The organism is Gryllotalpicola ginsengisoli DSM 22003 (genome assembly GCF_000419445.1).
Classification (GTDB): Bacteria; Actinomycetota; Actinomycetes; order Actinomycetales; family Microbacteriaceae; genus Gryllotalpicola; species Gryllotalpicola ginsengisoli.
On record NZ_AULK01000002.1, the window covers coordinates 115,344 to 229,764 of the forward strand.

The 114,421-nt window shown below is 71.8% G+C and carries 99 protein-coding genes (2 of these 99 only partly in view); 49 read left to right on the forward strand and 50 right to left on the reverse strand.

The annotated features are described in order from the left end of the window. The 4 genes from H563_RS0105070 to H563_RS0105085 form a co-directional block, all read right to left on the reverse strand. A protein-coding gene (locus H563_RS0105070; protein ID WP_027479115.1) for a succinate dehydrogenase hydrophobic membrane anchor subunit crosses the window boundary here: on the reverse strand, window positions 1–112 show its start. Its footprint begins 320 nt before the window's first position; 112 of the gene's 432 nt are visible here — the first part of the coding sequence; its start codon is at window positions 110–112; its stop codon lies off the left edge, out of view. A gap of 2 nt (window positions 113–114) precedes the next feature. Then, a complete protein-coding gene (gene sdhC / locus H563_RS0105075) occupies window positions 115–531 on the reverse strand; it encodes a succinate dehydrogenase, cytochrome b556 subunit (RefSeq protein ID WP_081416171.1) in 417 nt (138 codons plus the stop codon). Between the two features lie 135 nt (window positions 532–666). Continuing rightward, window positions 667–1,773 carry a magnesium and cobalt transport protein CorA gene (locus tag H563_RS0105080; protein ID WP_022881522.1) on the reverse strand — a complete coding sequence of 369 codons (1,107 nt, stop codon included), beginning with the start codon at window positions 1,771–1,773 and terminating at the stop codon, window positions 667–669. Between the two features lie 128 nt (window positions 1,774–1,901). Further along, window positions 1,902–3,035, reverse strand: a complete 1,134-nt coding sequence (locus H563_RS0105085) for a glycosyltransferase family 4 protein (RefSeq protein WP_027479118.1) — start codon at window positions 3,033–3,035, stop codon at window positions 1,902–1,904. Window positions 3,036–3,132: 97 nt separating this feature from the next. Between H563_RS0105085 and H563_RS0105090 the strand changes: the two genes are divergently transcribed. The 7 genes from H563_RS0105090 (at window position 3,133) to H563_RS0105120 (ending at window position 11,647) form a co-directional block, all read left to right on the forward strand. Beyond that, the gene (locus H563_RS0105090; RefSeq protein WP_022881524.1) at window positions 3,133–4,257 is read left to right on the forward strand and encodes a mannose-1-phosphate guanylyltransferase; all 1,125 of its coding nucleotides are present in this window, start codon (window positions 3,133–3,135) and stop codon (window positions 4,255–4,257) included. Between the two features lie 174 nt (window positions 4,258–4,431). Beyond that, window positions 4,432–5,532, forward strand: coding sequence for a BMP family lipoprotein (locus H563_RS0105095; protein WP_022881525.1), 1,101 nt, complete (start codon window positions 4,432–4,434; stop codon window positions 5,530–5,532). 207 nt (window positions 5,533–5,739) lie between these two features. Next, window positions 5,740–7,260, forward strand: coding sequence for an ABC transporter ATP-binding protein (locus tag H563_RS0105100; RefSeq protein WP_022881526.1), 1,521 nt, complete (start codon window positions 5,740–5,742; stop codon window positions 7,258–7,260). After that, on the forward strand, window positions 7,257–8,537 hold the full coding sequence (locus H563_RS0105105; RefSeq protein WP_022881527.1) for an ABC transporter permease: 1,281 nt from the start codon (window positions 7,257–7,259) through the stop codon (window positions 8,535–8,537). Before H563_RS0105100 ends, H563_RS0105105 begins: the two co-directional genes overlap by 4 nt. After that, a complete protein-coding gene (locus H563_RS0105110; RefSeq protein ID WP_022881528.1) occupies window positions 8,534–9,829 on the forward strand; it encodes an ABC transporter permease in 1,296 nt (431 codons plus the stop codon). The genes H563_RS0105105 and H563_RS0105110 overlap by 4 nt, the downstream gene beginning before the upstream one ends. A gap of 5 nt (window positions 9,830–9,834) precedes the next feature. Beyond that, on the forward strand, window positions 9,835–10,248 hold the full coding sequence (locus H563_RS0105115) for a cytidine deaminase (protein WP_022881529.1): 414 nt from the start codon (window positions 9,835–9,837) through the stop codon (window positions 10,246–10,248). Between the two features lie 100 nt (window positions 10,249–10,348). Beyond that, complete coding sequence (locus tag H563_RS0105120) at window positions 10,349–11,647, forward strand: thymidine phosphorylase (RefSeq protein ID WP_022881530.1); 1,299 nt, start codon at window positions 10,349–10,351, stop codon at window positions 11,645–11,647. Window positions 11,648–11,703: 56 nt separating this feature from the next. Here H563_RS0105120 and H563_RS17260 read toward each other — a convergent pair whose 3' ends face one another. Then, a complete protein-coding gene (locus H563_RS17260; RefSeq protein WP_155865022.1) occupies window positions 11,704–12,747 on the reverse strand; it encodes a hypothetical protein in 1,044 nt (347 codons plus the stop codon). Between the two features lie 361 nt (window positions 12,748–13,108). On the opposite strand from H563_RS17260, the gene H563_RS0105130 reads away from it, so the two are divergent. The 3 genes from H563_RS0105130 to H563_RS0105140 are packed head-to-tail and all read left to right on the forward strand — an operon-like array spanning window position 13,109 to window position 14,983. Then, entirely contained in the window at window positions 13,109–14,227 is a 1,119-nt protein-coding gene (locus H563_RS0105130) for an adenosine deaminase (RefSeq protein WP_022881532.1), read from the forward strand. Between the two features lie 32 nt (window positions 14,228–14,259). Continuing rightward, the gene (locus H563_RS0105135) at window positions 14,260–14,706 is read left to right on the forward strand and encodes a PTS sugar transporter subunit IIA (protein WP_022881533.1); all 447 of its coding nucleotides are present in this window, start codon (window positions 14,260–14,262) and stop codon (window positions 14,704–14,706) included. Between the two features lies 1 nt (window position 14,707). Next, window positions 14,708–14,983 carry a PTS sugar transporter subunit IIB gene (locus tag H563_RS0105140; protein WP_022881534.1) on the forward strand — a complete coding sequence of 92 codons (276 nt, stop codon included), beginning with the start codon at window positions 14,708–14,710 and terminating at the stop codon, window positions 14,981–14,983. A gap of 64 nt (window positions 14,984–15,047) precedes the next feature. On the opposite strand, the gene H563_RS15130 is transcribed toward H563_RS0105140, so the two are convergent. Continuing rightward, entirely contained in the window at window positions 15,048–16,760 is a 1,713-nt protein-coding gene (locus tag H563_RS15130) for a phosphohexomutase domain-containing protein (RefSeq protein ID WP_022881535.1), read from the reverse strand. Next, the gene (locus tag H563_RS0105150) at window positions 16,757–17,584 is read right to left on the reverse strand and encodes a purine-nucleoside phosphorylase (protein ID WP_022881536.1); all 828 of its coding nucleotides are present in this window, start codon (window positions 17,582–17,584) and stop codon (window positions 16,757–16,759) included. Before H563_RS0105150 ends, H563_RS15130 begins: the two co-directional genes overlap by 4 nt. Window positions 17,585–17,713: 129 nt before the next feature. Here H563_RS0105150 and H563_RS0105155 point away from each other — a divergent pair, with 129 nt between their 5' ends. After that, complete coding sequence (locus tag H563_RS0105155; RefSeq protein WP_022881537.1) at window positions 17,714–18,634, forward strand: NADP-dependent oxidoreductase; 921 nt, start codon at window positions 17,714–17,716, stop codon at window positions 18,632–18,634. 68 nt (window positions 18,635–18,702) lie between these two features. After that, window positions 18,703–20,139: an NAD(P)H-quinone dehydrogenase gene (locus tag H563_RS0105160; protein ID WP_022881538.1), complete on the forward strand. Its 1,437-nt coding sequence runs from the start codon at window positions 18,703–18,705 to the stop codon at window positions 20,137–20,139. A gap of 112 nt (window positions 20,140–20,251) precedes the next feature. Here H563_RS0105160 and H563_RS0105165 read toward each other — a convergent pair whose 3' ends face one another. Next, on the reverse strand, window positions 20,252–22,354 hold the full coding sequence (locus tag H563_RS0105165; protein WP_022881539.1) for a YhgE/Pip domain-containing protein: 2,103 nt from the start codon (window positions 22,352–22,354) through the stop codon (window positions 20,252–20,254). An 83-nt stretch (window positions 22,355–22,437) separates the two neighbouring features. Between H563_RS0105165 and H563_RS17265 the strand changes: the two genes are divergently transcribed. Beyond that, window positions 22,438–23,091, forward strand: a complete 654-nt coding sequence (locus H563_RS17265; RefSeq protein ID WP_022881540.1) for a TetR/AcrR family transcriptional regulator — start codon at window positions 22,438–22,440, stop codon at window positions 23,089–23,091. Here H563_RS17265 and H563_RS17270 read toward each other — a convergent pair. From H563_RS17270 to H563_RS15145, 9 genes are all read right to left on the reverse strand, one after another. Continuing rightward, a complete protein-coding gene (locus H563_RS17270) occupies window positions 23,057–24,448 on the reverse strand; it encodes a GH25 family lysozyme (protein WP_022881541.1) in 1,392 nt (463 codons plus the stop codon). The genes H563_RS17265 and H563_RS17270 overlap by 35 nt on opposite strands. 48 nt (window positions 24,449–24,496) lie before the next feature. Further along, the gene (locus H563_RS0105180) at window positions 24,497–26,266 is read right to left on the reverse strand and encodes an acetyl/propionyl/methylcrotonyl-CoA carboxylase subunit alpha (protein WP_022881542.1); all 1,770 of its coding nucleotides are present in this window, start codon (window positions 26,264–26,266) and stop codon (window positions 24,497–24,499) included. Between the two features lie 97 nt (window positions 26,267–26,363). Further along, on the reverse strand, window positions 26,364–27,014 hold the full coding sequence (locus H563_RS0105185) for a Maf family protein (protein ID WP_022881543.1): 651 nt from the start codon (window positions 27,012–27,014) through the stop codon (window positions 26,364–26,366). A 291-nt stretch (window positions 27,015–27,305) separates the two neighbouring features. Further along, window positions 27,306–28,286, reverse strand: a complete 981-nt coding sequence (locus H563_RS0105190) for a hypothetical protein (RefSeq protein WP_022881544.1) — start codon at window positions 28,284–28,286, stop codon at window positions 27,306–27,308. Then, window positions 28,283–29,545, reverse strand: coding sequence for a sensor histidine kinase (locus H563_RS0105195; protein ID WP_027479121.1), 1,263 nt, complete (start codon window positions 29,543–29,545; stop codon window positions 28,283–28,285). Before H563_RS0105195 ends, H563_RS0105190 begins: the two co-directional genes overlap by 4 nt. Further along, complete coding sequence (locus H563_RS0105200; protein ID WP_022881546.1) at window positions 29,532–30,200, reverse strand: response regulator transcription factor; 669 nt, start codon at window positions 30,198–30,200, stop codon at window positions 29,532–29,534. Before H563_RS0105200 ends, H563_RS0105195 begins: the two co-directional genes overlap by 14 nt. Window positions 30,201–30,235: 35 nt before the next feature. Then, the gene (locus H563_RS0105205) at window positions 30,236–31,522 is read right to left on the reverse strand and encodes a class I SAM-dependent RNA methyltransferase (RefSeq protein WP_022881547.1); all 1,287 of its coding nucleotides are present in this window, start codon (window positions 31,520–31,522) and stop codon (window positions 30,236–30,238) included. 33 nt (window positions 31,523–31,555) lie between these two features. Beyond that, window positions 31,556–31,783: an acyl-CoA carboxylase epsilon subunit gene (locus H563_RS0105210; protein ID WP_027479123.1), complete on the reverse strand. Its 228-nt coding sequence runs from the start codon at window positions 31,781–31,783 to the stop codon at window positions 31,556–31,558. After that, on the reverse strand, window positions 31,780–33,330 hold the full coding sequence (locus tag H563_RS15145; RefSeq protein ID WP_051142658.1) for an acyl-CoA carboxylase subunit beta: 1,551 nt from the start codon (window positions 33,328–33,330) through the stop codon (window positions 31,780–31,782). The genes H563_RS0105210 and H563_RS15145 overlap by 4 nt, the downstream gene beginning before the upstream one ends. A 428-nt stretch (window positions 33,331–33,758) precedes the next feature. Here H563_RS15145 and H563_RS0105220 point away from each other — a divergent pair, with 428 nt between their 5' ends. The 3 genes from H563_RS0105220 (at window position 33,759) to H563_RS0105230 (ending at window position 36,485) form a co-directional block, all read left to right on the forward strand. Continuing rightward, a complete protein-coding gene (locus tag H563_RS0105220; protein ID WP_027479124.1) occupies window positions 33,759–34,634 on the forward strand; it encodes a biotin--[acetyl-CoA-carboxylase] ligase in 876 nt (291 codons plus the stop codon). A gap of 114 nt (window positions 34,635–34,748) precedes the next feature. Continuing rightward, entirely contained in the window at window positions 34,749–35,225 is a 477-nt protein-coding gene (locus tag H563_RS0105225; protein WP_027479125.1) for a PH domain-containing protein, read from the forward strand. A gap of 87 nt (window positions 35,226–35,312) precedes the next feature. Then, entirely contained in the window at window positions 35,313–36,485 is a 1,173-nt protein-coding gene (locus tag H563_RS0105230; protein ID WP_022881551.1) for a 5-(carboxyamino)imidazole ribonucleotide synthase, read from the forward strand. Between the two features lie 11 nt (window positions 36,486–36,496). On the opposite strand, the gene H563_RS15150 is transcribed toward H563_RS0105230, so the two are convergent. The 3 genes from H563_RS15150 to H563_RS15155 form a co-directional block, all read right to left on the reverse strand. Next, complete coding sequence (locus tag H563_RS15150; protein ID WP_051142646.1) at window positions 36,497–37,603, reverse strand: glycosyltransferase family A protein; 1,107 nt, start codon at window positions 37,601–37,603, stop codon at window positions 36,497–36,499. A gap of 43 nt (window positions 37,604–37,646) precedes the next feature. Next, on the reverse strand, window positions 37,647–39,773 hold the full coding sequence (locus H563_RS0105240; protein WP_022881552.1) for an acyltransferase family protein: 2,127 nt from the start codon (window positions 39,771–39,773) through the stop codon (window positions 37,647–37,649). A 65-nt stretch (window positions 39,774–39,838) separates the two neighbouring features. Next, window positions 39,839–41,101, reverse strand: coding sequence for an acyltransferase family protein (locus H563_RS15155; RefSeq protein ID WP_051142647.1), 1,263 nt, complete (start codon window positions 41,099–41,101; stop codon window positions 39,839–39,841). A gap of 85 nt (window positions 41,102–41,186) precedes the next feature. Between H563_RS15155 and purE the strand changes: the two genes are divergently transcribed. Next, window positions 41,187–41,705, forward strand: coding sequence for a 5-(carboxyamino)imidazole ribonucleotide mutase (purE, locus tag H563_RS0105250; protein ID WP_407635314.1), 519 nt, complete (start codon window positions 41,187–41,189; stop codon window positions 41,703–41,705). Further along, window positions 41,702–43,084 (forward strand): LCP family protein, encoded by a 1,383-nt coding sequence (locus H563_RS15160; protein WP_022881555.1) that lies wholly within the window; start codon window positions 41,702–41,704, stop codon window positions 43,082–43,084. The genes purE and H563_RS15160 overlap by 4 nt, the downstream gene beginning before the upstream one ends. Before the next feature lie 36 nt (window positions 43,085–43,120). Here H563_RS15160 and H563_RS0105260 read toward each other — a convergent pair whose 3' ends face one another. From H563_RS0105260 to H563_RS0105285, 6 genes are all read right to left on the reverse strand, one after another. Further along, the gene (locus tag H563_RS0105260; protein WP_022881556.1) at window positions 43,121–44,278 is read right to left on the reverse strand and encodes a glycosyltransferase family 4 protein; all 1,158 of its coding nucleotides are present in this window, start codon (window positions 44,276–44,278) and stop codon (window positions 43,121–43,123) included. 13 nt (window positions 44,279–44,291) lie between these two features. Then, window positions 44,292–45,179, reverse strand: coding sequence for a glycosyltransferase family 2 protein (locus tag H563_RS0105265; RefSeq protein ID WP_245556819.1), 888 nt, complete (start codon window positions 45,177–45,179; stop codon window positions 44,292–44,294). A 5-nt stretch (window positions 45,180–45,184) separates the two neighbouring features. Further along, on the reverse strand, window positions 45,185–46,204 hold the full coding sequence (locus H563_RS15165; protein WP_022881558.1) for a glycosyltransferase family 2 protein: 1,020 nt from the start codon (window positions 46,202–46,204) through the stop codon (window positions 45,185–45,187). 63 nt (window positions 46,205–46,267) lie between these two features. Beyond that, window positions 46,268–47,452 carry a glycosyltransferase gene (locus H563_RS15170; RefSeq protein ID WP_022881559.1) on the reverse strand — a complete coding sequence of 395 codons (1,185 nt, stop codon included), beginning with the start codon at window positions 47,450–47,452 and terminating at the stop codon, window positions 46,268–46,270. Further along, a complete protein-coding gene (locus H563_RS0105280; RefSeq protein WP_022881560.1) occupies window positions 47,449–48,549 on the reverse strand; it encodes a lysylphosphatidylglycerol synthase domain-containing protein in 1,101 nt (366 codons plus the stop codon). The genes H563_RS15170 and H563_RS0105280 overlap by 4 nt, the downstream gene beginning before the upstream one ends. Then, entirely contained in the window at window positions 48,542–49,777 is a 1,236-nt protein-coding gene (locus H563_RS0105285) for a polysaccharide pyruvyl transferase family protein (protein ID WP_022881561.1), read from the reverse strand. The genes H563_RS0105280 and H563_RS0105285 overlap by 8 nt, the downstream gene beginning before the upstream one ends. Before the next feature lie 203 nt (window positions 49,778–49,980). Here H563_RS0105285 and H563_RS0105290 point away from each other — a divergent pair, with 203 nt between their 5' ends. From H563_RS0105290 to H563_RS0105330, 9 genes are all read left to right on the forward strand, one after another. Further along, on the forward strand, window positions 49,981–52,887 hold the full coding sequence (locus H563_RS0105290) for a YfhO family protein (RefSeq protein WP_022881562.1): 2,907 nt from the start codon (window positions 49,981–49,983) through the stop codon (window positions 52,885–52,887). Further along, window positions 52,884–53,720, forward strand: a complete 837-nt coding sequence (locus H563_RS0105295) for an ABC transporter permease (RefSeq protein ID WP_022881563.1) — start codon at window positions 52,884–52,886, stop codon at window positions 53,718–53,720. The genes H563_RS0105290 and H563_RS0105295 overlap by 4 nt, the downstream gene beginning before the upstream one ends. Beyond that, window positions 53,717–54,496 (forward strand): ABC transporter ATP-binding protein, encoded by a 780-nt coding sequence (locus H563_RS15175; RefSeq protein ID WP_022881564.1) that lies wholly within the window; start codon window positions 53,717–53,719, stop codon window positions 54,494–54,496. Before H563_RS0105295 ends, H563_RS15175 begins: the two co-directional genes overlap by 4 nt. After that, window positions 54,493–57,027, forward strand: coding sequence for a glycosyltransferase (locus H563_RS0105305; protein WP_022881565.1), 2,535 nt, complete (start codon window positions 54,493–54,495; stop codon window positions 57,025–57,027). Before H563_RS15175 ends, H563_RS0105305 begins: the two co-directional genes overlap by 4 nt. Window positions 57,028–57,050: 23 nt before the next feature. Further along, a complete protein-coding gene (locus H563_RS0105310) occupies window positions 57,051–57,482 on the forward strand; it encodes a hypothetical protein (protein WP_022881566.1) in 432 nt (143 codons plus the stop codon). Beyond that, complete coding sequence (locus H563_RS15180; RefSeq protein ID WP_022881567.1) at window positions 57,479–59,086, forward strand: glycosyltransferase family 2 protein; 1,608 nt, start codon at window positions 57,479–57,481, stop codon at window positions 59,084–59,086. Before H563_RS0105310 ends, H563_RS15180 begins: the two co-directional genes overlap by 4 nt. Before the next feature lie 24 nt (window positions 59,087–59,110). Next, complete coding sequence (locus tag H563_RS17275; RefSeq protein WP_022881568.1) at window positions 59,111–60,919, forward strand: hypothetical protein; 1,809 nt, start codon at window positions 59,111–59,113, stop codon at window positions 60,917–60,919. Window positions 60,920–61,007: 88 nt separating this feature from the next. After that, on the forward strand, window positions 61,008–63,155 hold the full coding sequence (locus H563_RS17280) for a hypothetical protein (protein WP_022881569.1): 2,148 nt from the start codon (window positions 61,008–61,010) through the stop codon (window positions 63,153–63,155). Further along, a complete protein-coding gene (locus H563_RS0105330; protein WP_022881570.1) occupies window positions 63,152–64,123 on the forward strand; it encodes a glycosyltransferase family 2 protein in 972 nt (323 codons plus the stop codon). The genes H563_RS17280 and H563_RS0105330 overlap by 4 nt, the downstream gene beginning before the upstream one ends. 10 nt (window positions 64,124–64,133) lie before the next feature. Here H563_RS0105330 and H563_RS0105335 read toward each other — a convergent pair whose 3' ends face one another. The 3 genes from H563_RS0105335 to H563_RS0105345 are packed head-to-tail and all read right to left on the reverse strand — an operon-like array spanning window position 64,134 to window position 67,996. Beyond that, window positions 64,134–65,441: an O-antigen ligase family protein gene (locus H563_RS0105335; RefSeq protein ID WP_022881571.1), complete on the reverse strand. Its 1,308-nt coding sequence runs from the start codon at window positions 65,439–65,441 to the stop codon at window positions 64,134–64,136. Continuing rightward, on the reverse strand, window positions 65,438–66,763 hold the full coding sequence (locus tag H563_RS0105340; protein ID WP_022881572.1) for an O-antigen ligase family protein: 1,326 nt from the start codon (window positions 66,761–66,763) through the stop codon (window positions 65,438–65,440). The genes H563_RS0105335 and H563_RS0105340 overlap by 4 nt, the downstream gene beginning before the upstream one ends. A 36-nt stretch (window positions 66,764–66,799) precedes the next feature. Further along, the gene (locus tag H563_RS0105345) at window positions 66,800–67,996 is read right to left on the reverse strand and encodes an acyl-CoA dehydrogenase family protein (RefSeq protein WP_022881573.1); all 1,197 of its coding nucleotides are present in this window, start codon (window positions 67,994–67,996) and stop codon (window positions 66,800–66,802) included. 112 nt (window positions 67,997–68,108) lie between these two features. Between H563_RS0105345 and manA the strand changes: the two genes are divergently transcribed. From manA to H563_RS15200, 4 genes are all read left to right on the forward strand, one after another. Then, window positions 68,109–69,413 carry a mannose-6-phosphate isomerase, class I gene (gene manA, locus H563_RS0105350; RefSeq protein WP_022881574.1) on the forward strand — a complete coding sequence of 435 codons (1,305 nt, stop codon included), beginning with the start codon at window positions 68,109–68,111 and terminating at the stop codon, window positions 69,411–69,413. A gap of 177 nt (window positions 69,414–69,590) precedes the next feature. Further along, entirely contained in the window at window positions 69,591–69,914 is a 324-nt protein-coding gene (locus H563_RS0105355) for a WhiB family transcriptional regulator (RefSeq protein ID WP_022881575.1), read from the forward strand. A 69-nt stretch (window positions 69,915–69,983) separates the two neighbouring features. Beyond that, complete coding sequence (locus tag H563_RS15195) at window positions 69,984–72,944, forward strand: glycosyltransferase family 2 protein (RefSeq protein ID WP_022881576.1); 2,961 nt, start codon at window positions 69,984–69,986, stop codon at window positions 72,942–72,944. Further along, a complete protein-coding gene (locus tag H563_RS15200) occupies window positions 72,941–74,356 on the forward strand; it encodes a DUF5719 family protein (RefSeq protein WP_022881577.1) in 1,416 nt (471 codons plus the stop codon). Before H563_RS15195 ends, H563_RS15200 begins: the two co-directional genes overlap by 4 nt. 24 nt (window positions 74,357–74,380) lie before the next feature. On the opposite strand, the gene H563_RS0105370 is transcribed toward H563_RS15200, so the two are convergent. After that, complete coding sequence (locus H563_RS0105370; protein ID WP_027479130.1) at window positions 74,381–74,824, reverse strand: metallopeptidase family protein; 444 nt, start codon at window positions 74,822–74,824, stop codon at window positions 74,381–74,383. A gap of 54 nt (window positions 74,825–74,878) precedes the next feature. Between H563_RS0105370 and H563_RS0105375 the strand changes: the two genes are divergently transcribed. Together H563_RS0105375 and ahcY are read left to right on the forward strand one after the other, a co-directional pair. After that, entirely contained in the window at window positions 74,879–75,088 is a 210-nt protein-coding gene (locus H563_RS0105375; protein WP_022881579.1) for a DUF3499 family protein, read from the forward strand. 87 nt (window positions 75,089–75,175) lie between these two features. After that, entirely contained in the window at window positions 75,176–76,657 is a 1,482-nt protein-coding gene (ahcY, locus tag H563_RS0105380) for an adenosylhomocysteinase (protein ID WP_022881580.1), read from the forward strand. A 298-nt stretch (window positions 76,658–76,955) separates the two neighbouring features. Here ahcY and H563_RS0105385 read toward each other — a convergent pair whose 3' ends face one another. Further along, window positions 76,956–77,786 carry an RDD family protein gene (locus H563_RS0105385; RefSeq protein WP_027479131.1) on the reverse strand — a complete coding sequence of 277 codons (831 nt, stop codon included), beginning with the start codon at window positions 77,784–77,786 and terminating at the stop codon, window positions 76,956–76,958. A gap of 18 nt (window positions 77,787–77,804) precedes the next feature. Between H563_RS0105385 and H563_RS0105390 the strand changes: the two genes are divergently transcribed. Then, entirely contained in the window at window positions 77,805–78,800 is a 996-nt protein-coding gene (locus tag H563_RS0105390; protein ID WP_022881582.1) for a stage II sporulation protein M, read from the forward strand. 100 nt (window positions 78,801–78,900) lie between these two features. Continuing rightward, on the forward strand, window positions 78,901–80,259 hold the full coding sequence (locus H563_RS0105395; RefSeq protein ID WP_022881583.1) for an MFS transporter: 1,359 nt from the start codon (window positions 78,901–78,903) through the stop codon (window positions 80,257–80,259). 112 nt (window positions 80,260–80,371) lie between these two features. Here H563_RS0105395 and katG read toward each other — a convergent pair whose 3' ends face one another. Then, window positions 80,372–82,612: a catalase/peroxidase HPI gene (gene katG, locus H563_RS0105400; protein WP_022881584.1), complete on the reverse strand. Its 2,241-nt coding sequence runs from the start codon at window positions 82,610–82,612 to the stop codon at window positions 80,372–80,374. Next, window positions 82,605–83,066, reverse strand: coding sequence for a Fur family transcriptional regulator (locus H563_RS15205; protein ID WP_022881585.1), 462 nt, complete (start codon window positions 83,064–83,066; stop codon window positions 82,605–82,607). The genes katG and H563_RS15205 overlap by 8 nt, the downstream gene beginning before the upstream one ends. Before the next feature lie 152 nt (window positions 83,067–83,218). Between H563_RS15205 and H563_RS18365 the strand changes: the two genes are divergently transcribed. Further along, entirely contained in the window at window positions 83,219–83,341 is a 123-nt protein-coding gene (locus tag H563_RS18365; RefSeq protein WP_022881586.1) for a hypothetical protein, read from the forward strand. 96 nt (window positions 83,342–83,437) lie between these two features. On the opposite strand, the gene H563_RS0105415 is transcribed toward H563_RS18365, so the two are convergent. The 5 genes from H563_RS0105415 to H563_RS15215 are packed head-to-tail and all read right to left on the reverse strand — an operon-like array spanning window position 83,438 to window position 88,597. Continuing rightward, window positions 83,438–84,790, reverse strand: a complete 1,353-nt coding sequence (locus tag H563_RS0105415) for a DUF58 domain-containing protein (RefSeq protein ID WP_022881587.1) — start codon at window positions 84,788–84,790, stop codon at window positions 83,438–83,440. A 13-nt stretch (window positions 84,791–84,803) separates the two neighbouring features. Then, window positions 84,804–85,775 carry an AAA family ATPase gene (locus H563_RS0105420; RefSeq protein WP_027479133.1) on the reverse strand — a complete coding sequence of 324 codons (972 nt, stop codon included), beginning with the start codon at window positions 85,773–85,775 and terminating at the stop codon, window positions 84,804–84,806. A 22-nt stretch (window positions 85,776–85,797) separates the two neighbouring features. Next, complete coding sequence (locus H563_RS15210; protein WP_022881589.1) at window positions 85,798–86,832, reverse strand: DUF4350 domain-containing protein; 1,035 nt, start codon at window positions 86,830–86,832, stop codon at window positions 85,798–85,800. Then, window positions 86,829–87,479: a DUF4129 domain-containing protein gene (locus H563_RS18370; RefSeq protein WP_022881590.1), complete on the reverse strand. Its 651-nt coding sequence runs from the start codon at window positions 87,477–87,479 to the stop codon at window positions 86,829–86,831. Before H563_RS18370 ends, H563_RS15210 begins: the two co-directional genes overlap by 4 nt. After that, complete coding sequence (locus H563_RS15215) at window positions 87,476–88,597, reverse strand: hypothetical protein (RefSeq protein ID WP_155865024.1); 1,122 nt, start codon at window positions 88,595–88,597, stop codon at window positions 87,476–87,478. Before H563_RS15215 ends, H563_RS18370 begins: the two co-directional genes overlap by 4 nt. 62 nt (window positions 88,598–88,659) lie before the next feature. Here H563_RS15215 and mtrA point away from each other — a divergent pair, with 62 nt between their 5' ends. From mtrA to secA, 6 genes are all read left to right on the forward strand, one after another. Then, on the forward strand, window positions 88,660–89,343 hold the full coding sequence (gene mtrA, locus H563_RS0105440; RefSeq protein ID WP_022881592.1) for an MtrAB system response regulator MtrA: 684 nt from the start codon (window positions 88,660–88,662) through the stop codon (window positions 89,341–89,343). Between the two features lie 9 nt (window positions 89,344–89,352). Continuing rightward, window positions 89,353–90,966: an MtrAB system histidine kinase MtrB gene (mtrB, locus tag H563_RS15220; protein WP_022881593.1), complete on the forward strand. Its 1,614-nt coding sequence runs from the start codon at window positions 89,353–89,355 to the stop codon at window positions 90,964–90,966. Further along, on the forward strand, window positions 90,966–92,690 hold the full coding sequence (locus tag H563_RS0105450) for an LpqB family beta-propeller domain-containing protein (RefSeq protein ID WP_081416156.1): 1,725 nt from the start codon (window positions 90,966–90,968) through the stop codon (window positions 92,688–92,690). Before mtrB ends, H563_RS0105450 begins: the two co-directional genes overlap by 1 nt. A 61-nt stretch (window positions 92,691–92,751) precedes the next feature. Beyond that, a complete protein-coding gene (locus H563_RS15225; protein ID WP_022881595.1) occupies window positions 92,752–93,501 on the forward strand; it encodes a ComF family protein in 750 nt (249 codons plus the stop codon). Between the two features lie 75 nt (window positions 93,502–93,576). Further along, on the forward strand, window positions 93,577–94,287 hold the full coding sequence (gene hpf, locus H563_RS0105460) for a ribosome hibernation-promoting factor, HPF/YfiA family (RefSeq protein WP_022881596.1): 711 nt from the start codon (window positions 93,577–93,579) through the stop codon (window positions 94,285–94,287). A gap of 114 nt (window positions 94,288–94,401) precedes the next feature. Further along, a complete protein-coding gene (gene secA, locus H563_RS0105465; RefSeq protein ID WP_022881597.1) occupies window positions 94,402–97,212 on the forward strand; it encodes a preprotein translocase subunit SecA in 2,811 nt (936 codons plus the stop codon). Between the two features lie 21 nt (window positions 97,213–97,233). On the opposite strand, the gene H563_RS0105470 is transcribed toward secA, so the two are convergent. Then, entirely contained in the window at window positions 97,234–97,650 is a 417-nt protein-coding gene (locus H563_RS0105470; RefSeq protein ID WP_022881598.1) for an Rv3235 family protein, read from the reverse strand. A 151-nt stretch (window positions 97,651–97,801) separates the two neighbouring features. On the opposite strand from H563_RS0105470, the gene H563_RS0105475 reads away from it, so the two are divergent. Next, a complete protein-coding gene (locus H563_RS0105475; protein WP_022881599.1) occupies window positions 97,802–98,386 on the forward strand; it encodes a hypothetical protein in 585 nt (194 codons plus the stop codon). 3 nt (window positions 98,387–98,389) lie between these two features. Here the strand turns inward: H563_RS0105475 and H563_RS0105480 are convergent, their stop codons facing one another. Further along, complete coding sequence (locus tag H563_RS0105480; RefSeq protein ID WP_022881600.1) at window positions 98,390–98,665, reverse strand: helix-turn-helix domain-containing protein; 276 nt, start codon at window positions 98,663–98,665, stop codon at window positions 98,390–98,392. 90 nt (window positions 98,666–98,755) lie between these two features. On the opposite strand from H563_RS0105480, the gene H563_RS0105485 reads away from it, so the two are divergent. The 3 genes from H563_RS0105485 to H563_RS0105495 are packed head-to-tail and all read left to right on the forward strand — an operon-like array spanning window position 98,756 to window position 102,147. After that, window positions 98,756–99,376, forward strand: a complete 621-nt coding sequence (locus H563_RS0105485; RefSeq protein ID WP_027479135.1) for an SAF domain-containing protein — start codon at window positions 98,756–98,758, stop codon at window positions 99,374–99,376. Window position 99,377: 1 nt separating this feature from the next. After that, on the forward strand, window positions 99,378–100,667 hold the full coding sequence (locus H563_RS15230) for an AAA family ATPase (protein ID WP_022881601.1): 1,290 nt from the start codon (window positions 99,378–99,380) through the stop codon (window positions 100,665–100,667). Then, a complete protein-coding gene (locus H563_RS0105495; protein WP_022881602.1) occupies window positions 100,651–102,147 on the forward strand; it encodes a sensor histidine kinase in 1,497 nt (498 codons plus the stop codon). Before H563_RS15230 ends, H563_RS0105495 begins: the two co-directional genes overlap by 17 nt. 124 nt (window positions 102,148–102,271) lie before the next feature. Here the strand turns inward: H563_RS0105495 and H563_RS0105500 are convergent, their stop codons facing one another. Next, entirely contained in the window at window positions 102,272–102,520 is a 249-nt protein-coding gene (locus H563_RS0105500) for a WhiB family transcriptional regulator (protein ID WP_022881603.1), read from the reverse strand. A gap of 251 nt (window positions 102,521–102,771) precedes the next feature. On the opposite strand from H563_RS0105500, the gene H563_RS0105505 reads away from it, so the two are divergent. Further along, complete coding sequence (locus H563_RS0105505) at window positions 102,772–103,161, forward strand: hypothetical protein (protein ID WP_022881604.1); 390 nt, start codon at window positions 102,772–102,774, stop codon at window positions 103,159–103,161. Here the strand turns inward: H563_RS0105505 and bcp are convergent. The 7 genes from bcp to aroA all read right to left on the reverse strand — a co-directional run bounded on the left by bcp (window position 103,158) and on the right by aroA (window position 110,591). Further along, window positions 103,158–103,658 (reverse strand): thioredoxin-dependent thiol peroxidase, encoded by a 501-nt coding sequence (gene bcp / locus H563_RS0105510; RefSeq protein WP_022881605.1) that lies wholly within the window; start codon window positions 103,656–103,658, stop codon window positions 103,158–103,160. The genes H563_RS0105505 and bcp overlap by 4 nt on opposite strands. Before the next feature lie 11 nt (window positions 103,659–103,669). Beyond that, window positions 103,670–104,512 (reverse strand): carbohydrate ABC transporter permease, encoded by an 843-nt coding sequence (locus H563_RS0105515; RefSeq protein ID WP_022881606.1) that lies wholly within the window; start codon window positions 104,510–104,512, stop codon window positions 103,670–103,672. Next, window positions 104,505–105,461 carry a carbohydrate ABC transporter permease gene (locus H563_RS0105520; protein WP_022881607.1) on the reverse strand — a complete coding sequence of 319 codons (957 nt, stop codon included), beginning with the start codon at window positions 105,459–105,461 and terminating at the stop codon, window positions 104,505–104,507. Before H563_RS0105520 ends, H563_RS0105515 begins: the two co-directional genes overlap by 8 nt. Before the next feature lie 133 nt (window positions 105,462–105,594). Beyond that, window positions 105,595–106,914, reverse strand: coding sequence for an ABC transporter substrate-binding protein (locus tag H563_RS0105525; RefSeq protein ID WP_027479137.1), 1,320 nt, complete (start codon window positions 106,912–106,914; stop codon window positions 105,595–105,597). 119 nt (window positions 106,915–107,033) lie between these two features. Beyond that, window positions 107,034–108,071: a LacI family DNA-binding transcriptional regulator gene (locus H563_RS0105530; protein ID WP_027479138.1), complete on the reverse strand. Its 1,038-nt coding sequence runs from the start codon at window positions 108,069–108,071 to the stop codon at window positions 107,034–107,036. A 106-nt stretch (window positions 108,072–108,177) separates the two neighbouring features. Beyond that, complete coding sequence (gene rsgA / locus H563_RS0105535; RefSeq protein ID WP_022881610.1) at window positions 108,178–109,230, reverse strand: ribosome small subunit-dependent GTPase A; 1,053 nt, start codon at window positions 109,228–109,230, stop codon at window positions 108,178–108,180. Then, window positions 109,227–110,591: a 3-phosphoshikimate 1-carboxyvinyltransferase gene (gene aroA / locus H563_RS0105540; protein WP_022881611.1), complete on the reverse strand. Its 1,365-nt coding sequence runs from the start codon at window positions 110,589–110,591 to the stop codon at window positions 109,227–109,229. The genes rsgA and aroA overlap by 4 nt, the downstream gene beginning before the upstream one ends. A 109-nt stretch (window positions 110,592–110,700) precedes the next feature. Here aroA and H563_RS0105545 point away from each other — a divergent pair, with 109 nt between their 5' ends. Both H563_RS0105545 and H563_RS0105550 read left to right on the forward strand, forming a co-directional pair. Beyond that, window positions 110,701–111,303 (forward strand): sigma-70 family RNA polymerase sigma factor, encoded by a 603-nt coding sequence (locus H563_RS0105545; RefSeq protein WP_245556820.1) that lies wholly within the window; start codon window positions 110,701–110,703, stop codon window positions 111,301–111,303. After that, a complete protein-coding gene (locus H563_RS0105550; protein ID WP_022881613.1) occupies window positions 111,300–111,542 on the forward strand; it encodes a zf-HC2 domain-containing protein in 243 nt (80 codons plus the stop codon). The genes H563_RS0105545 and H563_RS0105550 overlap by 4 nt, the downstream gene beginning before the upstream one ends. Window positions 111,543–111,643: 101 nt before the next feature. Here the strand turns inward: H563_RS0105550 and H563_RS0105555 are convergent, their stop codons facing one another. Then, on the reverse strand, window positions 111,644–112,423 hold the full coding sequence (locus H563_RS0105555) for a VOC family protein (protein ID WP_027479140.1): 780 nt from the start codon (window positions 112,421–112,423) through the stop codon (window positions 111,644–111,646). A 2-nt stretch (window positions 112,424–112,425) separates the two neighbouring features. After that, a protein-coding gene (locus H563_RS0105560; protein ID WP_027479141.1) for a multifunctional oxoglutarate decarboxylase/oxoglutarate dehydrogenase thiamine pyrophosphate-binding subunit/dihydrolipoyllysine-residue succinyltransferase subunit crosses the window boundary here: on the reverse strand, window positions 112,426–114,421 show its 3' portion. It continues 1,751 nt past the right edge of the window; 1,996 of the gene's 3,747 nt are visible here — the last part of the coding sequence; its start codon lies beyond the right edge, outside the window — the gene reads right to left on this strand; it ends in the stop codon at window positions 112,426–112,428.

A 114,421-nucleotide genomic window follows, 5' to 3' on the forward strand; every position in this document is an offset into this window, starting at 1 on the left:
CCAGCAGCACGCCGGAGACGCGCATGTAGATCCAGCCCCACTTCTCCCAGTTGCCGCGGCCGCGGCGGCGGGCCGGGCTCGGAACGGTGCGCGGTGCGTCGATGGTCGCCATGGTCACTGCCCCTCCGTGAACGCGTTGTGCAGGTGCACCGGCAGGAAGCCGGCCATCAGCACCGCCCACAGGATCACGACGATCCAGAACATGGCGCGCTGGTAGCGGGTGCCCTTGCTCCACAGGTCGATCAGGATGATCCGGATGCCGTTCAGGGCGTGGAAGACGATCGCGGCCACCAGCGCCGCCTCGCCGAGGCCCAGCACCGGGTTCTTGTAGGTGCCGATCACGCGGTCGTACGCATCGGGGCCGAAGTTCAGCACCACCGAGTCGAGGATGTGCACCAGCAGGAAGAAGAAGATCGCGACGCCGGTGATGCGATGCAGCACCCACGACCACATTCCCTCGCGGCCTCGATAGAGCGTTCCGCCCAGCCGAGAAGGCCTCGGCGTGGGGGCTTCGATCGTCTGGCTTGACACGAACAACCCTCCCTGGCTGTGTGCGACGGATGCTGCGACGCATCCGTCATCTGCCCGCCCAGTCTATGGCGGCCGGGGCCGCCGACGTCAGTAAGGCGGGCCTAAGTTGTCTCGATGTCGAGATAAATCAGGCGGTCACAACCAGTTCTGCTTGCGGAAGATGAACCACAGCAGCACGGCGAGGACGACCATGAGGAACACCGCGAACGGGTAGCCCCACACCCAGTGCAGCTCCGGCATGTGGGAGAAGTTCATGCCGTAGATGCTCGCGATCAGCGAGGGGGTGAAGAGGATCGCCGCCCAGGCGGAGATCTTCTTGGTGTCCTCGCCCTGCTTGTGCCCGAGCTCCGACAGCTGCGCCATCCGCGCGTTCTGCCGCTCGGTGACCAGGGTGGCGTTCACGGTGAGGATGTCGCGCAGCATGGACCGGAACCCGTCCACCCGCTCGTTGACGACCGTGAGGTGGTCGGCGACGTCGCGCAGCTTGCGCTGCAGCTCCTCCTCGACCTCGTACTTCTCACTGCCCTGCTGCAGCGCTTCGACGACCGTCGCAAGCGGATGCGTCGCGCGCTGGAAGTCGATCACCTCGCTCGAGAGCTCGTAGATGCGGCGGGAGACGTTGGAGTCGAGCCGGTCGAAGACCTGCGTCTCGATCTCGTCGATGTCGTTGGCGAGGCCCGCGACGACCGGCGCGTACTCGTCGACGACCGTGTCGATGATGGCGTAGAGCACCGACTCGGGCCCCATTGCGAGCAGCTCCGGATCGGCCTCCATGCGGCGGCGCACGTGCGAGAGGTCGGGCGATTCGCTGTGCCGCACCGTGATCACGAAGTTGCGGCCGATGAAGACGTGCAGCTCTCCGAAGGCGACCTCCTCGGGCACGTCGAGGTAGTCGGCGGCGCGCAGGACGACGAAGAGCACGTCGTCGTAGCGCTCGAGCTTGGGCCGCTGGTGCGCCGAGATGGCGTCTTCGACGGCGAGCTCGTGCAGGTCGAACTCGTCGGCCAGCGAATGCAGTTCCGCCTCGCTCGGTCGGTACAGGCCGATCCACGCCATGCCGCCGTTGCTCGAGTGCAGCGCGCGGAAGGTCTCGGCGAGGCTTCCCGGCGAGGCGACGCGGATGCCGTTCTCGTAGATGGCCGAGTCGACGATGGTGCGCCGGCCGGGCCGGGCGGGCTGCTGCACCGGCGTCGGGGCGGTACTCGGTACGGGGGTCCGACGGTTCACGAACGGCATCGGCATCACGCGGAGCCTGCGCTGGGCCATGAGCTACCACCCCCTAGGGCATCAGAACGGTGAGGAATCCAACCCCTGAGGATAAACCCTGCGCCGATCAGGTAAACCGTGGGCCGATCAGGCCCTCCGCCGGGTCAGCCGACGGCGCTCTCGGGCACCGTGGCCGTCGTGATCGCGGTCTCGTAGTACCCGAAGAGCTGCTCGCACAGCGCCGGCCAGGAGCGGCCGAGCACCGCGCGGCGGCCGGCTTCGCCCATCCGCAACCGCGACGCCCCGTCGGCCACGAGCGCCTTCACCTGCATCCGCATCTCGTGGTCGTCGCGGAACAGGTAGCCGTCCAGGCCGTGCTCGACGAGGTCGAGCGGCCCGCCGACGCCGGGGGCGACGACGGGCAGGCCGCTCGCGTGCGCCTCCTGGATGGTCTGGCCGAAGGTCTCCTCCTCGCCGGTGTGCACGAACACGTCGAGCGCCGCGTAGGCGGCGGCGAGGTCGGCGCCGGAGAGCCGGCCGAGGTAGGTCACAGGCAGCGGGCGCAGGGCGCGGTGCACGGATGCCGCGGCCGGGCCGTCCCCGACGATCGCCAGCCGCATCCCGGGGATGCCGCGCAGGGCCCTCAGCCGCTCGACCTGCTTCTCGGGGGCGAGGCGCCCCACGTAGCCGACGACCACTTCGCCGTCGGGGGAGAGGAAGTCGCGCAGCCGCCGGGTCTCGGAGGAGAGCCGGTTGTGCGGGTGGTAGCGCTCGATGTCGACGCCGCGGCCCCACAGCGCCAGCCGGGGCACGCCCGCCGCCTCGAGGTCGGCGAGCGAGGTGGTGGACGGGGCGAGGGTCAGCGTCGCGCCCTCGTGCACCCAGCGCAGCAGCCGCCAGGCGGCGTGGGCGGCGATGCCGAGCCGGTTGCGACGGGCGTAGCCGGCGACGTCCGTCTGGTAGATCGCCACGGAGCCGATGCCGAGGCGGTTCGCGGCGGCGATCGCCTGCGCGCCCAGCAGGAAGGGGCTCGCCGCGTGCAGCACGTCGGGGCGGAAGTCGGCCAGCAGCCGGGCGACCTGGGGGCTCGGCAGCCCGACGGGGAACTGGCGGTAGGCCATGGCCGGCACCGCGTGCACGGGGAAGCCGGCGTACTCGCTCGGCACCCGGGCGGTGGCCGGGCAGATCACGATCGCCTCGTGGCCTGCGAGGGACAGCTGTTCGAGGACCCGGCACACGCTGGTGGTGACGCCGTTGACCGTGGGGAGGAAGCTTTCGCTGACCACAGCTACCCGCATGATTCGAAAAGTACGAGCGCGTCGTGGCCCGACGGTGAACCGGCTGTGAACCGGGAAAACACACGGGTGTAACTTTGCCGCCGGTTACGCTGTGCCCATGACCAGCAGCGCGGACGCCATGGACCGCTTCCATGCCATCATCCCGGCGGGCGGCGTCGGCTCGCGCCTCTGGCCCCTGTCTCGGCAGGACGCCCCCAAGTTCCTCCACGACCTCACGGGCAGCGGCAAGAGCCTGCTGCGCGACACCTGGGATCGCCTGCTGCCGCTGACCGGCCCCGGCCGCATCATGGTCGTCACGGGCCGCGCCCACCGCGCCGCCGTCGAGGAGCACCTGCCGGCGCTGGAAGACCACAACATCGTGCTCGAGGCCGACCCCCGTGACTCGACGGTCGCGATCTGCCTGGCCGCAGCGATCCTCGAGCGGCGCGAGCCGGGAGTCATCGTCGGCTCCTTCGCCGCCGACCACCTGATCGGGCGGCTCGACCTGTTCGAGAAAGCGATCCGCGAGGCGGTCCAGGTCGCCGACGCCGGATTCATCGCCACGGTCGGCATCAAGCCGACCGAACCGGCCGTCGGCTTCGGCTACATCCGCGAGGGCGCCCGACTGCACATCGAGGGCGCGCCCAGCGCCAGGGCCGTCGACTCCTTCGTCGAAAAGCCCGACCTCGACACGGCCAAGGAGTACGTGCGCAGCGGCCGGTTCCTCTGGAACGCGAGCATGTTCATCTCCCGCGCCGACCTGCTGCTGGCCGAGCTCGAGCGCAATCGTCCGCAGTTGCTCGAGCAGATCCAGGAGCTCGCCGCCGCGTGGGACGACCCCGCCCGGCGCGGCCCGGCGGTCGACCGCATCTGGCCGAAGCTCGAGAAGGTCGCCATCGACTACGCGATCGCCGAGCCGGCTGCCGGCGACGGGCGCATGGCCGTGGTTCCCGGGCTGTTCGACTGGGACGACGTCGGCGACTTCGCCTCGCTCGCGAAGGTCAACTCCGGCGGCCGCAAGACCGACCTCGCCATCCTCGGCGAGCACGCCCGCGTGCTCTCGGATGCCGCCAGCGGCATCGTCGTCAGCCAGTCGAACCGTGTGATCAGCCTGATCGGCGTCAAGGACATCGTCGTGGTCGACACCCCCGACGCCCTGCTCGTGACCACGACCGAGCACGCGCAGCGGGTGAAGGCGGTCGTCGACGCGCTCAAGCTGACCGGGTCGTCGAACGTGCTGTAGGGGCGCCGACGGCGTGCGAGGGATGCCTCGGCCGAGGCATCCCCCGCCCCCGTTCGGCCCGCGCGGTGTAACGGCACGATTAAGAACTCCGCGCGGATTTCCGGCGCCTCCGCGCCGTCGGATACCGTCATTCGGTGCCCGCGCACGCACGCGCGACGAGCACGCTTGCATCACATGGAGGACACGGTGAAGAACACAGCACGCAAGGCCGCTCTGGCGGCGGTCGCGGCGGCGGGCAGCATCGCGCTGCTGGCCGGCTGCGGTCAGGCCCCGTCGACGTCGGGCGAGTCCGGGAGCGCGGGGGCGAAGAGCGACTTCGTGCCCTGCATGATCTCGGACGCCGGCGGCTTCGACGACCACTCGTTCAACGAGCTGGGCTACGACGGCCTCGTCAAGGCGTCGAAGGAGCTCGGGGTCGACTACAAGAAGGCGGAGTCGAAGACCGACGCCGACTACCAGCCCAACATCTCGAACATGGTGGCGCAGAACTGCAATCTGATCATCACCGTGGGCTACAACCTCGCCGACGCCACCAAGGCGGCCGCGAAGCAGAACCCCGACACCGACTTCGCCACGATCGACGACAACTCGATCACCGCCGACAACGTGCAGCCGATCATCTTCGACACCGCGCAGGCGGCGTTCCTCGGCGGCTACGCCGCGGCGAGCTACTCGAAGACCGGCGTCGTCGGCACCTTCGGCGGCCAGCAGATCCCGACCGTCACCATCTTCATGGACGGATTCGCCGACGGCGTCGCCTACTACAACAAGCAGAAGGGCAAGGACGTCAAGGTCGTCGGCTGGAACGAGGAGAGCCAGAAGGGCTCCTTCACGGGAGGCTTCGACGCCAACGACACCGCGCAGAACACCGCGCAGGGCATCATCGACCAGGACGCCGACGTGATCATGCCGGTCGGCGGCCCGATCTACCAGTCCGCCGCGACGGCGATCAAGAACTCGGGCAAGGACATCGCGCTGATCGGCGTCGACGCGGACGTGTACAACACGGATCCGTCGGTGCGCAGCATCCTGCTCACCTCGGTCGAGAAGGGCATCGAGCCGTCGGTCGAGGCGGTCGTGAAGGCCGCAGCCGAAGACAAGTTCTCGAACACGCCGTACGTCGGCACCCTGAAGAACGACGGCGTGGGCCTGGCCCCGTTCCACGACTTCGAGTCGAAGGTGGACCCGGGCCTGTCGGGCGAGCTCGACAAGATCAAGCAGGGCATCATCGACGGGTCGATCAAGGTCGACTCGCCCGCCAGCCCGAAGTCCTGACCCCCAAACGACGGCCGGCCGGGCGGGTTTCGCCGCCCGGCCGGTCGTTGTCGTCAAGGCTCGACCGTACTGTGTCTGTCTGGTGCGGCGGTCCCCGGCCGCCGCACCGCAGTCGAGTCGAGCGAGAGACGCGTTCGGCGGCGAGCAAGTCGCCGCCTCGTAGAGCGTCTCTCGCTCGACCGTTGTGTGAAAGGTAGTTTGACCCGTATGAGACTCGAGCTGCGCGGGATCACCAAGCGCTTCGGCAGCCTCACCGCGAACGACCACATCTCGCTCACCGTCGAGCCGGGGGAGATCCACTGCCTGCTGGGTGAGAACGGCGCGGGCAAGTCGACGCTGATGAATGTGCTCTACGGCCTGTACCAGGCCGATGAGGGCGAGATCCTGCTCGACGGCGAGGCGCAGCACTTCGCGGGCCCGGGCGACGCCATGCGGGCCGGGATCGGCATGGTGCACCAGCACTTCATGCTCATCCCCGTCTTCACGGTCGCCGAGAACGTCATGCTCGGCCACGAGCAGACCCGGGGACTCGGCCGGCTCGACCTCGCCGCGGCGCGCGCGAAGGTGCGCGAGATCTCGGCGCGGTTCGGCTTCGACGTCGACCCCGACGCGGTCGTCGAGCACCTGCCCGTCGGCGTGCAGCAGCGCGTCGAGATCATCAAGGCGCTCAGCCGCGACGCGAAGGTGCTCGTGTTCGACGAGCCCACCGCGGCGCTCACCCCGCAGGAGACCGACGAGCTGATGGCGATCATGAAGCAGCTCAAGGAGCAGGGCACCGCCATCGTCTTCATCACCCACAAGCTGCGCGAGGTGCGCGAGGTCGCCGACCGTATCACGGTCATCCGTCTCGGCAAGGTGGTCGGCCAGGCCGAGCCCACGGCGAGCAACGCCGAGCTCGCCTCGCTCATGGTCGGCCGCTCGGTCGAGCTGACCGTGCACAAGGAGCCGGCCCGGCCACGGGGCGACGCCCTGGTCGTCGACCGGCTGTCCGTGATCGACGAGTTCGGGCAGAAGGTCGTCAACGACGTCGGATTCACCGTGCAGGCGGGGGAGATCCTCGCCGTCGCCGGCGTGCAGGGCAACGGGCAGACCGAGCTCACCGAGGCGCTGCTCGGGCTGCAGCCGCGCGTCGAGGGGTCCATCCGTCTCGACGGCCGGGAACTGGTCGGCCGCACCGTGCGCGAGGTGCTCGACGCCGGTGTCGGGTTCGTGCCGGAGGACCGCAACGAGGACGGGCTGGTGGGCGCCTTCAGCGTCGCGGAGAACCTCATGCTCGACCGCTCCTCGGGTGCGCCGTTCGTGAAGGGCGCCAACGTGCAGAGCAAGGCGCTGAACGCCTTCGCCCAGCAGAAGCTCGAGGAGTTCGACGTGCGCGCCCCCTCGATCCACACGCCCGTCGGGCGGCTGTCGGGCGGTAACCAGCAGAAGGTCGTGCTCGCCCGCGAGCTCTCCCGCGAGCTGCGGCTGCTCGTCGCCGCACAGCCCACGCGCGGCCTCGACGTCGGCTCGATCGAGTTCGTGCACAAGCGCATCGTGGCCGCCCGCGACGAGGGCATCCCCGTCATCGTCGTCTCTACCGAGCTCGACGAGGTCGTCGCGCTCGCCGACCGGATCGCGGTCATGTATCGCGGCGGCATCGTCGGCATCGTGCCCGGCGACACCCCGCGTGACGTGCTGGGTCTGATGATGGCGGGCGAGGCGCCCGAGACGGCGGGAGAGGCGGCATGAGCGAGGCGACCGAAGCGCGCACGCCCGAGGAGCGCACGCCCGAGGCATCCGTGCCCGCCCCTGCCGAACCGGGCCGCGGCCAGAACCTGCTGCGCGAGATCATGGGCGGAAGCCTCGTCATCTCGGTGCTCGCGGTGCTGATCGCGCTCGTCGTCGGCGCGGTGCTGATCGCGGTGACCGACCCGGCCGTGCAGCAGGCGTCCGGCTACTTCTTCGCCCGGCCCTCCGACACCTTCCAGGCGATCTGGAACGCCGTCGGCGGCGCCTACACCTCGCTCTTCCAGGGCGCGATCTACAACACCGGGAAGACCGACTTCGCCAGCGGCATCCAGCCGCTGATGAACACCCTGTCGGCGGCGACCCCGCTGATCTTCGGCGGCCTCGGCATCGCCCTCGCGTTCCGCATCGGCCTGTTCAACATCGGCGGGCAGGGGCAGATCCTCATCGCCGGCGCGTTCGCCGGCTGGGTCGCCTGGTCCTTCCCGATGCCGTTCCCGCTCGGACTGATCGTGGCGGTGCTCGCCGGCATCGTCGGCGGCGCGGTGTGGGCCGGCATCGTCGGCTGGCTCAAGGCCCGCACCGGCGCGCACGAGGTGATCGTGACGATCATGCTCAACTACGTCGCGTTCGAGCTGATCTCCTTCCTGCTGCGCACGCCGGGGGCGCTGCAGGCACCGGGCACCAACAACCCCAAGTCGCCGGCGATCCCCGCCGCGGCGCAGCTGCCGGGACTGTTCGGCGTCCGCTACACGGTCACCTGGGCGTTCGTGCTGGCCGTGGCGGCGGCGTTCGCCTACTGGTGGCTGATGAGCCGATCGAGCCTCGGCTTCCGCTTCCGCGCGGTCGGCGAGAACCCGAGCGCCGCCCGCACCGCCGGCATCGGCGTGGAGCGCATGTACGTGTACGGCATGGCGATCGCCGGGGGATTCGTCGGGCTCGCCGGCGTGAACCAGGTGCTGGCCGCCGCGCCCGGCGGCTTCTCGTCGGGCTTCGACGCCGGCCTCGGCTTCGACGCCATCACGGTCGCCCTGCTCGGCCGCTCCCGCCCGGCCGGCGTGTTCGCGGCCGGGCTGCTGTTCGGCGCGCTCAAGTCGGGCGGATACCTGATGCAGGCCGCGAACGACGTGCCCGTCGACATCGTGCTGATCGTGCAGTCGATCATCGTGCTGTTCATCGCGGCACCGCCGCTGGTGCGCGCGATCTTCCGGCTGCCGACCCCGGGCACGGCGCCGAAGGCGCGCCGCCGCCCCGCTGTGAAGGAGGCTCACGGCCAGTGACCGCCGCGACCGAGACCCCGCACCTGCCCGACCCCTCGCCCATCGTCCTCGAGAAGGTCGAGGTGCGCAGCTGGAAGGTGCCCATCGCGCTGTCCGTCTTCGCCCTCGGCGCCGTCGTGCTGTTCATCGCGTTCGCCCGATCCGGCCACACGACGTTCCGCTTCACCCAGAGCGTCGACGCGATCAAGCTGCCCGACCTGACCGTGCCGTCCGCCCCGGTGAGCATCGCGCTGGCGATCGTCGCGGTGCTGATGGCCGCCGCATCCTGGTGGTACGTCGCCGCCCGCGGCCGGGTGCCCGGATGGTTCGCCGCCGTGTTCGCCGTCGTGTTCCTGGTCGGGTTCCTCGACTGGGCGGCCGAGGGCGACCGCCCGCTGCCGTTCACCTCGCTGCTGCTGGGCGCGGTCACCCTGTCGGTGCCGCTGGTGTTCGGCGCCCTCGGCGGCGTGATCGGCGAGCGCGCCGGCGTCGTGAACGTGGCCATCGAGGGCCAGCTGCTGGCCGGCGCGTTCTGCTCGGCGCTGGTCGCCTCCTCGACCGGCAGCATGACCGCCGGCCTGGTGGCCGCCGCGGCCGCCGGAGTGCTGGTCGCGTTCATCCTCGCCGCGTTCGCCATCAAGTACCTCGTCGATCAGGTGATCGTCGGCGTCGTCATCAACGTGCTCGTCACCGGCCTCACCAACTTCGGCTACTCCAAGGTGCTCGCCGCCGACCCCGAGCACCTGAACCGCCGCATGACGCTGCCCGACCTGCCCATTCCGGGCCTCGCCCAGATCCCGGTCATCGGGCCGGTGCTGTTCGACCACAGCATCATCGTGTACATCGCCTACGTGGCGGTCGCCGCGGTCTGGTACGGCCTGTTCCACACCCGGTGGGGGCTGCGGGTGCGCGCCGTGGGCGAGCACCCCCAGGCGGCCGACACGGTGGGCATCAACGTGAACGGGACCCGGTTCTGGAACGTCTCGCTGGCCGGCGCGGTCGCCGGCCTCGGCGGCGCGTTCTTCACGCTCGGCTCCGTCGGCATCTTCACCAAGGAGATGACCGCCGGGCAGGGCTACATCGCGCTCGCCGCCGTCATCTTCGGCCGCTGGGATCCGATCCGCGCCACCCTCGCGGCCCTGCTGTTCGGCTTCGCGTCGAACCTGCAGAACACGCTCGGCATCATCGGCTCGCCCGTGCCGAGCGAGTTCCTGCTGATGCTGCCGTACCTGGTCACGATCTTCGCCGTGGCCGGCCTGGTCGGGAAATCCCGGGCACCCGCCGCCGACGGCGTGCCGTACGTGAAAGGCTGAGCACGATGCCGGAAGAGCCCGAGATCGACTGGGACGCGCTGCGCGCGGCCGCAACGGATGCGATGCGCCGTTCCTACTCGCCGTACTCGAACTTCCCTGTGGGTGCGGCCGCGATCGCCGACGACGGCCGCGTCGTGAAGGGCGCGAACATCGAGAACGCGTCCTACGGGGTCACGCTGTGCGCCGAGTGCTCGCTGATCTCCGACTTGATCATGTCGGGCGGCGGCCGGCTCGTCGCCTTCACCTGCGTCGACGGCGACGGCGGCGTGCTGATGCCGTGCGGCCGCTGCCGGCAGCTGCTCTACGAGCACTCCGCCGCGGGCATGCTGCTCGAGACCGTCTCGGGGGTCAAGACCATCGACGAGGTGCTGCCCGACGCGTTCGGCCCGAGGCAGCTGGAGGAGTACGCGGGGCGCTGACGCGGCCGCGGCATCCGCTTCATTCGATCGCCGCGCACGGCGCATCCGCTCGCTTCGTCCCCGTCTACTTGTCCCCGTCAACTTGAACGAAAGGCCCGCCGTGAGCATCGAGCCGTTCGACGCCGTCGACCTGATCCGTGCCAAGCGCGACGGGGGCGCGCTGTCGACGCCGCAGATCCGGTGGCTCGTCGACGCGTACACGCGAGGTTACGTCGCCGACGCGCAGATGTCGGCGCTGGCGATGGCCATCCTGCTGAACGGGATGACGCGTGAGGAGATCCGCGACCTGACGCTCGCGATGGTCGCCTCCGGCGAGCGGCTCGACTTCTCGGCGCTCGGCAAGCCGACGGTCGACAAGCACTCGACCGGGGGCGTGGGCGACAAGATCACGCTGCCGCTGATGCCGCTGGTCGCCTCGTTCGGCGTGGCGGTGCCGCAGCTGTCGGGGCGGGGGCTCGGGCACACCGGCGGCACGCTCGACAAGCTCGAGTCGATTCCGGGGTGGCGGGCGACCCTGTCGAACGAGGAGATCTTCGCCCAGCTGGCCGGAGACGTGGGCGGGGTGATCTGCGCCGCCGGCCCCGGGCTCGCACCTGCGGACAAGAAGCTCTACGCGCTGCGCGACACGACCGGCACGGTCGAGGCGATCCCGCTGATCGCCTCGTCGATCATGAGCAAGAAGATCGCCGAGGGCACCGGCGCGCTCGTGCTCGACGTGAAGTTCGGCTCCGGCGCGTTCATGCACGATCTCGACCGGGCGCGCGAGCTCGCGCAGACCATGGTCGAGCTCGGAACCGACGCCGGGGTGGCGACCTCGGCGCTGCTCACCGACATGAACACGCCGCTGGGGCGGGCGATCGGCAACGCCAACGAGGTGCGCGAGGCGCTCGAGGTGCTCTCAGGCGGCGGGCCGTCGGATGTCGTCGCGCTCACGATCGATCTCGCGCGGGAGATGCTGCGCCTCGCCGGACGCCCCGACGCCGACGTCGAGGCGGCGCTTGCCGACGGGCGGGCGATGGACCGGTGGCGCGCATTCGTCGTCGCGCAGGGCGGGGACCCCGACGCCCCGCTGCCCGAGCCGCGGGAGACGCACACCGTGCAGGCGCCCGCCTCCGGAGTCGTGCTGCGCGAGGACGCCCTCGCCTTCGGCATCGCCGCCTGGCGTCTCGGCGCGGGGCGCGCGCGGCAGGAGGACCCGGTGGTGCACGCCGCCGGAATCGAACTGCACGTCAAACCCGGCGACGCCGTGACCGTCGGGCAGCCGCTGTTCACCCTCGCGGCCGACGACCCGGCCCGGTTCGACCGCGCCCTGGAGGCGCTCGACGGTGCGTGGGAGATCGGCGAAGCGTCGGCCGCGCCGTCCGCCGCCCCGCTGGTGGTGGAGCGCATCACGGCGTAGTGGCCCTCTCTGGGATCGGTCGGGGTGCGCCCCGCCCGACTGTCTGCTGTCATTCGTCACTTTTCGCGCTTACGAGCGGGCGGGCGCGCCAGATCCGACGAATCGGCTGAGGGCATCGTGCCGATTCGTCGAAATCGGCTGGGCGCGGGCGCCCGGCGCGCTGAAAGTGACGAATCGATCAAGGCAACGGATGGCGCATCCGGTCGCCACCCGTGCCTCCGCAGCTCCGCCTCGAGATCGTCCAGGATCTCGGCGCGAGTGGACCTCGCGGCGATCCGGATGTCCGCCCAGCCCGCCCGGCGGATCGCGTTGTAGCGCCGAATGTCGTGAGCGAACTGTTCCGCATTCGCGGCGTGGTGCTGGCCTTCGTAGTCGATCCCGGTCACCCACAGCGGGTAAGCGAGGTCGAAGACCGCGATCAGCTTCCCATCGGAGTCGTAGAGCGGGTAGTTGATCTCCGGCTCGGGGAACCCGGCCCGCATGATGGCGAGCCTCCATTCGGTCTCTTTCGCGGACTCCGCGTTTTCACGGATGAGCGCGAACGCGGCGCGAAGCTTCACGGCACCGCGTCGCCCTCCGAACCGCCGGATGGCCGCGCCCAGGCGCGCCCTTGTGGTCAGCTTCCGTTGCCGCCAGAAGAGCGCGTCGCCGGCGGCCACCAACTCGTCCACCGTGAGATGAGGTGCGAGGCCGCACCACGCGTCGGCGGGTGATTGCAGCACCCAGTCGCCTCGGCGGAGCGTGCGAGGTTGCTGATAGGCATGGCCGATCGTGCCGCCCACTCGCGGTGCACGCGCCGGCCAGGTGGTCGCCACATGCGGAGGCTCCGCGTACAGGTGCCACGGCAGGGGCAGCCCCCAGAGCACGGCGGCGGACACGTCGCTGAAGAACTGGCCCTCGCGCAGTAGCGGCCGATATTCGCGAAGACGCCTGAGCGCCGCCGCGCGCGAGGGCTCGGACTCGGCTGGGGGCAGCGGAACAGTGCTGCGGGCGCCGTGGAAGGTGCGACGCAGGTCGGCGCCGCGCAGGCGGCCGCGGCTGATTCCCGCGTCGAGCGCTGCGGAGACTGAGAAGTCGTGCTGCCGGAAGCCATCAGGCAAGGGGGATCTGCTCATGGGCAGGGATCTTGGCGGCTGGGCTGCCGGGGTCCCTGGCTCGATTCGTCCAAATGTGGACGGATCGCCTCAGAACCTTGCTGTGCGGGGGAAGAGGCGGCGGTCGTGGGCCGGCATGGCACGCAGGCATCCGTTCGTCACAAAGTGCGCGCACGCGCCGAACGACGGGGTCATTTCGACGAATCACCGGCGGGCGTTTCGCCGACTCGTCACGAATCGTCTCGGCAACAGCACGGATGGACAAGAAGTGACGAATGACGGAACCGGGCGCCGGAGCCCCGGGCGCCACCAACACAAAGCGACGAACCACCGCCCGCCCCCCCCGGCGCCCGCTAGCCTGAGGCGCATGAGCGCACCTGATCGGGAGTACCTGCTGTCCGGCGTCAGCATCAACGCCCTGCCGAAGATCAGCCTGCACGACCATCTCGACGGCGGCCTGCGCCCGCAGACCATCGTCGAGCTCGCCGACGAGGCGGGCGTCGAGCTGCCCGAGACGGATGCGGCGCGCCTCGGCTCCTGGTTCGCGCGGCAGTCCAACGCCGGCAGCCTCGTCGAGTACCTGAAGACCTTCGACGTCACCGTCGCCGTGATGCAGACCGCCGACCAGCTCACCCGCGTCGCCCGCGAGTTCGTGGAGGATCTGCACGCCGACGGCGTCATCTACGGGGAGATCCGCTGGGCGCCCGAGCAGCACCTCACCCGCGGGCTCACCCTCGACCAGGCCGTCGAGGCGGTGCAGGCGGGCATCGACCAGGCCGTCGCCGCGGTCGAGGCTGCCGGCGGGTTCATCCGTGTCGGCCAGCTGATCACGAGCCTGCGGCACAACCCGGCCCAGACCATGGAGATCGCGCAGCTGGCTGTGCGCCACCGGGACGCGGGCGTGGTCGGATTCGACGTCGCCGGCCCCGAGGCGGGCTTCCCCGCCTCGACGATGCGGGCCGCGTTCGACTACCTCGCCGGCGAGTACCTGCCGGTGACCGTGCACGCGGGCGAGGCCGACGGCCTCGACTCCATCCGCTCCGCCCTGTTCGACGGCCGCGCTCTGCGCCTCGGCCACGGGGTGCGCCTCGCCGAGGACTTCGTCGTCGAGCGGCAGGACGACGACAACACCTACGTCTCCCTCGGCCTGCTCAGCCAGTGGGTGAAGGACCGCGAGATCGCCCTCGAGACGAGCCCCAGCTCGAACCTGCAGACGGGCGCGATCGCCCGCTGGGGCGAGACCATCGCGGAGCATCCGTTCGACCTGCTCTACCAGCTCGGCTTCCGCGTCACCGTCAACGTCGACAACCGGCTGATGAGCGGCACCTCGCTCAGCCGCGAGCTCTCGCTGCTGACCGACACCTTCGGCTACGACCTGCAGGATCTCGAGACGTTCCAGCTGAACGCCGCCGCGGCCGCGTTCCTGCCGCTGGAGGACCGGGAGGAGCTCGTCGACCGCATCGCCCTCGGCTTCGACGCGGTGTAGAACTCGTCGGCCGCGCCGGTAAACTGAGGAGCATGCCCCTGCCCGAGCCCCCCGACGCCGCCGTCGAGCTCGGGGCGCACGCCGCCGACTGGCGGGCTGCGGTGCGGCTCGCCGGCGAGGCGCTCGTCCGCTCCGGGGCCGTGAGCCCCATGTACACCGAGCGGATGATCAACGTCGTCGACGAGTTCGGCGCCTACATCGTGATCGCCCCCGGTCTCGCCCTCGCCCACGCGCGCCCCGGGCGCGACGTGAAGGCCGACGGCCTGGCGGTGGTGACGCTCGCCGAGCCGGTGCGGTTCGGGCATCCGCACAACGACCCGGTCTCGGTGGTCGTGGGTCTCGCCGTGCGCGGCGCGGACGCGCACGTCTCCCACGTGGCCGAGCTCGCCAACATCTTCAACGACCCCGCGGCCATCCCGGCGCTCGCCTCCGCGACGAGCGCCGACGAGGTGCGCCGCATCTTCCGGAAAGGCGCCTGACGTGAAGCGCATCGTCGCCATCTGCGGTCAGGGCGTGGGAACGTCCGCCATCCTCAAGGTCAACGCCGAACGCGCCCTCGACCGGCTCGGCATCCGGGCCTCGGTGTCCGCCTCCGACGTCGCCTCGGTCGGCACGGCGGCCGCCAACGCGCAGGTCATCCTCACCTCGCCCGAGCTCGTCGAGAGCATCGGCAAGACCAACGCCGACGTCGTCGTGATCGACAACTACTTCGACGTGGGCGAGATCGAGCGCAAGCTCGAAGACGCGCTCGGCTGAGCGGGCGCGGCGCGGCCGCGACGGTGAGACGGATGCCTCGCACCGCCGCCCTCCCGCAGCGCCGCTACGCCCCGAGCATCGCCCGCAGCGCCCCATCGAGCGCGGAGACCTTCGCCTCCGCATCCGCTCGCGACGTGCCGCGCGCGTCGAGGTAGACCTTCAGTTTCGGCTCGGTGCCGCTCGGGCGCAGCATCACCCGCGAGCCGTCGGCGAGGGTGAGCCGCAGCACGTTGTCGGGTGGCAGCGCGCCCGCGCCGCGCAGCAGATCGTCGAACCCGGTCACCGCCACTCCGCCGAGCTCGCGCGGGGGTTCGGCGCGCAGCCGGTCGAGGATGCGCCCGCGCTCGGCCAGGTCGGTGACGCGCAGGGAGATCTGCCCGCTGGCGTACCAGCCGATCTCGCCCGCGATCTGCTCGAGCTGCTCGGCGAGGGTGCGTCCGGACGCCTTCCAGCGCAGCGCGAGCGCGAGCAGGCGGGCGGCGGCCGAGATGCCGTCCTTGTCGCGCACCGTCTCGGGGTTCACGAGGTAGCCGAGCGCCTCCTCGTAGCCGAACACGAGCCCGGGCACGCGCGAGATCCACTTGAACCCGGTCAGCGTCTCGGCGAAACCGAGCCCGAAGTGCTCGGCGATCGCGCGCAGCCCGGGGGAGGAGACGATCGACGCGCCGAGCACCGCCGTGCCGCGGTCAGCACCGCCGGGCCGGCCGGCTTCCTCTTCGGCGGCGGCCCAGCCGAGCAGCAGGCCGACCTCGTTGCCGCTGAGGCGACGCCAGCCGCCGTCCGCATCGGGGTCGGGCACGGCGATCGCGAGCCGGTCGGCGTCGGGGTCGTTCGCGACGATCAGCTCGGCGCCGGATTCGCGGGCCGTCGCCACGGCGAGGTCGAGCGCGCCCGGCTCCTCCGGGTTCGGGAACGCCACGGTCGGGAACGCGGGGTCGGGCTCCTGCTGCGCGGCGACGCTGAGCGGCGCCGGCAGGCCCGCCGCCTGGAACACCCGCGAGGCGGTGTCCCACCCCACGCCGTGCATCGCGGTGTAGACCACGTCGAGCTCGACGCCGTCGGGAAGCTCGCCCGCGACCGCCGCCGTGCGGGCGACGTAGGCGTACACGAGCGACTCGTCAGCGGTCTCATAGGCAGCCGACCGCGGCAGCGCGGTGATCGGCCCGGCCGCCGCGACGGCGTCGATGTGCGCCGCGATCTCCGCGTCCACGGGCGGCACGATCTGGGACCCCTCGTCGCCTCCGCCGAGGTAGACCTTGTACCCGTTGTCGCGGGCGGGGTTGTGCGAGGCGGTCACCATGACGCCGGCCGAGGTGCCGAGGTGCCGCACCGCGAAGGCGAGCACCGGCGTCGGCAGCAGGCGCGGCAGCAGCACGGTGCGCACGCCGGCGCCGGCGAACAGCTCGGCCGAGTCCTCGGCGAACACGCGCGAGTTCTTGCGCCCGTCGTAGCCGATGACGACGGATGCCTCGTCGCCGAACCTCCGCCGGAGATAGGCGGCCAGCCCCGCCGCCGCCTGGGCGACGAGCACCCGGTTCATCCGATTGGAACCCGCAGCCAGCTCGCCGCGCAGCCCCGCCGTGCCGAACGCGAGCCGGGCGTCGAAGCGGGCGTGCAGCTCGGCGAGGGCGCCGGCGTCGCCCGCCTCCGCGGCGGCGATCAGCCCGTCGAGCTCGGCCTTCGTCTCGGGGTCCGGGTCCTGGGCCGACCAGGCGCGGGCAGCCTCGACCGCGTCGAAATCCGCCGGATTGAGCCCGTCGAAATCCGCCGCCGTCACAGGCGCTCCACGATCTTCGCCAGCAGCTCGGAGATCACCGGCTCGGCCGCCCGCCCCGCCTCGAGCACCTCGGTGTGCGACAGCGGCGTCGGCGAGATGCCGGCGGCGAGGTTCGTGATCAGCGACAGGCCGAGGATCTCCATGCCGGCCTGGCGGGCGGCGATCGCCTCGAGCGTGGTCGACATGCCGACGATGTGGCCGCCGATGATCTTCGCCATCTGCACCTCGGCCGGCGTTTCGTAGTGCGGGCCGCGGAACTGCACGTACACGCCCTCGTCGAGGCTCGGGTCGACCTCGCGGGCGAGGGCCCGCAGCCGGGCCGAGTACAGGTCGGTCAGGTCGATGAAGGTGCCGCCCTCGAGCGGCGAGTTCGCGGTCAGGTTGATGTGGTCGCTGATCAGCACCGGCTGCCCGGGCTTCCAGTGCGGCTTGATGCCGCCGGCGCCGTTGGTGAGCACCATGATCTTCGCGCCGGTGGCCGCCGCCGTGCGCACCGAGTGGGCGACCGCGCGCACCCCGTGCCCCTCGTAGTAGTGCGTGCGGGCGCCGATCACGAGGGCGCGCTTGCCGCTGGGCAGCAGGATCGAGCGGAGGGTGCCCAGGTGCCCGGTGAGGCTCGGGGCGCGGAAGCCGACGATGTCGGTCGCGGTGATGGTGTGCGTGGTCTCGCCGATCAGCTCGGCGGCCCTGCCCCAGCCGCTGCCCAGGGTGAGGGCGATGTCGTGATGGTCGACACCGGTCCGCTCGGCGATCTGCGCCGCCGCCTCGCGGGCGATGTCGAAGGGGTCGGTTTCGGGATCGTCGAGGGCGGAGCTGAAGGCCATGCGGCGAGTCTATTCGGGCACCGGGCGAGGGGACCGGTGCCGCCACGGGCGCGGCCAGGGCGCCGACGGGAATGCATCGACCGGCCCGGAAGCTGGTACCGGGTGAGGCGAGCGGCGACAGGAGGCCAGATGACCAAGGCAGTGCGATTCCACGAGTTCGGCGGCGTCGAGGTGCTGCGCATCGACGACATCGAGATCCCGGCGCCCGGCGCCGGCGAGGTGGTCGTCGAGGTGCGGGCGGCGGCGATCAACCCCGGCGAGGCGAGCATCCGCGAAGGGCGGTTGGAGCAGCGGTTCAAGACCGAGCTGCCCTGCGGCGAAGGCACGGACTTCGCGGGCGTCGTGCATGCGGTCGGCCCCGACGTGACGCGCTGGACGCCCGGCGACGAGGTCATCGGCTGGTCGTGGGCGCGCTCCAGCCATGCCGAGCAGGTGCTCGTGCCCGCGGACCAGCTGGTTCCGAAGCCCGGGCAGGTGCCGTGGGAGGCGGCGGCCACGCTCTCGGTCGCGGGCGTGACGGCGGTCGCCGCCGTCGACGCCATCCGCGTGCAGCCGGGGGAGACGGTGCTCGTCGCCGGCGCCACCGGCGGGGTCGGCGTCTTCGCCGTGCAGCTGCTCGCCCGGGCCGGCGCCCGGGTCCTGGCGGTCGCCTCGGAGCGGCACGCGCAGTGGCTCGCCGGCCACGGGGCGACGCTCGTGCCCTACGGCGACGACCTCGCGTCCCGGGTGCGCCGGGCCGCACCCGACGGCGTCGACGCGGTGCTCGACCTGCACGGCCCCGAGTACGTGCGCCTCGCGATCGACCTCGGCGTCGCCCCCGAGCGCATCGACTCGATCACCTCCTTCCAAGCGGCCGGCGAGGTGGGCGCGAAGACCGTCGGAAGCATGGAGGGCACGACGACCGAGAACCTCGCCGAGCTGGCCCGGCTCGTGGCCGAGGGCGAGCTCGAGGTGCCCATCGCCGCCACCTACCCGCTGGAGCGGGTGCGTGACGCGTTCACGCAGCTGGAGCAGGGGCACGTGCTCGGCAAGATCGTCCTGATCGCGTAGGGGAGGCGCCGGCGCGAGGCATCCGCTCACCTCGCGACCCGCCGCCCGGGTGCGGCAAGATGGCAAGCATGGCCTTCGAATTCGAGCGGAAGCAGCGCATCGCGGTCATCGGCGGCGGCCCCGGGGGTTACGAGGCGGCGCTGGCGGGCGCGCAGCTCGGCGCCGACGTCACGATCGTCGAGCGCACCGGCATCGGCGGCTCGGCGGTCATCACCGACGTGGTGCCCTCGAAGACGCTGATCGCGACGGCCGAGGCGGCGCGCAACATCCCCGACGCGGTCGGGCTGGGCGTGCAGTTCTATACGAGAACGGATGCCGGCAAGCCGACCCGCCCCGAGGTGGCGGTCAACCTCGCCGCGGTCAACAAGCGGGTGCTCGGCCTGGCCAGGCAGCAGAGCGAGGACATGCGCGCCGAACTGGTGCGCGCCGGGGTGAAGATCATCGACGGGGTGGGCCGCCTCGACGGCGAGAACGCGGTCGTCGTCTCGACCGCCGGAGGCGGCCACGGCACCGATTTCGACCGCATCGAGGCCGACACGATCGTGATCTCGACCGGCGCGAGCCCCCGCGAGCTGCCGTCGGCGAAGCCCGACGGGGAGCGCATCCTCACCTGGACCCAGCTGTACACCCTGCAGGACCTGCCCGAGCACCTCATCGTCGTCGGCTCGGGCGTCACCGGCGCCGAGTTCGCCTCCGCCTACATGAACCTGGGCGCCAAGGTCACCCTCGTCTCGAGCCGCGACCAGGTGCTGCCCGGCGAGGACTCCGACGCGGCGGCGATCCTCGAGAAGGTGTTCACCCGTGGCGGCATGACGCTCTTGTCGAAGTCGCGCGCCGCCTCGGTGGAGCGCACCGACGACGGCGTGCGGGTGCGCCTCTCCGACGGCCGCGAGATCGAGGGCTCGCACTGCCTCATGGCGGTCGGCTCCGTCCCGAACACGCAGGGCATCGGCCTGGAGGAGGCCGGCGTGCAGCTGACCGAGTCCGGGCACATCCGCGTCAACCGGGTCGCCCGCACCTCGGTGCCGAACATCTACGCCGCCGGCGACTGCTCCGACGTGCTGCCGCTCGCCTCGGTCGCGTTCATGCAGGGGCGCACCGCGGTGTTCCACGCGATGGGCGACGCGGTCAACCCGATCGAGCTGCGCAACGTCACCTCCAACATCTTCACCCAGCCCGAGATCGCCACGGTGGGCTGGAACCAGAAGCAGATCGAGGACGGCCTCGCCCAGGGCGAGATCTACAAGCTGCCCCTTTCGGTCAACGCCCGGGCCAAGATGCAGAACATCAAGGACGGCTTCGTGAAGATCTTCGCCCGCACCGGTTCGGGCACGGTGATCGGCGGCGTGATCGTCGCCCCGCGCGCGAGCGAGTTGATCTTCCCGCTCGCGCTCGCCGTCGAGCACCGGCTCACGGTCGACCAGGTCGCCCGCGCCTACGCGGTCTTCCCCTCCCTCTCCGGCAGCATCACGGATGCAGCCCGCGCGATGCACATCGTGGGCTGAGCAGCACCCCCGCCTCGTCGAATTGCGCTGCTCCCACAGACACGCGCCACTCACACGACAGGCGCGCGAGTCTGCGCGAGTAGCGCAAGCGGACGCAGGGACCTGGAGATGGCTACACGGCGAAGTCGGGCAAGAGGATCTCCTGCTTCCGCGCGCGGCGCCAGGCGGTGACGCCGACCGAGACGGCCAGCGCGCCGAACAGCCAGCACACGAGCACCGCGACGCCTTGCGGCACGCCGGCGGTGCCGCCGGCGATGAGCGAGCGGATCGCGTTCACCGCGTAGGTGAGCGGCAGCGCCCCGTGGATCACCTGGAAGAACCGCGGCGTGGTCTGGATCGGGTAGGTGGCCCCGGCGGCCGACAGCTGCAGCACGACGAGCAGCAGCCCGAGGAACCGGCCGCGGCTGCCGAACAGCACCATCAGCGCGTGGTTGACCGCCGTGAACGCGAGCCCGGCGAGGCCGAGGAACAGCGCGAGGCCGGCCGGGTGATCCGGGTGCACGCCGATCGCGAGCGTGACGATGAGGTACATGCCCGCCGCTTGCGCGATCGAGACGCCGGCCCCGCGCAGGTAGCCGAGTACGGCGGAGAACCAGCCGGGTCGGCCCCGCTCGAGCGCGCGGTGCGGGATCGCCCGCAGCAGCATGTAGATCGACAGCCCGCCGACCCACATGCCGAGCGCCATGAAGTAGGGGGCGAGGCCGTAGCCGTAGCTCGGCACCGCGTTCAGGTGCGTCTGCTTGAACGCGACCGGTTGCGCGGCGACCTTCGCGAGATGCGCCCGCTCGGCCGTCGTGTACGTGGGCACCTGTGCCGCGCCATCCGTGAGCTTGCTCGTCAGCGTCTTCGCGCCCGAGGCGAGCGTTCCCGCCCCCGAGTCGAGCTTGGAGGCGCCGCTCGCGAGCTGCGCGGTCCCGCTGGCGAGATCGGATGCCCCGGCCGAGGCCTGCGCCGCCGCGGAGTCGAGCTGGGCGGCACCCTGCGCCGACTGCTCCGCCCCGGAGGCGAGCGTCTTCGCGCCCGACGCCGCGTCCTGCAGCTTGCCGTCGAGGGTCTGCGCGCCCGAGGCGGCCTGCGCGATGCCGGAGCTCAGGGTCGGCGCCTGGTCGGCGAGCGTCTGGGTGCCGTCGGCGACGGCGGCGGCGCCGGCGCGCACGGCGGCGCTGTTGGCGTACTGCCCGTCGGCGTTCTTGGCACCGGCCACCTGGTCGATGCCGGCGCACAGCTGCTGTCCCACCGGGTCGAGCTTCAGCACCGGGTCGGCCTGGATCTGCGCGCACGCGTCGGCCAGCTGATCGACCCCCGTGGTGTACCCGGACTTCGCGTCGGAGAGCCCGTCCGCGAGCTGCTGCGCGCCCTGGTTCAGGGTGGCGGTGTCGTCGGGCAGGGAGGAGGTCTTCTGCTGCAGCTGCGTGAGCCCGCTGCTCAGAGTGTCCGCGCCGGAGGCGAGCTGCGAGGCCCCCTGCGACAGCGTGTCCGCGCCGCTCGCGACCTGCTGCGTGCCGTCGGCGAGGCTGCTCGCGCCCTGCGCCAGCGTGCTGAGCCCGGAGGCGAGCTGCTTCGCGCCCGACGCGCTCTGGGCGCTGCCCGAGGCGAGGGAGTCGGCGCCGTCTTCGACATCGGATGCGCCGTCCGAGACCTTCTCGGCCCCGTCGGCCGCCTCGTCGAGCTGGTCGTGCAGGTCGGTGATGCCGAGATAGACCTGCTCGAGGTAGTCGCGGGAGACCTCGGCCGAGGCGGACTCGGTGATCGCGGTGCCGACCGACTTGGAGATGGTGCCGACGATGTAGTTGTCGGCGTCGTTGGTGGTGATGGTGACCGCGGAGGCCTTCGCCGCCATCGGCTCGTCGCCGCCGGTGGAGACCGCGTCGGCGGACATGGTGCGGGGCAGGGTGAGCACGGCGAGGTAGGTGCCGTCCTTCAGGCCGGAGCGTGCGGTGGAGGCATCCGTCTCGACCCAGTCGAAGTTCTGGCTCGAGTCGTCGGCAAGCAGGTTCTTCGTCACCTCGCGCCCGACGGCCACGGTCTTCCCGTCGCTGGTCACGGGCTTGTCGAGGTCGACGACCGCGGCGGGGACCTGGTCGAGCCGATGGGTCGGGTCCTGGTTCGCCCAGATCAGGGCGCCGCCGTAGATGAGGGGGATGCAGGCGATCGCCGCGATGGCGATGCGTACCGCCCGGTTGCGCTTGCGGGTCTCGTTCGAGGGTGTGCTCACTGTCGGGTCCTCTCCTGCCGGTGCTGCCGACCGCGACTATCTTACACCTGTAAAGCACGCCGGGAACGTGGCATCATTCCTCTGTGACCGGTCAACCCGCCGACCCCCGTGCCGTGCGCTCGCGCGCCGCGCTCGTCGCCGCGATGACCGCACTGCTCGACGAGGTCGACCTGGAGCAGATCTCGATCACCCAGGTCGTGCGCGCGGCCGGCGTGACCCGCCCGACCTTCTACCAGCACTTCACCGACCTGGCGCAGCTCGCCAGCGACGCGGCGATCGCCCGGCTGGACGCCGAGTTCTCTCGCCACGACGACGTGCGCGTGGCCGACCGCGTGCCCCAGAGCTCGTCGCTGGAGGCGTGGCTCTCGGCGCTCGAGCCGATCGTGCACGAGCTGCTCGAGCACCTGGCCGAGCACGGCGACTTCTACCGCCGCGTGTTCAACGGACCGAGCACGCGGCAGCTGATCGACGCGGGCGTCGGCCTGCTAGCGCGGCGCATCCTGCAGCACTCGCCGCTCGGTGCCGCCGTGGCCGAGCCGCAGGCGGAGGAGACGCGCGACAAGATCGCGATCATCTCCGGCGGCATCGTCTGGCTGATCTGCACGTGGCTGGCCACCGACCTCACCGGGCGCGACTCGATCGCCGCGATGACGAAGCGGATCAGCCTGCAGCTCGTGACGCTGTCGCTCGCGGGGCGGGCGGCTACCGTACGGGAGCCGACCTCGCCGACCCCCTGACCGCCGTGACGTAGCCGGTCTTCCGGCCGGTCACATGCACCGTGATGGTCTTGCCGCGCAGGGCGCTGGTCAGCTTCAGCGTCTTTCCGGTGGCGCCCTTGATGGCGGTGCTCGACGCGTACCACTGGTACGAGTAGGTCGTTCCGCTGGTCCAGGTGCCGCGCACGGCCGTGAGCGTGTGGCCGACGGCGAGCGTGCCGCTGATCGTCGGCGTGACCGACTTCAGGGTGCCGGCCGCGACGCGCGCGGTGGCCGTCGAGCCGGTCTCGGCCCCGGCGTAGCCGGCCTCGGATCCGATGACGTGCACCGTGATCGTCTTGCCGTACAGGCCGGCGGACAGCGGCAGAGTCGACGAGGTCGCCCCGCTGATCGCCTTGCTCGAGGCGTACCACTGGTAGCGCAGCTGCGCCGAACCCCAGTCCCCGGCGTGCGCGGTGAGGGTGTTGCCCACCTTCACCGTGCCGGTCACGGTCGGCTTGGGCTTCTTCGGCAGCGGCGTGAGGAGGGTCTGCAGGCTCGCCGCGGTGCCGTGGAACACGTCCTGATCGCCGGGGAAGCCGTCCGACGAGTCGGCGTCCTCGCGCCACTGCCAGAACGCGTAGCTGCTCCAGCCCTTCGGCAGGGTCGGCGCGGTGGCCGAGGACCAGTCGGCGATCCAGAGCCGGTTCGCGGCGAACGCCGTGCTGCCGCCCGTGCAGTAGTTCCACCAGTCGGAGTTGGTGTAGATGATCGGGGTGCGGCCGGTCTGCGCCTTGACCTCGGCGGAGAAGGCCTGCAGCCACGTGACCATCCGCGCGCGGTTCGCGGAGAGGTCCTTCACCCAGTCCTCGTCGGAGGACATCCAGCAGTGGGTCTCGTCGGAGGACATCCAGCAGTGGGTGGTCTTGCCGGCCTCGAGGTCGACGACAGGAGGCAGCACGTTCGGCTCGCTCAGGAGCTCCCCGACGTGGTCGGCGAACGCGTCGGCTTCGGCGCGCGGGTCGGATGCCTTGCTGCCGTCGCCCATGCCCGCCACGACGTAGGCTCCGCGGATCAGCCCCGCCTCTCCGGCCTCCTCCCATTGCTCGTCGAAGTCGGAACTGGGGGTGTAGGCCGGGTCGTTGAGCGACATCGTGTCGCCCGACTTCACGAACACGAACTTCGCGCCGTCCTCAGCGGCGCCGGCGATGTCGGCCGACGGCTGGAAATTGCTCACGTCGAAGCCCTGGAGGTATCCGGAGTCCGGCGCTCCCGTGTCCGTCGCGGACGCGGGTGCCGCCGTGGCGAACACCACCGCGAGGCCGGTGAGCGCTGCGGCGACGGTGAGAGCAATTCGTCGCATCGTCTTCCCTTCGACGTCGGGGTCGTCGAAGGGCACCCTAGCCGCCGAAGCTGACGAGGCGGTCGATTGTTCCGGATTCGGCGATCAGACGATGCTCAGCAGCCGGGTGCCGGAGGCGACCGTCGCGCCCACCTGCGCGTTCAGATCCGTGACCCGGCCGTCCTTGTGGGCGGTGAGCGGCTGCTCCATCTTCATCGCCTCGAGCACGACGACGAGGTCGCCCTTGACGACCTCCGCGCCCTCCTCGACGGCGACCTTCACGACGGTCGCCTGCATCGGCGCCGTCACCGAGTTGCCGGAGGCGGCGGGGCCGCCCGTGCGGCCGCCGCCGCGGGTCGCACGGCGCGGCGCGGCACCGGCGCGGCGGGTGCCGGGGGAGAGCAGCAGCTTGCTGGGCAGGGAGACCTCCACGCGCCGGCCGTCGACCTCGAGCACGACCGCGTGCCGCTCGTCATCCGCGGCGGGCTCGCCGGCCGCGCCGGTCCACGCCGGAACCCCGCCGGCCCACTCGGTCTCGATCCAGCGCGTGTGCACCCGGAACGGCTCGCCGCCGTCGGGGGCGAACGCCGGATCCCGCACGATCGCCCGATGGAAGGGCAGCACGGTCGGAAGCCCGGCCACCTCGAACTCGTCCAGCGCACGGCGGGCGCGCTCGAGCGCCTGCTCCCGGGTCGCGCCCGTGACGATCAGCTTGGCGAGCAGCGAGTCGAACGCGCCGGAGATCTCGTCGCCGGCCTGCACGCCCGAGTCGACGCGCACGCCGGGGCCTGCGGCCGGCTTGAACACGCGCACGGGACCGGGGGCCGGCATGAAGTTCCGGCCCGGGTCCTCGCCGTTGATGCGGAACTCGAAGGAGTGCGCCCGCGGCTCGGGGTCGGGGTAATCCAGCAGCCCGCCTGCCGCGATGCGGAACTGCTCGCGCACCAGGTCGAGTCCGGTGACCTCCTCCGACACCGGGTGCTCCACCTGCAGGCGGGTGTTCACCTCGAGGAACGAGACCGTGCCGTCCTTCCCGATGAGGAACTCGCAGGTTCCGGCGCCGACGTAGCCGACCTCCTTCAGGATCGCCTTCGACGCGCGATAGAGCTCCTCGCGCTGCGCATCCGTCAGGAACGGCGCGGGCGCCTCCTCGACCAGCTTCTGGTGGCGGCGCTGCAGGGAGCAGTCGCGGGTCGAGACGACCACGACGTTGCCGGCGGCGTCGGCCAGGCACTGCGTCTCGACGTGGCGCGGGGTGTCGAGGTACTTCTCGACGAAGCATTCGCCGCGGCCGAACGAGGCCACCGCCTCGCGGGTGGCCGAGTCGAACAGCTCCGGGATCTCCTCACGGGTACGGGCGACCTTGAGGCCGCGGCCGCCGCCGCCGAACGCGGCCTTGATCGCGACCGGCAGGCCGTGCTCGTCGGCGAACGCGAGCACCTCGTCGGCGTCCGCGACGGGGTTGAGCGTGCCGGGCGCCATCGGTGCGCCGGCCAGTTCGGCGACGTGCCGCGCGCTCACCTTGTCGCCCAGCCGCTCGATCGCCTCAGGGCTCGGGCCGATCCAGGTCAGCCCGGCGTCGATCACGGCGCGGGCGAAGTCGGCGTTCTCGGCGAGGAAGCCGTATCCGGGGTGCACGGCGTCGGCGCCGGAGCGGCGCGCGACCGAGAGCAGCTTGTCGATCACCAGGTACGTCTCGACGCTCGTGGTGCCGCCCAGCGCGTACGCCTCGTCGGCGAGGCGGGCGTGCAGGGCGTCCCGGTCCTGATCGGCGTAGACCGCGACCGACCCGATCCCGCTGTCCTTTGCCGCTCGGATGACTCGGACCGCGATCTCGCCGCGGTTGGCGATCAGGACTTTTGAGATGTGGGGCACCCCTTCAGCCTACGGACCGGCACCAAGCCGGATTTGGCCGCCACCGACAAAAGTCTCTCGGAAGCTTTGTCGTTTCCGCGGCGGTTCGGCGCCGCGCTCAGGAGGCGCGGGGGCGGTTCCACAGCGCGGTCCACTCCACGCCGAGGGAGCGGACCAGGCGGCGCAGGGTCGGCAGCGACATGCCGACGACCGTCGAGGGATCGCCGTCGATGCGCTCGATGAACGGGCCGCCGAGGCTGTCGATCGTGAACGCGCCGGCCACCTCGAGCGGCTCGCCGCTCGCGACGTACGCTTCGATCTCGGCATCCGTCATGTCGTCGACGAAGGTGACGGATGCCGCGGCCGTCGCACCCGCCGCACCGCGCACCCGCCCCCCGCGGTGGTCGATGACCCAGTGCCCCGAGTGCAGCACGCCGGTGCGGCCGCGCTGCCGGCCCCAGCGCTCGGTGGCCAGCTCGGGCAGGTGCGGTTTGCCGAAGACGGTGTCGTCGATGTGGAACACGCTGTCGCCGCCGACGATCAGCCCGTCGATGGGGGCGCCGTCGACCTGCGTGCCGACGACGGCCTCGGCCTTGGCGCGAGCCAGCAGCTGCACCGTGTGCTCGGGGGTGAGGATGCCGTGCTCCGCCTCCGCGGCGGCCACGGCGGCCGGCTCGTCGACCTGCGACGGCACCACCACGGGTTCGATGCCCGCCTGTCGCAGCAGCATCAGGCGGGCCGGGGAGGTCGAGGCGAGATACACGCGCATAGGCTTTCACGATACGGCCCGCGCGCCGTCCCCCGGACTGTCCCCCGAAGAGACGACTGTGCCGACTCCGGCGATTCGTAGAGCATGTCTATGAACAGCGACTCTCTCTCGAGCAGAGGCTGTCTCAATCATTCGCCGAATAGGGTATGTGGGCGGATGTCATTGGGGGGAGTCGGGAAGACATTCGGGTTGTCGTTCCGGCTCGTTGCTTCCGGTGGGGGCGCTCGGCGCCCCCGCCGCAAGCCGCGCCCGTCGTCTGCAGTGCCGGCTCGGTCTCGGTGTTGATCGCCGTCAGGGCTTGATCTCCAGCCACAGCGCCACGTCGTCCTCGGCGGCGCCGTCGTCGAGTCCGACCACCGTGACCGCGGCATCCCCGTCGCGCGGCGCCGAGCGCACGATGAGCGTGTCGGCGTCGGATCCGGCGATCGCCCGCGCGAGCCGGCGCAGCACGCGCGCCCGGTCGGCCTCGCCCAGCTCGTCCAGACCGCCCTCGTCGAGCAGGCTCACCGAGGCGCCTCGGCGCCGCGCATCCGTCACGACCCGGCGCACCTCGTCGTCGAGCAGCCCGCGCCCGCGGATCTCGTCGCGCATCATCGCCTCCAGCAGCAGGCACTCCCGGCGCTGCTCCTCGCTCAGGTCGCCGCCGGTGCGCACGATCTCGGTGAGCAGCGGCTCGGCCAGCGTGTAGGTGTGCTCGAGCCGGCGCTGCCGCTCGACCACGTGGGCGTCGTACGCCGCCCGCCACGCGGACGCCTTGCGCTCGACCTGCGCGAACCGCTCGGCGTCCTCCCCGGTCTTCTGCACCGCGAACATGACCACGTTGGCCGCGACGACCCAGACGATGCTGCCGATCACGCCGAGGTCGCCCAGGGCTGCGAACCCCGCCCAGATCAGCGACTGCACCGTCAGGAACGCGAGGCCCGCCCAGGCGATCCACTCCCGGCCGCGCACCATGACGACCGTGAGCAGGGTGCCGACGGCCGCGACGTGCCAGGTGGCGTAGCCGTTCGAGCGGTCCGGGTCGAGCTGCGAGGTCACCGCGAGCGGCAGCGCCACGGCGACGGCGAGGTCGAATAACGCGACCCCGAGCGGCAGCGTGCGCGCCTTCGGGCGCAGCAGGCTGAGCGTGATGGCGGCCGCGAACAGCACGAGCGACACGACGGTCGGCACGGGGGAGCGCGGCACGTCGAGCGAGGTGAGCGCTAGCACCACGTGATAGGCGGAGAACAGCGCGGCGAGCCAGATGATCGCCGTGCGACTGAGGGCGATCACGCCCGCACCTCGTCGTGCCGCTGCTCGCCGCGCTCGCGCGCGCGAGGCGGCGCGGGCCAGGTGAGCGTGATGACGGTGCCGGCGCCCTTGGTCGAGGCGACGTGGGCGGCGCCGCCGGCGACCTCCATGCGGTGGATGATCGACGTCGCGAGCCCGAGCCGCCGGGGTGCGACGTCGGCGAGGTCGAAGCCCGCGCCGTCGTCCGCGATCACGATGCGGACGCCCGGCGGGTCGGTGTCGGGCAGCCCGGTCACCGTCACGCGGCGGTGCACCTCGGCGCCGCCGGCGTGCTGCGAGCTGTTCAGCAAGGCCTGCAAGGATGCCGCGTGCAGCGCCTCCGCGACCGGCGAGGGCACGGCGGGCGGCGGCGGACCGTCCGTGCGTACCTCCGCCGGATGCGGCAGCGAACCGGCGGAGCGGTGCAGCGAGGCGACGAGGGCCGCGCCATCCGTCGTCGCCTCGGCCGAGGCGTCGGCGACGGGAGCCGCGGACGACAGGTGGCCGAGCGCGTCGGCGGCCATGCGCGCGGCGAGCTGCTTCGCCTCCGGGGTGCGCGCACCGGCCGCGGCGAGCAGGGTCGTGAGCACGCTGTCGTGCACGAGGGCGTCGACCTCGACGCGCTCGGCCTCGCCGAGGTGCTCGCGCAGGCCGTGCTCGTAGTTGTCGAGGGCGGCCCGCTGCGCGGCGTCGACGCGGCTCGCGCTGCTGCGCAGCATCGTCGCGATGGTGAGGATGACGCAGCCGACCAGCGCCGAGTACACGCAGTCGAGCAGCGCGGTGCGGCCGTCCGCGCCGTCGCTGACGACGCACAGCACCGAGGCGAAGAGCCCGGCCGAGACGAACACGTACACGCCCGCGAGCCACGCCGGCAGCGCCACGGTCGCATACGCGGCGGCGACGGTGCAGAGCATCCACAACCAGGAGGTGCCGTCGACGTCGCCGCGCTGGTCGGTGACCGGCCACAGCACGAGCTCGACGAGGTACAGCACCGCGAACGCGGCGGTCGCGGCCGCCACGGCGCGCCGCAGCAGGGCCGCGGTGGCTGCGGTGATCAGCGAAAGGCACAGGGCGGCCGCCTGCAGCCCGCCGAGGGGCTGCACGAGGTGCGGCTGCGCGGCGAGCAGGTCGGGGAGCACCAGCACGCCGAAGACGAGCCCGAAACCGACGATGGCGCGGGAGACCATCGTCTCGATGCGGTCGCGCGTGAGGGGGTGCCGCCTGGCCGGCGGCACCGGGCGGGACGGCTCAGGGGCGCTCATTCGTGCCGCCCGCGGCGTCCGCGGCGAGCCCCGGCAGGATGCCGTCTTCGACCGCGCGGCGCAGCAGATCGACCTTGGTCGGGGCGGGTCGGCCCACCTCGATGTACTTCACGCGGATGCGGTCGAGGTACTCGCGTGCCGTGGAGTGCGCGATGCCGAGCTGCGCGGCCACCGCCTTGAGCGGCAGGCCAGAGGCGTACAGGTGCAGCACGTCGCGCTCGCGCTGGCCGAGCTTGGCGCGCGCGAAGTCGTTGTCGGCGTCGATCGCGCTCGCCCACTCGAGGTTGTTGAGCACGCCGCCGCCCGCGACGGTGCGGATCGCGTCGATGACGGCGCCGGTGGGTGCGGACTTCGGGATCACGCCCGCGGCGCCCGCCGCGAGCGCCTCGCGCACCGCCTGCACCCGGTCGGCGATGGAGTGCACGAGCACCGAGCTGCCGGCGCTCTGCAGTCGCTTGACGTTGTCGGTCACGCACGAGCCGTCGCCGAGCGACAGGTCGAGCACGACCACGTCGGCCGGGGCGTTGCGGAGCGCGGGCAGCAGGCCGGCGACGTTCGCCGCCTCGTCGAGCACGGTGATCCCGGCGTTCTGGCAGGCGGCGCGCAGCCCGATGCGTACCGACTCGTGATCGTCGACGATCGCCACAGTCACCATGGCAAGCATGGTACCGACCCCTCGGGGACGCGGTGCTACGCGTGCGCGGGAGTGAGCGAGGCGACCAGCTCCAGGTGGTGGGTGTGGGGGAACAGGTCGAACGCCTCGAGCGCGCGCACCTCGTAGCCGCCGGCGGCGAACAGCGCCGCGTCGCGGGCGAAGGCCACCGGGTCGCAGGCCACGTAGACGAGCTGGGCGGGGGCGAGGGCGAGCAGCTCGTCGACGACCGCCTTGCCGGCGCCCGCCCTAGGCGGATCGAGCACCACGGTCGCCGCCCGCTGCCTGGCCCGCTCGGCGGCCGTCGCGCGGGCGGCGCGGCCGCGCAGCCACTGCTCGACGCGGCCCGTCTCGGCGCGGGCCCCGACCCAGTCCGCGAGGTTGCGCCCGGCGAACTCGGTGGCCTCCGGGTTGCTCTCCACGCTGGTGATGCGGGTGGAGCGGCCGAACGCGTCGCCGAAGGCGGCCGCCAGCAGGCCGACCCCGCCGTACAGGTCGAGGTTGTCGGCCGCCGGGTCGACCCGGTCCGGGTCCACGGCCCGTCGCACCGCGTCGGTGAGGGTCTGCGCCGCGAGCCGGTGCACCTGCCAGAAGCCGTCGGCCGGAAGCCGGAACTCGCGCTCGCCGACGCGCTCCACGATCGGCTCCCGCCGGGGGCCGCGGCCGTCGCGCCCGGTCACGAGCGAGATCGCCCCTCCCGTCGACGGCGCGATCAGGTCGACGGATGCCGCATCGCTGAGCCGCGCGCCGAGCGGCGCCGCCTCGGCGATCGCGGGGGCCGCGAGCGGCAGCGACCGCACCGGGACCACCGTGTGCGAGCGGGCCGAGTAGGGGCCGACGGCGCCGTCGGCGGACACGTGCAGGCGCACCCGGGTGCGCCATCCGATGCCGTTGCCCTCGTCGTCGCCGGGCAGCGCCTGCACCATCACCTCGCGCTCGAGGTGCGCGAAGCGGGCGAGCGCGTCGGCGACCACCTGGCGCTTCAGCTCGCGCTGGTGGGCGAGGGCGATGTGCCCGAACTCGGCGCCCCCGGCGCGTTCGGCGGGGTCGCGGTCGACGGATGCCTCGGGCCAGACGTGCTCGCGCCGGTGCGGGCTCGGCCGCAGCACCTCGACGACGTCGGCGCGCCAGAAGCTCTTCTTCGCCGCGGTGACCCGGGCGCGCACGCGCTCGCCGGGGATGCCGTCGGCGACGAACACGACCCGGCCCTCGTGCCGGGCGACCATCACGCCGCCGTGGGCGACGCCGGTGAGCTCGAGCTCGATCTCGGTGCCGACCGCGGGGTCCGGGGCCGCCGGGGTGCGGGGGCGGTGGCGCTGAGGCATCCGTCTAGCGTCTCACGTCGTCGTGCGGGCGGTTCAGCCCTGGAAGCTGCGCCAGCTGCGGGGCAGGGGCTCGCGCAGGCGCATCGAGCGGCTCCAGGCGGAGGCGCGCGGCGCCTCGAGTCGCGGGTCGGCGGACTGCGCCTGCTGCTGCAGGGCGGCGGTGAGCACGGCGGTGGCGGCGGCGACCTCCTCCGCGGTGAGGTGCTCGGTGACGAAGCGGATGTCGCCGGCGGCCGCCGACGGGTCGGGCGGCGGGGTCACAGCGGGATGTTCCCGTGCTTCTTCGGCGGCATCGCGGCGCGCTTGGTGCGCAGCGAGCGCAGCGCCTTGATGATCGCGACGCGTGTCGCCGCCGGCTCGATCACCGTGTCGAGCTCGCCGCGCTCGGCCGCCAGGTACGGCGAGGCGACGTTGTACGCGTACTCGGTGGCGAGCTTCTGGCGCAGGGCCGTGACGTCTTCGCCGCGCTCGCGCGCCTCGGAGATCTGGTTGCGGTAGAGGATGTTCACCGCGCCCTGACCGCCCATCACCGCGATCTCCGCCGTCGGCCAGGCGAGGTTGATGTCGGCGCCGAGCTGCTTGGAGCCCATCACGATGTACGCGCCGCCGTAGGCCTTGCGGGTGATCACGGTGACGAGCGGCACCGTCGCCTCGGCGTAGGCGTACAGCAGTTTGGCGCCGCGGCGGATCACGCCGGTCCACTCCTGGTCGGTGCCGGGCAGGTAGCCGGGCACGTCGACCAGGGTGAGGATCGGGATCGAGAACGCGTCGCAGAACCGGACGAACCGGGCCGCCTTCTCGCCCGCGTCGATGTTCAGCGTGCCGGCCATGGCGTTCGGCTGGTTGGCGATGATGCCGACCGAGCGGCCTTCGATGCGCGCGAATCCGATCACGATGTTCGGCGCGAACAGCGGCTGGATCTCGAGGAACTCGCCGTCGTCGACGAGGTGCTCGATGATCGCCGTCACGTCGTACGGCTGGTTGGGCGAGTCGGGGATGATCGCGTTCAGCTCCCGGTCGAGGTCGGTGACCTCGAGCTCGGGCTCGGCGTCGTAGACGGGCGGGTCGCTCAGGTTGTTGTCGGGCAGGTAGCCGAGCAGGCTGCGGGCATAGTCGAGGGCGTCGTCCTCGTCGGTGGCCAGGTAGTGGCTCACGCCGGAGAGCTTGTTGTGGGTGAGCGCGCCGCCGAGCTCCTCGAAGCCGACGTCTTCGCCGGTGACGGTCTTGATCACGTCGGGGCCGGTGACGAACATGTGGCTCGTCTTGTCGACCATGATCACGAAGTCGGTCAGCGCGGGGGAGTACACCGCGCCGCCCGCCGCGGGGCCGACCACGATGGAGATCTGCGGGATCACGCCGCTGGCGGCCGTGTTGCGGCGGAAGATCTCGGCGTACTTGCCGAGCGCGACGACGCCCTCCTGGATGCGCGCGCCGCCGGAGTCGAGGATGCCGATCATCGGCACGCCCGTCTTGATGGCGTGGTCCATGACCTTGACGATCTTCTCGCCGGCGACCTCGCCGAGGCTGCCGCCGAAGGTGGTGAAGTCCTGGCTGAAGATGGCGACCTGGCGGCCGTTCACGGCGCCGATGCCGGTGATCACGGCGTCGCCGAAGGGGCGGCGGTTCTCCAGGCCGAAGCCGGTGGAGCGGTGCCGCACGTACTCGTCGAACTCGATGAAGGTGCCCGGGTCGAGCAGCCCCAGGATGCGCTCGCGGGCGGTCAGCTTGCCCTTGGAGTGCTGCTTGGCGGCGCTCGCCTCCTCCTTGCGGGTGACGGCCTCGTCGTAGCGGCGCTTCAGGTCGGCGATGCGGCCGGCGGTGGTGGAGAGGTCGGGTGCGGCCTCGGCTGCTGCTTCGGCTGCGGTCTCGGTCGCGGGGTCGGCCGCGCGGTCCGTCGCGGCGGGCTGATCGGTCACGGCCCCACCTTACCTTCGGGCCGGCGGCGGGCCCCGTGCAGGGATCCCCACAAATCCGGGGCCCGATGTTGGTCGGGGAGGGTGCGGCGGCGGCATCCGTTCGTCGATTCAGGTCGTCGATTCGCAGGTCGTCGATTCGTCGAAAACGGCTCGTCACAGGGCCGGTTCGAGCGCAAATCGACGAATCGAGAAGGCCGGTTCCGGCGGTTCGTCGTGATCGGTCGCTCATGGCCGCTGCAGGAGCGAAAAGTGACGAATCGCCGGAGCGCGGGGTGGGCGGGGCAGGCGGGGGCGAGGCGCGAGGCGGGCGGCCGGGAAGAATGGGGGGCGTGAAGGCGGAGGAGATGGTGAGGACGCGGCGCATCGCGTCGCGGCTCGTCGTGAAGGAGAGAACCGGGTCGACCAACAGCGACCTGGTCGAGGCGGCGAGCACGGATGCCTCGGGCTGGCCGCACCTCGCGGTCATCGCCACGGACGAGCAGACCGCGGGCCGGGGCCGCCTCGGCCGGCAGTGGCAGGCGCCTGCCGGCACCTCGCTCGCCGCCTCGGTACTGGTGCGCCCCGCCGCGCTTCCCGGGGCGCTACCGGCCGACGCATACGGCTGGCTGCCTCTGCTTGCCGGGGTGGCGATGGCGCGGGCCATCCGCTCGGCCCTTGCCGACACCGACGCCGGCGCCGACGCCGAGCCGGACGCCGAGACCGACGCCGCGACCGAGACCGCCGCTCCGGCCGACCGCGTCGAGCTGAAGTGGCCCAACGACGTGCTGATCGGCGGCCGGAAGGTGTGCGGCATCCTCGCCGAGCTGCTGCCCGGCGGGGACGGCGCCGTGATCGGCTGCGGGGTGAACCTCACCATCGACCGCGCCGACCTCCCCGTCGAGACCGCCACCTCGCTGCGCCTCGAGGGCGCCCCGCACCCCGACGCCGACGCGCTGCTCGCCGCCTACCTCGAGGGGCTGCAGGTGCTGCTGTACGAGCTGGCGAACGCGGGAGGGGACGCCGAAGCCTGCGGCATCCGTGCGGTCGTGGAACGCGAGTGCTCCACCATCGGCCGCGAGGTGCGCGTCGAACTGCCCGGCGGCGCGCCTCTCACCGGCCGCGCCGGCGGGCTGGACGCCGCCGGACGTCTCGTCGTGGTAACGGATGCCGGTTCCCGGGCCGTCGCGGCCGGCGACGTGACCCACCTGCGGTATTAATGGCACATGGCCAGACCGGACGCCCCGCGCTCGGCGGCGCCGGGTGCCCCGGCGGCGGTCCCGCCACCGCCTGCCGAACGCGTTGTCGCGCGGCTCAGGCCGCACGCGCGGGCGATGTTCTGGCCGAGTGTCGCGTTCATCGCCATCTGCGGCGCCTACGGGTACTACGGGCAGCAGTTCGAGCAGATGTGGGCGCGCCTGTCGATCCTCGCCGCCGCCACCCTGCTGACCATCCTGCTGTGCGTGCTGCCGCTCGCCGCCTGGCTCAGCCGGCGCATCATCATCACCACGCGGCGCATCGTCGTGCGCAGCGGATTCCTCGTCCGGGTGCGCCAGGAGCTGCTGCACTCCCGCGGCTATGAGGTCGAGCTGCGGCGCGGGCCGCTGCAGTCGATGTTCGGCTCGGGCAATCTGCGCATCACGGTCGGCGGCGAGACCGCTCTCGTGCTGCGCGACATCCCGCAGGCGCGCACCGTGCAGGGAGCCCTGCACGACCTGATGGAGAACGCCGCCAGCCTGCAGACCGCGCAACGGCAGGTCATGCAGAGCCCGGCCATCACCCGGCAGACCACGGTCTGGACCGGCCGCTGACCCCGCGCCCGCCGGCACCGCGGCGCCGGCCCGGGCCCGCCCGTGCGGAAGAATGAAGGGACACCCCCGACCCGTCGAAGGAGTTCCATGAGCACCCCCACCACCATCGGTGTGATCGGCGCAGGACAGCTGGCCCGCATGATGATCCCGCCCGCCGTCGAGCTCGGGGTGACCATCAAAGTGCTGGCCGAGGCGCCCGGCATGAGCGCCGGCCTCGCGGCCACGGCCGTCGGCGACTACCGCGACGAGGCGACCGTGCTCGACTTCGCCCGCACGGTCGACGTGATCACCTTCGACCACGAGCACGTGCCGCAGCACGTGCTGCACGCGCTCGTCGATGCCGGCGTCCCCGTGCACCCGGGCCCCGACGCGCTGCTCTACGCGCAGGACAAGCTGGTCATGCGCCGCAAGGTCGCCGAGCTCGGCCTGCCCGTGCCCGACTGGGCCGCGGTCGAGTCCGCCGACGAGCTGGGGGCGTTCCTCGACGCGCACGGCGGCCGCGCCGTCGTGAAGACCGCTCGCGGCGGCTACGACGGCAAGGGCGTGCGCGTCGTCGACGACAAGGGCGGGGCGGATGACTGGTTCCAGGCGCTCGCGGAGGACGGCCGTGGCGGCGCCCTGCTGGCCGAGGAGCTGGTCGACTTCACCCGCGAGCTCGCCCAGCAGGTGGCCCGTCGCCCGAGCGGCGAGATCGTCGCCTACCCGGTGGTGGAGACCGTGCAGAAGGGCGGCGTGTGCGCCGAGGTGATCGCCCCCGCCCCGACGGCGGGGGAGCCGGCCGTCGCCGTCGACGGGGCGGGCACGACCGTCGCCGAGGTCGCCCGGGACATCGCCGTGCGCGTGGCCGAGGGCATCGGAGTGACCGGCATGCTCGCCGTCGAGCTGTTCGAGGCGCGCGACGGCCGGGTGCTCGTCAACGAGCTCGCGATGCGCCCGCACAACAGCGGGCACTGGTCGATCGACGGCGCCGTCACCAGCCAGTTCGAGCAGCACCTGCGCGCCGTGCTCGACCTTCCGCTCGGCGACGTTCGCCCCCGCGACCCGTGGACCGTGATGGTGAACGTGCTCGGCGGCCCCGTCGGCGAGAGCCTGCAGCAGCGCTACCCGCAGGCGATGGCCGCGCACCCGGCCGCCAAGCTGCACGGCTACGGCAAGGAGTCCCGCCCCGGCCGCAAGGTCGGCCACGTTACGGTGAGCGGCGCCGACCTCGACCGGGTGCTCGCCGAGGCGCGCGCCGCCGCGGCGTTCTTCGAGGGGTAGCGAGGGGCGGCTCAGTCGTTCCGGCCGCGTCGCACCCGGCCGTACAGGCGCGAGGCGACGTCGCGCACCACGCCGCCGGCGACCTGGCGGATGTCGGACAGCGCCGCGCCGATCGCGTCGAGGCGCTCGTCGAGGTGCTCCGCCTGCTTCTCCGCCGCTTCGAGCAGCGTGTGCGCCCGGGCACCGGCGTGGGTGTCCACCGCCTCGACGGTGTGCTCGCCGACCTGCGCGACGTGCTGCACCAGCTCGTCGTAGCGCCCCTGCCACGGCTGCTCGCGCAGGCGGGCGGCCTGATCCTCGAAGTAGAGCCGGTTCACGAGCCATCCGACGCCCGGCGCGCCGTGGTCGAGGTCCTCGCGCAGCAGCTTGTTGAGCAGCCGCGCGCGGTCCTCCTCGTACTCCGTCTGCCGGGAGAGGGTGACGTTGCCGAACTCGTCGCCCGAGTCCTCTTCCCGCAGGTGCCAGTTGGCGAGCGGCTCGCGCACCATGCCGATGTCGTGGCGGCGCAGCACGCGCAGGTTGAATTCCCAGTCCGCCAGCACCCGCATCGACTCGTCGTACGGGCCGAGCTCGTCGTGCAGCGAGCGGCGGTAGAGGAACGCGATCGGCGGGAACAGGTTGTGCCGGCACATCTCGTGCAGCGTGATGTGCTCGATGTCGCGGGCGAACGGCTGGCGCCCGAGCTCGTACGCGCCTTCCGGGTAGACGCGGTCGGTGACGATGTCGGTGAAGGCGACGACGCCCGCGTACCCCTCGTTCCCGTCGAGGAACGCCACCGTGTGCTCGAGGAACCCGGGCTCCCAGGTGTCGTCGTCGTCGTGCAGCACGACGTAGCGGCCGTCGTGCGCCGCCACCCCCTGGTTCGCCGCGGCCCAGCGCCCCGCCGGCTCGGCGTTCTCCACCAGCACCAGCCGGTCGGCCCGTTCGCCGCCGGGGGCGAACCCGGCCGGCAGGGTCGATGGGTCGAGGGGGCTTCCCCCGTCGTTGACGACGACGACGGTGTAGTGCGGGTAGGTCTGCGCGGCCACGGACGCGAGGGCACGGTGCAGCAGGAGTTCACGGTCCTTCGTGCGCATCACGACGGTGACCCGGCTCGGCGCGGTCGGCTGGTCGGTCACAGCGGCAAGTCTGCCATGAGGGCCCGCGCGACTCGCCGAGCGGTCAACTGCCGGCCGCCGACGCCCCGATCAGGTCGGACAGACGGGCCTCGAAGAGCGGCGCCAGGCTCTTCGCGAAGGTCGCGGTGAGGTGCGAGCCGTCGCGGTAGACGAGCACGTTGCCGATGATCGCGGGGCAGTCGGCCGTGTTGCACAGGTACGGCGTCGGGGAGAGGTACTCCGCCGAGCCCGCGGTGGCCGCGGTCTTCAGCGACTTCTCGAGCTTGTCGGAGGCGGCCGCCGAGAGCGGCAGGTCGCACGCCGAGGCATCCGTCAGATTGCCGGAGAGGCAGTCGGTCGGCGCCTGGCCCGGGAACGGCGTGTCGCCCAGCACGAGCTTCTTCGCGCCGGCCGGCAGCTTGTTCAGGGTCTCCTCCAGGCCGTTCTCCCAGTCGGTCGCGGTCGCGTCCTGGCCGTCGGCCTTCGTCGCGTCCGTCAGCTCGGAGATGATGACGGCGGCCGGCGGGTTGTCGGCGAGCTTGCGCAGCACCGCGTCGCGCCACTCGTTGCACTCGGGGTAGGTGACGACGCGCTCGCCCTCCTTGAACAGCACGTCGAGGGACGCGGCCGGGCAGCCCGACTTGGTCTCCACCTGCAGCGAGATCTCGCCCTTCTCGGCCAGGGTGTCGAGCGCGGGGAACCACTGGGCTGCGTGCGAGTCGCCGAACAGCACCACGCGCGGCGCCGACTTGTCGGTGCCGAACACGCAGGACTTGGGCGTCGTGCCGTCCTGCTCGAGGTGGCAGCCGTCGGAGTACACGACCGGGTTGTCGTTGCTCGCATCGGCGAGGGACGGCGTCAGGTTCTTGGGCACGTAGTCGGTGCCCTTCGGGTGCTCCTGCACGCCCACGTCGGTGAGGGTCGCGGCCGCCTTGTCGGCGGTCTGCGGGGCGCGTGCGGCGTAGCTCGACAGGCCGGTCGCGGCGAGCACGAGCACGAACGACATGATGACCGCGCCCATCAGCGCCGGCGCGGCACCCGCGTTCGCGAATGACCTCGAGCGGCGGATCGGGTTCTCGATGAAGTGGTACAGCAGCCAGGCCAGCGGCACGCAGGCGACCATCATCACCACGCGCCAGGTGAGCGAGATCGGATGCGACGAGCCGACGGCCGCCTGCGCGATGGTCAGCAGCGGCCAGTGCACGAGGTACAGCGAGTAGGAGATCTCGCCCACCCAGCGCATCGGCGCGATGCCGAGCAGGCCGAAGGGGCCGTAGACCGCCGGCCGGGCGCCGCCCAGGATGACGGCGGCGGTCGCGGCCACGGGGACGATCGCGGCCGTGCCGGGGAACGAGGTCGAGTCGGTGTAGGTCAGCACCGTCCACGCGATGCCGGCGATGCCGGCCCAGCCGAGCAGCGCGCCGAGGAACTTGGGCAGGGCGATGCCGCTCGAGAGCAGCAGGGCGATCAGGCCGCCGGCCATGAACTCCCACGCGCGGGCGGGCAGCGAGAAGTACGCCCACGAGTTGGCGGTGGGGGTCCACTGCACGCACAGCCACAGCGAGACCGCGCCGACCGCGGCGAGGAAGAACCCGAGCGCGAGGCGCGAGCGGCGGGCGATGAAGAAGAAGATGACGAGCAGCAGCGGCCAGAGCAGGTAGAACTGCTCCTCGACGCCGAGCGACCAGTAGTGCTGGAACAGGCTCGGCGCATCCGTCTGCGCCAGGTAGTTCGTGCCGCGCTCGGCGAACGCCATGTTGGGCACGTAGAAGACGGTCCAGATGGCGTCGTCGGCGGCCTGCTTGATCTGCGCAGGCGGGATGAACAGGAACGCGGCGGCGAGGGTGAGGATCACGACCGCGAAGGACGCGGGCAGGATGCGCCGGGCGCGGCGGGCGTAGAAGCCGGCGAAGTCGACCTTGCCGGTGGCGAGCACGTCGCGCAGCAGGTGCGTCGTGATCAGGAAGCCGGAGATGACGAAGAACATGTCGACGCCGACGTAGCCGCCGGAGATAACCTGCACTCCGCCGTGGTAGACGACGACGGCGGCGACGGCGATCGCCCGCAGCCCCTGGATGTCGGGGCGGAAGCGGTCGGAGCGCGCACCTGTGGTGCCCGCGGCCCGGGGCGCGGGGGAGGGGGTGGTCGGTGCGGTCGGGCGGGCTGTGGTCGGGGCCTGTTCGTACTGCATCGCCTGGCAGTCTTGCAGAAGCGAACCTGGAAGAGTCCCCCAAAAGGGGGATATTTACGTGGTGGTTACACGTCCGTCGCCGGAGCGTCTCGCCGGGCCGCAAGGGGCAGGTGAGCCGCCCCGGCCGGCACCGCGCCGGGCCGCTGCGCCGCCGCCGGCGAGGCGGCCGGATCCCGGTCCTCCTCGCGCAGCTCGCGTTCCGCGTGCCGCTGGCGCTGGTTGAGGAAGTGCCGCTCGATCAGCCAGAAGAACCCGACGCACATGGCCAGCACGACCGGCACCACCCCGAAGGTGAGCAGCAGGTACTGGTGCACGGTGCTCAGGCCCAGCGGCAGCAGCAGCAGGTTCGCGAAGGCGATGAAGGGGCTGTGGAAGAGGTAGACCGAGTAGGAGACGAGGCCCAGGCGCAGCATCGGGCGGGCGGCGAACGGCTCCAGCACGAACGGGGTCCGGCCGCGCTCCACGGTGCGGCGCCCCGCCCAGGCGAGGGTGAACGCGAGCGGCACCCCCACGCCGAACTCGAGCATGTTCGCCTCGGGGATGTGGTAGTGGTGGCCCGCCCACTCCGCCGCCGGGATCGCCAGCCAGCTCACGGCCGCGATCGCTCCGAGGAAACGGGGACGCTTCTCGCGCATTGTGAGGTCCGCGGCCCACATTCCCATCACGAAGAGGGCGAGCAGCCACGGATGCAGGTACAGCCAGTGGTGCGCGTGGAACACCGGGGCGATCCACGCCAGCAGCGCGAACACGACGGCGATCGACCAGGGCCGGAAGTGCCGCCACATCGGCAGCAGGAGCAGTGGCATGATGAAGTAGATCTGCCACTCCACCACCACGCTCCACAGCGGCCCGTCGATCTTGCCGATCCAGTCGGCGAAGACGTCGTGGATCATCAGCAGGTGCGAGAGCACGTGGTTGTAATTGACCGGGATCTTCGTGTCCCACTGGGTGCCGTGGGGCGTGTCGAACAGCGGCACGGCCCAGATCATGGCGCTGAACAGGATGACCGCCGCGTAGTAGGGCGGGAGGATGCGGCGGGCGCGGCGCAGCGCGAAGTTGCGGAACCCCTTCGGGAACCAGAGGTCCGGGGTGCGCACCACCGGCAGCATCAGCACGTAGCCGGACAGCACGATGAACAGCGGCACGCCGAGGTATCCGTAGAGCACGATGTGCGCCCAATGCGGCATGGCGCGCTGGGCGTCGCCGCGCATCCCGGTGAAGAGGAAGGTGTGGTACAGGACGATCATCAGGGCGGCCGCTCCGCGGATGCCGTCGAGGTACGGGAATTCGACGCGACGGGTCGGCGCGGGTGCGATGGCGGAACTCATCGCGCCCGAGCATAACGGGCCGCCGCTGAACGGCTGATGGCGAACCGCGTGGCGTACCGGCTCGTGCCCGGTCGCCTTCCCTACCATGGGCGGCATGCCACCGATCAGCTCCGCTTCGGCGCGCGTCGCCATCATCATGGGCTCCGACAGCGACTGGCCGACCATGAAGCCGGCCGCCGAGAGCCTCGACCGGTTCGGCATCGACTACGAGGTCGAGGTCGTCTCGGCGCACCGCACGCCGGAGAAGATGATCGCCTTCGGCAAGGAAGCGGCGGCGCGCGGCATCCGTGTCATCATCGCCGGCGCCGGCGGCGCCGCCCACCTGCCCGGCATGATCGCCAGCGTCACCACGCTGCCCGTGATCGGCGTGCCGGTGCAGCTGGCCCGCCTCGATGGCCTCGACTCGCTGCTGTCGATCGTGCAGATGCCGGCGGGCATCCCGGTGGCGACGATGGCGATCAACGGGGCGGCGAACGCGGGGCTGTACGCCGCCCGCATCCTCGCCTCGGGCGACGCGGAGCTCACCGCCAAGGTGGCGGAGTACGCCCGCGAGCTCGAGCAGCTGGTCGAGCAGAAGAACACGGCCCTCGCCGCGAGCCTATGAGCGTCACGTACCCGCTGCGCCATCCGGAGACGCGGTCCGAGGCGGTGATGCGCCGCCGCGGCTGGTGGCTCGTCGTCGCCAACCTGCTGCTGCCCGGCAGCGCCCAGGTGCTCGCCGGCAACCGCAGGTTCGGCCGCATCGGCATCGTCGGGACGCTCGTGCTGTGGGCCGTCGCGATCCTGCTCGGGCTGCTCTACCTGCTCAACCGCGCATGGCTGTTCGAGGTGTTCACGCAGGGCTGGACCCTGGTGATCCTGCAGGGGCTGATGATCGCCTACTGCGTGCTCTGGGTCATCCTGACGCTCGACACGCTGCGCCTCGTGCGCCTGGTGAAGGTGGCCCAGTCGGCCCGGTCGGGCATCGCCGCGTTCACGATCGTCATGCTGGTCGCGCTGGTGGGCGGCACGGGCTACGGCTCGGTGCTCGTCGGCAGCGCGCGCGGCGCCCTCGGCGACGTCTTCGGCGCGACCGCGAGCGAGCCGCCCGTCGACGGCCGGTACAACATCATGCTGCTCGGCGGCGACGCCGGCCCCGACCGGGAGGGGCTGCGCCCCGACTCGATGTCGGTGGTCAGCATCGACGCGAAGACCGGCAAGGCCGTCAACATCGGCCTGCCGCGCAACCTCGACCAGATCCCCTTCTCCAAGGGGTCGCCCATGCTCAAGGACTACCCCGACGGCTACGGCACCGGCGGCCGCTGCGACGTCGACGTCTGCATGCTCAACTCGATCTACACCGAGGTGGAGCTGTACAAGCCCGACTACTACCCGAAGGCGAAGGCGGAGGGCAGCGAGCCCGGCATCGAGGCGATGCGCGACGCGCTCGAGGGCGCCACCGGGCTCAAGATCCAGTACTACGTGCTCATCGACATGCAGGGCTTCTCCGACCTGATCGACGCCCTCGGCGGCGTCACGATCGACGTGAAGGAGAAGCTGCCGATCGGCGGGCTGCCCGACGCGAGCGGGAAGCTGCAGGGCGTCGAGGGCTGGATCGAGCCGGGCGTGCAGCACATGGACGGCAAGACGGCGCAGTGGTACGCGCGCAGCCGCGAGACGACGAGCGATTACGATCGGATGGCCCGCCAGCGGCAGCTCGAAGAGGCGATGCTCGCCCAGATGAACCCCGCGAACGTGCTCGCCAAGTTCCAGGACATCGCCAAGGCCGGCTCGCAGGTGGTCAAGACGGACGTGCCGCAGTCGATGCTCGGCTACTTCGTCGACCTCGCGCTGAAGACCAAGAAGCAGCCGGTCGTGAGCCTCGACCTGGTGCCGCCGCTCGTGCCCGATCCGACGAACCCGGACTGGGACGCCATCCACGGCTATGTGCAGCGCACGCTGAAGACGGGGTCGCCGACGCCGACGCCGGCGGCGTCGGGCTGAGCCGGCGGGCGGCAGCCGGCCCGCGGTAGGCGCCGCTCAGAGCTCGGCGTGCAGCTGCCAGACCCGCGCGCCCGACTCGGCCCAGCTGTACGCCTTCGCCCGGTCGAGCCCCGCGATGCGGAGCTTCTCGGCGCGCTCGGCGTCGGTGACGACCTGCCCGACGGCCACCGCGAGACGCTCGGCGAAGGTCGACCCCGCCTCGGAGCGCGGCACTGCGACGCCGGCGCCGCCGGCGACCTCGACGAGGGCCGGCGCGTCGGAGTGCACGAGCGGGGCGCCGAAGGTCAGCGCCTCCAGCGCGGCGAGCCCGAAGCCGGCCGAGCGGCCGGGCGCGACGAACGCGGCCGCGCGCGAGAGGAGCAGGGCGAGGTCGCTGTCGCCGACGTGGCCGAGCGCGCGCACCCGGCCCTCCGGCAGGCCGAGCTGCATCGCGGTCAGCGAGATGCGCTGCCCGTGCCACTCGTCGTCGCCGACGACGAGCAGCGGCAGCCCGTGGAAGTCGGGCAGCGCGGCGGCGCGCACGAGCGCGTCGACGCCGGTGCGGGGATCCATCGAGCCGACCGTGAGCACGAAGCGCTCGGGCAGCTGCAGCCAGGAGGCGCGCACGTCCGGGTCCTCGGGCAGCACGAGTTCCGGGTCCACTGCGCCGGGGATGACGCGCAGCCGGTCGGCCACCGGCAGCAGCTCGGAGAGCTGGTCGGCCACGGCGTGGGTGGGCACGACGATCGCGTCCGCGCGGGAGGCGGCGCGGTGCGCCATCCGTCTCGTCCACGCCGCCTGGGCGTGGCCCAGCGACGCCGGATGCGTCCACGCGATCGTGTCGTGCACCGTCACCGTGACCTGCGTGGGAAGCGCCGGGTCGTGCTTGCCGAGCGGCGCGAACAGGGTGGGCGCGTGGATCACCCCGCCGCCCGCCGTCAGCGGCGCGCCGGCCGCCCACGCGGCCGCGAGCGGTCCGCGGGCGAGCGGCAGCACGTGCGTGCCGGCCGCGCCGGGGAACCACGACTCGAATTCGGCGACCTCCTCGGGCGGGTGCGCGGCGAGGATCAGCTCGACGTCGCAGCCCGGGGGAGCGGAGGCGATGAGTCCGCGGGTCAGGCCCCGCACGTACCGGGCGAGGCCGGGCAGCTTCGGCCCGGAGGCATGGCGGCGGTGGGCGGAGGCGTCTTCGGCGATCGCGCGCAGAGTCGTCATGATGAGTGGCAGCCTAGCCGCGGCGTGTGAGACGGGCCCGGGCGGCCAGCGCCACCCGGAGGCCGAGGCGCAGGGGCGCCAGATACCAGGCGCTGTACTTGCGGGAGAGGTAGCGGTAGGCGCTGCGGTGGTGCTCGGCGCGCATCGATTCGGCGGCGGTCCGCGTCGAGTGGGCGCCCGTGTGCACCACGCTCGCGCCCGGCACGTACAGGTTGCGCCACCCGGCGCGGGAGAGGCGGGCGCCGAGGTCGACGTCTTCGAAGTACATGAAGTAGCCGTCGTCGAAGCCGCCGATCGCGTCGAACGCGGCGCGGCGCACGAGCAGGCAGGAGCCGGAGAGCCAGCCCGTCTCGCGCCACTGCCCGCTCGTGGCGCGGTTCTCGCCCCGGTAGCGCCGGGTCCAGGGGTTCGCCGGCCACACGTTGGCGAACAGGGCGTGCCCGATGCCGGTGCGCAGCGACGGCAGTTCCCGCGCCGAGGGGTAGACGCGGCCGTCGGGTTCGAGGATGCGCGGCCCGAGCGCGCCGGCGGTCGGCTCGCGCCGGGCGACGTCGAGCAGCGTGGCCAGAGCGGATGCCTCCACCCGCACGTCCGGGTTCGTGATGAGCACCCACTCGATCTCGGGCGGCAGCTGCGCGACGCCCAGGTTGATCCCGCCGCCGTAGCCGAGGTTGTCGCGCGCGTGCACGAGCCGGATCCCTGAGTCGGCCGACCGCTCGTCGAGGCGCAGCGACGCCGCCGGGTCGTTGTCGACCACGACCGTGACGGCCGGGCGCACGACGCCCGCGGTCAGCGACTCGAGCAGCTCGGCCAGCGCCGCCTCCGAGCGGTAGCTGACCGTGACCGCGGCGAGGGCGGGGTCGGCGTCGCTCTCGCGGCTCACACCTTCCGGGTCCGCCACCGCTGCTAGGCGATCCTGCGCGGCGCGTCGAGGTCGCCGTCGTCGGCGGACTGCTGCGACATCAGGTGCCCGCGGGCGGAGAGCGCGTCCCCGTAGTGCTGGCGCTTGGTCAGCTCGAGCTGGTCCTCCTGCAGGATCCGGTTGATGCGGGTGAGGTCGGCGACGATCCCGATCACGAAGGACAGCAGCGACCCGGTGAGCAGCGTGGCCCCCGCCAGCAGCGACTGCAGGTGGCCGCCGGAGGAGCCCTGCGCGGCGTAGACCAGGAAGATGATGAACGGGATCAGCCCCGCGATGCCGAGCACCGTGCCGATCGTCGCGAACACGCTGTACGGCTTGAACATCAGGTAGGCCCGCAGGATCGCCAGGCCCGACTCCCACATGTGCTGGAAGATGTTGGAGAACAGCCGGGACTCGCGCGTCTTCGGGTTCGTCTCGACCGGGATGCTCGTGATGGCGAGCCGCTTGTTGCCCGCCTGGATGATGGTCTCCATGCAGTAGGAGAACTGGGTCACGATGTTCAGCCGCATCAGCGAGTAGCGGCTGTAGGCGCGGAATCCGCTCGCCGCATCCGGCAGGTCGGTGCCGGCCGCCTTGTTGACCACCCAGCTGCCGAAGCGCTGCATGAGCTTCTTGAACGGCGAGAAGTGGGCGATCTTGGCCGTCTGCCGGTCGGCGACGACGATCTCGGCCTCGCCGCGCAGCACGGGCGCCACGAGCTCGGGGATCATCTGCTGCGGGTACTGGTTGTCGCCGTCGGTGTTGACGAGGATGTCGGCGCCGTGGCGCAGGGCGTAGTCGACGCCGTCGTGGAACGAGCGGGCGAGGCCCATGTTGCGGGTGTGCCGCACGAAGTGGGTCACCCCGTGCTCCTGGGCGACCTCGACGGTGCGGTCCTTCGAGCCGTCGTCGATGACCAGGATCTCGATCTCGTCGATGCCCTCGATCCGGCGGGGGATCGACTCGAGCACGAGGGGCAGCGTCTCCTCCTCGTTGAGGCACGGGATCTGGATGAAGAGTCTCATGATCGCCTTGTCAGTCGCGGTGCGGCCGGGATTCGGCGCCCCGTCATTCTACCCGGGGGCCGGTCACCGACCCTGAGCCGCGCCCGAGCGGCGAGGGACCAGCGCGGCGAGGATCGCGCGGTAGCGCTCGCCCACGGCGTCGACCGTGAACCACGCGGAGCGCTCGGCGGCGGCCTCGCCCAGCCGCCGGCGCAGCTCGCCGTCGGCGATGACGCGCCGCAGCGCGTCCGCGAGAGCGGATGCGTCGGCCGGCGGCACGAGCAGCGCCGTCTGTCCGTCGGCGACGGCCTCGTTGACGCCCGCCACGTCGCTGGCGACGATCGCGCTGCCGGCGCTCATCGCCTCGAGCAGGGACACCGGGAGGCCGTCGCGGTCGCCGCTGGCGGCGGGCACCGAGGGCACCACCACGACGTCCGCGTTCGCGTACAGGCGCGCCACCTCGGCGCGGCCCACCGTGCCGGCGAACTCGACGGGCAGCCCGGCGGCGAGCCGTTCGAGCTCCGCGCGCATCGGGCCGTCGCCCGCGACGGTCAGGCGGTAGGCGTCCGCCGGGAGCGCGCGCAGAGCCTCGAGCAGCACGTGCACGCCCTTCTTCTCGACGAGCCGCCCCAGGAAGACCAGCTGCACAGGGCCCTCGCCCGCGCTCTCGCGCGGCGGCAGCTCGGGCAGGTAGGCGCCCATCGGCTCGATGCGCACCGCGGATTCGGCGGCGCCGAGCGCGAGCATCCGTTCTCTCATGTCGGCGTTCATCACCGTGATGGCGCCCGCGGCCCGCACCACCCAGCGTTTCAGCGCCCGCAGCGGCCCCGCGTTCAGCGCGTACAGGTCGGCGCCGTGCGAGGACAGCAGCATCGGCACCCCGCGGGCCGCGAGCCGGGCGATGACGCCCTGCGGGATGATCCAGTGCGCGTGCACCACGTCGGGCCGGAACTCGCGCACGGCGCGGCGCACCGCGAAGAACTGCGCGGCGAACAGCGGCAGCACCTGCAGCCAGTCCGAGCGCCGGGCGCGCAGGTTCTCGATGATCGCCCCGTCGGCGAGCGTCTCGAAGCGGCGCGGGAAGTAGGCGTAGCGCCGCACGCGCACCGCCCCGTCGCGGTCATCCCGCCGCGCGCCCTTCACCCGAGGCACGACCACGAGCGTCTCAAAGCCCTCGGCCTCGGCCCGGGCGAGATCCTGCACGAAGCGCGGCGTGCCGTCGTCGGCGCGCGCCGGGTAGGTGCTGGCGAGGACGAGCAGGCGGGTCACCGGCCGCGCTCCTCGCGGTGCGGGGCGGATGCGTCGGCGGGGAGCGCCAGGTCGATCTCCGAGGTGACCGCCTCCTCGACGCGGGTGGTGCGGCCCGCCACCGCGCGGTGCACCCAGGCGAAGCCGAAGAACGCGAAGTCGCAGGCCACCGACCACAGCCGCATGATGACCGTGATGGTCAGCGCGATCTCCGTCGGCATGATCACGCTGAGCAGCGCGAGCTGGATGCCCTCGCGCACGCCCAGGCCGCTCGGCGCGAACACGGCGATCATGCTCACCGCCGCGGCAAGGGTGCTCACCCCCATGACGAAGGAGAGCTGGTGGTACGGCAGCTCGGGGTACACCGTCTTGGAGATGAAGAAGAGGGAGAGGCCGCTCGCGAACGACCCGATCGCGTACAGGCCGAAGCCGGTTCCCACGGTGCGCGCGTCGGCCAGGTGCTCGCGGTCGAGCCGGCGGCGGCGCAGCACGCGGTAGGCCAGCGAGACGACCGCGTTGAACACCGGCGGCACGAGCAGCACGACGCAGACGAACGCGGCGGCGGCCAGCAGCCACTTCAGCTGCGGGGTGAAGATCGCCAGGCGGTGGTCGAACAGCAGCAGCACGAGCGCGAAGAGCAGCTGCACGATGACCTGCAGCGCGCCCTCCAGCAGGGAGCTGACGGCCAGCTTGTTGCGCGAGATGCCCTGCTTGGACGCGAAGAAGATCTTGCCGAGGATCCACGGCGCGGTGCCCGGGATGTACCGGCCCATCCAGGACTTCGCGTACACGTAGACGAGGGTCGCGTTCATGCGCACCTGCCGTGCGCCGAGCGAGCGCAGCAGCACCGTCCAGATGAAGGCGCCCCAGTAGCGGAACAGCAGGCCGAGCACGGTCGCGATGATGAAGTACCAGGGCTCGAAGCGGGCGTCGCGCAGCTTGCTGAAGTCGATCGACCGCAGGTAGTCGACGAGGAACACCGCGAGCAGCGCATAGAAGAGGATCGGGATCGCCCGCATGGCGATCCGGCGCCAGCGCGGCGCCGGCTTCTTGGCCGCCGTCTCCTCCGCCTGCTCCGCGACGTCCTCCACCTCGCGGAAGTCGCGTGCGTCACCCACGGGCGAAGACCCGGTCGAAGGCGTCGACGACGTCGGCGCGCAGGCGCTCGGTCGCCTGCGCGAGCTCGGCGCGGATGGCGTCGCCGTTCTCGAGCAGCTCGCCGAAGCGCTCGACGAACTCGACGGCGGCGAAGTCGTCCTCCAGCACCCGCTCGATCGGCATGCTGCGCGCGCTCTGCCCGATCTGGTCGAAGAACACGCGGCCCTTGTCGACGTAGTAGATGTTGAGGCTCGGCACGTTGGCGCTCACGCCGATGATGTTCGAGTGCAGGCGGAACCCGATCGCCGCCTTGCAGCCCGCGATGGCCGAGCGCAGCTCGGCGGGGCTCAGCTCGTCGCGGTCCACCACGCGCACCCGGCCCGGGTCGGCGGCGGCCGAGCGCAGCAGCTCGCACAGCTCGCCGTCGCCCTCCTCCAGGTGCATCGGCACGAGCATGACGTTCGCGTCGAAGCGGGTGGTGAGCTCGCGCATCATCGCCACCAGGTGCTCGCGGTAGCGGGCGTTCGCCTCGTTCGGGCGGGGCGTGCGGCCGAGCAGGGCGGCCAGGCGGCGCTTGTACTTGAACGGGATGACGCCGCCGGTGCGGTAGTGGAACCAGTCGCGCGGGCCGACGTAGATCGCGTCGGAGAGGAACTGCTCGTCGATGCCGTACACGGTGCGCAGCTTCTGTGCCAGCGCCGCGTCGACGGGCGCGGGCTCGGGCAGCACGGCGGGATCGGAGGAGTGCAGCAGGTTCGGCGACGACGCCCCCCAGGAGCGCAGCTTCTGGTACGACTCCGCGTCGCGCACGATGAAGCCGGCGCAGCGGTCGACGATGCCGGTGATCAGGCGCCGGCTGAGCGGGCTCGAGGTCGGCCCGATGCCCTGGAAGGCGCCGTACACCTCGCGATTGACGAGCGTGACCAGCGTGATCTTGATCACCCAATACCAGAGCGCCGCCTTGTTCGTGTAGTCCTTGAGGATCTCGCCGCCGCCCCAGAGCACCCGGTCGGCGTGCCGCGCCGCGCGCATCAGCCGCAGCAGGTCGAGGGGGTTCAGCGACTGGAAGTCCATGCGCAGGAACTCGATGCCGTACCAGGCCGAGTCGCGCTCCGGGTGCTGCGAGATGCCGACGATGCGGGCGCCGGGGAACTTCGAGCGGATGAGCTGGATGTTCCCTTCGGCGATCGCGCGGTCGCCGCGGTTCTTCGCCAGGTCGCTGTTGATGAGCAGGATTCGTTCAGGCATCGCCAGTGAGTATTCCGCATCCGTCTGCGAGGCGCCCCAGCGCGCCCCAGCGCGCCGCGGCGCGGCGGGGCCCGGCGGGGCTCGGCGGTCACCCACCGACGAGCCGCTATGCTTCCAACGCGGTGCGCCGCTTCGCCGCGCCTGCTCCTTCGCGCGCCATCTCGTGCGCCGACGGCGAAGGACGACGAGACGAACGACTTTGAATGACTGAAACCACGGTTACTGCAGCCCGAACGTCCGGAACAGCCGGCATCCGCGACCGCGTCGCGAGCGCCCTGAGGTCGGGCTCGTTCTGGGTCGCCGCGGTCTGCTGGCTCGCCCTCGCGGCATTCGCCGTGATCGGCATCGGGCCGTCGCTGATCGGCCACGGCACCTTCACGGGCACCGCGCTGATCAAGGGCTACGCGCCCTGGGCGTCGGCGCTCGAGTCCACCAGCAAGACGACCAACAGCATGGTCGGCGACACGGTCGACGCCGTCGCGCCGCAGCTGATCCTCCTGGTCGAGGCGGCCAGGCACGGCACCTTCGCCATGTGGAACCCGTACACGGCAGGCGGCGTCGAACTCGGCGGCCTGCCGAACACCGGCGCCTTCTCGCCCGTCTCCTGGGCGTGGTGGGTGTTCCCGTCGTACATGGCCGCCGCGTGGGTCAAGCTCAGCGAGATCGCCCTCATCGCCGTCGGCATGTCGCTGTTCCTGCGCCGCTTCCAGCTGCCGAGCGCCACCTGGGCGATCGCGGCGCTCATCTACTCGTCGAGCGGCTTCATGATCGCCTGGACGAACTGGCCGCAGTCGCGCGTGGCCGCCTACATCCCGATCCTGTTCTGGGCACTCGACCGGGCGGCGGTCAGCCTCAAGTGGGTCGACGTGCTGCCCGTCGGATTCGTCGTCATGTCGATGCTCCTCGGCGGCTTCCCCGCGATCGTCGGCTACGCGCTCTACCTGGGCGCCGCATACGTGCTGGTCCGCGCGATCCTCGTGCACCGCTCGTTCCGGAAGGTGATCCTGAGCGGCGTCATCGCCCTCGTCGGGGTGGGCGCCGGAGCCCTGCTGTCCGCGTGGCAGCTGATCCCGTTCGTGCTCAACGCCCTGAGCATCATCGACTTCTCCGCGCGCGGCGGCCTCGGCCCGCTCACCCCGCTCAACCTCCTCACCACCTACGTGCCCGACATCCAGGGCATCAGCAGCACCGGCCCGAGCTGGGCCGGCATCAGCCCCATCGAGTCGTTCTCGTACCTCGGCATCGCCGCCGTCACGCTGATCGGATGCGCCGGGCTGATCCCCTCCCGCGTCGTGCGGCGCGTGCATCCGCTCGTCTTCTTCGTCCTGGCCGCCGCGATCGGCGTCATCGCCGTCTACCTCGGCGGCCCCGTGCAGGAGTTCGTGCACAAGCTGCCCGTCTTCTCCAGCAGTCCCATCGGCCGCGTGCGATCGATCATCGAGTTCAGCGGCGCGGTGGTCGCCGCCTTCGGCTTCGCCAACATCCTGCAGCCCAAGGGCCTGCGCGAGGAGTGGGCCGAGCTGCGCGAGCCGGGTGCCCGGGCGCGGCTCGTGCGCCGCGTCGCCGCGGTGCTGGCCGGCGGAGTGTTCGCCGCGCTCGTCGCCTACGAGGCCAAGCACATCCTGTGGAACGTGCCGACGCCGTACGTGCCCCAGCTCAAGCAGGAGATCATCCAGGCCGCCGGCATCGCCGTCGTGATCGGCGGTCTCGCCGTCGCGGCGTGGATCTGGCGCCGCCGCTGGATCTCGATCGTCGCGGGCGTGCTGGTGCCGGTCGCCGTCGTCGTGCCCGCCCTGTACGTGGTGCACTCCTGGTGGCCCACGTCGCCGACCGACACCTTCTACCCCGAGACGGCGGCGCACGAGTATCTCGAGAAGCACCTCGGCGACGACCGCTTCGCCAACATCGGCACCGCCATGCTGCCCGGCACGAACTCGGTCTACGGGCTGCGCTCGCTCGTCGGCCACGCCTTCCAGACGAAGGAGTGGAAGGAGGTGCTGCTGACCATCGACCCGAACGCCATGGCCTCGCCCACCTACACGACCCTGAGCGGGCAGGACCTGCAGGCCAACGTCGAGAAGCCGCTGCTGGACCGCTACGGCGTCAGCTACCTGGTGGCCGACCCGAAGACCGCCATCCTCGGCCAGCCCAGCACCGAGAACCCGGCCGGCTCCGAGGTCGCCGCCGACCCGAGCGACCCCGACTCGCGGCCCTCGGTGACCGCGCCGAAGACCGGCACCTCGCAGCAGGTCGGAACCGGCACCATCGACAGCGAGGTCTTCCACGGCGCACTGCACGGCGTCACTTTCAGCATGCCGACGATCGACGCCGACACGAGCGGCGGCGTCGACCTGACCGTGAAGATCCGCCGGGCCTCCGACGGCAAGGTGCTCGCGAGCACCTCCACCTGGCTGAGCTCCCTCAACTCGGGCGGGCGCAACGTGGCGATCGCGGGCGACGACATCCCCTCCGGCACCGCCTGGTACGCCGAGATCTCGGCGACCGGCGTCGGCGACGGGTTCTCGGTGGCGACGGATGCCTCGGGCAAGGCCGCCGTGGCCGTGACCGTGCCCCGCGACGACGGCATCACCGTCGTGCACACCGGCGACGCCACGATCTACCACCGGGCCACCGCGCTCGACCGGGTGCGCTGGGCCGATTCCGCCGTGGTCGCGACGTCGACGAAGCAACAGCTGACCGAGCTCAACGACCCGAGCCTTCCGGACGACACGGTCGTGCTCTCGAGCTCGACCGAGTCCACCCCGGTCGGCAGCGCCGGGCCCGCGACGGTGAAGACCGAGGCATCCGATCTCAATACGGAGAAGTACTCGGTCGACGCGCAGGGCAGCGGCTGGCTCGTCGTCACCGACTCGCTGCTGCGCGACGGCTGGTCGGCCACCGTGGACGGCAAGGCGGCGAAGATCCTCCCCGCCGAGCACGCGGCGGGCGCCGTGCGGGTGCCGGCCGGGAAGCACACGGTCGAGTTGCACTACCGCACGCCCGGGATCATCACCGGCGGCATCGTCTCCGGCGGCACGGTCGTGGTGATCGCCGCGATCTGGGTGCTCGTCGTGATGCGGCGCCGGCGGCGGGGAAAGGCGGACGCGTGAACTACCTCAAGGAGATCTGGGCGTCGCGCGAGCTGCTGGCGAACCTGACGCTGCGCGACATCCGCGGCCAGTACAAGCGCACCATCATCGGCCGGCTGTGGTCGCTGGTGAACCCGCTGGCGGCGATGCTCATCTACACCCTGGTGTTCTCGTTCATCATCCGGGTGCAACCCGACCCGGGCGACCCGAGCGGCCTCGACATCTTCGCGGTGTGGCTGTTGTGCGGGCTGCTGCCGTGGAACTTCTTCGCCATGACGGTGCAGACCAGCATGGGCTCGATCATCGCCAACACGGGCCTGGTGCAGAAGGTGTACTTCAACCGGCTCGTGCTGCCGCTCGCCTCGGTCGGCGCGATCGGCTTCAACTGGCTGTTCGAGATGGGCGTGCTGCTCGTGACGCTGGTGCTGTGCGGCGCCTTCGTGTGGCCGTGGATCCCGCTCGTCGCGCTGACCATGGTCATCCTCGCGGCGTTCGCGACCGGCATCGGCCTGATGCTGTCGATCGCGAACGTGCACTTCCGCGATACCCAGTACCTGATCGGCATCGTCATGCAGATCTGGATGTACCTGACGCCCGTGATCTACCCGATCAACCTGATGCAGGCCCAGTCCGACCGCATCGGCACGATCCCCGGCACCGGCTTCACCCTGATCGATCTCTACCGGCTCAACCCGATGGAGCGGTTCGTGGAGATCTTCCGCAACCTGCTCTACGACAACCGCTGGCCCGACGGCGGCACCATGCTCTACGTCACGGTCGCCGCGCTGCTGTCGCTCGTGCTCGGGCTCTGGGTGTTCCGCAGCAACGAGAGGAAGCTGGCAGAGGCGCTATGACGATCGAATACCTGCCGCTGGACGCATCCGCCGACACCGGCGTGGCCGTGCGCGTCGACCACGTCAACAAGCGGTTCCGCCTGTACCACGAGCGCAACCAGTCGCTGAAGTCGGCGATCATGCGCCGGCGCAAGAGCGTGTACGAAGACCGCTGGGCGCTGCGCGACGTCAGCTTCGACGTACCCCGCGGCTCGACCTTCGGGCTGATCGGCAGCAACGGATCCGGCAAGTCGACGCTGCTGAAGTGCCTGACGAAGATCTACTGGCCCGAGAGCGGCACCATCACCGCGACGGGCCGCGTGGCCGGGCTGCTCGAGGTCGGCAGCGGGTTCCACCCCGAGCTGTCCGGGCTCGAGAACATCTACCTCAACGGCTCCATCCTCGGCATGAGCCGCAAGGAGCTCGACGAGAAGCGCGACGACATCATCGAATTCGCCGGCGTCGGCGCCTACATCGACCAGCCGGTGAAGAACTACTCCTCGGGGATGTACGTGCGCCTCGGCTTCGCCATCGCGATCAACGTCAACCCCGACATCCTGGTGGTCGACGAGGTGCTCGCGGTGGGCGACGCCGAGTTCCAGGAGAAGTGCCGCCAGAAGTTCGCGGACCTCAAACAGCAGGGGCGTACGGTGATCCTGGTGTCTCACTCCATGGACCTGGTGACTCAGATGTGCGATCACGCCGCCTGGCTGCAGAACGGAGAGGTGCGCGCCGTGGGCGAGGCCGGGCCCGTCATCGACGGCTACCTCGGCTTCGTCGGGGGAGGGTCGCGATGAGCGCCCGCGCGCAGTCGAAGCGCCGCGAGGGCGTCGTCTCCGTCGTGCTCGTGAACTTCCGCGGCGCCGACGACACCATCACCGCGGTGCGCGGCCTGCACGAGCTGGACTGGCCGCGCGAGCGCCTCGAGGTGATCGTCGTCGAGAACGCCTCGGGCGACGACAGCCTGGAGCGGCTCACGGCGGAGGTCGGCGAGCTCGCCCGCATCGTGCCGTCGAAGGAGAACCTGGGCTTCGCCGGCGGATGCAACCTCGGCGTCGCCGCCTCCACCGGCGAGGTGGTCGCGTTCCTCAACAACGACGCGCGGCCCGACGCGCAGTGGATCCGCGCCGCCATGGCCGAGTTCGACGCCGGCAGGGACATCGGCGCCGTCGCCTCCAAGGTGCTGGACTGGGAGGGCGCCGACGTCGACTACGTCGACAGCGCGATCACCTGGTACGGCATGGGCTACAAGCCGCACGCGGGGGAGCGGGACCGGCCCGAGTGGAGCAGCCCGCGCGACGTCCTCTTCGGCACCGGCGCCGCGATGTTCGTGCGCGCCGACGTCTACGAGGCCCTCGGCGGCTTCGACGAGCGCTACTTCATGTTCTACGAGGACGTCGACCTCGGCTGGCGGCTGAACCTGCTCGGCTACCGCTTCCGCTTCGTGCCGGCCTCGCTCGCGTACCACAAGCACCACGCCTCGATGTCGAAGTTCGGCGACTACCACGAGACGTACCTGCTGGAGCGCAACGCGCTGTTCACCCTGTTCAAGAACCTCGAGGACGACGAGCTGCGCCAGGTGCTCGGGGCGGCCGCCCTGCTCGCGGTGCGCCGGGCGACCGGTCGCGCCGGGGTGGACACCGAGGCCCTCGACCTGCGCCGGGCGGACGACGATCGGCTGCCCGACCAGAAGGTGTCGAAGCAGCTGCTCGCGGGCGTGTACGCGATCGACCGCCTCGTCGAGGAGCTGCCCGGGCTCGCCGAGTCGCGGGCGAAGATCCAGGCCACGCGCACGCGCAGCGACCGCGAGCTGCGGGCGCTGTTCGGGAAGACCGACGAGCCGGCGTATCCGATCGACAGCTACCTGGCCGGCTACGCGAAGATCGTCGACGCGCTCGGCGTGCTCGAGCCGGCTGCGCCGCGCGGCCACGTGCTCATCATCACGGGCGACGCGATCGGCGAGCGGATGGCGGGGCCGGCCATCCGCGCATGGCACATGGCGCGCGTGCTGTCGCGCGAGAACGACGTGAAGCTCGTCTCGACCACGGCGGCCGCCCCGGCCGCGGCCGAGGACGAGCGCTTCGAGGTGCTCACCGTCACCCACCACCAGCAGTCCGCGATGGCCGAGCTGGAGCGCTGGGCCGACGTCGTCGTGCTGCAGGGCCACGCCCTGGCGCTGTTCGGCGTGCTGTCGCAGTCGGCGAAGAAGATCGTCGTCGACATCTACGATCCGCTGCACCTCGAGCAGCTCGAGCAGGGCCGCGACCTGCCGCGCGCCCAGTGGGACACGCAGGTCGCCGAGGCGAACGAGCTGCTCAACCATCAGCTCGAGCTCGGCGACTTCTTCCTCTGCGCCTCGGAGCGTCAGCGCAGCTTCTGGCTCGGCCAGCTCGCCGCCGTGGGGCGGATCAACCCCTACACCTACTCGCGCGACAATGACCTCGACGACCTGCTGGCGGTCGTGCCGTTCGGCATCCCCGACGAGGATCCGGTGCGCACGGGGCCCGGCATCCGCGGGGCGATCCCCGGCATCGGCCCCGACGACAAGGTCATCGTGTGGGGCGGCGGCATCTACAACTGGTTCGACCCCGAGACGCTGGTGCGCGCGGTCGCGGTCGTCGCGCGCACCCACCCGGACGTGCGGCTGTTCTTCATGGGCACCCAGCACCCCAACCCGCACGTGCCGCAGATGCGCGCGGCGACGCGGGCGCGCGAGGTGTCCCGCGACCTCGGGCTCGAGGACCGCCACGTCTTCTTCAACACCTCCTGGGTGGCCTACGACGAGCGGCAGAACGTGCTGCTGGACGCCGACCTGGGCGTCTCGACGCACTTCCAGCACGTCGAGACGACGTACTCGTTCCGCACCCGGATCCTCGACTACCTGTGGGCCGGGCTGCCGATCGTCACGACCGACGGCGACTCCTTCGCCGACCTGGTGCGCGCCGAGGGCCTCGGCCGGGTCGTGCCCGAGCGCGACGTCGACGCGCTGGCCGCGGCGCTCGAGGAGTTCCTCTACGACGAGGGCGCGCGCGAGAAGGCGGTGCGCAACGTCGCGCGGGTGCGTTCCCGCTTCGCCTGGTCGACGGTGCTCGAGCCGCTCGCCCAGTTCGCGCGTCATCCGCGCTACGCGGCCGACCGGGCCCCGGTGGCGGCGGATTCGTCGAAGGCGGCACGTCGCGCGGGGCGGCCGCGCACCCGCAAGGTTTACTACTCGGGGTGGCGCCGCGACCTGCAGCGCGTCGGGTATTACTTGAAGAACGGGGGAGTCGGCGCCGTCGTCGCGCGCTATCGGGCGCGCGTCCAGCGCCGCGGTTCGGGAGCGGCATGACGCCCACGGAACAGGGAGTGGAAATGACCACGCACGACCAGAGTCAGTCCGCAGCGCGGTCGGCGCGAGCGGCCCTGGCCGCGCGCGCCGTGACCGGCAGGGAGACCAAGGCGGAGCTCGTCGAGTTAATCCGCAACCTGCAGCACGAGCTGCTGCGCGCCGAGAGCGAGCTGATCGGCACGACGGAGGCCGAGACGCACCTGCTCGAGCGGGTCGCCGAGCTCGAGCAGACCGAGCTGGGCCGCGCCCTCGTGCGCATCGGGGAGCTCGAGGACGAGAAGGAGGCGCTCAAGCACCTGCTCGCCGCCGAGCACCGGGATCACGCCCGCCAGATCGAGGAGTACCGGAAGGCGCTGGACGAGCAGCTCGAGCGGGTGCACGGCTCCCGCACCTGGCGCGTCGGCTCGGCCGTGCTCAGCGTGCCGCAGGCCATGCGCAGGAGGATCGGCCGATGACGGAGGCCGTCGACGAGCGACCCCTGTTCAGCGTGCTCGTGCCGGTGTTCAATCCGCCCATCGAGTTCCTCGACGAGGCGATCGCCTCGGTGCTGCGGCAGTCCTGGGGGGACTGGCAGCTCGTGCTGGCCGACGACGCGAGCACCGACCCCGGGGTGGGCGACGTGCTGCGCCGGGCGGCCGCCGCCGACTCGCGCGTCACGGTGGTGACGCTGCCCGAGAACGGCGGCATCGTGGCCGCCTCGAACGCGGCCCTGGAGGCGGCGACGGGCGAGTTCGTCGTGCTGCTCGACCACGACGACGCGCTGTCCGCGGTGGCCCTGGTGCGCATCGCCCAGGAGCTGGAGCGGCACCCCGAGGCCGACTACCTCTACAGCGACGAGGACAAGCTCGACGAGCGCGGCGAATTCGTCGACCCCTTCTTCAAGCCCGACTGGTCGCCCGAGCGGATGCGCAACCAGATGTACACCGGCCACGTGTCCGTGCTGCGCACGGCGCTCGTGCGCGAGCTGGGCGGCTTCCGCCCCGGCTTCGACGGGGCGCAGGACCACGACCTCGTGCTGCGCGTCACCGAGCGCGCCCGCAGCATCCGTCACATCCCCGAGATCCTCTACCACTGGCGGGTGCACCGCTCCTCGACCGCGTCGTCGGCCGAGGCCAAGCCGTACGCGTGGGACGCCCAGGTGCGGGCCGTCGCCGAGCACCTGCAGCGCACCGGCCGCTCGGGAACCGCCGAGCGCGGCGCGTGGCCCGGGGTCGTCGCGATCCGCCGCGACCTGGACGCCCTGCCGCGGATCAGCGTCGTCATCCCGACCCGGGGCGGATCCGGGACGGTCTGGGGCGAGGAGCGCGTGTTCGTCGTCGAGGCCGTGCGGTCGCTGCTCGCCCGCACCCGGCACGAGGACTTGGAGATCGTGGTCGTGTACGACACGTCCACCCCGAGCGAGGTGCTCACCGAGCTGCGCGCGGTGGCGCGCGACAAGCTGGTCCTGGTGGAGTACACCAAGCCGTTCAACTTCAGCGAGAAGTGCAACGTGGGCGCGCTCGCCTCGACCGGCGAGATCATCGTGCTGCTCAACGACGACACCGAAGCCGCCTCCGACCGCGCGCTCGAGGAGCTCTGCGCGCCGCTGGAGGATCCGGAGGTCGGCATGACCGGCGGCCAGCTCTACTTCGAGGACGACCACATCCAGCACGCCGGGCACTACTACCAGAACCGCGGCTACGGCCACCCGTTCCAGAACCTCAGCCGCGGCGAGCCCGGGGACTTCGCCGTGCTCGACGTGGACCGCGAGGTCTCGGGCGTGACCGCCGCGTGCGCCGCCCTGCGCCGTTCCACCTACTTCGAGATCGGCGGACTCGACGAGCTCCTGTCGGTGAACTTCAACGACGTCGACCTGAGCTACAAGGTGCGGCGGGCCGGGCTCAAGGTGCTCTACGCCAACCGCGCCCGCTTCTACCACTTCGAGTCGCGCACCCGAGAACCCGTCGTGTTGAAATGGGAGCTCGACGAGGTGCGCCGCCGCTGGGGCATCCCCGGTCGCGATCCGTATCTGCCGGCGACGGATCGCCACCGTTCGAGACGTGAGCTGGCGGGGGTGTGATCGATGAACGGGGGGCGTGATCGGATGAGGCCGAGGAGACTGCTGCGCGTGCTCGCGCTGGCGCTCGCCGCGGGGCTGGCCTTCGCCACGGCGGTCGTGACGGATTCCGGCGAGACGGCGCAGGCGTTCAACGTGACGCCCAACCAGTGGAGCCCGGGCAACATCATCAGCGACGAGGTGTTCTTCAATTCGACGTCGATGTCGGTCAGCCAGATCCAGTCCTTCGTGGCCGGGCAGGAGTCGGGCTGCACGCACACCTCCGGCACCACGGCGTGCCTGTCGCACTACAAGACGGCGACGACCACCAAGGCGGCCGAGTCGGGGCTGTGCTCCACCTACACGGGCTCCTCCAGCGAGTCGGCGGCGACCATCATCTACAAGGTCGCCCGCGCCTGCGGCATCAACCCGCAGGTGATCCTCGTCACCCTGCAGAAGGAGCAGGGGCTCGTCACCTCGACCGCGCCGACCTCGTACATGTACCGCAGCGCCATGGGCTACGGCTGCCCCGACACCGCCGCCTGCGACAGCACGTATTACGGATTCTTCAACCAGGTGTTCATGGCGGCGCGCCAGTTCAAGCTCTACGGCAAGTACGCCCCCAGCGGGAACTACATCAACTACAACGGGAAGCCCTGGCAGATCGGCACCAACCAGATCCTCTACAACCCGGACACCTCCTGCGGCTCCCGCACGGTGAACATCGTCAACCAGGCCACCCTCGACCTGTACATCTACACCCCGTACACGCCGAACCAGGCGGCCCTGGACAACCTGAGCGGCACGGGCGACACCTGCTCCTCGTACGGCAACCGCAACTTCTGGGTCTGGTTCAGCAAGTGGTTCGGGCCGCCCAACGACGCCGGCAGCGTTCCGCTCGGCGCCTTCGACAGCGCCGTCGGCCTGAGCGGCCAGATCGAGGTCAAGGGCTGGGTGCTCGACCCGAACACGACCAACCCGACCAACGTGCGCATCTCGGTCGACGGCAACGCCGACACGGTCAAGACGGTGCGCGCGTCGCTGACCCGCAACGACCTCGCGGCGGTGTACCCCGACGCCGGGGTGCGGCACGGCTTCGACGTCAAGCTCGACGTGTCCGGCGGCCTGCATACCATCTGCGCCAGCGCCGTCAACGTGGGCGCCGGCTCGCGCAACACCAAGCTCGGCTGCAAGCAGGCCAGAGCGGTGACCCCCGGTCTGCCGATCGGCAAGGTGACCACCGAGTACCCGGAGCCGAACGGCGTGCACGTCGAGGGCTGGGCGCTCGACCCCGAGACGACCGGTCCGATCGACGTCGCCGTCTACGTCGACGGGAAGGCGGCCGGCCGCCAGCTCGCCGACACCGCCCGCAGCGACGTGTCGCGCGGCTACCCGCACTGGGGTGCCGACCACGGCTACTCCATCGACGTCGCGGCATCCCCGGGAACGCATTCGGTGTGCGTCTACGCCATCAACACGCCGAGCGGCGGCAACCCGCGCCTGTCCTGCGACAAGGTGACCGTGCTGTCGGGCAAGCCGACGGGGCAGCTGACGAAGATCACGGGCTCGACGAACGGCGTCTCGGTGTGGGGCTGGGCCCTCGACCCCGACACGGCCGACCCGATCTCGGTCCTAGTGACCGTCGACGGCGTCGAGTTCGGGCGCATCGTGGCCGACGACGCGAACTCGACGGCGGCCGCCAAGTACCCCGGCTACGGCACGGCGCACGGCTTCTACCAGTCGCTGAAGAAGAAGCAGTCGCTCGGCGACCACCGGGTCTGCGTGTACGGGCTCAACGTCGGGAGCGGAGGGAATGCGCGCCTCGGGTCGTGTGTGACCATCACCGCAACCCAGTGACCTCCGGTCGATGACCCCTGGACGGGGAGGGGGCGAAAACCCGCCCGCGGCGGAAAACCTTCAACTGATGGGTTAAGGTCAGAAGGTCATGCGCGCCCTCCCCGCCCGCGAGCAGGTCTCGCCCTCCCGCCCGCGTGCGGTCATCGCCGTTCTCGCGGCGGTGCTGCTCGCCGTGCTCACCCTCGTCCCCGCCGGGCAGAGCGCTTCCGCGCTCAGCGGCTCCGACTTCGACCCCGGCGAGATCATCAGCGACGACGTGTTCTTCGACACGTCCACCATGTCGGCGGCGAGCATCCAGTCGTTCCTCGGCACCCGGGAGTCGGGCTGCGCCTCGACCACGGGCAGCACTCCCTGCCTGTACTACTACAAGCAGTCCACCCCGACGAAGGCGGCCACCACGCGGTGCGCCCAGTACCCGGGCTCCGCCAGCGAGTCGGCCGCGGCGATCGTCTACAAGGTCGCGGTGGCGTGCGGCATCAACCCGCAGGTGCTGCTGGTCACCCTGCAGAAGGAGCAGGGGCTGGTCACCTCCAAGGCGCCGACCTCGTACATGTACCGCAGCGCGATGGGCTACGGATGCCCCGACACGGCGGCCTGCGACAGCCTGTACTACGGCTTCTTCAACCAGGTCTACGGCGCCGCCAACCAGTTCAAGCTCTACGGCCAGTACGCCGCGCAGGGCTCCTACGTGAATTACAACGGGGTCGCCTGGCGCATCGGGCAGAACCAGATCCTGTACAGCCCGACCCGCTCCTGCGGGGCCAAGACCGTCGACGTCAAGAACCAGGCGACGCTCGACCTGTACATCTACACGCCGTACACCCCGAACGCCGCCGCGCTCGCCAACCTCGGCGGCACGGGCGACGGATGCTCCGCGTACGGCAACCGCAACTTCTGGGTGTGGTTCAACAACTGGTTCGGCGACCCGGTGGATTCGGGCAATCCGCCGTTCGGCGCCTTCGACTCGGCCACCGCCCTGACCGCATCCGTGCGCGTGCGCGGCTGGGTCTCCGACCCCGACACGACCAACCCGACCAACGTGAAGATCACGGTCGACGGGGCCTCGCCCAAGACGGTGCGCGCCTCCGTGACCCGCACCGACGTGGCCGCCGTGTACCCCGAGATCGGCGCCAGGCATGGCTTTGACGTCACCTTCGCGGCCACGGCCGGCACCCACCAGATCTGCGTCACCGGGCTGAACGTCGGAGGTGGGAAGGACACGCCGCTCGGCTGCAAGACGGTGACCGTGACCGACACCAGCCCGGTCGGCGCGATCACCTCGGCCCAGCTGCGCCCCGGCGGCACCCTGCACGTCGAGGGGTGGATGGTCGACCCCGACACGAGCGCGGCGCTCACCGTGCGCACCTCCATCGACGGCGTCGCACAGAAGACCACCTTCGTCGCGAACCGCGCCAGCACCGCGGCCGCCGCCGCATACCCGGCGCTCGGCAGCGCGCACGGCTTCTCCGTCGACCTGCCCTCGACCGAGGCCGGAGAGCGCACCGTGTGCGTCAGCGGCGACAACGTCGGCGCCGGATCCAACCGGCGCATCGGCTGCGCCACCATCGACAACGTGCCCACCGGCCCGCCGGTCGGCAGCGTGAGCACCACCGTGTACCCCGTGCCGGGCGGCCTGCACGTCGAGGGCTGGGCGATCGACCCCGACTCCGCCACGCCCGTCACTCTCGCCGTCCGCGTCGACGGCGTCCGCATCGGCTACATCACGGCGAACAAGTCCGGCACCGCCTCCACCCAGGATTGGCCGGGCTGGGGCAGCGCGCACGCGTTCCAGACGACCGCGAAGGCGAGCCCCGGCAAGCACACCATCTGCATCTACGCCGTCGACCAGCCGAAGAGCCACGACAATCCGCAGCTCGGCTGCGTGACGGGCACCGTGCTCGGCAGCAAGCCGGTCGGCATGAACGGCGCGACGAGCGCGACCACGAGCGGCATCTCGCTGCACGGGTGGACGTTCGACCCCGACACCACCGCGTCCATCTCCGTGCGCGTCAAGCTCGACGGCGTGAACGTGGGCGATCTGGCCGCCAACACGTCCCGTCCCGACTTCCTCAAGCTCTATCCCGGCTTCGGCAGCAGGCACGGCTACCAGGGCACCCTGCGCACCAAGGTGAGCAAGGGCAAGCACACCGTGTGCGTCTGGGCTCTCGACTCGAGCGGCGTGCGCAGCAAGAACGTGCAACTGCAGCCGTGTGTGACGGTGAACGTGACCAAATGAGCGTCTCGGTCGCGCTGTGCACCCACAACGGCGAGCGATTCGTGGCCGAGCAGGTGCGCAGCATCCTCGCCCAGAGCAGGGGCGCCGACGAGCTGATCGTGTCCGACGACGCGTCGGCCGACGGCACGCTGCGCGTGGTCGCCGAGACGATGACGGATGCCTCACCCGAGCTGCGCGTGCTGCGCAACGACCCGCCGCTCGGCGTCACGAAGAACTTCGAGCAGGCCGTCGGCGCGTCCCGCGGCGACTACATCGCCCTGAGCGACCAGGACGACGTGTGGCGCCCGGACAAGCTGGAGCTGACCGCCGGGCTGCTCGACGCCGACCCCGCGGCCCTGCTCGTGCACACCGACGCGCGCCTCGTCGACGAAGCCGGCGTGCCGCTCGGCGGCACGCTGTTCGGGCGGCTCGAGGTCGGCGAAGCCGAGCTGGGCCTGATCGAGTCGGGCCGCGGCATCGACGCCGTGCTGCGGCGCAACCTGGCCACCGGCGCGACCGTCGTCTTCCGCCGCGAACTGCTCGACGCCGCCCTCCCGTTCCCGCCGCTGTGGGTGCACGACGAGTGGCTCGCTGCCATCGCCGCGGCGCTCGGCGGCCTGCGCGTGCTGCGCGAGCCGACGATCGACTACCGGCTGCACGGCGCCAACCAGATCGGCGTCGTCGAGCCGACCCTGCGGCGCAAGATCGGCCGGGTGCTCGGCGAGCCCCGCGGCACCCGCAACGAGCGGCTCGGGGCCGTGTTCACGACGCTCGCCGACCGGCTCGACGCGCTCGGGCAGCGCGTCCCGGCGCAGGTGCGCGCCGCAGCCAGGGCGAAGGCCGCGTTCGAGACCGCCCGGGCGCAGCTGCCCCGGGCGCGACCGGCGCGCCTGCCGGGCGTCGCGCGGCTGGCCCGCGGCGGCGGCTACGGCCGCTTCGCCAGCCAGGGCAGGCTCGACATCGTGCGCGACCTGCTGCAACCGGCCTGAGCCCGGCGGCTCAGCGCAGGGCCGGCCCGGCCGGCGCGTGCGGCAGGGCGTTGCGCCAGCTCATGTTCTGCGACGCCTTGACCGTGCAGACCACCAGCAGGAGCCATCCGTAGTCGACCAGCGTCACCGACTCGGTCGCGCTCGTGGCCAGCAGCGCGATCAGCACGAGCGGCGCCCAGGTGTGGATGACGCTGCGCTTGTTCGACGCGATCAGCCAGCTGCGCCCGAGGGCGAGCACGACGAGCACCCCGAACAGCAGCAGCCCCGCCGCGCCCAGCTGCAGCAGCACGTCGAGGTACGCGTTCAGGCCGTTCTGATGCTCGCCGCCGACGAGCAGGTCGGCGATCACGAACGGCGCCTGGTCGTCGCGCCAGATGCCGGCCCAGCCCCACCCGATCAGCGGATGCACCTTGGTGAGGTCCCACATCCGGATCCACAGGGCGTGCCGCACGTTCAGCGCATGGCCCGCGTCGAGGGCGGCGATGATCGGGTCGCGCAGCGCCCACGCGACGATCCCGACGACGACGGATGCGACGGCGAGCGTCACCTGCCAGCTGAACCTCCGCCGCTCGTCGGCCACCCCGCGCAGCAGGCTGAGCGCGAGCGCGGCGGCGACCACGACCACGATCACGACGGCGGCCACGGGGGAGCGGGTGAGCAGCAGGCAGATGACCGCCAGCGGCAGCGAGTACGCCGCCCGGCCGCGGGTCACCGAGCGGGTGCGCCACTCGACGAAGAAGGTGACCAGGGCGATCACCGAGACGAGGGCGAGCGCGTTGCGGCTGCCGAACAGGCCCTGGATGGGGCCCAGGTGCGCGATGTTCCCCTCGATGCCGAGGAACGCGATGGGCATGTCGATGAGCAGCCCGCTCAGCACCTCGAGCGCGAGCGAGAGGGTGAGCAGGAAGCGCAGCACGTCGCCGACGACGCGCACCACCTGGATCGTGTCGCGCACGAGGGCGAGGTAGATACCGAGGAACGCCCACGACCACTGGTACAGCGCCGACGCGAGCGTCGTGCCCGGGTCGGAGCTCCAGGCCGTGCTCAGGGCCGACCAGATCACGAACACGAGTAGCGAGATCGGCAGCAGCCCCTGCCATTCGATGGCGGCCCGGTGCGCGGCGAAGGAGGCGACCGAGAGCACCACGAGGGTGCCGAGCACGCCGATGAGGCCCGGCCAGCCCATCAGCTTCAGCAGCGCGAAGGTGGTGAACGCGGTGCCGACGATGGTCAGGGACAGCGCGTTGGACAGCCGCCCCGACTCGAACAGCGCGCGCAGCGGCTCGTCGAACGCCCGCCACCGGCCCGCGGAGGTCACGGGCGGGCCGCCTTCGTGGCGACCGACCAGGCCACGAGCAGCGCCCAGCCGCTCTCGATCAGCATCCGGCTCTCCGCCAGCGACTGCACGAGCTGGGCCGAGAGCACGAGCAGCGGCAGCAGCGTGACCGCGGCGAAGGGCGGCACCGGCGCTCCGGGCGGCGAGGCGGGGCGGTCGACGGCGAGGAACCAGGCGCGTACGAGGGTCGAAAGCACGAGGCATCCGAACACCACGACCCCGACGGCGCCGAGCTGCAGCCACACGTCGAGCCACGCCTCGTGCGCCTGCAGGTACTCGACCCCGCCGCGCACCGCGAGCCCGTCGAGCGGCTCCACCCAGGGCGCCCAGTAGCCGAGCCAGCCCCAGCCGAAGACCGGGTGCTGCTGCGCGAGCCCGATCACGGACTGCCAGATGTCGGTGCGGCCGGTGAGGTCGGGCTCCTTGCCGAGCGCGGAGGTGAACACCTGCCACCCGGTGAGCACCCCCGCGACGGATGCCGCGAGAAGCAGCAGCGCGGTGAGGTAGATGGGTGCCCGCCTGGCCTCGTCGCGGCGCCTCGCCCACAGCGCGAAGCCGAGCACGACCGCCGTGCCGACGGCGGCGACGGTGACCGTCGCCGAGCGGGCCAGCACGAGGTCGACGGCGGCGACGGCGATCCAGAACCAGCCGACCGGCGGGGTGGACTGCCGGGCGGCCAGCTGCAGCGCCGTCACGATCAGCGCGAGGAGCGCGCACATCGCGAGCAGGTCCGCGTTGCCGACGATGCCCTGGATCGCGCCGCCGTGGAGCAGGTCGTCCCGGCTCCAGTAGTAGGCCTGCGGCACGTGGCCGGAGTAGTCGACGCCGGGCACGCGCGCGAGCGGCAGCACGGGGTGGCGCACGAGGAGCGCCACGACGAGCTCGAAGCCGAGCGAGAGGCCGGTGACCAGGCGCAGCGCCCAGCCGAGCACCCGCAGCAGCCCGTCCAGGCCGAGCAGCAGCCCGCCCACGAGCCCGGCCGTGCCGGCGGCGAGCAGCGCCAGCAGCCCGAGCGCGACGACGCCGTGGTCGCGAGACCCGCCGTCGGTGTAGTGCGACCAGGCGATCGCCGCGGCCGCGAGCGCGACGAACAGCAGCAGCGATTTCGGCCACTTGCGCGGCGGCAGCCGGGGGCGGGCGGCGATCAGCCAGGCCGCGTTGCCGAGCGCGAGGGCGCCGGCGAGGGCGAGGTAGGCGGGCCACCCGATCAGGTCGCGCCAGAAGTCCCCGGCGAACAGGGTGAAGAAGGTCAGGGTGGCCAGCGCGCCCGCCGCGGGATGCAGCCGTCGCCCCGGAATCCTCATGCGCCTAAGGGTATCGGTGCGCCTCTCAGCAACCGGTCATACGAAGGCTGCCTGGCCGGTGATGGCGCGGCCGACGATGAGGGTGTTCATCTCCCGGGTGCCCTCGTAGGAGTAGATCGCCTCGGCGTCGGCGAAGAAGCGCGCCACGTCGTAGTCGAGCACGATGCCGTTGCCGCCGAGCGCCTCACGGCACCAGCCGACCACCTCGCGCATCCGTGCCGTCGTGTACGACTTCGCGAGCGCCGAGTGCTCGTCGCGCTGGGCGCCCTTGTCGAGCATCTTGGAGACCTGCACGACGAGCGCGAGCGAGGCGGTGATGTTGCCGAGCGACTTGACCAGCAGATCCTGGATGAGCTGGTGGCCCGCGATCGGCTTGCCGAACTGCACGCGCTCCTTCGTGTACTTCAGCGCCGCCTCGTAGGCGCCGATGGCGACCCCGACCGCCTCCCACGCCACCTCGGCGCGGGTGGCCCGCAGCACGCGGGCCGTGTCTTTGAAGCTGTTCGCGTTCGCGAGCTTGTACTCGTCGGGCACGACCACGTCCTCGAGCACGATGTCCGCGTTCTGCACAATGCGCAGGCTCTGCTTGTTCTCGATCTTGGTGGCGGTGAACCCCGGGGTGGAATTCGGCACGATGAAGCCCTTGACCTGGCCGTCGGCCTCGTCCTTGGCCCAGATGACGGTGATGTCGCCCCAGGTCGCGTTGCCGATCCAGCGCTTCGCGCCGTTCAGCACCCACCGGTCGCCCTCGCGGCGGGCGGTCGTGCGCAGGCCCTGGGCGGAGTCGGAGCCGGACAGCGGCTCGGTCAACCCGAACGAGCCGATCACCTCGCCGCTCGCGAGCTTCGGCAGCCAGTGCGCGCGCTGCTCGGGGCTGCCGCACGCGGCCACCGATCCGGCGGCCAGGCCGTTCTGCACGCCGACGTAGGTGGCGACGGATGCGTCGACCCGGGCGAGCTCGAGGGCGGCGAAGCCGCGGAAGACGGCCGAGTTCGGGAACGGCCGGGTCTCCTCCCAGGCGAAGCTCGCGACACCCCGCTCGTGCAGCCCGGGGACGATCTCGCGGGGGAAGGTCGCGGCCTCCCAGTGCCGGGTGACGAGCGGCTTCACCTCCGCCTCGAGGTAGGCGCGCAGTTCGGCGAGGGCCCGCTTCTCGTCGTCGCTCAGGTCGTCGGCGAATCCGTAGAAATCGGAGACGAGGGGCTCGAAGACGGTCGGGGCTGCGATGGTCATATGTGCTCCGTTGCGACATGCGGGTGGGACGCGGATCAGGCTACGGGCGCCGCGCGGGCCGTTGGTAGCGTGGTGTGGCTCGGCTAGCAAGAAAGCGACGGGAGAGCGCCGGATGTTTGTGCGGATCGACAACACCCCCCGCGACTACCCCTGGGGGTCGACGACCGCGATCGCCGGGCTGCGCGGCCTCGCGCCCTCCGGCGCGCCGGAGGCGGAGCTGTGGCTGGGCGCCCACCCCGGCTCGCCGGCGCGGCTGGTCGACCCCGTGCCCGGGGCATCCGATCTCGCCGCGTGGATCCGCGCCGAGCCGGAGCGCGCGCTCGGGCCCGCGCTCGCCGACGCCGATCGCCGGGCGGGGCGGGAGCCGCACCTGCCGTTCCTGCTCAAGGTGCTCGCGGCCCGCTCGCCGCTCTCCCTGCAGGCGCACCCGTCGCCGGAGCAGGCGGCCGCCGGCTTCGAGCGGGAGAACGCGGCGGGCGTGCCGCTCGATGCCCCGCACCGCAACTACAAGGACCCGTTCCACAAGCCCGAGATAATCGTGGCCCTCAGCGAGACCTTCGACGCGCTGTGCGGCTTCCGCCCCCGGGCGCAGGCCGTCTCCGACGTGGCCGCGCTCGTGTCGGCGGCGCAGGAGTCGGGGGAGCCGTCGGCGGCGCTCGGCGCGTTCCAGGGTCGGCTGGCCCAGCCCGCCGACGAGGTCGAGGCGCTGCGCGACGCGGTCGCCTGGCTGCTCGCCGGCGGCGGGGACGTGGCCGCCCTCGTCGCCGAGGCGGTGCACGCCGCCCGGCTGCTGCTCGCCGAGCGCGGCGCCGACGACTTCCGCGAGGTCGACGCGCTTGACCCGGCGCTGTGGCACTTCGCGACCGTGATCACCCTCGACGACGCATTCCCCGGCGACCCGGGCGTCGTGCTGTCGCTGCTGCTGAACCAGGTGCGGCTCACCCGCGGGCAGGCGCTGTACCTGCCGGCGGGCAACATCCACGCCTACCTGCGCGGGCTCGGCATCGAACTGATGGCGGCCAGCGACAACGTGCTGCGCGGCGGCCTCACCCCCAAGCACGTCGACGTGCCCGAGCTGCTGCGCGTGCTCGAGTTCACCCCGCTGCCCGCGCCGCTGCTCGAGCCCGCCCCGCTCGGCGACGGCGCCCGGCTGTTCCGCCCCGACGTGCCCGACTTCCAGCTCGTGCACGTCGTGCGCGAGACGGATGCCCCGGCCGTCCGCCTCCCGTTCGAGCTGGCCGCCCCCGCCGTCGCCTTCGCCGCGGCCGGCCGGCTGACGCTCACCGGGGCGACCGGCTCGCACCTGCTCGAGCGCGGACAGGCGGTGTACATCACGCCGGAGGAGGGGGCGCTCGGCATCGCGGGCGCCGGCGAGCTGTTCCTCGCCACCGCGGGCGCGGTCCTGCAGGGCGCGTGAGGGGCGCCGCCGCGACACGCCGACACGCCCGGGACCTTCAAGCAGGGGTCGAAGGCCTAACATTCGCGACTTGACGCGGAGCGAATTACACGGGTGTAATTGGTCAAGCGCATGACGCGCGGCACCGTCAGACAGGGGGCTGCGTCCACGCAGCCCGAGGGGAAAGGGGAGTCCGATATGACCGATGGCTATCGCTCCGCGGTGCCCGACGACTGGTTCGTCGACCCGGTGCGCCTCGGCGTGCCCGGCGTCCGCCAGGCGACGGAGGACGACGACGAGAACGCACTCGCGTGGCAGACCGACGCGCTGTGCGCACAGACCGATCCTGAGGCGTTCTTCCCCGAGAAGGGCGGCTCGACCCGCGACGCGAAGAAGATCTGCGCGTCGTGCGAGGTGCGCGCCCAGTGCCTCGAGTACGCGCTGCAGAACGACGAGCGCTTCGGCATCTGGGGCGGCCTGTCCGAGCGCGAGCGCCGCAAGCTGCGCAAGCGCGCGGGCTGACGGGGGCCGATTTCCCGGCCGGGTATGTCGCTCCCGGCCTCGCGGCGCCCGTTACCTAGGCTTACCGCGATGCTTCAGAGAGTCACCGCCATCCTCGTCGTCCGCAGCGGGTCGACGCATGTGCAGCGCACACTGGACTCCCTGGCTGCACAGACCCGCCGCCCCGACTCCGTCGTCGTCATCGACGTGGCGTCGACCGGCGACGCCGACCCCGCGATCTCGGCATTCCGCCCCACCCAGTACCTGGCCACGAAGGAGAAGCTCTCCTTCGCCGCCGCCACCGCCGCCGCCGTGCGCGCCATCGAGCCGCCCAGCAGCGAGGGGGAGTGGCTGTGGCTGCTCGCCCAGGACACCGCACCGGAGCCCGCCGCGCTCGAGCACCTGCTCGCGATGGTCGAGGTCTCCCCGTCGGTCGCCGTCGCCGGCCCCAAGATCGTCGACTGGGAGGACCGCTCCTTCCTGCGCCAGTTCGGCGTCTCCATGACCCGCTTCGGCGCCACGGTGCCGATCGTCGAGGACGAGCTCGACCAGGCGCAGCACGACGGCCTGTCCGACGTGCTCGGCGTTCCCGAGGCGGGGATGCTCGTGCGGCACACCGTGTGGAACCAGGTCGGCGGCCTCGACGAGGGCCTGCCCGTCGTGGACGGCGGCCTCGACTTCTGCGTGCGCGCGAGGCTCGCGGGCCACCGCGTGGTGGTCGCCCCCGACGCCCGCGTCGCCTTCGCCGGCGACGGCATCGTCGGCCCCCGCATCTCCCGGCGCACCGGCGCGATGAAGGTGGGCTTCCGCGCCCGCCGCGCGGCCCAGCTGCACCGCCGACTCGCCTACGCGCCCGGCTGGGCGCTGGTCGTGCACTGGCTGTCGCTCGTGCCGCTGGCCGTGCTGCGGTCGCTCGGCTGGCTGCTGGCCAAGCAGCCGGGTGCCATCGGCGGCGAGCTGGCGGCCGCGTTCGCGGTCGCATTCGGCGCCGGCGGCATCGGCGAGGCCAGGCGGCGGCTGAAGTTGGCCCGCCGCGTCGGCTGGTCGGCGATCGCGCCGCTGCGCGTGCCCGTCGGCGAGGTGCGCCGCCGGCGCGCCCTGGCCCGCGAGGCCGCGATCACGGCCATGGGCGGCGAGCGGCACGACATCGACTTCTTCGGCACGGGCGGCGGATGGGTCGTGCTGGCCGCGCTCGTCGCATCCGTCGCCCTTCAGGCCAGGCTGCTCGGCGCCGACGCGATCGGCGGCGGCGGCCTGCTGCCGCTGCCCGACTCGGTGAGCGCCCTGTGGAGCGGCATCGGCTGGGGCTGGCGCGACGTGGGCGTCGGATTCGCCGGCCCGAGCGACCCGTTCAACGCGGTGCTCGCCGTGCTCGGCTCGCTGACCTTCTGGAACCCGTCGCTGTCGCTCGTGCTGCTCTGGTTCGGGGCCATGCCGCTCGCGGCGCTCGGCGCCTGGCTGCTGGCGGCGCGGCTCACCTACCGCGGCGGCCTGCGCGCCGTCTTCGCCCTCGCCTGGGCGTTCGCGCCGCCGCTCCTGGCCGCGCTCGCCGCCGGCCGACCGGCCGCCGTGCTCGCCCACGTGCTGCTGCCGTGGCTGATGCTCGCCTGCGTCGCGGCCCGCCGGTCCTGGGCCGGGGCCGGGGCCGCATCGCTGCTCGCGGCCGCCGTCGCCGCGTGTACGCCGTCCCTCATCCCGGCACTCGCGGCGGCGTGGCTCGTGTGGACCGCGGTCAGCGGCCGCGGCGCCGTGCGCGCGCTGGCCGTGCCGATCCCGACGGTCGCGCTGTTCCTGCCGCTCGCCCTGGTGCAGATCGGCGCGGGGCATCCGCTGCGCATCTTCGCCGACCCGGGCGTGCCCGTCGCCGGCTCGAAGTCCGCCGTGTGGCAGCTGCTGCTCGGCTTCCCGGGCGGAACGGACGGCGGCTGGCACGAGCTCGGGGAGGCGCTCGGCTGGTCCGACGGGGCGAGCACCACACTGCTCGCCGTGCTGATCGCGCCGATCGTCGTGCTCGCGCTCGTCGCGCTGTTCCTGCGCGGCACGCTGCGCGCCGCGGCCGCCGTCTTCGGCGCCCTGCTGGGGCTGGCCACCGCGCTCGTCGCCTCCCACGTCGCCCTCCAGCACAGCGGTGCCGAGACGGTCTCGCTGTGGACCGGGTCGGGGCTCAGCCTGTACTGGCTCGGGCTGATCAGCGCCGCGTGCCTCGCGCTGGTCTCGCTCGGCCGGTTCTCCTCCGCGCCCGCGTGGGTGGCCGCCGTCGCCGTGCTCGTGGCGATCGTGCCGCTGTCGCTCAGCTCCTCCCTCGGCCGCGCCGCGGTCACCGCGGGCGAGGCCGGACAGCTGCCCGCCTACGTCATGGCCTCCGCCGGGCAGGACCCGCGCATGGCCACGCTCGTCATCTCGCCGATCGGCGACGGCGCCCTGACCGCGAGCGTGGTGCACGGCACGGGGACCACCCTGATCGGGCAGAGCACCCTCGCCTCGACGAACACCGACGGCGGCGCCGACGACGGCAGGCTCGCCACCCTCGCGGCGAACCTCGCCTCGCTCGGCGGCTACGACGCCGACAGCGCGCTGAAGCACTACGGCATCTCGTTCGTGTTCGTCGAGTCGGGCACGGGGGATGCGCCGGCAGCACTCGCCCGCCGCGCCGCGGTCGCCCTCAACGCGAACCCCTTGTTCGTCGAGGTCGGCACGACCACGACCGGCACGCTGTGGAGCACGGCGGAGGACGTGCCGTCGGCGCAGATCCCCGCCGCGGCCGGCGGATGGCAGGCGCCGCTCGTGCGGCTGATGCTGATCGTGGTGTTCGGGGCCGCCGTGCTGCTCTCGGTGCCCACCGGCAGGCTCGGCGAGGCGCAGGGGCGCGGCCTCGGCCGCATGCCGCGGTCGAAGACGGAAGACGACCCCGGGACGGAACCGGCGGATCCCGCCGAGACCCCGATCGCCGACGAACCGATCGACGAGCCGGCCCTGTCGCCGGAAGAGCTCGAGCCCGCCTACGCCGGGGTCGCGCCCGATTACGACGCCGAGGAATCCGAGATCCGATGACCGCACGAGCCCTCACCACCATCGGCGGACGCGCCGCCGTCGGCGTCATCGGCCTGGCCGCCTCCGCCGCCCTCGTCGGCGCCGCGTTCACCGTGCCGATCGCCGACACGACCGCGGCCGACCGGCCCGCGCACGTCACCCCGGTTCCGGCCGACGCGCAGGCCGCATGCCCCGGCGGCCTGCTGTCCCTCGCCACGGGCGGCACCGCGACGTCGCTGTCCACGATCGGCCAGGCTGCGACGACCGCGGGCGGCTCGAGCGCGCTCGGCTCGCCGACGCAGCTGAAGGCGTCCGACGTCTCCGGCACCGGCAACGACCCGATCGCCTACTCGGTCCCGGCCAAGAAGGGTGCGAGCTCCGCGCCGCTGATCGCCGCCGCGCAGTCCGAGCGCAACGCCGGCTCCGAGGTGAACGGCATCGCGGCCGCGCTGTGCCCGGAGCCCGTGGCCGACTCGTGGCTGTCCGCCGGTTCGGCCAGCCTCGGCGAGACCGGGCTCGTGCTGCTGACCAACCCCAACGCGGTGGCGGCGAACGTCGACCTCGACGTGTACTCCGAGAGCGGTCACCTGGATGCTCCGGGCACCCAGGGCATCCTGGTGCAGCCGCACTCGCAGAAGGTCGTCTCGCTCGCGGGCATCGCGCCCGACGCCAGCGCGACCGTGATCCATGTGACGAGCCACGGCGGCACGGTCGTCGCCGATCTGCAGCAGAGCTCCGTCGCCGGCGTCACCCCGCAGGGCGTCGAGGTGGCGGGCGTCACCGCGTCGCCGTCGACGCACCTGGTGATCCCCGGGGTGGCCTCGAGTGCGGCGGCGCAGACGCAGGCCGCATCCGATGACGACAGCTCTGCCCTCGTGCTGCGCGTCTACGTGCCCGGGTCGAAGAGCGCCAAGATCACCGTCTCGACGCGCGCCGAGCAGGGCAGCAAGGGCGGGGTGAACCCGCGCACGGTGACGCTCGATCCGGGCGTGGTCTCGGAGGTCCCGATCACCGGCCTGGGGGACGGCACCTACACCATCACGGTCGACAGCTCGGTGCCCGTCGTCGGGTCGGCGAAGTCGACGATCGTCGGCAGCAGCGGCACCGATTTCGCGTGGTACGCCGCGGCGCGCACGCTCAGCGGCGCGGTCGCGATCCCGGTCGCGCACGGGCCGAGCGGCGTGCTGCACCTGATGAACCCCGGCCGCTCGGCGGTCTCCCTGACGCTGGGCGGGGCCGGCGGCGGCAAGAAGGTGGCGGTCGGGGCCGGCGCATCCGTCGGCGTGCCCATCACCAAGGCCGGGGTGATCACCGTGGCGGATGCGCACGGCGTGTACGCATCCGTCGGCTATCGCGGCGACGGGCTGGCCGCGAGCTACACCATCGCTCCGCCGGGCGCGAACGCGAGCCCGCTCGACGTCTACACGCAGTAGACGACGGATGCCGCATCCGGCGGCTCAGAAGTGGCGGTAGCGCTCCGGCGCGAGCTCCCACGGGTCTTTGCCGAGGTACTCGGCCACCGCCCGGAACACGCAGTTCTCGATCACGAGCCGGCGGTGCACGTCGTCGTTGCGGTGCAGCTTCGAGAGCCGCTCGATCGGCACGCGGAAGAGCGTGATGCGGCGCCGCGCGTGGTCGACGGCCCAGCGCTCGACCTCGTCGGGGCCGAGCGCCCCGGCCGGAGCCGAGGCGATCTCGAAGCGCACGTCGCCGAGCTCCTGCGGCCACAGCCCCTTGAGGTAGTCGGCGCAGGAGGCGACCGACATCTCGAAGAAGTCGATGCGGCCCTGCAGCAGCGGAAGGTGCGGGCCGGTCACCGGACCGCGCACTCCTCGTCCGTGGCGGTTGCGCCGCGTCACGGGCCTCGCGGGTTCCGCCTGGCGGCGGCGAGATCGGGGCATGTCTCGCATCCTACGTCCCGGCGCGCCCGAGGGCGGGGCGTAGGCTGGAGCGCGATGGACCGGATCTGCTCGAAGGCCTCCTGCCGGCGTGAGGCGGTCGCGACGCTCACCTACGACTACGCCGACTCCATGGTGGTCATCGGGCCCCTCGCCCCGGCCCGCGCCCCGCACGGCTACGACCTGTGCGCCGAGCACGCCGACCGCCTGTCGGTGCCGCAGGGCTGGCAGGTCGTGCGGCATCAGGCGCTCGGCCAGGCGGGCTGAGCGCGCCGGGCTGCCGGCCCCGGCGCGAAACGCCGGTGCTGAAACGCCGCTACTGACAAGCCGGGGCGCCGGGGCCAGAATGGCGCCATGACCATCGCCGCTCAGACCACGGCCGTTCCCTTCAAGATCGCCGACCCCGCCCTCGCCGAGGCCGGCCGCCACCAGCTCCGCCTCGCGGAGAACGAGATGCCCGGCCTGATGGCCCTGCGCGCCGAGTTCGGCGACAGCAAGCCGCTCGCGGGCGCGCGCATCGCCGGCAGCCTGCACATGACGGTGCAGACCGCCGTGCTCATCGAGACCCTCACCGCCCTCGGCGCGCAGGTGCGCTGGGCCAGCTGCAACATCTTCTCCACCCAGGACGAGGCGGCCGCGGCCGTCGTCGTCGGCCCCGACGGCACCGTCGCCGAACCGCGGGGCGTCCCGGTCTTCGCCTGGAAGGGCGAGAGCCTCGAGGAGTACTGGTGGTGCACCGACCGGATCTTCGACTGGTCGGCCGAGGCCGCCGCGGCCGGCGCCGACTGGACCGGGCCCAACATGATCCTCGACGACGGCGGCGACGCCACCCTGCTGGTTCACCTCGGCCACCGCTTCGAGAAGGAGGGCGCGGTGCCGGATGCGCCGGAGGGGGCCAGCCGCGAGTACCGGGTGATCCTCGACCGGCTGCGCGACTCCCTCGCCGCCGACCCGCAGCGCTTCACCCGCATCGCCGCCGAGCTCCGGGGCGTCACCGAGGAGACGACGACCGGTGTGCACCGCCTCTACGAGCTCGAGCGCGAGGGCCGCCTGCTGTTCCCCGCGATCAACGTCAACGACTCGGTGACCAAGTCGAAGTTCGACAACAAGTACGGCATCCGCCACTCGGCCATCGACGGGCTGAACCGGGCCACCGACGTGCTGATCGGCGGCAAGGTCGCCTTCGTCGCCGGGTACGGCGACGTGGGCAAGGGCGCCGCCGAGGCGCTGGCCGGCCAGGGCGCGCGCGTCATCGTGAGCGAGGTCGACCCGATCAACGCGCTGCAGGCGGCGATGGACGGATTCCAGGTCGCCCGCTTCGACTCCGTCGCCGACCAGGTCGACATCTTCATCTCCTGCACCGGCAACACCCGCGTGCTCACCGTCGAGCAGATGCTGAAGCTCAAGCACCTCGCGATCGTCGCCAACGTCGGGCACTTCGACGACGAGCTCGACATCGCCGGCCTCGAGGCGCTGCCCGGCGTGGAGAAAGTGCAGATCAAGCCGCAGGTGCACGAGTACCGGCTGCCGAACGGCCGCAGCATCCTCGTGCTGTCGGAGGGGCGGCTCATGAACCTGGGCAATGCGACGGGGCATCCGTCGTTCGTCATGTCGAACTCGTTCTCGAACCAGGTGCTGGCGCAGATCGAGCTGTACACCAAGCCCGAGCAGTACCCGACCGCGGTCTACACGCTGCCGAAGGTGCTCGACGAGAAGGTGGCCCGGCTGCACCTGCCCGCCCTCGGCGTCGAACTGACCGAGCTGACCGACGAGCAGGCCTCCTACATCGGCGTGCCCAAGGAGGGCCCCTACAAGCGCGACGACTACAGGTACTGAGCTGGTTGTTGGCGCGCCGCCGCCGGAGGCAGACGCCGATTCGTCGATTTTCGCTCTGTGGAGGCCACCCGGCAGCGCAATTCGACGAATCGATCGGCGCTCGGGCCGGCGTCTCGCGTCGATTCGTCGATTTTCGTTCGCCGGGGACGCCCTCACAGCACTTATCGACGAATCGATCGGGGCGGCGCCGTGCAGCCGGGGAACCGGCACGGCGAGGCGACCCGAAGCGGCGGTATGACGCCGGATAACCCCATCGCGGGTCGTCTCGGGAGGGGAGGAGGGCCGCCCCGTCCCCCGGCTACCGGTCGGGGAAGGCGTGGGGGCGGCGGGAGAGCGCCGGGGTGAGGGCGGCCAGCCGCCGGGCCTCGGCGTCGAGGGCGCGCAGCTCGCGCTCGCGGCGCAGCGCGCTCACCCCGGCGAGGAACGTCGCCGCGTCGACGTTCGGCAGCGGGCTGACATAGACGGATGCCTCCCGCGCCAGCTCCTCGCCGAGCCCGGCGCGCGCCTCCGGGCTGAGCCTCGCCGCATGCGCCAGATGCCCGCTGATGCGCCGCGCGAGCGCGTCGGGCAGCGCGGCGACGTCGGCGACGGCGGCCCACCCGGCCAGCTGGGGCGGCACCGGGATGAGGGCGGGGGAGAGGCGGGGCATCCGCTCGTACTGCGCATAGGTGCCCGCGAGGATGTCGCCCAGCCGCTTCGAGCGGGGGTGCAGGATCGCGACCAGCACCGCGAGCCCGCCGACCGTCAGGTACAGCTCGACGGTGCCGGTGAGCGCGCGGATGAACGCGTGCCGGAGGCCCGCGGCCCCGCCGTCGTCGCGCACGATGCGGGCGCCGATGGCGAGCCGGCCGAGCGAGCGGCCGTGGCTCAGCACTTCGACGGCGATCGGCAGCAGCACGAGCGAGACCACCACGATCACGATGGCGAACGCTTGCAGCGCGGCCTCGTCGAGCACGGGGGCGGCGGCCGCCAGCAGCGCGAACAGCGTCAGCAGCACGGCGACGCTGACGGCGATGTCGATCAGGCCGCTGAGCGAGCGCTGGAGGAAGCCGGCGGGCCGCACCGAGAGCGCGACCGCCTCACCGGTGATCAGCTCGTCCACAGACGCCTGGGGTGCCGGGCTCGCCATGGCTATCATCAAAGCACAATGGACCTCGACGCCTTCACGGCCGCCCACAGCGGGGAGTGGGAGCGCCTGGCGTGGCTCGCCCGCAAGCGCACCCTCGACGGGCGCGAGGCCGACGAGCTGATCGAGCTGTTCCAGACCGGGTCGGCGCAGCTGTCGGCCATGACCTCGGCGGCGGGCCCGTCGGTGCCGGCCGAGCGGCTGTCGATCGCGCTGGCCCGGGCGCGGCTGCGGTTCACGGGCGCGGCCGACAACCCGATGCAGGCGATCCCGCGGTTCTTCGTGCTGCAGCTGCCGGCGGCCCTCTACCGGCTGCGCTGGGTGACCGTCGCCGTGGCGTTCGCGACGATCCTCATCGCGGTGCTGTTCGCCTGGTGGGTCGACGCCAGCCCGGCCGTGCTCGCCACCCTCGGCCAGAGCGCGGATCTCAAGAAGCTCGTCGACCACGACTTCGTCGACTACTACAGCGAGAACCCGGCGGCGAGCTTCACCGGCCAGGTGTGGACCAACAACGCCTGGATCGCCGCCCAGTGCATCGCCTTCGGCATCACCGGCGCCTACGTTCCGTACGTCGTGCTGCAGAACGCCGTGAACCTCGGCGTCGACGCCGCCGCGATGTTCGCCTACGGCCGCGGCGACGTGTTCTTCTCCTACGTGCTGCCGCACGGGCTGCTCGAGCTCACCTCGATCTTCGTCGCCGCGGCGGCGGGCCTGCGCATCTTCTGGGCGTGGGTCGCCCCCGGTCCGCGCACCCGCGGCCGCGCCCTCGCGGAAGAGGGCCGCGCCCTGTTCACCGTCGCGGTCGGGCTGACCCTGTCGCTGCTCGTCTCCGGCATCATCGAGGGCTTCGTCACTCCATCGCCGCTGCCGGTGTGGGCCAAGATCGCGATCGGGGCGGTGGCGCTCGCCGCATTCCTCTTCTACATGCTCGTGATCGGCCGGCGCGCGCACCTCGCGGGAGAGACCGGCGACCTGCAGGCCGCCGACCGGGGCGCGACGCAGCTCGTCGCCGGCTGACGGCGCGCGGCGCTAGCCTGGCGCGATCGCGCGTGCCGCCCGCCGCGCGGCGCGAGCCGGGCGCAGCGGCGACGGCCCGCCCGTCTGCCAAGATGGCCGCGTGACCGACTCTCGCGACGAGACCGCAGGCGCGGCATCCGACCCGCTGACGGATGCCGCGCCGCTCGGCCCCGCCGCCGAGTCGGCCGAACCCCCGCAGCATCCGCCCGTGCCCGCCTCGGGATCGGTGTGGCGCACCTCGAACTACGTGCGGCTGTGGGTGGGCGAGAGCCTCAGCCAGGTGGGGGAGAACCTCGGCACGCTGGCGATCCCCGTCATCGCGGTGGTCATGCTGCACGCCACCTCGCAGGAGGTCGGCTACCTCACCGCGGCGCAGCAGCTCGCGTTCCTGCTGATCGGGCTGCCGGTCGGCGCGTGGGTCGACCGGATGCGCAAGCGCCGGGTGATGATCGCCGCCGACGGCGTGCGCGCGGCGGTGCTGCTGACCATCCCGGCCGCGTGGGCGTTCGGCGCGCTGCACATCTGGCAGCTGTACGCCGTGGCGGCGGTGGTCGGCGGGGCGACCGTGTTCTTCGACGTCACCTACCAGAGCATCGTGCCCAGGCTGGTCAAGCCCGACCAGGTCTCCTCGGCCAACTCGGGTCTGGAGACCAGCGCCCAGGTCGCCCGGGTCGGCGGCCCCGCCCTCTCCGGCTTCCTGCTCACCTTCCTCAAGGCGCCCCTGCTGCTGGTGGCGACCGCGATCGGCTACGTGGTCTCCATGGTCGCCGTCTCGACGATCCGCGACGACGAGCCCAAGCACGTGCCCGAGGCGCACGCGTCGCTGGTCAAGGAGATCGGCGAGGGCCTGCGCTTCGTGTTCACCCACGACCTGCTGCGCCGCATCACCATCAACACCGGCGCCTCCAACCTCGCGAGCGGCCTGATGACCACGCTGATGCCGCTGTTCATCCTGCGCGAGCTCGGCCTGCCGGCATCCGTATTCGGCGTCGTCGAGGGCATCGGCTCGGCCGGCGGCATCCTCGGCGCGCTCGCCGCGGGATGGTTCACCAAGCGGCTCGGCGAAGGGCCGACGATCGTGTGGAGCTCGTTCCTGTTCACGGCGGGGGGCGCCGTGTTCATGCTGGCCGCCGTGTGGCCGGGCGCGTCGATCGTGCTGATGATCGCCGGCATGTTCGTGTTCATGTTCTCGGTCGTGCTGTACAACATCGCCCAGGTCTCGTTCCGGCAGCGGCTGTGCCCGCCGCGGCTGCTCGGGCGGATGAACGCGTCGATCCGCTTCGTGGTCTGGGGCGTGACCCCGATCTCGTCGGCGGTCGCCGGCGTGCTCGGCGGCTGGATGGGCATCGTGCCGACCATGTGGCTCGGCGTCGCGCTGACGCTGCTCGCGACACTCATCGTGGTGGCGTTCTCGCCGCTGCGCACGCTGCGCAAGCTTCCCGACCGGCTGCCGGACTGACGAGAGCGGATGCCTCACGCCGAGGCATCCGTCATGCGTGAAGGGCCGGCCGGGATGCACCCGGCCGGCCCTTCCGGCTTCAGCGCTTCAGCGCGTCACCGCGTCAGCGCACTCAGCGCAGGTCGAAGCGGTCGAGCTCCATGACCTTCGTCCAGGCGGCGACGAAGTCGGTGACGAACTTCTCCGCCGCGTCGTCGCAGGCGTACACCTCGGCGACGGCGCGCAGCTCGGAGTTCGAGCCGAACACGAGGTCGGCGCGGGTGCCGACCCACTTCGGCGCGCCGGTGCTGCGGTCGGTGCCCTGGTAGGCGTGCTTGCCCGGGTCGAGCGACTTCCACTCGGTGCCCATGTCGAGCAGGTTGACGAAGAAGTCGTTCGTCAGCTGCCCCGGCCGGTCGGTGAACACGCCGTACTTCGAGCCGTCGAAGTTGGCGCCGAGCACGCGCAGGCCGCCGACCAGCACCGTCATCTCGGGCGCGGTCAGGGTGAGCAGGTTGGCGCGGTCGATCAGGTGGTACTCGGCGCGCTGCGTCGCCTGCGGGCCGTAGTAGTTGCGGAACCCGTCGGCCACCGGCTCGAGGTAGGAGAACGACTCGACGTCGGTCTGCTCCTCGAGCGCGTCCACGCGGCCCGGCGTGAACGGCACCTCGATCGTGTAGCCCGCGGCCTGCGCCGCCTGCTCCACGCCGACGCCGCCGGCGAGCACGATCAGGTCGGCCAACGACACCTTCTTCGCCGAGCCCGCGTTGAACTCCGCCTGGATGCCCTCGAGCACCGGCAGCACGGTGGCCAGCTGGGCGGGGTTGTTCACCTCCCAGCTGCGCTGCGGCTCGAAGCGGATGCGCGCGCCGTTGGCGCCGCCGCGCTTGTCGCTGCCGCGGAACGAGGAGGCCGAGGCCCACGCCGTGGAGACGAGCTGGTCGATGCGCAGGCCGGAGGCTGCGATCTTCTCCTTCAGCTGCAGGATCTCAGGCGCGCCGATCGGCTCACCGGTCGCCGCGGGCAGCGGGTCCTGCCAGATCAGGTCCTCGGCGGGCACCTCGGGGCCGAGGTAGCGCACCTTGGGGCCCATGTCGCGGTGCGTCAGCTTGAACCAGGCGCGGGCGAAGGCACCCGTGAACGCGTCCTGGTCCTCGAGGAAGCGGCGCGCGATCTTCTCGTATGCGGGGTCGAAGCGCAGCGCCAGGTCGGTGGTGAGCATGCGCGGCTCGCGCCGGCCCTCGCTGTGCGCGAGGGGCACCATGTCGCTGCCCGCGCCGCCCTTCGGGCGCCACTGCCAGGCGCCGGCCGGGCTCTTGAACACCTCCCACTCGTAGGAGAAGAGGATGTGCAGGAACTCGTTGTCCCAACGGGTGGGGTGGTACGTCCAGGTGACCTCGAGGCCGCTCGTGATCGCGTCGTCGCCCTTGCCGGACTTGAAGGTGCTCTTCCAGCCCAGGCCCTGCTCCTCGAGGTCGGCGGCCTCAGGGTTCGGGCCGACGTGGCTGTCGGGGCCCGCGCCGTGCGTCTTGCCGAAGGTGTGGCCGCCGGCGATGAGCGCCACGGTCTCCTCGTCGTTCATCGCCATGCGCTTGAACGTCTCGCGGATGTCGTGCGCGGCGAGCACCGGGTCGGGGTTGCCCTCTGGGCCTTCCGGGTTCACGTAGATGAGGCCCATGTGGGTGGCCGCGAGCGGCTTCTCCAGGTCGCGGTCGGCGTTCAGGATGCGCTTGTCGCTGCCGAGCCACTCGGTCTCGGCGCCCCAGTACACGTCGTCGTCCGGCTCCCACGCGTCGACGCGGCCGCCGGCGAAGCCGAAGGTCGGGAAGCCCATGGTCTCGAGCGCGACGTTGCCGGCGAGGATCATCAGGTCGGCCCAGGAGATGTTCTTGCCGTACTTCTTCTTCACCGGCCACAGCAGGCGGCGCGCCTTGTCGAGGTTGACGTTGTCGGGCCAGCTGTTCAGCGGCGCGAAGCGCTGCTGGCCGGTGCCGGCGCCGCCGCGGCCGTCCATCACCCGGTAGGTGCCGGCGCTGTGCCAGGCCATGCGGATGATCAGGCCGCCGTAGTGGCCGAAGTCGGCCGGCCACCAGTCCTGCGAGGTGGTCAGCACCTCGGCGATGTCCTTCTTCACCTCGGCCAGGTCGAGGGTCTGGAAGGCGGCGGCGTAGTCGAAGTCCTCGCCCAGCGGGTTCTGCGACGGCTGGTTCTTGGCGAGGATCTTGAGGTTGAGGCGGTCGGGCCACCAGAACCGGTTCGCGTCGCCGCGGGTCGGCTCCGGCAGGCTCTCGCCGTGCACGACGGGGCACGTCGCGGCGCCCGGCTCCTCCATGGGCTCATCGGTCGTGATGGCGCCGTGTTCTTGGTCAGTCATCGGTGTCCTTCCTGGTCGGCTGATCGTGGGGATCAGAGGGGAGAGGGGAGCAGTCGGGGCACAGCCCCGAGAACACCACGTCGGCGGCTTCGACGGTGAATCCGTGCGTGTCGCCCGGGGTGAGGCAGGGGGCTGCGCCGACGACGCAGTCGACGTCCTCGACGCGCCCGCAGGAGCGGCAGACGAGGTGGTGGTGGTTGTCGGCGACGCGCGTCTCGTACCGCCAGGCGTTGCCGGGCAGGTCGATGCGGCGCACGAGATCGGATGCCTCCAGCGCGGCCAGCACGCCGTACACGGTCTGCGGGCTGGTCTGCCCGAGCGCCGCCTCGACGCGGCGCACGATGTCGTCGGCCTCCGCGTGCGGCTCGGCCTCGAGGGCGTCCAGCACGGCGAGCCGGGGCCGGGTCACGCGCAGGCCCGCTTCGCGGAGGGCGGCTTCCCAGTTCGTCGGCATCGCTCCTCACCCTAGCGTTGTTTTGACCAACTCAAAACAAGCGCGGGGTGAACCGGAGGGGACAGTGCCCCAGGAGCGGACGACCAAGGACGAATCCGTCGCTCAGCCGGCTCGGGCGAACTGGCGTACGCGCGAGGCCATCGCGTGGCCACATGGCCGACACCGAGTCGATCTGGACGAGCGTCAAGCTGCTGCGCCGCCTGGCATGGCACGAGCGGGTCGAGCTCGTGTTCCTGCGCCGCAGGCTGCGCGCGGCTGCAGCCGCACAGCGGTAGGCGCGCTGAAGGGCACACGTTTTCGGGGAAAACCGCAGCCCTACCGCGCATGCACCGCGTTCGCGCCCCGCCCGCTCGCCCCCCTCTCGCCGGCGGCTACAGCCGCCCGGCCGCCTTGAGCGCGAGGTACGCGTCGGTCACGGCCGGCGGCAGCTGCTCGGGCGTGCCGGTGACCACGTGCGCGCCGAGGCCGCGCACCGCGTCGGCCAGGCGGCGGGTGTCGAGCAGGGCCCGCTCGGCGGCGGCGGCGCGGTAGGTCTCGGCGCGGTCGTCGAGGTGCCCGGTCGCCTCGGCGACCGCCGGGTCGGTGACGGATGCCACGAGCACGGTGTGCTTCGCCGTCAGCTGCGGGAGCACCGCCAGCAGCCCCCGCGCCGAGCCGATCGAGTCGAGCGAGGTCAGCAGCACGACGAGGGCCCGCTGGCTGGACAGCGCGCGCACCTGGCCGGGGATCGCGGTCCAGTCCATCTCGAGCAGCTCGGGCTCGACGTCGGCGAGGGCGTCGACCTCGCGCGAGAGCAGCTCGGCGCCGGAGGCGGCGTGCACCCGGGCGCGCACCCGGCGGTCGAAGGCGAGCAGGTCGACCCGGTCGCCGGCCCGGTCGGCGATCACCGACAGCAGCAGGCTCGCCTCGATCGCGGTGTCGAAGCGCGGCTCGTCGGCGATGCGGGCGGCGGCCGTGCGGCTCGAGTCGAGCACGAGGATGACCCGCCGGTCGCGCTCCGGCCGCCAGGTGCGCACGACCAGGCGCGGGATCGTGGCGGTGGTGCCCGCGCCGATCGGCTGCTCGCCGCGCCTCGCCGTGGCGCGCCAGTCGATGGACCTGACGTCGTCGCCGCGCACGTACTCGCGCAGCGAGTCGAACTCGGTGCCCTGGCCGCGCACCATCACCGAGGTGCGCCCGTCGAGCTCGCGCAGGCGGGCGAGGCGCGAGGGCACATGCTTGCGGGAGTGGAAGGGCGGCAGCACCCGCAGCCGGCCCGGCGCGGCGAGCGTCGCCTGCCGGCCGGCGAGCCCGAGCGGGCCGAGGGAGCGCACGGTGACCTGCCGGGTGTGCCGTTCGCCGCGGCGCGTCGGGGTGAGGGTGAGCACGACGGCCCGCCGCTCGCCGGGCGGCACGCGCACGAGCGGCCGCTCCGGGGGCGCTCCGGCGGAGGGCTGCCAGCCGTCGCGGACGCGGGCGCGCAGCATCCGTCGCCCCACGTTGCGCACGAAGAGCGTCGAGATCGCCGACTCGGACAGGCGCACGCGCGGCGGCAGCTCGCGCTCGAGCGCGACGGCGCGCGGCGAGCCAGCGAGCAGCCCGTCGACGGTGGCGAGCAGTGCGCACAGCACGACCCAGGCGCCGAGCGCGGCGAACGCGGCCCCCGCCCCGGCGAGGCTGCCGAACAGCACGACCGGCACGACCCCGATCGCGAGCAGCAGCGTGAAGCGGCCGGTCAGCACCATGGAAGAGCGCCCACTAGATCGGCACCTGCACCTGCTGCATGATCGACCGCAGGATGCCGTCGGCGCTGACCTGCTCGAGCTCGGCCTCGGGCCGCAGCTGGATGCGGTGCCGCCACACCGGCACGACCATCGCCTTCACGTGGTCGGGCGTGATGGCGTCGTAGCCCGACAGCCACGCCCACGCCTTCGCCGCCGCGAGCAGCGCCGTCGTGCCGCGGGGGCTGACGCCGAGCCGCACCGAGGGGCTGTGCCGGGTGCCTCGGGCGAGGTCGACCAGGTAGCCGAGCACGTCGTCGCCGGCGCCCACCCGGGTGACGGCGGCGCGCGCGGCCGCGAGCTCGTCCGCGCTGAGCACCGGCGTGACCCCGGCGGCGGCGAGGTCGCGCGGGTCGAAGCCGGATGCGTGCCGGCGCAGCACCTCGACCTCGGTGTCGCGCTCGGGCAGCTCGAGGGTGACCTTGAGCAGGAAGCGGTCCAACTGGGCCTCCGGCAGCGGGTAGGTGCCCTCGTACTCGATCGGGTTCTGCGTGGCGGCGACGATGAACGGGTCGGGCAGCTTGCGGGTGACCCCGTCGGCCGACACCTGCCGCTCCTCCATCGCCTCCAGCAGCGCCGACTGCGTCTTGGGCGGCGTGCGGTTGATCTCGTCGGCGAGCAGGATGTTCGTGAACACCGGCCCCTCGCGGAACTCGAACGCCGCCTTCGCCGGGTCGAACACGACCGAGCCGGTGACGTCGCCCGGCATCAGGTCGGGGGTGAACTGCAGCCGCTTGGTGTCGAGCGAGAGCGCCGTCGACAGGGTGCGCACGAGCAGCGTCTTGGCCACCCCGGGCACGCCCTCGAGCAGCACGTGGCCGTTCGCGAGCAGGGCGATCATCAGGCCGCTCACGGCCCCGCCCTGCCCCACGACGGCCTTGCCGACCTCTGCGCGCACCCGCGCGAAGGACTGTCTGAGCTGATCGTCTTCTGCTGTCATCGCTGCCATTCTTCTCGTGGTCGGGGACGGTTCAGGAGGCGGGTCGGGCGGGTCGGTCGGGCACGCCGGCGCGCACGGATGCCTCGAACTCCTGCAACTCGCGGGCGAGGTGCACCAGCTCGCCGTCGCCCCGCGGCACCCGCTCGACGAGCAGCGCGCGCACCTCGGCCACCGGCCGGCGTGCGGCGGCCGCGGCGGAGGCGGCCACGTCGTCGACGCGCGCCGCGGGGCCGAGGCCCAGCAGGCCGGCCAGACGGGCGACGGCGCCCATGCGCAGCGCGTCGAGCGCGTGCAGCCTCGCATCGCTGCGCTGGTAGAGGCGCGCCCGGCCCTCGAGGGTCTCGCCCGCCGGGACCACGACGGGCAGGTCCTCGACGACGAGCGGCCCGAAGCGGCGGCCGCGCCACAGCGCGGCGGCGACCGTCACCAGCACGGCGAGCAGGATCACCGGCGTGACCCAGCCAGGCGCGAGGTCGGCGATGGTGGTCGGTTCGGTGCCCGCCGGCAGGTCGGCGGCTCCGGGCGTGTACCAGATCAGGGTCGAGGTGCCGCCGAGCAGACGGATGGCGCTGCCGGCGTTCGCCCCCTCGAGGATGTGCCCGTTCTCCAGCGGCTCGGCCGAGGAGATCACCGCGACGTCGCGCCCGGCCTCCTGCAGTTGCTCGGCGTAGCCGGAGGGTGGGGCGATCAGCACGGTGCGCGCCGACAGCTCGGATTCGGCGGCGAGCCGGTCGGCGTCGATCAGCCGGTTCGGGTCGTACAGGGCGAGCGTGACCTGGCCGGATTCGGCGGCGAGCGCCGCGCGGCGAGCCTGTGCGAAGGAGGACGCCTCCTCGACGTCGACGCCGTGCCGGCGCAGCACCTGCAGCAGCGCCTTCGCGCCCGTCGGGCTCGAGCTCTCCGGGTCGAGCGTGGGCCGCGCCGAATCGGCGCCGAGGCTCGCCAGCAGCAGGAGCACGACCACGGTGACCACGGCGATCGCCGCGGCGATGAGCCAGCCGCGGCCGCGCCGCGCGCGCTGCCGCAGGGTCGGGGTGAGCGGGGCTGCGGCATCCGTCGCGGTCACGCGTGCGCCGCCTCGAGGACGGGGGTCGCCTGCGCGAGCCGCGCGTCGAGCTCGCGCAGCCTGGCGTGGTCGGCCTCGGATTGGGCGCGGCCGAGGTAGCGGGCCCGGTCGAAGGTGTCGGCGGCGTCGCGCAGCGCCGCGGCCTCGACGGGGAAGGCGGGGGCGGCCTGCCGGCCGACCTCGTGGGCGGTCGTGCCGGGGCGCAACCGGATGACGGTGCGTTCGTCGAGCGACTGCGCGATCGCGCGGAAGCGCTCGATGACGGCGAGGGTCCAGTCGCCGGCGGAGGCGGCGGCGTCGGCGGCCGCCCGCAACTCGGCCGCCGAGCGGCTGTCGGCCACGGCGCCGGAGAACGGGCGGACGGCACGCCGCCCGAGCCGCGGCATGCCGTAGGCGACGAACGCCGCCACGAGCAGGCCGACCACGACCACCGCCGCGGCGACCGCAAGCCAGCCGGCCGAGGCGTGGCCCCCGCCGGGCAGCTGCAGCGACTCGAACCAGTCCTTGACGCGCTGGCTGAGCAGGTCGAACCAGGTCGGCCGCGCCGCCTGGTATTCGGGCTTGGAGAGCTCGTCGCCGAGCCACCGCCGCGCGGTATCGTCGTCGGGGGTGAGCGGCGGTGCGTCGGCCGCGAGGCGCACGATCATGCCGTGGGGTGCGGGCGGCTCGAGAAGTCGGGGGCGGCGAACGGGTCGCCGACGGGGCGGCCGGCCTGGCGGTCTTCGAGGTGCCGGGCCAGCACGAGGTCGAGGCCCTCCCGGCGCATCCGCTGGTCGACGTAGCAGACGCCCGCCGCACCGGCCTGCACGATCGCGGTGACGGTGCCGATGACGAAGCTGACCAGGTACACCAGCACGGTCGACCCGATGGCGAGGCCGGTCTGGGTGCCGCCGCCCGACGAGTCGCCGAGCGGGAACACCAGCCCCAGCGCGACCTCGTACAGCATGGTGAGCGGGAACTGCACGATCTGCGCCGCGACGGCGCACATCGCGATGACGAGGAACTGGGCGCCGAAGACGCGCCAGAAGCCGCCGCGGGTGAGCTGCCACGAGCGCGAGATGCCGCTGCGCACCCCGGCCCGCTCGAGCATGATGGCGCCCGGGGTGAGCGAGGTGCGGCCCCACAGCCACGCGGCGAGCACGGCCGCGCCGGCGCCGCCGATCAGGCCGATGATCACGCCGAGGGCGATCAGCACCCCGCCGCCGCCACCGCCGGCCTGCGCGCCGGGCACGACGAGCGCCGCCACGAGGGCGGCGAGCACCAGGAACAGCAGCAGGAGACCCCCGGACAGCAGCGCCAGGTACCCGATGAGGGCCCAGCGGCGGCCCCGCGTCGCCCGCCACAGCTGCCCCGCGCGCGGCGTGAGCCCGAGGGTGCCGTTGGCGACCTCGATCACGACGATGCCCTGCAGCAGCCCGCTGCCGATCACGCTGATCGCGATGGCGATGATCGCCGCGACGACGACGAGGCCCACCCCGCCCGCGACGATGGCGTCGGTGTCGTCGGCGGTGGCGTGCGAGACCCGCTCGGCGAAGACCACCGCCGCCCCGCCGACGATGGCGGCGGCGGCGATGCTGACGACCGCCTGGATGAGCGCGGCCGGCCAGAACAGTGCTCGCAGGTTGCGGCGCAGCAGCTGGAACGGGGCGGCCAGCAGCTGCCCGAAGGTCAGGGGGCGCAGGGGGAGCAGACCCGGCCGGGGCGGCGGCGCCCATGCCGGGCCGGACCCGTATTGGGGGCGCTGCCACGCGGTCGGATCGCTCACACCCACTAACCTAGAGGCCAGCGCAGGATGAGCGTCGTTTTCTGTGTGGATCTGGGGATGAAGTGAGCACACGCGTACTCGTGGTCGACGACGACACGGCACTCGCCGAGATGATCGGCATCGTGCTGCGGTCGGAGGGCATCGACCCGGTGTTCTGCGCCGACGGCTCCCAGGCGCTCGACGTGTTCCGCCAGACCACCCCCGACCTGGTGCTGCTCGACCTGATGCTGCCGGGCGTCGACGGCATCGAGGTGTGCAGCCGCATCCGCGCCGAGTCGGGCACGCCGATCATCATGCTGACCGCCAAGTCGGACACCGCCGACGTCGTGCGGGGCCTCGAGTCCGGCGCCGACGACTACATGGTCAAGCCGTTCAACCCCAAAGAACTGGTGGCACGGATGCGCGCCCGGCTGCGCCCCGCCCAGTCGGCGCAGCAGACCACCACGGTGCGCGTCGGCGACCTGGTCATGGACGTCGCCGCGCACGAGGTGCGCCGCGGCGACGAGCGCATCAACCTCACCCCGCTCGAGTTCGACCTGCTGCTCGCGCTCGCGAGCAAGCCGCAGCAGGTGTTCACCCGCGAGATGCTGCTCGAGCAGGTCTGGGGCTACCACTACAAGGCCGACACGCGGCTCGTGAATGTGCACGTGCAGCGGCTGCGGGCGAAGGTCGAGCACGACCCCGACAACCCCAAGATCGTGATGACCGTGCGCGGGGTCGGCTACCGCGCAGGCAGCACGGCTTAATCTCCCCCCATGACCATCGCGGCGCTTCGATCCCCGGCGGCGCTGCTGCGCCGGCCGGCCGAGTGGCCGCGCGCCGCCGCGCGCATGTGGCGGCGCTCCCTGCAGTTCCGCACCGTGCTGATCACGGTCCTGCTCTCCGGCGTGGCCATCCTGATCACGGGCCTCGTGGTGTCCTACTCGGTCGGCAACGACCTGTACCAGTCCCGCCTCGAGCAGGCGCTGCGCGACGCGGCGCGCGCGCAGAACCAGGTGCAGTCCAGCCTCGACGCCACCGACTCCAGCGACCCGGCGACCCTGCTGGGCCTCGGCCTGACGGTGCAGACGGTCGTGCAGGGCGCCTCCAGCAGCCGCATCATGGCGTTCATCCGCGTGCCCGGGCAGACCCCCGACGCGGCCGCCCCGACCGACTACACCGTGGGCATCCCGCAGGACCTGATCAGCTCCGAGCTGGCCGCGCGGGTCGACGCCCACCCCGGCACCCTGTTCTCGCAGCCCGTCGCGCTGCCGTACTCCGCAGGCAACCCGCCGGTGACGCATCCGGGCGTGCTGGTCGGCACGCAGGTGACCCTGCCCACGGCGGGTGCATACGAGCTGTATCTCGGCTACGACCTCTCCGACTCGGAGCAGACCCTGCAGTTCGTGCAGCGCACCCTGCTGCTGGCCGGCGCCGCGCTCGTGGTGCTGATCGGCGCGCTCACCTACGTCGTGGTGCGCTTCGTGGTGGCGCCCATCCAGCTCGCGGCCGCCACCAGCCGGCGCCTCGCCGCCGGCGACCTCGAGGTGCGCCTGCCCGAGGAGGGGCAGGACGTGCTGGCGAGTCTCGCCCGCTCGTTCAACGCCATGGCCGACAGCCTGCAGCGCCAGATCACGCAGCTGGCGACCCTGTCGCAGCTGCAGCAGCGCTTCGTCTCCGACGTCTCCCACGAGTTGCGCACGCCGCTGACGACCATCCGCCTCGCATCCGATCACCTCTACGACCGCAAAGACGAATTCGACGACGTCACCGCCCGCACCGCCGAGCTGCTGCACACCCAGGTCGAGCGCTTCGACCTGCTGCTGTCCGATCTGCTCGAGATCAGCCGCTACGACGCCGGATCGGTCGCGCTCGAGCTCGAGCCGTCGAGCCTGGTGCGCCTCGCCGAGGAGGTCATCGACGAGTTCGCCCCGCTCGCCCGCGCGCACGGCACCGAGCTGCGCCTGCGCGCGCCCGGCGGCTACGCCGAGGTGCCCATGGACGCGCGCCGGGTGCGCCGCATCGTGCGCAACCTGATCGGCAACGCGATCGAGCACGGCGAGGGCCGGCCGATCGACGTCATCGTCGACAGCAACCCGACCGCAGTGGCCCTGGCCGTGCGCGACCGCGGCATCGGCATGAGCGAGGCCGACCTCGGCCACGTCTTCGACCGGTTCTGGCGCGGCGACCCCTCCCGGCAGCGCACCATCGGCGGCACGGGGCTCGGGCTCGCGATCTCGCAGGAGGACGCCGCCATCCACGGCGGCCGCATCGACGTCTGGTCGCAGCCGGGCGAGGGTTCCTGCTTCCGGCTCACCTTGCCGCGCGGCCGGGCGGCCGTCGAAGGGTCGCCGATCCCGCTGCCGCCGCGGACGCAGGAGGTGGCGTGATGCGGCGAGAGACGATGAGACGGATGCTGCGCGCGCTCGCCGCGGCCTGCGCCGCGGCGGTGCTGCTCGCCGGCTGCGCCTCCATCCCGCGCTCGGGCCCGGTCGCCGAGGGCGGCAAGGCCGCCTCGCAGGACGACGGCTTCGGCCAGATCGACTACCACCCCTCCAGCCCGGTCGCGGGGGAGACCCAGGCCGAGGTGCTCAGCGGATTCATCGCGGCCGCAGTCAGCCCCGACAACGGCTACCAGATCGCCCGCGAGTACCTGGCGAGCTCCTTCGCGAGCCAGTGGAACCCCGACGCATCCGTCACCGTCGACCGCGGCACGGGCCGCGACGACCCGACCCGCGTGAACTCGACCCAGCTCACCCTCGACGTCGAGCCGGTGGCCTTCGTCGACCAGGCCGGCAACTACCTCACGGCCGACTCGCACGCCCCCATCCCGCTGCAGTACTCCTTCACGAAGGAGGACGGCCAGTGGCGCATCTCGAAGGCGCCCGACGGCATCGTCATCGACTCGAACCGGTTCCAGACCGTCTTCAGCCCGCAGACGCTCTACTTCTACAGCGCCGACTTCCGCTACCTGGTGCCCGACGAGCGCTGGTTCCCGGCGACCCGCGCATCGTTGTCGACGCGCGTGGTGAAGGCGCTGCTGGCCGGCCCCTCCGAGTGGTTGAAGGAGGCCGTCGCGACGGCGTTCCCCAGCGGCACGCAGCTGGTCAGCGGCTCGGTGCCGGTGCAGGACGGCACGGCCATGGTCGACCTCAACTCGGCTGCGGGCAGCGCCGACTCGGCCACGCTGGACCGCATGGACGAACAGCTCACCGAGAGCCTGAGCGGGGCCGGATCGGTGACCGACGTGCAGCTCTCGATCGCCGGAGTGGATCGCCCGTCCGGCGCGCCGAGCGCGACCGGCGCCGTGCACGACCCGGCGGTCAACGTGAACCCGCTCGTCCTGCAGGGCGGGAAGTTCGGATTCCTCACCAGCGGCAAGGTCTCCACCTCGCTCGAGGCGGTGGGCGGCAAGATCGCGTCGCTGAAGCCGAGCGCCGTGAGCGTCACGGCCGACGGCAGCGCCGCCGCCGTCAAGGCGAAGCAGGGTGTGTACGCCATCAACGCGCAGGCGGCCTCGCCCGTGCTGGTCGACGACCGCACCGGTCTCATCGCCCCGTCCGTCGACAACCGCGGCGCCGTATGGTCCGCGACCGCCTCGCCGGACGCGGCGATCCACGTCGCCTACCCCGACGGCACGACGGTCGACCTCGACCCGGCCTGGAGCAACGCGCGGACGCTGATCTCCTTCGGCATCTCCCGCGACGGCACCCGCCTCGCGGCGCTGGTGCGCACCACCGACGGGCAGAGCCACGTCATGGTGGCCGGCATCGCGCGCAACAGCGACGGGCGGCCGACGGGGATCGGCGAACCGGTCGACCTCGGCAACGTCGGACTCAGCGAGGGGCTGTCGCTCGCCTGGACCGACGAGCTCACCGTCGTCGTGCTCGGCAACGCGCCCGGCGGCGGCACGGCCATCGTCTCCCAGTCGATCGGCGGCACCCGGTCCACCACCAGCGGCCCGTCGGGCGGGGTCACCGTCGCGGGCGGCAACCCGGCCTCGCAGTACTGGGTGCTCACCTCGGGCGGCGACCTCGAGACGCCCGCAGGAAACGGCTGGCAGAGCGCCGCCGACAAGGTGACGGTGCTCGCGGTGCAGCAGGGTCGCGGCTGACCCTCCACAGGCGCGCCGGCCGGCGTCCACGCGCGGTCCCGCTCGGTGCAGGATCCTCGCCATGGCCCTCCTCGACCGGTTTCCCCCGCGGGTGCGCGACGCCCTGCTGGACGCCTGGGCGGTGCTCGCCCCCACGCAGTGCGCCGGCTGCGGCGCGCCCGATCGGGCACTGTGCGCGGCCTGCCGCGGCGCGCTGCTGGCCGCCTCGCCCGCGCGCACCGAGCTGCCCCGCGGCGACGGCACCGCCCTGCCGGTCTGGTTCGCCGTCGAGTACGCCGGGGCGGCGCGGCAGGTGCTGCTGGCGTTCAAAGACGGCGGGCGCACGGATGCCGCATCCGCTCTCGCCCACGCGCTGCGCGCGGCCGTGCGCGCCGCACTGGCCGCCACGCCCCCCGCCGCGCGCGGCCGGGTCGAGCTCGCCGCGATCCCCTCGACGCGCGCCGCCCGCAGGCGGCGCGGCTACGACCACGTGCGGCTGCTGCTCGCGCGAGCCGGCTACCGCGACAGCCGTCTGCTGCGCGCGGTGCGGAAGGCGGCCGACCAGGCCGCGCTCGGCGCCGACGCCCGGCGCGAGAACCGGCGCGGCTGGCTCGCCGCCCGTGGCCGGCCCCGGGGCCGCGCGGTGCTCGTCGTCGACGACATCGCCACGTCGGGGGCGACGCTGCTGGAAGCGGATCGCGCCCTGCGCGCCGCGGGCGCGACGGTGCTCGGCGCGGTCGTCGTGGCACGCACGAAACGCCGCATACCCCCACTGGAAACGAGCGGGAAACGCAGGGAAATCGTCCGTGACAACCTCGGTGAACGGGGCTAGATTCGACGGCACCAAGCAGGTGCGGATGACCCCACCGGCATCCCGGTGGGGGGCGCACCGGAACAGGAGGTCGCGATGGAAATCGACATCACCGGACGAGGCGTCGGCATCACGGACCGCTTTCGCGAGTACGTGACCGAGAAGGCCGAGAAGGTGTCCCATCTCGCCGAACGCGCGCTCGTGCTGGAGGTCAAGCTGGGCCGGCTGGCGGAGCGCAACGGCACCCCGGGCGACGACCGGGTCGAGCTCACGCTCGTCGGCCCGGGCCCCGTGGTGCGGGCCGAGGCGACCGCCGCGGACAAGTACGCGGCGTTCGACATCGCCATCGGCCGGCTGCTCGAGCGGGTGCGCAGGGCCAAGGACCGCCGCAAGGTGCACCGCGGCGGGGCGCATCGCCCCACCTCGCTGCACGAGGCGTCCAGCGCCGCCTTCGCCGGCACCGACCTCACCCCGGTCTCCGCCGACGTGCTCACGAAGGTGCGCACCGGCGAGATCCCGGTCGTGGCCGATGAGACGCCCGAGGAGAAGGAGGAGCGCGAAGAGTACTGCCCCGTCGTGATCCGCACCAAGACCTTCGCCTCCGTGCCGATGACGGTCGACGACGCGCTCTACTACATGGAGCTCGTCGGACACGATTTCTATCTCTTCATCGACAGCGCGACGAACCGCCCCAGCGTCGTGTACCGCCGCAAAGGCTGGGACTACGGGGTCATCCAGCTGGACGACGAGGCCGACGAGCTGCAGGAGGCCGCCACGGCGGCGCGCAAGCTCGCCGCCGTCGACTAGCGCGAACGCCGGCTGGGCGGCGCCTCCGAAGGGCGCCGCCCGGTCAGCTTCATGACAGAGCGCCATAGGTAGACTGATCGGGTTCACCGCCCGACACAGGGGAGAGATAAGCCCGTGGCCTCAGTTCTCGAAAAGGTCTTGCGCGTCGGAGAAGGTCGCATACGCCGTCGCCTCGAGGCGTACACCCGCGCGGTCAACGCGCTCGAAGACGACTTCAAAGCGCTCACCGACGAAGAACTGCGCGACGAGACCGTCCACCTGCGCGAGCGCTACGCCGACGGCGAGAGCCTCGACGACCTGCTGCCCGAGGCGTTCGCGGCCGTGCGCGAAGCCGCCCAGCGCACCCTCGGCATGCGGCACTTCGACGTGCAGATCATGGGCGGCGCCGCCCTGCACCTCGGCAACATCGCCGAGATGAAGACCGGTGAGGGCAAGACCCTCGTCGCGACCACCGCCGCCTACCTCAACGCGATCCCGAGCCGCGGTGTGCACGTGGTCACCACCAACGACTTCCTCGCGTCCTACCAGAGCGAGCTGATGGGCCGCGTCTTCCGCGCCCTCGGCATGAGCACCGGCGTGATCCTCGCCGGCCAGTCGCCGGCCGAGCGCCGCGAGCAGTACGCCGCCGACATCACGTACGGCACCAACAACGAGTTCGGCTTCGACTACCTGCGCGACAACATGGCGTGGCAGGCCAGCGACATGGTGCAGCGCGGCCACAACTTCGCGATCGTCGACGAGGTCGACTCGATCCTCATCGACGAGGCGCGCACCCCGCTCATCATCTCCGGCCCCGCCTCCGGCGAGGCGAACCGCTGGTTCAACGAATTCGCGCGCATCGCCACGCGCCTCGTGCCCGGCGAGGACTACGAGGTCGACGAGAAGAAGCGCACCGTCGGGGTGCTCGAGTCCGGCATCGCCAAGGTCGAGGACTATCTGGGCATCGACAACCTCTACGAGTCGGCGAACACCCCGCTGATCTCCTTCCTGAACAACGCGATCAAGGCCAACGCGCTGTTCAAGCGCGACAAGGACTACGTCGTCATGAACGACGAGGTGCTCATCGTCGACGAGCACACCGGCCGCATCCTGATGGGCCGGCGCTACAACGAGGGCATCCATCAGGCGATCGAGGCGAAGGAGGGCGTGCCGGTCAAGGCCGAGAACCAGACCCTCGCCACCATCACGCTGCAGAACTACTTCCGCCTCTACAAGAAGCTGTCGGGCATGACCGGTACCGCCGAGACCGAGGCGGCCGAGTTCATGTCCACCTACAAGCTCGGCGTCGTGCCCATCCCCACGAACAAGCCGATGATCCGCAAGGACATGCCCGACCTCGTCTACAAGAACGAGGAGGCGAAGTTCGCCCAGGTCGCCGAGGACATCGTGCAGCGCCACGCCAAGGGCCAGCCGGTGCTCGTCGGCACCACCTCGGTGGAGAAGAGCGAGTACCTGTCGCGACTGCTGGCCAAGCGCGGCGTGAAGCACGAGGTGCTGAACGCGAAGAACCACGCCCGTGAGGCCGCGATCGTCGCGCAGGCCGGCCGCCTCGGCGCGGTCACCGTCGCGACGAACATGGCCGGCCGCGGCACCGACATCATGCTCGGCGGCAACGTGGAGTTCTTGACCGTCGCCGAGCTGAACTCGCGCGGTCTCAGCCCGGAGGACACGCCGGACGAGTACCAGGCCGCGTGGGACGAGACCTACGAGCGCATCAAGGTCGAGGTCGCCGAGGAGGCCGAGAAGGTCAAGGAGGCCGGCGGCCTCTACGTGCTCGGCACCGAGCGCCACGAGTCGCGCCGCATCGACAACCAACTGCGCGGCCGCTCCGGCCGTCAGGGCGACCCGGGTGAGAGCCGCTTCTACCTGTCGCTCACCGACGACCTGATGCGCCTGTTCAACGCCGGCGCCGCCGAGTCGCTGATGGGGCGGGCGGGCACGCCGGACGACCTGGCGATCGAGTCGAAGATCGTCAGCCGCGCCATCCGCTCGGCTCAGGCGCAGGTCGAGGCCCGCAACGCCGAGATCCGCAAGAACGTGCTGAAGTACGACGACGTGCTGAACCGGCAGCGCGAGGCGATCTACGCCGACCGCCGCCAGATCCTCGAGGGCGACGACCTGCACGAGCGGGTGCAGAAGTTCCTCGACGACGTCATCGACGAGATCCTCGACACCCACACCGGCGAGGGCAACGGCGACGACTGGGACTTCGACGCCCTGTGGGCCGAGCTGAAGACGCTGTACCCCGTCGGCATCACCATCGACGAGGTCGTGGCCGAGGCCGGGTCGAAGGGCCGCATCAACCGCGAGTTCATGCGTCGCGAGATCCTCTCCGACGCGCACCTGGCCTACCAGCGCCGCGAGGAGCAGCTCGGCTCCGATGCGATGCGCGAGCTCGAGCGGCGCGTGGTGCTCTCGGTCATCGACCGCCGCTGGCGCGACCACCTCTACGAGATGGACTACCTCAAGGACGGCATCGGCCTGCGCGCCATGGCGCAGCGCGACCCGCTGGTCGAGTACCAGCGCGAGGGCTTCGCGATGTACCAGCAGATGATGGGCGCGATCCGCGAGGAGACCATCGGCTTCCTGTTCAACCTCGATGTCGAGGTCACGCAGGCCGGCGGCGAGGTCGCCGGGGTCGAGGCGAAGGGGCTCACTCAGTCGCAGGAGCAGCAGGGGCTGTCGTACACCGCGCCGAGCGACTCGGGCGGCGTCGAGGTGCGCGGACAGGGCGGCCAGGTCGACCGCGCCGCGACGGAACGCGCGGAGCGCGCCGCCCGGCGCCGCGAGGCGCAGCAGACCGACGACCGCCCGGCCGCAGCCCAGGGCGGTTCGCGCGGGGCCTTCGGCCAGCGCTCCGAGGCCGACACTCCGGCACCGCAGAACCGCGCCGAACGCCGCGCCCAGAACCGTCGTCGGGGCTGACCCGCCGCGACGCGGCCGCCGTCACAGCAGGCTGATGCTCGTCGCCCGCCAGCGGCGGTCGAGCCCCTCGAGCCGCAGGGCGACCGCCCGCACGCGGCCGGGCATCTGCACGACGACGGCCGCCTCGACGACGCCGGGCGCCGGCTCGCAGGTGTGCGTGGAGAGGATGACCAGGCGCGGCCGCTGCGGCGCCACGCCCTTCAGCGATCGTGCCCGCGCGGCGAAGGTGGCCCGGCGCATCAGCCCCAGATAGACCCCCTCGGTCACCCATCGGGAGAGCTGCTCGAGATCGCGCGCCCCGGCGACGATCTCGATGACGCAGCGCGTCAGGTTGGCGATCAGCGGCGCCGGGTCGGGCAGGTCGGTGGTGCGCTGCACCCCGAAGAACTCGTCGGTGTCGATGCGTGAACGCTGCGCCGCAGCGGACTGTGGGCTCATGTGCGTGATTCCCCCGAAGACGATGCCGCCGACCCCTGTGCGTGAGATCGGTGACGTGACTCTTTCAGGGGGCAGACGCGGGTGTCCAGGGTTTATGTGCCCTGTTAGCAACTCGCGCCCGGGCACGAGACACCGCGGTACCGTGCCCGGCATGCGCTTCGACAAGCTCTTCGAGGATCTCGAGGGTCAGCTCGAGACGGAGCTCGCCGCCCAGGGCGCCGCACGCGAGGCAGAGGAGGAGCGGTTGCGGCTGGCCCGGCTGACCCTGCGGGAGCGGCTGTCGACGCTCGCGGGCCTCGGCTCGGGCATCCGTGCGCAACTCGTCGACGGGTCGGTGCTGAGCCTCACACCCGGCACGGTCGGCAAGGACTGGTTCTCCGCCGACCTCGCCGACGCCGGGGCATGCATCGTGCGCCTCGACGCGGTGACGGCGCTCTCGCTCACGCTCGAGCAGGCACGCGCGAGCAGCGAGCGGATGCCTCCCTCAGGCGCCGCCCGCGAGGCCCTCGCCGCCCGTATCGGCGTCGGAGTGCCCCTGCGCGACCTCGCCCGCCGCCGCGTGCCGGTCGACGTGTTCGCGCTCGGGCATGCCGTGCCGGTGCACGGCACGATCGACCGCGTCGGCGCCGACCACCTCGAGCTCGCCGTGCACGAGCGCGGCGCGGCCCGGCGTGCCCGCGCGGTGACCGAACTGCGGCTCATCGCCCTGTCGGCCCTCGCCCGCGTCGCGGTGTGAGCGCTACTCGGGCCGGATGATCGTGCCGCCCGACAGCTCGGCGAGACTCGCAAAGTCGGACTGCTCCCACAGCGCACGGCGACGCTGCTGCTCGTACAGGCTCGAGATGTACGACTCGAGCACCTCGCGCTCGATGCGCCACTGCGGCCCGACCTGGATCGCCGGCAGCTCGCCCGACTCGACCAACGCCATCACCTCGGAGACCTCGACGTTGAGGATCTCGGCCGTGTCGGCGACGGTGAGGAACCGGATCGCGTCGCCTGCGGACTGAGGGGCCATGCTGTCGATTATGACCGCACCGCGTCGCGCGCGTCCGCACTGTGGATAACTTCGCGCCCAGAGTCGGCCGCTTGCTCCACCATGGTCGGCATGACACAGCCCGTCGCCGTCCCGCCCCGCCCGCGGCCCGTGTGGCTCGAACCGCGCTTCGTCGTCGGCGTGCTGCTCGTCGTCGCCTCCATCGCCGGGGTGAGCACCCTGCTGGCGCTCGCCGACCGCACCGAGGTCGTCTATGCGGCACGGCACGCGCTCGCCGCGGGCGACCGGATCGACGCCGACGACATCGTCGCGGTCCGGGTGCGGCTGGGCTCCGCCCAGGCCTCCTACCTCGCCGCCCCGCCCAAGCCGGGCGCGGTCGTGACCCGCACCGTCGAGAAGGGGGAGCTCGTGCCGCGGGGTGCGCTCGGCACCGCCGCCGGGCAGAACACCACGAGCGTCGTCGTCGAGGTCGACGGCCAGCTGCCCGAGTCGGTCGACACCGGCCGAGCCGTCGACGTGTGGGCGGCCGCCGCCCCCGCCACGGGCGGCACGTCCTCCCCGCCGCAGGTCCTCGTATCCGGCGCCACGGTGGTGCGGCTCGTGTCGGACGACGGCCTCGGCTCCTCGTCGGGCGTCTCCGTCGAGGTTCGCATCCCCAAGGAGTCGGCGCCGTCGCTGCTCGAGGCGATCGCGAACGGCGACGTCGTGTCCGTGCTCCCGGCGGGGGACTGACATGGCCCAGCTCGCCTTCTGCCTCGACCGCCACGCGGAGGATGCGCTGCTGACCGGCGCGCTCGATGCGGGCCACGCGGTGCTCGCCCGGGTGCAGACCGCCGGCGAGCTGGCCGGGGTGCTCGCCGCGCACCGCGTCGACATCGCCGTGGTCACAGCGGCCCCGCTGCGCATCACGCCCGAGCTGCGGCAGGCGGCCGCCTCCGCCGGCACCCGGCTGGTCGCGATCGCGGCCGACGACGAGGCGCGCGCCCTGGCCCGCGGGGCGGGCGTGGCCGACGTGGTGCCGCAGCCGGCGGACTGGCCCGAGTTCGAACGGATGCTGGAGACCCCGGCCGCCCCGACCGGCGGCGGCGACGGGCCGGGCGGGGAAGCATCCGTGATCGTCGTGTGGGGGCCCACCGGCGCACCCGGCCGCACCAGCCTCGCCGTGTCGATCGCCGCCGAGCTCGCCCTGACCGGCGCGCACGTCGCCCTCGTCGACGCCGACAGCTACGGCGGCTCGGTCGCGCCGTGGCTCGGTCTGCTCGACGAGGCGCCCGGCTTCGCCGCCGCCTGCCGGCTCGCGGGAGCCGGGCAGCTCACCCGCGTGGAGATCGACCGCGTCGCCCAGTACGTGCCGACCCCGCGGGGCGCGCTCGCCGTGCTCACCGGCATCGCCCGCGCCTCCCGCTGGCCCGAGCTCGGCCAGGACCGGGTCGGCCGTGTGCTCGCCGCGCTCGCCGGCTGGTTCCAGCATGTCGTCGTCGACGTGGGGTTCAACCTCGAGGCCGACGAAGAGATCGCGAGCGACCTGTTCGCCCCGCGCCGGAACGCGGCCACCCTCGCGGCGCTCGAGGCGGCGACGCAGCTCGTCTGCGTCGGCGCCGCCGACCCGGTCGGTCTATCACGGCTGCTGCGCTGCCAGCCCGAGGCCGCCCGGCTCGCCGCCGGGGCGCGGAGCCACGTCGTCGTCAACCGGGTGCGCGAGGGCGTCGTCGGCGCCCGCCCCGAGGCGCAGATCGCCGCCGCGCTCGAGCGCTTCGGCGGCATGGTGCCGGCGGCGCTGGTGCCCGAGGACCAGCCGGCGTTCGACCTGGCGATGCGCACCGCCCAGCCCCTTGCCGCCGTGGCACCCCGCTCGGCCGCGCGCCTGGCCGTCCGCCAGCTGGTGACCGGGCCGATCCTCGGCGTCGAGGAGCCCGCACCGGGTCGCCGCCGCACCCGCCCTGCCCGGCGGGGGCGGCCCCGCCCCGCCCCGGATCCGGCCGCAGGCGCCGCCCTAGACTGGCAGGGTGTCCACCCTCAGTGACCTCGTCATCGCCCACGGCCGCTCCACTCCTGAGGACATCGAGTGGATGCACATGCTGGTCGGCGACGGGCAGCTGCTGGCCGATCTGGCCTTCGCCGACATCGTGCTGTGGGTTCCCACCGACGACGGGTTCATCGCCGTGGCGCACTCGCGCCCCTCCAGCGCGGCGACGCTCTTCTACCGCGACATCGTCGGGCAGAGCATCCGCCCCGAGTGGCGGCAGCAGGTGACCGAGGCGTTCGAGACCGGCCGCATCGTCGACTCGAGCGCGCCGGAGTGGTATGAGGAGACCCCGACGCGCGTGCGCGCCGTTCCGGTGCTGCGCCGGCTCGGGTCGAGCAGCGCGAAGACGACGGATGCCCCGATCGCGGTGCTCACCCGGCACACGAACCTCAGCGAGGCCCGCACGCCCGGGCGTCAGGAGCTGACCTTCAACGACTGCGCGAACGACCTGTTCGCCATGATCGCCACGGGCGACTTCCCCGACCTCGGGGCGCCGAGCGGACCGCGCCGCGGCGCCCCCCGCGCGTCCGACGGCCTCATCCGCCTCGACGTCGAGGGCATCACCACCTTCGCGAGCCCCAACGCCCTCTCCGCGTTCAACCGCATCGGGTTCACCGACGAGCTCGAGGGCGAGTCGCTGGCGGAGGTCACGACCTCGCTGCTCACCGGGCACACCGCCATCGACGAATCACTGCCGCTGGTCGTCACGGGGCGTGCGCCGTGGCGCACCGACGTCGACGTACGGGGCGTGACGATCTCGCTGCGGGCCATTCCGATCCGCAACCGCGGCGAGCGCGTGGGCGCCATCGTGCTGGTGCGCGACGTCACCGAGATGCGGCACCAGGAGCGGGAGCTGATCACCAAGGATGCGACGATCCGCGAGATCCACCACCGGGTCAAGAACAACCTGCAGACGGTGGCCTCGCTGCTGCGCATCCAGGCCCGGCGCTCGCACTCCGACGAGGCGAAGGAGGCGCTCGGTCAGGCGATGCGCCGCGTGGCGGCGATCGCCGTCGTGCACGACACCCTGTCGGAAGGGCTCGCGCAGGCCGTCGACTTCGACACGGTCTTCGACCGCGTGCTGATGCTCATCACCGAGGTCGCCTCGAGCCACAACACCACCGTGCGGCCGACCAAGTCGGGCACCTTCGGTGTGCTGCCGAGCGAATACGCCACGCCGCTCGCCCTGGCGCTGACCGAGCTGGTCACCAACGCGGTCGAGCACGGGCTCGCCGACCGCTCGGGCGAGGTGCAGATCGTCGCCGAACGCACGGGGGAGATGCTCTCCGTGAAAGTCATCGACGACGGAGTCGGGCTGCCCGAAGGGAAGGTCGGCAGCGGCCTCGGCACGCAGATCGTGCGCACCCTGATCCAGGGCGAACTGGGCGGTGCGATCGACTGGCACACCATGGTGGGCGCCGGCACCGAGGTGACGGTGGAGATCCCGCTCAGGTACCTCAGTTCAAGCAAGGCTTGAGCTGAGGGCTGTGCTTGTCGTGTGCGCCGGTGCTCGCCCGGCGCACCGCGGTCGGCTTTTCGGGTTCCCGCGTTCGCGGGCGAGCAAGTCGCTCGCTTGTGGAGCGCGGTGCGCGGCGTACCGCTCAGCTGGCGCGACGGGCGCGGGCCGCGCGGCGCTTCAGGGCGCGGCGCTCGTCTTCGGAGAGACCGCCCCACACGCCCGAGTCCTGACCGGTCTCGAGGGCGTACTGCAGGCAGATCTCGGTGACGGTGCAACGGCCGCACACGGCCTTGGCCTTCTCGATCTGGTCGACGGCCGGGCCCGTGTTGCCCACCGGGAAGAACAGCTCGGGGTCGGCGGTGAGGCAAGCGGCTTTGTCGCGCCAGTCCATACGTGTGCTCCTTCTGGTCTTACAGCAGGCAGACGAGGAGATTCGGGTGGCGCCTCGTCGGCGAACAGGAAAGTCGAGTGACAGGGCCTGAATCCGGTGGGTTACTAGACCTGCCCACAGCCCCGTGAGCGAAAACTCGAACTCAGATATCCTCCCACGGGGGACACCCCCGGATCAATAGTTTCGTATGGGATAACTCTGTGAACACACGCCTGCAATCTTCATCTGCTACACGGCCCCCGCTCCTCACCGTGCTCGCGGCCCTGCTCAGCATCGAGGCGGTCGCGGTGCTCGCCGCAGTCATTCTGTCGGGCCTCGCGCTGGCGGGCAATGGTGCGAAGTCGGAGGCCGACGGTGTCGCGCTTCTCGTGTGCGTGGTGATCGGCTTCCTCTGGGTCGGCGCGGCGGCCGCGGGGGCGTGGCTCGCGGCCTCGTGGATGCGCGGCCTCGCGACCGTGTGGCAGCTGGTGCAACTCGCCGTCGCCGCCGGCGCGTTCGAGGATCTGATCGGGGGAGCCGGGCTCGGCGTCGCGTTGCTCGTGCTCGGCCTCGTCGGCCTGGGGCTGCTGTTCACCCCGCAGGTGACGCGCGCGGTCGGCCGGCGGCCCGAGGCATCCGTCGACGACGCGCCGCGCCGTTAGGCGAGCTTCAGCTTCTTGCGCAGCATGTTCAGGTGCCCCTTCGCCTTCACGTTGTAGAGGGCGTGCGCGAGCGTGCCGTCGGGGCGCACGACGAAGGTGGAGCGCAGCACGCCCACGACCGTCTTGCCGTAGAGCTGCTTCTGCCCCCACACGCCGTACGCGCGGTGCACTTCGAGCGACTCGTCGGAGAGCAGCGGGAAGTCGAGGTGCTCGGCCGCGGCGAACGCCGCGAGGGCGGCGGGGGCGTCCTTCGAGACGCCGAGCACCGCGTAGCCGGCATCCGCCAGCTCGCCGAGGTTGTCGCGGAAGTCGCAGGCCTGCGTCGTGCACGCGGGGGTCGACGCGGCCGGGTAGAAGTAGACGATCACGTCTTCTCCGGCGAAGTCGGAGAGCGAGACCGGCCGGCCGTCCTTGTCAGGGAGGGTGAAGCCGGGCGCCCGGTCGCCGGGGGCGAGACGGATGCTGCTGGGCAGGGTCTCCTCGCTGGTGGTGCTCATCTCTCTCGAGATTACTTGACCGCGCCCGCCGTCAGCCCCGCGACGAAGCTGCGCTGCAGCAGCAGGAACATGACGACGATCGGCACCGAAACCACCAGCGAGGCGGCCATGATCTGGTTCCAGTACACGTTGGTCTGCGTCGAGTACTGCTGCAGGCCGATCGCCAGCGTCATCTGGTTCTGCTGCGTCGTCAGCACCGAGGCGAACAGCACCTCGCCCCAGGCGGTCATGAAACCGTAGATCGCCACCGCCACGATGCCGGGACGCGCCGCGGGCAGCACGACCCGCCACAGGGCGCCCATCGGGCCGTTGCCGTCGACCATCGCCGCCTCGTCCAGCTCGCGCGGGATGCCGTCGAAGTACCCGGCGAGCATCCAGATCGAGAACGGCAGCGTGAACGTCAGGTAGGTGATGATCAGGCCGAGCCGGGTGCCGATCAGCGGGATGTGGGTCGCGGTGGTGATGTTGGTGAAGATCAGGAACAGCGGCAGCAGGAACAGCACGCCGGGGAACATCTGCGTCGACAGCACCGTCGTGGTGAACACGGTGCGGCCCTTGAACCGCCAGCGCGAGACGGCGTACGAGGCGAAGATCGCCAGCACGAGGCTGATGGCCGTCGCGATGACGCACACGACGACGCTGTTCGCGAAGTACTGCGCGAGCGGCACCGTCGACCAGATGTCGACGTACGGGGTCAGGGTGAGGTGCTGCGGGAACCAGGAGAAGGCGTTGCGCACCTCGCCGAGCGGCTTGAGCGAGGACGTGATCATCACGTAGAGGGGGACGATCACGAACGCCGTCAGGACGACGATCGTGACGACCCGGAAGACCTTGATGCCGGCAGACTCACGCACGCTGCGACCTCCGGTTGATGACGAGCAGGTAGATGCTCGTGACGATGAGCAGGAAGACGAGCAGCAGCACGGACATGGCGCTGCCGTAGCCGAAGTTCCAGGTCAGGAACGAGGCGTCGTAGATGTGGAACGAGATCAGATCCCCGGCCGGCGGCTGCGCGGTCGAGCCGAACAGCACGAACGGCGTGTTGAAGTCGTTGAACGTCCACAGGAACATGACGAGGATCAGCACCGTGTTCACGGGGCGCAGCATCGGCAGCGTGATCGACCGCCACTGACGGAACGGCTTGGCGCCGTCGACCGCGGATGCCTCGTACACGTCGCTCGGGATGGACTGGAGCCCCGCCATCAGCATCAGGAACGCGAACGGCCAGGTGCGCCAGATCGCGACGATCACGATCGCCCAGAACGCGTTGCCGCCGATCAGCCAGAACGGCTTGTCGCCGAGCAGGTGCAGTTGGTCGACCAGGATGTGGTTGATCGCCCCGGTGGAGCGCTGGAACATGAACTTCCAGGTGATGATGCCGGCGTAGATCGGCAGGGCGTAGGGGATCAGGAAGACCGTGCGGAACAGGCCGCGGCCCGGGAAGGGGCGCTGCAGCGCGACGGCCGCCGCCATGCCGAAGCCCCAGGACAGCGCGAGCACGATGATCGTGAACCCGCACGTGATCAGGAACGAATGCAGGATGCCCTGGCCGATCGACGACGAGAAGTCGAGCGACGTCTTGTAGTTGCCGAGGCCGACGACGGGCGCCTGGCCCCAGTTCCTCAGGTAGATGCGGGTGAGCTTGATGAAGCTCATCCAGATGCCCGTGACCATCGGGATGATGTGCACGAGGATCTCGAAGATGACGGCGGGGCCGAGCAGCGCGTAGGGCAGCCACCAGCCCTTGCGCAGGCCGCTGCGCCCCGGTGCGCCGCTCGGGGACGGCGCGGTCGTTGCCGACATGGGTCTGGTCTTCCTTTCCCGTGGAAGGGACTCCTCCGGTGTGGTGCGCCCGAGGGCCGCCGCGAAGCTCGCGACGGCCCTCAGGCGGGTGCGGCGCCGAGGCGCCCCACGCGGGAGGAGTGCCGCCGGCTGGTTATCCGGCGGCCTCGACGGTGGTCTGCGCGTCGGACAGCGCCTTCTTGATGTCCGAGGCGCTGACGTTCTTGCCCTGGGCGATGTCGGCGATCAGGTTGGTGACGGCCTTGCCGACGGCGGACTCGAAGTCACCCTCGGTCGCGACCTGCGGCAGCACCTTCGACTGCTCGTTGTAGGCGGTGGTGAAGACCTTCGCCTCGTCCGCGTCGTCGGTGAACGACGGCGATGCGTCCTTCAGCACGGGCAGCGTCTTGTAGGGCTTGTCCAGCGTCGCCTGGGTGTCCTCGCTCGTCATGTACTTGACGAACTTGAGCGCCTGGTCGAGGTGCTGGGTGTAGCTGAAGATCGCGATGTTGATGCCGGCCGGGAAGGTCGAGATCTGGTCTTCCGCGGGGGTGTCGGCCGGCCACGGCAGGTTGGTCACGCCGTAGTCGCCCTCCTTCATGCCCTGCGAGAGCAGCGTCGCGTCGGCGTTGTTCTGCGAGAGCACCATGGCGGCCTTGCCCTGCGCGAGCTCCTGCAGCGGGTCGGATCCGTTGTCGAGCTGGGCGTCGTCGGGGTTCACCACCTTGTCCTTGCCGATCAGGTCGAGGTAGCGCTGCACGCCGGAGACGATCGCGTCGGAGGTGAAGGTCGGCTTGTCGCCGTCGTAGAACTCGGCGCCGTTCTGGGCGGCGGTGAGGAACGCGAAGTGCACGTTCTCGGTGTACGACGCGCCCGCGATGGCCACGCCGTACTGGCCCTTGGACGGGTCGGTCAGCTTCTTGGCGTCGGCGACGAACTCCTCCCACGTGGTGGGCGGCGTGGTGATGCCGGCCGCCTTGAAGAGCGCCTTGTTGTAGTAGAGGCCGTAGGCCAGGCCGTACAGGGGCACGGATGCCGGGTGGTCGGTCTTGCCCTTCTGACTGCCGGCGTTCAGGGCCGTGGTGGCGAACTTGTCGAGCCCGCCGATGGCGTCGGCGTGCTCGCTCAGGTCGACGAACGCGCCGGATGCCTGGAACGCGGGCCCCCAGGTGTTGCCGATGTTGACCACGTCGGGGCCCTGGTTGCTCGAGATCGCGGTGTTGATCTTGTTCTGCAGGTCGTTCCACCCGATGACCGTCAGGTTGACCTTGATGCCGGTCTGCTTCGTGAACTTGTTCAGAACGGGCGTGAGCACCTTCTTGTCGTTGGCGAGGCTCGTTCCCTGGTTGCTCGCCCAGTACTCGAGGGTGACGTTCTTGTCGCTCGAGCCGGAGTTGCTGCTGCAGCCGCTGAGGGCGATGGCCACGGTCGCCGCCGCGAGCGCGCCGACGAGCATGACTCTTTTCTTGGCCATGTGACTTCCTTGTCTCTTGTGCACGGTGTGGGTGTGCTCATGGTGTGATCGACCGCGCGGCAACAGCCGCCGACGCCGGTCGGCCGCCGCTCGATCGCCTCAAGCATAACTGAACCGATTCAGTTCGCAATCGCGCCCTGTGGCGCGTCTGACGCACTGGCGGCCCGGCTCGATTCCCGCACGAGCAGCGAGCTCGGCGTGGGTCGCACGGCCGTCGGCTCCTCGCCGGCGAGCAGCTGCAGCAGGCGCGTCGCGCTGCGCCTGCCCTGCTCGTCGGGGAACCTGTCCAGCGCCGTGATCGTGGGGGAGGAGAAGCGGCACAGCACCGAGTCGTCCCAGCTCACGAGAGCGAGGCCCTGCGCCTCGCCCTTGCGCAGCGCCGAGAGCGCGCCGAGGGCCATCAGGTCGTTCGACGCGATGATCGCGGTCGGCACCTCGGGCTCGCCGAGCAGGCCGGTCACGAGGGCTTCGGCGCTGTCGAAGGTGTAGTCGGCCTCGAGGAAGCGCACCCGCATGCCGCGCGCGGCCGCCTCGCGCGTCACCGCCTGGGTGCGGTCGAGCTCGTGTGCGTAGCCCAGGGGCCCCGTGACGTGCGCGACGTCGCGGTGGCCGAGTTCGAAGAGGTGCTGCACCAGCTGCTCGGCGTCGCGATGCTGGTCTTCGATGCGCTCGGCGCCCGGTTCGTCTCCGGGCAGCACGCCGTGCAGGACGTACGGGAGGCCGAGCCGGTCGAGCAGGGCCGGGCGCTTGTCGTCGATGGCCCGGTCGAGCACGATCACGCCGTCCACCCGTCGCTCGGCCGCCCAGCGCTCGTACACCTCGATGTCGCGGCCGGGGGCGGTGCCGACCATGCGCAGCAGCAGGCTCTGCCCGGCCTGCGAGAGCACGTCCTCGACGCCCTCGAGCAGGCGCATGTAGTAGGGCTCGGTGCCGAGCAGGGTCGGGTCGCGACGCAGCACCATGCCGATCGCATCCGATCTCGAGCGCGACAGGGCGCGGGCGCTCGAGCTGGGGTGCCAGCCGAGTTCCTCGGCGAGGGCGAGCACGCGCTCCCGGGTCTGATCGCTGACGCCGGGCCGGCCGTTGAGCGCGTAGGAGACGGATGCCTTCGACACGCCCAGCCGCTCGGCGATCGTCGCGATCGTCACCTTCGACATGCGGGCCACCTGCCTCTCCACCGACCTCGTCATCGTGGGTTGTCGCCGACAACGATAGCGGCAGTTGAACCGGTTCAGCACAGGGTGGGCCGCACCCGGTGAGGGCTCAGCCGGCGAGCGCGAGCAGCAGGCGCTGCAGCGAGTCGAGGCGCGCGGCGCCGCTCGGGCCGAGCTCACCGCGCTCCACCGCCTCGGCGATGGCGCAGTCCGGTGCGTCCGGCAGATGCGTGCAGCCGCGCGGGCACTCCTGCGCGACCCGGTCGAGGTCGGGGAAGCCGCGCAGGATGTTGGCCGGGTCGACATGGCCGAGGCCGAAGCTGCGCACGCCGGGGGTGTCGATGATCCAGCCGGTGCCGGCATCCGATCGCACGCGCAGGGAGACCGTCGAACTCGAGGTGTGCCGGCCGCGCCCGGTCACCTCGTTCACGTGGCCGATGGCGCGGTGCGCGTCGGGGACGAGCGCGTTCACGAGGGTGGACTTGCCGACCCCCGAGTGCCCCACCGCGACGGTCGTATGCCCGATGAGGCATGCGTTCAGCTCGTCCAGCGGCACGTGCGCGGGCGAGCTCGTGAAGACGGTCAAACGCTCCAGACCGGCGAAGTTCGCGAGGAACGGCGCCGGGTCGGCGACGTCGGTCTTCGTCACGCACAGCAGCGGCTCGATGCCCGCGTCGAACGCCGCGACGAGATAGCGGTCGACGAGGCGGATGCGCGGTTCGGGGTTGGCGGCGGCGACCACGATCAGCATCTGGTCGGCGTTCGCCACGATGACGCGCTCCACCTCGTCGGTGTCGTCGGCCGAGCGGCGCAGCAGCGTGGTGCGCTCGCCGATGCGCACGATGCGGGCCAGCGTGCCGGGCGCGCCGCTGGTGTCGCCGACGAGGTCCACGCGGTCGCCGGTGACGATCGGCTGCCGGCGCAGCTCGCGGGCGCGGGAGGCGACCGCCTGATGCTCGGTCGGCCGGTCCTCGTCGATCAGCACCGTGTACCTGCCGCGATCGACGCCGAGCACCCGCCCGACCACGGCGTCCTCGTGCTCGGGCCGCTGCTTGGTGCGCGGCCTGCTGCCCTTCGGGTTCGGGCGCACGCGCACCGCCGACTCGTCGTACTCCGCGTACGGCTCGTCGTCGTCGGCGTCGTCGCCCGACCACCAGGTCAAGGCGTGTATGCCTTTTCGAGCATGCCGTGCCACAGTTCCGGGAACTCGGGCAGCGTCTTCGCCGTCGCGCCGATGTCGTGCACCTCGACGCCGGGGGTGACGAGCCCGATCAGCGCGCCGGCCGTGGACATGCGGTGGTCCTTGTGGCTGCGCCACACGCCGCCGTGCAGCGGCCGCGGCTCGATGCGCAGGCCGTCCGGCAACTCGGTCACGCTGCCGCCGAGCCCGTTCACCTCGGCGGCGAGGGCGGCCAGCCGGTCGGTCTCGTGGTGCCTGATGTGCCCGATGCCGGTGATCTCGCTCGGCGAATCGGCCAGCGCCGCGAGTGCGACGAGGGCCGGGGCCAGCTCGCCGCCGGTGGACAGGTCGAGTTCGACGCCGGAGATGGAGGGCCCGCCGGTGACGGTGAGCCGGTCGCCGTCGCGGGTGACGGATGCCCCGAACTTCAGCAGCAGCGTGGCGAGATCCGCCCCGACCTGGGTCGTGGACTCCGGCCAGCCGGTGATCGTCACGCGGCCGCCGGTGGCGACGGCGGCGGCGAGGAACGGCGCCGCGTTGGACAGGTCGGGCTCGATCGCGACGTCCCTGCCGCGGATCGGCTGCGGGGCCACCGACCAGGTGCCGGGTGCGGGGGTCTCCACCGTGACCCCGCGCGCGGCGAGGGTCGCGATCGTCATCTCGATGTGTGGCAGGCTCGGCAAGCGCTGCCCCGAGTGGTGCAGCACGAGGCCGCGCTCGAAGCGCGGCGCCGAGAGCAGCAGGCCGCTCACGAACTGGCTGGAGGCCGAGGCGTCGATGGTGATCTCGCCGCCCTCGACGCTCCCCGTGCCGTGCACGGTGAACGGCAGGCTGCCGCGGCCTTCGTCGGCGAGGTCGACGCCGAGCGCCCGCAGCGCCTCGATCATCGCGTGCATCGGCCGGCCGACGGCGGAGGGGTCGGCGTCGAAGGTGGTCGGGCCGAGCGCGAGCGCGGCGAGCGGGGGAGTGAAGCGCATCACCGTGCCGGCCTGGCCGCAGTCGATCGTGGTCGAGCCGAGGAGCTCGTCGGCGGGGCTGATGCGCAGGTCGGCGCCGAAGGGGTGCGCCGACGGCACGCGCTCGATCCGGGTTCCGAGAGCGGCGAGGGCCTCGACCATCCGATCGCTGTCCTGCGAATGCAGCGGGGCGGTCAGCGTGGAGGGGCCGTCGGCCAGGGCGGAGAGCACGAGCTCGCGGTTGGTCAGCGACTTCGACCCCGGCAGGGCGACGACCGCGTCGAGCGGACCGTCCGCCACCGGCGCGGGCCACAGCTCCGGGTTCTCGGGGCGCTGACGGTCGCCGTAGGGGTCGAAGTCCGAAGCGGAATAGGTGCGCGACTGCATCGGTTGCAGGATACCGGGATTCGGCAGTCGAGACTTCGGGAGGACAGCGACGGTGGTGCGCCTGATGGAACCGGAGACGGTGCGCGTCTCGGACGTAGACTGGGCCGCGATGACCGACGACCTCGCTCTCTCGAGCGATTCCCCCGACCGCCTCTTCGAGGAGCAGGCGCTGCCGTTCATGGACCAGCTCTATGCCGCGGCGCTGCGCATGACGCGGAATCCCTCGGACGCGCAGGACCTCGTGCAGGAGACTTTCGTCAAGGCGTACGCCGCCTGGGCCCAATTCCACCAGGGCACCAATCTCAAGGCCTGGCTGTACCGCATCCTCACGAACACCTTCATCAACAGCTACCGCAAGAAGCAGCGCGAGCCGTATCAGAGCCCCATCGACGACCTCGAGGACTGGCAGCTCGGCGGCGCCGAATCCACGACGGCGCGCGCGAGCCGTTCGGCCGAGGCCGAGGCGATCGACCACCTGCCCGACTCCGCCGTGAAGTCCGCGCTGCAGTCCATCCCGGAGGACTTCCGGATGGCGGTCTACTTCGCCGACGTCGAGGGATTCTCCTACCAGGAGATCGCCGACATCATGAAGACACCGATCGGGACCGTGATGAGCCGCCTGCACCGTGGCCGGCGGATGCTTCGCGATCTTCTCACCGACTACGCCCGCGACCGGGGGATCGCGGCCTCACCTGCCAGGAGCACACAATGACCGACTGCGGTTGCGACAAGGCCAAGAAGGACCTCGAGGAGTACCTGCACCACGAGTTGCTGGCCAACGAAGCCGCGGACATCCGCGAGCACATCGCGAACTGCGCCAGCTGCGCGGACGAGGAGCGCGTCGGCGTGGTGCTGATCGAAGCCGTGCAGCGCGCTTGCCGCGAGACCGCCCCCGAGGAGCTGCGGCTGCAGGTGCTGACGAAGATCCGTCAGCTGCAGACGCACGCGTAGGGGCTTCGAGACGGCGGCTGCGCCGCCTCCTCAGCCGACGGGGTGACGGCGGCTGCGCCGCCTCCTCAGCCGACGGAGGTGACGGCGGCTGCGCCGCCTCCTCAGCCGACGTCAGCGCGCTCGTTGAGGAGGAAGCGGGCGCCGACCGGGTCGGCGACCTCCGCCATCCGACCGAACGGGCTGTCCCACACCTCGCGCACGATCTCGCCGCCCAGCTCGCGCACGCGCGCGACGGATGCCGCCACGCCGGCCGTGCCGAAGTAGATCTTCCACTCGCCGGGTGAGCTCTCGGGCAGCGCATCCGTCGCATCGAAGACGCCGCCCACCACGTCGCCCGGCTCGCCCGGGCCGAAGGTCGTGTAGCGGAACGCGTCGCTGTCGCTCATCACCGCGGTCGCCCAGTGCAGCACCTCGCCGTAGAAGGTGAGCTGCAGCCGGTAGTCGCCCGCATGCAGCTCGGTGTAGACGACCGAGCCGACCTCGCCCCACAGCTCGTAACCCGACATGGTGCCGGGCTCCCAGGTGCCGAAGACCGCCCCTGCGGCATCCGCGAAGATCGCGAGCGTGCCCGCGTCGCCCACGGGAATCGGCGGCGCGAGTACGCGCCCGCCCGCCGCCGTCACCGCCGTCGCGGTGGCACCGGAGTCGGCCGTCTGGAAGTACGGCTTCCACAGCGGCCGCTCGCCCTCGTTCCAGGTGGGGCCGACCGCGGCGACCGGCTTGCCGTCGTGGAAGAAGGTGACGTAGCGGCCGTACTCGCCGCCCGGCGCGTACGGCGTCCAGCCGAACAGGCCCTGGTAGAACGCGAGCGACGCGTCGACGTCGGGGCTCGTGGCATCCGCCCAGATAGGCAGACCCGGGGCTCGTCTCGGCGCCGGCATCGTCACTCCCCGAGGGTGAGGGCGCGCTTGAGCAGGTCCGCCTGCTCGACCGCGTGGCGCTTGGCGGCGCCGACCGCGGGCGAAGCGGATGCCGGCCGCGAGACGACCCGGAAGGAGCGCTTGCCCGAGCGCGCGGCGGCCTCCACCATGTACGGCGCGGCACCCTGGTTCTCCGGCTCGTCCTGCACCCACACCAGCTCGGCGTTCGGGTAGCCGGCGAGTACCGACTCGAGCTCCTGCTTCGGCAGCGGGTAGAACTGCTCGAGGCGCACCACCGCGAGCTGCGGGTTCGGCGACTTCGCCAGCTCGCCCTTCAGGTCGTAGTAGAGCTTGCCGGCGCACACCAGCACCCGGCGCACCGCCGACTTGTCGGCGACATCGGGGTCGTCGATCACCGGCTCGAAGCGGCCCGAGGTGAACGCGGGCAGGTCGCTGGTCGCCCCGCGCAGGCGCAGCATCGCCTTCGGGGTGAAGACGATGAGCGGCTTGCGCGGCCGGGCGTAGGCCTGGCGGCGCAGCAGGTGGAAGTAGGACGCGGGCGTCGAGGGCCGGGCGACGGTCATGTTGTTCTGCGCGCACAGCTGCAGGTAGCGCTCGATGCGCGCCGACGAGTGGTCGGGGCCCTGGCCCTCGTAGCCGTGCGGCAGCAGCAGCACGACCGAGGAGCGCTGGCCCCACTTCTGCTCGCTCGAGGCGATGTACTCGTCGATCACCGTCTGCGCCCCGTTGGCGAAGTCGCCGTACTGCGCCTCCCACAGCACGAGCGCCTCCGGGCGCTCGACCGAGTAGCCGTACTCGAAGCCCATCGCCGCGTACTCCGACAGCAGCGAGTCGTAGACGTAGAACCGGGCCTGGTTCTCGGACAGGTTGCCGAGCGGCACCCACTCCTGCCCGTTCACCTGGTCGTGGAGGACGGCGTGGCGCTGCGCGAAGGTGCCGCGGCGCGAGTCCTGGCCGGCCAGTCGCACCGGGGTGCCCTCGAGCACGAGCGAGCCGAAGGCGAGCAGCTCGGCGAAGCCCCAGTCGATGCCGCCCGAGCGGCTCATCTCGACGCGCTTCTTGAGCAGGGCCACGAGCTTCTTGTGCACCGTGAAGCCGGCCGGCGGGTTGTCGAAGGCGTCGCCGACGGTGCGGATGACCTCCTCCGACACCCCGGTGCTGGCCAGCTCGCCGGCGGGGGCGTCGGCCGGGGCATCCGGCTGCGTGATCACGGGGATCGGCGAGGTCTGCGCCTCGTGCGTCTCGGCGAACGCCCGCTCGAGGCGTTCCTGGAAGTCGCGGTGGGCGGCCTCGTACTCCTCTTCCGTGATGTCGCCGCGGCCGACCAGCGCCTCCGTGTACAGCTTGCGCACCGAGCGCTTCGCCTCGATCAGGCTGTACATCAGCGGCTGCGTCATCGACGGGTCGTCGCCCTCGTTGTGGCCGCGGCGGCGGTAGCAGACCAGGTCGATGAACACGTCGCGGTGGAACTTCTGCCGGTACTCGAAGGCGAGCCGCGCGACGCGCACCACGGCCTCCGGGTCGTCGCCGTTCACGTGGAAGATCGGCGCCTGGATGGTCTTGGCCACGTCGGTCGAGTACACCGAGCTGCGCCCCTCGTCGGGCGAGGTGGTGAAGCCGACCTGGTTGTTGATGTTGACGTGGATGGTGCCGCCGGTGCGGTAGGCCCGCAGCTGCGACATCTGCAGCACCTCGGCGTTGATGCCCTGGCCGGCCAGCGCCGCGTCGCCGTGCACGAGGATCGGCAGGGTGAGGAACGTCATCGGCGGCCGGCGGTCCTGCTTGGCCCGCACGATGCCCTCGAGCACGCCGTTGACGACCTCGAGGTGGCTGGGGTTGGCCGCCACGTACACCGGCACCTCCTTGCCGTCGGGCGCGGTGAACACGCCCTCGGTGCCGAGGTGGTACTTCACGTCGCCCGAGCCGGAGCCCTCGAACTGGCCCTCGAACTCGCGGAAGATCTGGCCGTAGGTCTTGCCCGCGATGTTGGTGAGCACG

What these genes read in the sequence shown, in the direction of transcription:
- H563_RS0105080 (WP_022881522.1), bottom strand. Translation starts at nt 1,773, where the DNA reads ATGCCGATGCCGTTCGTGAACCGTCGGACCCCCGTACCGAGTACCGCC.
- H563_RS0105085 (WP_027479118.1), bottom strand. Translation starts at nt 3,035, where the DNA reads ATGCGGGTAGCTGTGGTCAGCGAAAGCTTCCTCCCCACGGTCAACGGC.
- H563_RS0105090 (WP_022881524.1), top strand. Translation starts at nt 3,133, where the DNA reads ATGACCAGCAGCGCGGACGCCATGGACCGCTTCCATGCCATCATCCCG.
- H563_RS0105095 (WP_022881525.1), top strand. Translation starts at nt 4,432, where the DNA reads ATGGAGGACACGGTGAAGAACACAGCACGCAAGGCCGCTCTGGCGGCG.
- H563_RS0105100 (WP_022881526.1), top strand. Translation starts at nt 5,740, where the DNA reads ATGAGACTCGAGCTGCGCGGGATCACCAAGCGCTTCGGCAGCCTCACC.
- H563_RS0105105 (WP_022881527.1), top strand. Translation starts at nt 7,257, where the DNA reads ATGAGCGAGGCGACCGAAGCGCGCACGCCCGAGGAGCGCACGCCCGAG.
- H563_RS0105115 (WP_022881529.1), top strand. Translation starts at nt 9,835, where the DNA reads ATGCCGGAAGAGCCCGAGATCGACTGGGACGCGCTGCGCGCGGCCGCA.
- H563_RS0105130 (WP_022881532.1), top strand. Translation starts at nt 13,109, where the DNA reads ATGAGCGCACCTGATCGGGAGTACCTGCTGTCCGGCGTCAGCATCAAC.
- H563_RS0105135 (WP_022881533.1), top strand. Translation starts at nt 14,260, where the DNA reads ATGCCCCTGCCCGAGCCCCCCGACGCCGCCGTCGAGCTCGGGGCGCAC.
- H563_RS0105150 (WP_022881536.1), bottom strand. Translation starts at nt 17,584, where the DNA reads ATGGCCTTCAGCTCCGCCCTCGACGATCCCGAAACCGACCCCTTCGAC.
- H563_RS0105155 (WP_022881537.1), top strand. Translation starts at nt 17,714, where the DNA reads ATGACCAAGGCAGTGCGATTCCACGAGTTCGGCGGCGTCGAGGTGCTG.
- H563_RS0105160 (WP_022881538.1), top strand. Translation starts at nt 18,703, where the DNA reads ATGGCCTTCGAATTCGAGCGGAAGCAGCGCATCGCGGTCATCGGCGGC.
- H563_RS0105185 (WP_022881543.1), bottom strand. Translation starts at nt 27,014, where the DNA reads ATGCGCGTGTATCTCGCCTCGACCTCCCCGGCCCGCCTGATGCTGCTG.
- H563_RS0105195 (WP_027479121.1), bottom strand. Translation starts at nt 29,545, where the DNA reads ATGAGCGCCCCTGAGCCGTCCCGCCCGGTGCCGCCGGCCAGGCGGCAC.
- H563_RS0105200 (WP_022881546.1), bottom strand. Translation starts at nt 30,200, where the DNA reads ATGGTGACTGTGGCGATCGTCGACGATCACGAGTCGGTACGCATCGGG.
- H563_RS0105205 (WP_022881547.1), bottom strand. Translation starts at nt 31,522, where the DNA reads ATGCCTCAGCGCCACCGCCCCCGCACCCCGGCGGCCCCGGACCCCGCG.
- H563_RS0105220 (WP_027479124.1), top strand. Translation starts at nt 33,759, where the DNA reads ATGGGGGGCGTGAAGGCGGAGGAGATGGTGAGGACGCGGCGCATCGCG.
- H563_RS0105225 (WP_027479125.1), top strand. Translation starts at nt 34,749, where the DNA reads ATGTTCTGGCCGAGTGTCGCGTTCATCGCCATCTGCGGCGCCTACGGG.
- H563_RS0105230 (WP_022881551.1), top strand. Translation starts at nt 35,313, where the DNA reads ATGAGCACCCCCACCACCATCGGTGTGATCGGCGCAGGACAGCTGGCC.
- H563_RS0105240 (WP_022881552.1), bottom strand. Translation starts at nt 39,773, where the DNA reads ATGCAGTACGAACAGGCCCCGACCACAGCCCGCCCGACCGCACCGACC.
- H563_RS15155 (WP_051142647.1), bottom strand. Translation starts at nt 41,101, where the DNA reads ATGAGTTCCGCCATCGCACCCGCGCCGACCCGTCGCGTCGAATTCCCG.
- purE (WP_407635314.1), top strand. Translation starts at nt 41,187, where the DNA reads ATGGGCGGCATGCCACCGATCAGCTCCGCTTCGGCGCGCGTCGCCATC.
- H563_RS15160 (WP_022881555.1), top strand. Translation starts at nt 41,702, where the DNA reads ATGAGCGTCACGTACCCGCTGCGCCATCCGGAGACGCGGTCCGAGGCG.
- H563_RS0105260 (WP_022881556.1), bottom strand. Translation starts at nt 44,278, where the DNA reads ATGACGACTCTGCGCGCGATCGCCGAAGACGCCTCCGCCCACCGCCGC.
- H563_RS15165 (WP_022881558.1), bottom strand. Translation starts at nt 46,204, where the DNA reads ATGAGACTCTTCATCCAGATCCCGTGCCTCAACGAGGAGGAGACGCTG.
- H563_RS0105285 (WP_022881561.1), bottom strand. Translation starts at nt 49,777, where the DNA reads ATGCCTGAACGAATCCTGCTCATCAACAGCGACCTGGCGAAGAACCGC.
- H563_RS0105290 (WP_022881562.1), top strand. Translation starts at nt 49,981, where the DNA reads ATGACTGAAACCACGGTTACTGCAGCCCGAACGTCCGGAACAGCCGGC.
- H563_RS15175 (WP_022881564.1), top strand. Translation starts at nt 53,717, where the DNA reads ATGACGATCGAATACCTGCCGCTGGACGCATCCGCCGACACCGGCGTG.
- H563_RS0105305 (WP_022881565.1), top strand. Translation starts at nt 54,493, where the DNA reads ATGAGCGCCCGCGCGCAGTCGAAGCGCCGCGAGGGCGTCGTCTCCGTC.
- H563_RS0105310 (WP_022881566.1), top strand. Translation starts at nt 57,051, where the DNA reads ATGACCACGCACGACCAGAGTCAGTCCGCAGCGCGGTCGGCGCGAGCG.
- H563_RS15180 (WP_022881567.1), top strand. Translation starts at nt 57,479, where the DNA reads ATGACGGAGGCCGTCGACGAGCGACCCCTGTTCAGCGTGCTCGTGCCG.
- H563_RS17275 (WP_022881568.1), top strand. Translation starts at nt 59,111, where the DNA reads ATGAGGCCGAGGAGACTGCTGCGCGTGCTCGCGCTGGCGCTCGCCGCG.
- H563_RS17280 (WP_022881569.1), top strand. Translation starts at nt 61,008, where the DNA reads ATGCGCGCCCTCCCCGCCCGCGAGCAGGTCTCGCCCTCCCGCCCGCGT.
- H563_RS0105330 (WP_022881570.1), top strand. Translation starts at nt 63,152, where the DNA reads ATGAGCGTCTCGGTCGCGCTGTGCACCCACAACGGCGAGCGATTCGTG.
- H563_RS0105340 (WP_022881572.1), bottom strand. Translation starts at nt 66,763, where the DNA reads ATGAGGATTCCGGGGCGACGGCTGCATCCCGCGGCGGGCGCGCTGGCC.
- H563_RS0105345 (WP_022881573.1), bottom strand. Translation starts at nt 67,996, where the DNA reads ATGACCATCGCAGCCCCGACCGTCTTCGAGCCCCTCGTCTCCGATTTC.
- manA (WP_022881574.1), top strand. Translation starts at nt 68,109, where the DNA reads ATGTTTGTGCGGATCGACAACACCCCCCGCGACTACCCCTGGGGGTCG.
- H563_RS0105355 (WP_022881575.1), top strand. Translation starts at nt 69,591, where the DNA reads ATGACCGATGGCTATCGCTCCGCGGTGCCCGACGACTGGTTCGTCGAC.
- H563_RS15195 (WP_022881576.1), top strand. Translation starts at nt 69,984, where the DNA reads ATGCTTCAGAGAGTCACCGCCATCCTCGTCGTCCGCAGCGGGTCGACG.
- H563_RS15200 (WP_022881577.1), top strand. Translation starts at nt 72,941, where the DNA reads ATGACCGCACGAGCCCTCACCACCATCGGCGGACGCGCCGCCGTCGGC.
- H563_RS0105370 (WP_027479130.1), bottom strand. Translation starts at nt 74,824, where the DNA reads ATGCCCCGATCTCGCCGCCGCCAGGCGGAACCCGCGAGGCCCGTGACG.
- H563_RS0105375 (WP_022881579.1), top strand. Translation starts at nt 74,879, where the DNA reads ATGGACCGGATCTGCTCGAAGGCCTCCTGCCGGCGTGAGGCGGTCGCG.
- ahcY (WP_022881580.1), top strand. Translation starts at nt 75,176, where the DNA reads ATGACCATCGCCGCTCAGACCACGGCCGTTCCCTTCAAGATCGCCGAC.
- H563_RS0105385 (WP_027479131.1), bottom strand. Translation starts at nt 77,786, where the DNA reads ATGGCGAGCCCGGCACCCCAGGCGTCTGTGGACGAGCTGATCACCGGT.
- H563_RS0105390 (WP_022881582.1), top strand. Translation starts at nt 77,805, where the DNA reads ATGGACCTCGACGCCTTCACGGCCGCCCACAGCGGGGAGTGGGAGCGC.
- katG (WP_022881584.1), bottom strand. Translation starts at nt 82,612, where the DNA reads ATGACTGACCAAGAACACGGCGCCATCACGACCGATGAGCCCATGGAG.
- H563_RS15205 (WP_022881585.1), bottom strand. Translation starts at nt 83,066, where the DNA reads ATGCCGACGAACTGGGAAGCCGCCCTCCGCGAAGCGGGCCTGCGCGTG.
- H563_RS18365 (WP_022881586.1), top strand. Translation starts at nt 83,219, where the DNA reads ATGGCCGACACCGAGTCGATCTGGACGAGCGTCAAGCTGCTGCGCCGC.
- H563_RS0105415 (WP_022881587.1), bottom strand. Translation starts at nt 84,790, where the DNA reads ATGGTGCTGACCGGCCGCTTCACGCTGCTGCTCGCGATCGGGGTCGTG.
- H563_RS0105420 (WP_027479133.1), bottom strand. Translation starts at nt 85,775, where the DNA reads ATGGCAGCGATGACAGCAGAAGACGATCAGCTCAGACAGTCCTTCGCG.
- H563_RS18370 (WP_022881590.1), bottom strand. Translation starts at nt 87,479, where the DNA reads ATGATCGTGCGCCTCGCGGCCGACGCACCGCCGCTCACCCCCGACGAC.
- mtrB (WP_022881593.1), top strand. Translation starts at nt 89,353, where the DNA reads ATGACCATCGCGGCGCTTCGATCCCCGGCGGCGCTGCTGCGCCGGCCG.
- H563_RS0105450 (WP_081416156.1), top strand. Translation starts at nt 90,966, where the DNA reads ATGCGGCGAGAGACGATGAGACGGATGCTGCGCGCGCTCGCCGCGGCC.
- H563_RS15225 (WP_022881595.1), top strand. Translation starts at nt 92,752, where the DNA reads ATGGCCCTCCTCGACCGGTTTCCCCCGCGGGTGCGCGACGCCCTGCTG.
- hpf (WP_022881596.1), top strand. Translation starts at nt 93,577, where the DNA reads ATGGAAATCGACATCACCGGACGAGGCGTCGGCATCACGGACCGCTTT.
- H563_RS0105470 (WP_022881598.1), bottom strand. Translation starts at nt 97,650, where the DNA reads ATGAGCCCACAGTCCGCTGCGGCGCAGCGTTCACGCATCGACACCGAC.
- H563_RS0105475 (WP_022881599.1), top strand. Translation starts at nt 97,802, where the DNA reads ATGCGCTTCGACAAGCTCTTCGAGGATCTCGAGGGTCAGCTCGAGACG.
- H563_RS0105480 (WP_022881600.1), bottom strand. Translation starts at nt 98,665, where the DNA reads ATGGCCCCTCAGTCCGCAGGCGACGCGATCCGGTTCCTCACCGTCGCC.
- H563_RS0105485 (WP_027479135.1), top strand. Translation starts at nt 98,756, where the DNA reads ATGACACAGCCCGTCGCCGTCCCGCCCCGCCCGCGGCCCGTGTGGCTC.
- H563_RS15230 (WP_022881601.1), top strand. Translation starts at nt 99,378, where the DNA reads ATGGCCCAGCTCGCCTTCTGCCTCGACCGCCACGCGGAGGATGCGCTG.
- H563_RS0105500 (WP_022881603.1), bottom strand. Translation starts at nt 102,520, where the DNA reads ATGGACTGGCGCGACAAAGCCGCTTGCCTCACCGCCGACCCCGAGCTG.
- bcp (WP_022881605.1), bottom strand. Translation starts at nt 103,658, where the DNA reads ATGAGCACCACCAGCGAGGAGACCCTGCCCAGCAGCATCCGTCTCGCC.
- H563_RS0105520 (WP_022881607.1), bottom strand. Translation starts at nt 105,461, where the DNA reads ATGTCGGCAACGACCGCGCCGTCCCCGAGCGGCGCACCGGGGCGCAGC.
- H563_RS0105525 (WP_027479137.1), bottom strand. Translation starts at nt 106,914, where the DNA reads ATGGCCAAGAAAAGAGTCATGCTCGTCGGCGCGCTCGCGGCGGCGACC.
- H563_RS0105530 (WP_027479138.1), bottom strand. Translation starts at nt 108,071, where the DNA reads ATGTCGAAGGTGACGATCGCGACGATCGCCGAGCGGCTGGGCGTGTCG.
- aroA (WP_022881611.1), bottom strand. Translation starts at nt 110,591, where the DNA reads ATGCAGTCGCGCACCTATTCCGCTTCGGACTTCGACCCCTACGGCGAC.
- H563_RS0105545 (WP_245556820.1), top strand. Translation starts at nt 110,701, where the DNA reads ATGACCGACGACCTCGCTCTCTCGAGCGATTCCCCCGACCGCCTCTTC.
- H563_RS0105550 (WP_022881613.1), top strand. Translation starts at nt 111,300, where the DNA reads ATGACCGACTGCGGTTGCGACAAGGCCAAGAAGGACCTCGAGGAGTAC.
- H563_RS0105555 (WP_027479140.1), bottom strand. Translation starts at nt 112,423, where the DNA reads ATGCCGGCGCCGAGACGAGCCCCGGGTCTGCCTATCTGGGCGGATGCC.